Here is a 109,354-nt window from a genome sequence, read left to right as displayed (position 1 = left end):
CCGGTTCGTCCTGGCCGGCGTTGGTCAGCTGGGCGCCGGGGACATGGGCGGCGGGCTCCAGCGCCAGGGCCGCGGTACCGGTCCACAAAACCACCCACACCCACCGCGCCACCGCCCCACCGAGGACCCCGCCATCCGCGATGCTCGGCCCGGCCCGGTCGAGGCGCGGCCACAGCGCCACGGCGATCACCGCGTAGAGCAGAGCCGCGCCCGGGGCACCGGTCAGCAGACCGACGCCGCTCATGAAAAGGCCGCCGAAGCCTTCACCGACGGTCCACACCGCCAGCGCCCACAGGACCGAGAGTGCCAGGGCCGGGCGGGCGGTGCGCCGCCACAGCAGTCCCACGCCGAGCGCCACCTGCATCGCGGCGAACAGCGCGTTCCACACCGCGGGGTGAGCGGCGAGCATGCTGGTCAGGTCGTACTCCACCGTCGCCACCGGCCCGGGCAGGCCCATGTTCGCCATGCCCAGCGTGTCCACGAAGAAGCCCCGGGTGAACATCGACGGCTGGAACTGCAGCACCCCGTCCACCAGCCACAACACCCCCAGCACGATCTCCGCGCCGCGCCGTGTCACCCGCAGCCCACCGCTCGTAGGCCTGAGGGACAAGTCCTGGATCTGCCGGTGGTCGACGGTCATGAGCCAACACCTCCGCTCGCTGGTGCCACTCCTTGATACGAGCGGGAGGCGTCGGACATTCACCCATGGCCGACGGGCCCTGCCAGGCGCCGGGGGCTTCGAGCGCCGGCGCCTGTCGAGATGTCCCTGTTCAGGTCATGCCGCCCGCTTCGGCCCTGCGCCGTGGGCATGCACCGCGGATTTCCACCTCCCTTTTATTTTCATCCTTATCGCTTTATTCGACTTATAATGAGGCGTTCTGATCCGCCCTGGTCTGGCGACCCTTCGGACCTGTGCCGGATGGATGATCATCGCCCGCCGGGCCATCGTCCGTCACGGCCGCACCTGGAACCGGTCACCACCGGACAGGGGGTGCACGGCCATGACGGCCCCTATTGAGTTCACCGGCTCGGCCGCCGAGGCGCAGCCGGAGTCCGTGCTGTCCGGGATGGGCGAGGGGATCGAGGGCCGGTCGCTCGGGCAGATCGCATGGATGCGGTTCAAGCGTGACAAGGTCGCGGTCGCGGGCGGCATCGTCGTTCTCTGCCTGATGGTGCTGGCAGTCTTCGCCAAGGTCATCGAGTCCGTCTTCAAACTTGATCCGAACGCCTTCCACCAGAATCTGATCGACCCGGTGCTGCTCAGGCCCAAAGGGGCCTGGGGCGGGATCAGCTGGGACCATCCCCTCGGCGTCGATCCGCAGTTCGGCCGCGACCTGCTCGCGCGGATCATCGAAGGTGCGTGGGTGTCACTGGCGGTCGCGTTCGGCGCGACCGTGCTGTCGGTGACCCTCGGCACGGTGCTGGGCGTGGCCGCCGGCTATTACGGGGGCTGGGTCGACACGGTGATCAGCCGCCTCATGGACATCTTCCTGGCCTTCCCGCTGCTCCTCTTCGCGATCGCGCTGTCCGCCTCGCTTCAGGGCGGCGCCTTCGGACTGCACGGGCTGACGCTCCACATCAGCGTGCTGATCTTCGTGATCGGCTTCTTCAGCTGGCCCTACATGGGCCGCATCATCCGCGGCCAGACGCTTTCGCTGCGCGAGCGCGAGTTCGTCGACGCGGCGCGCACCCTCGGCGCCCGGGGGCCGCACATCCTGTTCAAGCAACTGCTGCCGAATCTCGTCGCACCGATCATCGTCTACTCGACGCTGCTGATCCCGACGAACATCCTCTTCGAGGCCGGTCTGAGCTTCCTCGGCGTCGGCATCCAGCCGCCGCAGGCGTCCTGGGGCGGCATGCTCAACCAGGCCATCAGTCTCTACCAGGCGGATCCGTGGTTCATGCTGGTCCCGGGTCTGGCGATCTTCATCACTGTCCTGGCATTCAACCTGCTCGGCGACGGACTCCGGGACGCCCTGGACCCGCGGAGCAGGTGATACGCGTACCGATTCCCGTCTCAGGCGAGGGGAGCTCGTCATGAGGAGATCAAAGACCACATACGTTCTTGCGGGGGCCGCAGTCGCCGCGCTGGTCGTATCAGGGTGCGGCGGTGGCGGTGGCGGCAGCGGAACGGCGGGGAAAGCCCCCGCCTACAACGCGGGCATCACCGGCGTGGTCAATCCCTCCGACCACAAGGGCGGGACAGTGGTGTACCAGCTCTCGAGCACACCGGACTCGATGGACCCCGGCAACACCTACTACGCCTTCATGTGGAACTTCTCCCGGGTCTACGCGCGGGCGCTGACCACCTTCCAGCCCGCACCCAAAGGTGCCGGCCTGAAGCTCGTACCGGACCTCGCGCAGGGGCTCGGCAAGCCCAGTGACAACGGCAAGACCTGGACTTACCACATCCGTCCGGGACTGAAGTTCTCCGACGGCACACCGATCACGACCAAGGACGTCAAGTACGCCATCGAGCGCAGCAACTACGCGCCCGATGTGATGTCCAACGGGCCCACGTACTTCAACGCGCATCTGGTGGACAACACCCCCAAGTACCAGGGGCCGTACAAGGACAAGACCGGCGGCCTGAAGTCGATCGAGACGCCTGACGCCACCACCATCGTCTTCCATCTCAGCCAGCCGTTCGCAGACTTCGACTACCTGGTCAGCAATCCGCAGACCGCGCCTGTCCCCCAGGCCAAGGACACCGGCTCGGACTACGTGAAGCACGTGATCTCGTCCGGCTCGTACATGTTCCAGAGCTATACGGACGGCAAGGGCGCAACGCTGGTGAGGAACCCGAACTGGAGCGCGTCCTCCGACCCGATCCGCAAGCAGCTCCCGGACAAGATCACCGTCCAGTTCAACATCGCCCAGACCACGGTCGACCAGAACCTGATCGCCGGCAACGCCACGCTGGACGTCGCGGGCGCCGGCATCGCGGCGCAGAGCCAGGCCGCCGCCTTGAGCAACCCGACCCAGAAGGGACACATCGACGACGCACAGAGCGGCGCACTCGCCTATGTGGCGATCTCCACGGCCGTGAAGCCGTTCGACAATGTGCACTGCCGCAAGGCGGTGGAGTACGCGGTCGACAAGGTCTCCGCGCAGACCGCGACCGGCGGCGACATCCACGGTGACATCGCCACGACGATCCTGCCGCCCACGGTCTCCGGCCACGTCAAGTACGACCTGTACAAGACCCCCGGTGACAAGGGAGCGAACTCGCCGCAGGGCCTCGCCGCGGCCAAGGACGAGCTCAAGCGGTGCGGCCACCCGGGCGGCTTCTCCACCAACCTCTCCGCCCGGTCCGACCGGCCCAACGAGATCGCGATCGCCCAGGCGGTCCAGGCGTCGCTGAAGAAGGTCGGGATCAACGTCGGCATCCAGCAGTACCCGTCGGGGAAGTACTTCACCGACAACGCCGGCGCGCCGGCCTTCGTCCACTCGCACGGTCTCGGTCTGATGATGACGGCGTGGGCCGCCGACTGGCCGACCGGTTACGGCTTCCTCCAGCAGATCATCGACGGCAGGGCCATCAAGGCCTCCGGCAACTCCAACCTGTCCGAGCTGAACGATCCCGCCATCAACCGGATGCTCGACGCGGCCATCAGCAACACCGACGCCGCGGCCCGCACCAAGGCGTGGGGTGACATCGACAAGGCCGCGATGGAGCAGGCGTCTCTGGTGCCTCTGCTCTACCGCAAGGACCCGCTGTACCGCCCGGACCACGCGACCAACGTGTTCGTCACCGAGGCATACGGCATGTACGACTACCTGAACGTCGGCCACCAGTAGCCCTCGGCGGACGCGCGGACCGTACCGGAACGGAGGAATTGAGGAGGTGAAGGGCGAGGCGCCCGCCGACCGGGCCGAGGTCCGGCCGGCAGGGGCCCCGCCGCCCGACCGTGGGTGCGTACATCATCCGGCGCGTGGCGGCGGCGGTGATCCTGCTGTTCGTCGTGACGGCCATTACCTTCGCGATCTTCTTCCTGGTGCCGCGCCTGGCCGGCGAGAGCAGCACTCAGCTGGCGGCTCAGTACGTCGGCCGCGACCCCAGTCCTGAAGCGCTGGCCGCCGTCAAGAAGAACCTGGGTTTCGACCAGCCGCTGTATACGCAGTACTGGCAGTTCGTGCACGGGATCTTCGCCGGCCGCACGTTCCATTTCGGGCCGGACGCCTCCTACTGCCAGGTACCGTGCTTCGGTTACTCGTTCAAGAGCCACCTGCCGGTCTGGCCGCAGATCACCCAACGCATCCCCGTGACGCTGTCACTTGCCGTGGGGGCGGCGGTCATCTGGCTGATCAGCGGTGTGTCGATCGGCGTGCTGTCGGCGCTCAAGCGCGGTTCGATCTTCGACCGGCTCTCCATGGGCATCGCGCTGGCCGGCGTCTCGCTGCCGATCTTCTTCACCGCGCTGGTTTCGCTCGCACTGTTCAGCTACAAGTGGTCGATCTTCCCGAACCTGCAGTACGTGCCCTTCACCTCGGACCCGCTGATGTGGGCGAAGAATCTGGTACTGCCCTGGATCACCCTCTCCTTCTTGTACTCGGCCCTGTACGCCCGGCTCACCCGGGCAGGCATGTTGGAGACGATGAGCGAGGACTACATCCGCACCGCACGGGCCAAGGGCCTCAGCGAACGGACAGTGGTCGTCAAGCACGGTCTGCGCTCCGCCCTCACCCCGATCCTCACGATCTTCGGCCTGGACATCGGTCTGCTGCTCGGCGGCGCCGTACTGACCGAGACCGCCTTCTCGCTGCCCGGAGTCGGGCAGTACGCGGTGCAGGCGATCACCGACAACGACCTGCCGAAAATCATGGCCGTGACCACGCTGGGCGCCTTCTTCATCGTCGTGGCCAACCTTGTGGTGGACGTGCTCTACGTCGCCGTCGACCCCAGGGTGAGGTACTCATGAGCCGCAAACCTCTCGAACAGCCGCCGATGGGGGCGTCCATCGGCGGTGTGGAGGCGGGCCGTGGCGCGCCGCCCGGTACCGGCTTTCTCCAAGTACGCGACTTGCGCATCCACTTCGACACCGACGACGGCCTGGTCAGGGCCGTGGACGGCATCTCCTTCGAGCTCGAGCGCGGCCGGACCCTGGGGATCGTCGGCGAGTCCGGGTCCGGCAAATCGGTGACCTCGCTGGGCATCATGGGCCTGCACCGCACGCTCAAGGCCAAGATCTCCGGCGAGATCTGGCTGGACGACGAAGAACTCAACTCCGCCCCTCCCGAACGCGTGCAGCACCTGCGGGGCCGCAAGATGGCGATGATCTTCCAGGACCCGATGACCGCGATGCACCCCTTCTACACAATCGGCGCCCAGATCACCGAGGCCTACCGGGTGCACCACCGGAAAGTGAGCCGCAAGGAGGCCCGCCTACGGGCGGTGGAGATGCTCGAACGGGTGGGCATCCCGCAGCCCGCCACCCGCGTCGACGACTATCCGCACCAGTTCTCCGGCGGTATGCGCCAACGCGCCATGATCGCCATGGCTCTGGTCAACGACCCCTCGCTACTGATCGCGGACGAGCCGACGACCGCACTGGACGTCACCGTCCAGGCGCAGATCCTGGACCTCATCCGCGAGCTCCAGCAGGAATTCGGTTCCGCTGTGATCATCATCACTCACGACCTGGGGGTGGTGGCCGAGTTGGCCGACGACATCCTGGTGATGTACGCCGGCAAGTGCGTGGAGAAGGGCGAGACCAGGCAACTGTTCACGGCGCCCGAGCATCCGTACACCTGGGGCCTGCTGGGCTCCATGCCGCGCATGGACCGCGAAATGCAGACGCGGCTGATCCCGATCGCCGGGAACCCGCCGAGCCTGATCAGACTGCCGCGCGGATGCGCGTTCCACCCGCGCTGCCCCTTTGCCGACCGCAATGGTGACAAGTCCCGCACGGAGGTCCCCGAGCTGACCGACGCGTCAGGCACCGGCCATCTCGTGGCCTGCCATCTGCTGCCCAAGGAACGGCGCCGGATCTTCGCCGAGGAAGTGGCGCCCCGGCTGTGAGGCCGGACGAAGGCTGAAAGGCAGGACGAAGGAGGTGGAGGACTCATGGGACCCACGCAGACCACCGATCACGAGCCCCTGCTGAACGTCCAGGGACTGGTGAAGCACTTCCCCATCACCCAGGGCCTGCTGCGCCGTCAGGTCGGCGCGGTGCGGGCGGTGGACGGCATCGACTTCAGCGTGCTGCCCGGAGAGACGCTGGGCGTGGTCGGCGAGTCCGGCTGCGGCAAGACCACGACCGGGCGGCTGATCATCCGGCTCCTCGAGCCCACCGCAGGGAAGATCGAGTTCGAGGGGCACGACATCACGCACCTGTCGCCGGGCGCGATGCGGCCCCTGCGCAAAGACATCCAGATGATCTTTCAGGACCCGTACTCCTCCCTCAACCCCCGGCACACCGTCGGCACGATCGTGGGCGCCCCCTTCCGGCTGCAGAAGGTGGAGACCGAGCAGGGAGTGAAGCGCGCCGTCCAGGACCTGCTGGAACTGTGCGGGCTCAGCCCCGAGCACTACAACCGCTACCCGCACGAGTTCTCCGGCGGCCAGCGGCAACGCATCGGTGTGGCCAGGGCGCTGGCGCTGCGGCCGAGGATGATCGTGGCGGACGAGCCGGTGTCGGCGCTGGACGTCTCCATCCAGGCCCAGGTGGTCAACCTGCTGGACGATCTCCAGGCGGAGCTGGGCCTCACCTACGTGATCATCGCGCACGACCTGTCGGTCATCCGGCACGTCTCCACCCGGGTGGCGGTGATGTACCTGGGAAAGGTGGTGGAGATCGGCGGCAAGGAGTCGCTGTACCGCGGACCCATGCACCCCTACACGGTGGCACTGATGTCCGCGGTCCCCGTCCCGAACCCGGAGCGCCGCACCAAACGCGAACGGATCCTCCTCAAGGGCGACGTGCCCTCGCCCGCGAACCCACCGCCCGCGTGCCGCTTCCACACCCGCTGCTGGAAAGCGCAGGACATCTGCAGGATGCAGGAACCACCGCTGAGAGAGCTCAAGCGGGGACACCTGGTGGCCTGCCACTTCCCGGAGAACACGTCTGGCGAAGCAGACTAGCCAGCGCGTTTCACTTGCGGCCGTGTCCGGACCATGAGCGGGAACGCGAAAGTGTGCCACCGCCCGCGAGACCGCCTGGCTGCAGGCGGGCGAGAGCCGGGGTGGATCCCCGCCGCGCAGCGGCCGGGCGCGAACTGCGCGGCCTGGTCCTGGACATCGACGCCACGCTCGTCACCTGCGCCCCTCCGGGAAGGAGCACGCGGCGCCGACTGCAAACACGGCTTCGGCTACCACCCGCTGCTGTGCTTCCTGGACAACACGGGCGAGGCCCTGGCCGGTTGCTGCGGCCCGGCAATGCCGCGGCCGACACCTCCGCCGACCACATCACCGTCCTCGATGCCGCGCTCGCTGCTGAGCAAGCGACCGGCCGAGACCGCCGGTCGCGGGACGCCGCTGAGGCTCGGGCGTGTCTGCCCGGGCCTCAGCGGTTCGCGGAAAGCTGATTGGCGATCAGTATGCAATGGGCATGAACCGGTTACGGGCGTACGGCCGCTCCACCCCGCGGCCGATCCGGTCCCCGATCCGACTCCCCTGTTCCGCGCCGGTAGGGAGAGATGCCATGAGCACGACCCATGAGATGCAGTTGGTCAACACGTCGGCATCGGGCGCCGAGGAATGGTTCTGCCCAAGTTGCCGGCGACGGATACTCATGCAGTGGCCGCCCCGGTACGAGTTGGTGGTGCTGGAGCGCGGCGACGAGACCGTCGTCCATGCGGGAGGGAAGGGCGGCCTGTCGATCGTACGAACCGAAGTGCCCGCCACGCCGGCCCTCCCGCAGCCGACGGCCGTGTCTTCCGGGCCGGGACCGGAGGACAGCCGCTGGCTGCGGGAGATCGGCATCGCCTGGGACGACGCGGCGGGCCCGGACTCGGGCTCCGCCGCGTGAGGCGTGGTCCGGTGCCCGTCACCGTCACAGGCTGAGCACGAGCCCGTCCAGGGTGGCCGCCAGCGCGCTCGGGTGGAGCCCGCCGGGTTCACGCAGGCTGACCGCGATGCCCAGGCTGTGGGTGCCGGGCGGCAGACCAGGCAACGGCAGCCGGATGACGGGGCGTCCGGCGACCACCACGCCCCTGCCGTCGGCCAGCATCCGCCGTCCGGTGTCGGTCAGGGTCTCGGTGACGGCCGCGTAGTACGCGAAACGCTGCTCCGGGCCGCCGGACGGCGGCAGTTCGAGCGTGACGTCCATGGCGAACGGCGCCCACGCCCGTACGGTGCCGCCGTCCCCGACCGACAGCCGGGGCGCGGCCAGGACGACGGTCGGCGGCGGCACGGGGCGGGCTTCGGGCTGGTCGGCTGCCTCCGGCTCGGGCTGTGCGTCGCCCCCCGGCGGGTCCGGCCGGCCCAGGACACAGGCCAGCAGCGCCTGGGCGTCCCACTCGGGCCAGTGCCGGGTCTCCCCGGTGCGTACTTTGCGGATCTCCGTCGCACGGACCCGGCCCCGGTCGAGCCGGACCCTCAGGACGAAGCTCTCGTACTCCTCCTCGTCGGCCGACTCCGGCTCCGACTCCGGCCCGGGTTCCGCCGCTGCGAGTTCCGCCGCGTCCTTGCGCCATCGCTCGGCCCGGCTCACGGACATGCCGTGCAGGTCGTGCACGGCGGCCAGCACCTCGTCCGTGGATGCGGCGGACAGTTCGGCGCAGGTGCGTATTCCGGCCGCGGCCAGTCTGCGCGCCGTGGACGCGCCGACGCCGTCGATGCGGGTCAGCTCTTCGGTCACGGCAGCTCTTTGATGACCTCGATCACCGGAAGCGTGGTGAACGCGGCGATGCCGGGGTTGTCGGGGAACTGGACGAACGCCGACAGCTGGTAGAGCCCGGGCTTGACGGTGCCGGCCGGGATCTTCACCTCGGTGTCCGCGCCCTGGTAGACCTTCGTGGGGTGCGGCAGGGATGTCTTCAGGCTGCGTTCGAGCGTTGTCGTGAACGCCGGGGTGTTGGCCAGCGGGGCGAAGGCGTAGGTCACCTTGTACTTCGCGCCGTTCATCGACGGGATCACAAGGCCGTCGATCTCGAAGACCAGGTTGATCTTGATCTGCTTGTCGGCGTCGAGCACGAGCTGGGACGGGATGCCGTCGTTGTCCGTCACGTGGATGGCTGTGGCGCCGATCCCGAATGCGACGTTGCTGCCGAGTGTGGGCTGTCCGGGCATGCTGGTCTCCCCCTGAGACGTGAGCGGTCGGCTCGGTGGCCGAGTGCCACCGGCCATGGCACCGGTTATGCCGGACGCCGCTTAACGGCCTCGCCGAGCACCGCTTAATCGCGCGGCCCGGCGCGTTAAGCCACGCGTTAAGCCACGCGTCGAGCCACGCGTTGTGCCACGCGTTGTGCCACGCGTTGTGCCACGCGTCGAGCCACGCGTTGAGCGACGCGTCGAGCCACGCTCACACCGGAAGGTCGGCGCGGAGCCGGTCGTACAGTGCCGCCGTCTCGCGCTGTGGCGATATGCCGAGCTCGGCCTCCAGAGCCTTGACGCAGGAGCGGAACTGGAGAATGGCCAGGTGGGGTTGGCCGATCCGGCTCAGGCAGCGCATCAGGCGGCGGTGGGCGCTCTCCCGGCACGGGTCCAGCTCGACCAGTCGGCGGCAGAGGTCGGCGCAGGGGACGTAACGTCCGGTGGTGAAGTGCAGTTCGCTGAGCCGGGCGAGGGCGTCGAGGTGGGCCAGGCGCAGCCGCTCCCGGTAGAGGGCGCTCCACTCCTCGTACGGGGATTCGGCGAGGAACTCGCCCCGGTAGAGGGCGAGCGCCTGCTCGTAGTCCGTCACCGCGACGGTGTTGTCGCCGCGGTCCTCCGCGTCCCGGGCGGTGCGCAGCCACAGCTCGAACTCGTCGCAGTCCAGCCACAGGCCGAGGCCCGGGCAGAGCCGGTATGTGCCGCAGCTGAAGACGACCACGGGGTCACCGGTGGCGGTGCGCAGGGTCTGGCGCAGTTGGTGCAGTGCGACACCGAGGCTGTTGCGGGCGGCCTCGGGGGCGGAGTCCGGCCAGAAGGCGTCCATCAGGGCCTCCCGGTGCGGCCAGGGGTCGCGGTGGGTGGCCAGGAAGGCGAGCAGTGAGCGGGTGCGGTGGCCGTTCCAGCCCTCGGCGGGGACGCCGTCGACGCTGACGTTGAGCGAGCCGAGCAGGGTGATCGCCAGCTGCGGCGCACAGTGCGCGGCAGACCCGGCCGGGTCGGGAGACCGCTGCGGTTCCGGGGCACGCCAGGCGTGGCGCAGCCGCCCCCACAGCCGGGGGCCGGGGTCTGCGTGGGCCGCGTCGTCCGATGTGTGCGGCGGGGTCCGGTCCGCATCCGGCGCCCCGGCCTGCCGGAACCAGTCGGCGGCGGCCTCACGGTCCCCGGCCAGCAGGGCCAGGCGTCCCTGGCGCAGTTGGGCGGCCCGCAGGTGGGACGCCAACCCTGCGGAGGCGGCCAGCATCGCCGCGGTACGGGCGTGGGCGGCGGCGGTCGCCAGGTCGCCGGTATCGGCGGCGGCGTCGCTCGCCTCCAGCAACTCACTGCAGAGCCGGTTGTTCGGGACTCCGGGCAGTGGTGGCTGCAGCGGCGGCTGCGGCGCGGATGAGCTGCTGTGACCAGGCATGACGTCTCCCCCTGCGGTTCTGCCTGGCGTCCACTCAAGGACGGTGGTTTGTGTGTGTCAATCCGCATTTCGGTCCCGACGACCGGCGGCGCCCGCAGGCCGTCGGGACCGAAATTCCGCACCGCGGCCGGACGGCCTTCCCCAGCATGCCGAGCGAGCCCATCGACGAAGGGCCGATGGGACTCGAACCCACGGCCGACCGATATGCTCCCTCTCCATGCGGGTCTGCTCGCGGTCAGGGCCTCTGGGTGGCCCGGTGCACGAAAGCAGGCGGTAGGTTCGCCCACACCGTCTTCGAGCGTTCCAACCGGTCGAAACGGCAGGCCAGTTCGCCGGTGAAGTGACGGGCGGGCGGGGTCCAGGCCGCGTGCAGGTAGGCGAAGGTGGTGAACCGGCCGCCGGGCGTGAGTACTTCGGTCACGGCATCCAGGATGTGCCCGCGCTGGTTCTGCGGCATGACCGTCCACGGCAGCCCGGAGACCACCGCGTCGACCGGTTCGCCGACCACGACGGCCAGTTCGGCCGCCGAACCCTGCACCACGGTCAGCCGTGTGTCGCGCCGGGTGTCCGACAGCCGGGCGGCGAGCACCGGGTTCAGCTCGACGGCGACGAGCCGTGCGTCGGAGGCGAGCCGGGCGAGGATCGCGTCGGTGAACACCCCGGTCCCCGGGCCGAGCTCAGCAACGGTCCGGGCCTGCTCCAGGCCGATGCCCTCGGTCATCGCGTACGCCAGCCGTCGTGAACTGGCCGCCACGGCACCGGTCATGAGGGGCCGCCTGAGGAACTCGGTGGTGATCGACATGGCGGCCATGCTGGAAGCGCCCCGGGTGGCCGCACGTCGTATCCCCGGCCGGTGTCCGTACGACTGCGGGAGGACCCCGTGACGCCCGCCAGGACGATGCCGGGGAGCGGGCCCCGGCCGTAGCGTGAGGCGGTGCATCGGCTGATCGAGACCCTGCCCCGCCTGCGGCGCGGACATCCGTGGCTGACGGACGTCCTGCTGGTCGTGCTGGTTGCCGTGCCCCCGGTGATCCGCCCGCAGCCGGGCTGGCGGCCGGTCTGGGTACAGGCGGTCGTGTACGCCGCCCTGGTGCTGCCCCTACTGTGGCGGCGCCGCCGGCCGGTGCTGGTCGCGGCCCTGGTGACGGCCGCGTTCTGGGCCCAGTACCTCGGACAGGTGTGGGGACAGGAACCGGGACGCGGCGCCGTCGCCCTGGCCGCGGTCCTGGCCACCCTCACGGTACGCGGCCTGCGCCGGGCCGCCACGGCAACGGTGATCTGTGCCGCCGGCTGTGTACTGCTGTGGATTCCCGCCTGGCAGCGGGACTACGGGGGCCCGGGTGCCCGCGGTGCCTGGCTCACCCCGCTCGCGGTGGGGCTCCTGCTGGCCGGGGCCTGGGTGTTCGGCGAGTACGTCCGTGCCAGGCGCGCCTATATCGCTGAGTTCGAGCGGCGGGCCGCGCTCGCCGAGTCGGAGCGCCTCGCGCTGGCCCGGTTCGCCGTCGCCGAGGAGCGGGCTCGCATCGCCCGCGAGATCCACGACCTCCTCGCACACAGCGTGAGCGTGATGGTGCTGAACGCCGAGGGCGGCAGGCTGATGCGGCACATCGACCCCACGGTCGTCGACCGCACCCTCGGCGTCATCAGCGCGACCGGCCGCGACGCCCTGGACGAACTGCGCCGACTGCTGGAGGTGCTGCGCACCCCCGACGCGGACGCCTCATCCGGCGACCCCGGACCCGGCGACGGTGGGGTCGGTGAGTCCCTCTCGGCCGGTCTGCGGCGGCTGGTCGGGCGCCTCAACACCAACGGCACGCGCGCCCGGCTGGACCTACGCGGAGAGCCGGGCGGTCTTCCGGCGGATCTCACCGTGCAGACGTACCGCATCGTGCAGGAGGCGCTCACCAACGTCGTCAAGCACGCGCCGCCGGACGCCGCAATCCATGTACGGGTCGACACCGGTACCGAGGGGCCCGGGCGGCTGGTCCGCGTCCGGGTGGAGAACTCCGCCGGAGCCGGAGCCGGAACCGGAACCGGAACCGGAGCCCTCCCGGAGCACCCCGCCCGACTGCTCGCCTGCGGTCACGGACTCACCGGCATGCGCGAACGCACCGCCCTGTACGGCGGGAGCGTCGACGCCGGACCCACACCCGACGGGGGCTACCGGGTCACCGCCTCCCTGCGCCCCACCGAGCCCGAGCCCACCACGGCGACCCCATGACCGGCCCGACCCCCACCCCGTCATCGTCGCGGGTGCTGATCTGCGACGACCAGGAACTGATCCGGATGGGACTGCGCATGGTCATCGACAGCCAGCCCGACCTCACCGTGGTGGGCGAGGCCGCCGACGGCGACGCGGCGATCGCGGGTGTGGCCGCCCTGGAGCCGGACCTCGTCCTGATGGACGTACGCATGCCCGGCCTGGACGGGCTCGCCGCGACCGAACACCTCTGCGCGCAGCCCCATGGGCCCCGGATCCTCGTCGTCACCACCTTCGACCTCGACGAGTACGCCTACGCGGCCCTGCGTGCCGGCGCGAACGGCTTCCTCGTCAAGGACGCCCCCGCCGAGGAGATCCTGGTGACCGTCCGGGCGGTGCTGCGGGGCGAGGTCATGGTGGCGCCCTCACTCACCCGGCGCCTGGTCGAACGCTTCGTCCTGCAATCCCCCACGTCCGTGCCCGCCCAGCGCAGCCGCCTGGCCGCGCTCACCGAGCGGGAACGGGAAGTCCTCGCCCTGGTCGCCCGGGGGCTGGCCAACGGCGAGATCGCCGAGCGCCTCTTCGTCGGGGAGACGACCGTCAAGACCCACCTCGGCCGCATCCTGACCAAACTCGGCCTCCGCGACCGTATCCACGCAGTGATCTTCGCCTACGAGAGCGGGCTGATACGGGCCGGGGACTGAACAGCGACAGGCACAGCGCCAGGCTGCCCGCATCGCCGTGTTTCCACCAGTACGCAGGCAAAGCAGCGCACATTCCTGCCTGGTTCTGTGCCCCTCACCACCGACCGATGGCCGAGCACCTCGACCGTCGGTTCCCGTACAGGGAACGCTGCCAGGTCCTCCTGGACGTGCTCGCCGACACCGGCCCGCCGATCGTGCCGCCGGTGGGGGCAGCTTAAAGAGACACTCCCTGCAGAGGCATCCTCGCGGAAGCGCACCTCAGCCGTGGTACGCCACGCGGACGGCGTACGCGTCGGCCGGAAGTGCGTCCAGGTAGTCGTTGAAGTAGCGGCGCCGCTCAGCGTTCGCGACGTCCAGCCAGCGTCCGTCCAGGGTCAGCAGGGCGTTCGAGGGCAGGACGGCGTCGGCGGTTTCCCGTGCGTACGCTTCGAGGTCGCCGGTCAGGCGGGCGGCCGGGTCGCCGCCGATCAGCTCCCGGAGCCCGGGATTGTTCCTGAGCGCCACGACGGCCGGCTGGGTGCGGTAGTCCTCCAGGACCTGTGCCTGCGGGTAGTTCTCGGGGTCGGCGAAGTGTCTGGCCCAGAAGTGGCTCGGCGGCCGGGTCGGCGGGTAAGCGGCGGAGAAGTCCTGCCACGCTTCGAAGGCCCGCCGCGCCCGAGCAGCCGCCCGAGCGCGTGGCGTTTCGAGATCCAGCAGTGCTCGCGGTCCGCCGTCGCACAGTGTCGGCGGCACGTTGCGAGGCTCTCCGGACAGGGTTTCGGCACCCCGGATGAGGCGCGGGTCGTCCTCGTGCCCCGGGACGACCAGGAACTCGCAGCCCCCGGCGCCGATCTGCCAGTAGTCCCACCAGGTCTCGACATCCGGATCGCCGACACCGGCATCACGGTTGTAGTCGTACGGCGCCATCGCCGCGCTGACGGCCTGGACGACGTCCCCCGGGTCGCACGGGGGAAGGCACACCGTCACTCGCTCTTTCGCCATAGCTCTTTCCTCGGTCTCTTCACGCTCATGCCATCGGCGGCGGGTCACAGGAAACGAGCCAGCCGTCACAGCCCCGCTGCCACGAGCGCGTCGCGTCCCCAGATCATGTACAGATCACCGATGACGCCGAGACCGCCCATGATCTTACCCACTCTGCCTTCGCCGCCCGGCCTGGGCTCCGACGGCGCATCGGGCATGCTGGGAGCCTTTTCGGTGACTTCGCCGGGGGTGATCCGAATGGTCCCTCCGCCGGTCTTGCGGACCAGCGGCTGCACGCGATGCGTGTCGAAGGAGCCGTCCGGCCAGATCACGCGGACGTGCTTGTTGCCGACGAACCTGTCCCGGATCGCCTCGGCCTCGGCCTGGCTCTGGGCAACGTAGACGACGTTCTGCGTCTGGCCCTTGGCCTGGGCATCCATCTTCCGCGCCACAGTCTTGGCCGTCTGGTCCGGGGCGAACTGCTTGTTGTTGCTCTCGTTGGCGTCCCAGGAGTCGACCTTGACGATCTTCCCGTTCTTCCAGGTGACCTTGATGAAGTCACAGGTGGTGCCGACTGCCACATGGTCCCCGTTGGCGCCGTGCCACAACGCCTTCTGTTTGATGACACCGTTACTCTCGTCCTGCCACAAGTACTGGGAGCCGCTGCCGTTGTGGGAACGTCGGAATACTTGCCGGCGTTCCGCAGGTCCTCGTTCATGTAGTCGAACGCCACCTGCTCCGAGTGGTTGTTGGTCCTCACACCCAGGGTGTGCGGGACGCCCCGCTCGTCGTAGATGACATCGCGACCCTTGACCGTGCCCTTGGTGAGAGCACGGTCCGAGTCGACCTCCACATGCGGCTTGGCCGTAATGATCCGCCCGCCTTTGCACTTCTCCGTGCCCTCCCAGCACTCTATGGGCAGCAGACCGTCCGGGTCGCTTTTGGCGACCGGGTTGTTGTCCGCGTAGGAGTAGCCGTTGATCTGCAGCGGGTCGGACGGGTCGATGACCGGGTCGGCGGACAGGAAGCGGCCGGTGGACTGGTCGTACTCGCGGGCGCCGAGGTGGATCAGGCCGGTGGCCGTGTCGTCGATTCCGGTGCGCAGGTAGGAGCGCCTGTCGGGCCAGCTGAAGGGCTGGGAGCCGCGGGTCTCGCCGAAGGGCTTGACGAAGCAGCGGGTCACCGTCTGCCCGCTCGTCTCGTCCACCGCGGTGGTGGAGGTGCCGAGCTGGTCGGTGAGCAGGATGCTCAGCCGGTGGCCGGTCGTGTTGCCGTATTGGTGGAGCGGACCACCGACGAAGCCCGACAATTCCTCGCCACCGCCCGAAGGCAGCAACTCGCCGCGCTTTTCGAACTCGCCCTACGCACCGGACTGCGCAAGGGAGAACTCCTCGGCCTGCGCTGGGAAGACCTCGGCAGCGGCACCGCCAGCATCCGCCGCACCCTCCAGCGCACCACCAGCCGAGGCCTGACCACCCTGCCGACCAAAACCATCAGCTCCGAGCGGCGCATCGCCCTGCCGGCCTCCTGCGTCACCTCGCTTCGCACACACCGCGAGCAGCAAGCACAGGAGAAGGAGGAGACGGGCTCGGAGTGGCAGGGCAGCGGACACGTCTTCACGCGGCCGGACGGGCACCCGATCGAACCCGCCACCCTCACCCGGCACTTCAACGCCCTGCTCCGCGAAGCCCGCCTGCGGCCGATCCGGTTTCACGACCTCCGCCACTCGACGGCGACCCTGCTCCTGGAGCAGGGCGTCGAGCTCGTCGTCATCAAGGAGCTCCTCGGCCACGCCCACATCGGCGTGACCAAGACGGTCTACGCCCACGTCCGACTCCGCCTCCAACGCCAGGCCATCGACACCCTCGGACACGCCCTCGGCAACCTCTCCGAGACCGCCGCCAAGCCCGACGACAGCGACGATCTGCCGCTTTGTGCAGCACCCGTCCGCTGACGTTGCCGTCAACTACTGCCGTCAGACACCCCAGAGGCCCCGCTGAAGCAATTTTCCGGGGCCGGCGGGAGTGCGTCCGGCCTGCTCGTCGCCGAGCGTGTAGCCGTAGGAGACGGAGTCGAGCTTGCCGCCGCGGACGTAGGAGGTCAGGGTGCCGTAGTCGCCGGAGGCCGCCTGGCCCCCGCCGAGGTCGTAGTAGTTCGTCTCGGTCGTGTAGTCGTAGCGCTGCACGAACCCGCTCGGTGAGACGACGAAGTCAAGGTTCCAGCGCCAGCCCTCGTGCCTGTCGCACTGCGACGCCTTGCCCTTGGCCGAGTCGTAGCACGGGTCACCCGACTCCGGGTGCAGCACCGGCACGCCCCAGGCGGCGTCCGTCGAGGAGTCGCCAGGAGTGCCGGACTGCATCCCGCCGGAGGTGCCGGGACCGGTCGGGGAGTGGTCGGCGCCGAAATATGCGGCCGTGCCGTCGGTGGTCAGGACCCGGAAGTAGACGCCGTCGTGCAGACCGTTGGCGGCCCCGGACAACTCCTGGACCAGGGTGCCGTCATCGCCTTGCAGCCGCCACTGCTTGATCTCACCCGGGACGCTGGAGTCGACGCCGTCCGGCACCAGCTGCCCGGAGTGCGAGCCGAAGGAGATGGTGGCGTTGTCCAGCATCGGCACCCTCGACGGCACCCTGAACGGCGCCTACTCCTGGGCCACCGACACCAGCCGGGGCAAGGTCCTCAGCCTCACCGGCAGCACCGGATACGCCGCCACCACCGGACCGGCCGTCGACAGCTCCAAGAGCGTCACCGTCTCGGCCTGGGTCAATCTCACCTCCCTCACCGCCAACTCGTCTTTCGTCTCCCAGTCCGACACCGCGGGCAGCGCCAACGGACTGCAGCTGTACTACTCCTCCGCCAAGCATGCCTGGGCCTTCAGCCGCCACAACGACGACACCACCGGTACGTCCTTCACGGCCGCCTACGGCGGCACCCCGACCACCGGCCAATGGACGCACCTGGTCGGCGTCTACGACGCCTCCACCAACCAGCTCACCCTCTACGTCAACGGCCGCCAGTACGGCACCAAGACCTTCGGCGGCACCTCCTGGAACGCCGCCGGCCCTGTCCAGATCGGCCGCCGCCTCTACCAAGGCAGCTACGGCGAATACGCCAACGGCAAGATCAGCGACATCCACATCTACAACACCGCCCTGCCCCCCGCAGACGCAGCCGCGAGGGGCGACAACCCCACCGTCAGCCAACTCGACTGATCACTGAATGCGTTCAGGGCGCTCGGCCGGGAGGCCCCGGTCGAGCGCCCGCTCTCGTGAAACGACGGCTCCCAGTCATCAGAACCAAGATCATGAACATTAGGCAGCTTCTGCTATCAAGGAGCCGTCAGTCACCAATCCGCCCGCCTCCAGGCATGAGCCTGTCGGAGCACATTGCTACAGTTCTCGATCGCTTGACCGGCGTACCCGCGAACGAGCGGTGAACCCCGCCGATCCTCGACCTGGAAGCATCCCCTCCGCTTCTTCTTCGCACTCTCACGCGCATCCGACCGAATCCCTGGGGGAACCATCATGAGACGCAGCACCTTCTTGGCAACGGCCACAGCAACCGCGCTGTCCGCCACTCTGTTCACGGGCCTCTCCCCGGCCCAGGCCGACAACGCCGCCGGGGGCCCCGTCCTGTCCGGCGCGGACGGCTGGTACAGCCAGCCGGGGATGGTCTTCGTGACCGCGCACTCCGACAGCCCGATCACCCGGATCACGGCCCACTTCCACCCGCTGGACGCGCCGGCCGGGGACCCGGAAGCCGGATCGACCGAGGACTTCACCCAGTACTCCGGACAGGACGCGACGTCAGGCACCTGGCGGGCGCCTGTCCACCTGGCGGATCTCGGCGACTACCGGGTGACCGTCGACCTGCAGGACGCCTCCGGCGCCACCGTCACCGGCGCCCTCTCGCCGTACAACCTGCAGTACCGCACCATCGTCACGATCCCCGACCTGACCGCCACCCCGCGCGTGCCGGACTACCTGCACCAGCAGGTCTCCGTCAGCGGCACCGTGCTCGCCACGGACCCCCGCCACTCGGACGTCTCCATTCCCACCGACGGCATGACCGTCGCCGTCAACGCCGGGCACAGCCAGATGACCGCTACCGCCGGCGCCGACGGCCGCTTCACCGCCGCCTTCGTTCCCACCGAGCCGTCAGTCCAACTGTCCGCCGCGCCGCAGGCCTCCAGCAGCTATCCGGGGGCTGTCGACCTGCTGACGTCCCCGCAGTACCTGCACACCACACAGGCCCCGGTCCGTTTCTCGGCCAGCACGCACGCCCTGAACCTGAAGCAGGGTGCCACCGGCACGGTCACCGGCCGCGCGGAGATCCAGACCACCTCCGGCTGGCAACCGCTGCCGCACACCACGATCACCCTCTCCCACCTCGGCTCCAACGGTCTTCCCGACTTCCCAGTCGGCCAGACCACCACCGACAGCAAGGGCGCCTACACACTGCCCGTCTCCTCGTACAACGCCGCACCGACCGCCGAACTCATGGCGGGCACTGACTACATGCCCTTCCAACAGATCGCCACCGAACCCTTCAGCCTCCACGTCGCTTACACCACCCACATCGAGATGAGCGCGTCCATCAACGACGACGCGTCCCTGACGGCCGCCGGCTCCGTCTACTACGAGGACGCGCGCGCCCAATGGCCCGCCAAGCCCACCGTCACCCTGCAGTACTCCAAGGACGGCAAGAGCGGCTGGAAGAGCGCCACCACGATCCCCCTCACGATCCGCTACAACAAGCCGCAGTTCCCAGAGGACTTCGCCCGCACCCTCACCACGCCGAACACCGACGCCTACTGGCGCGCCCGCTTCAACGGAAACCCCGACCTGGGCACCAGCACCACCAAGCCCGTCCACCTCTACCGCTATGCCACCCGCATCACCGGCTTCCACGCTTCCCCCGACCCGGTCCGCAAGTCACAGCCGATCAGCTTCGGCGGCACACTCCAGTACAAGAAGGGCACCACCTGGAAGCCGCTCTACGGCGGCTCACCCACCCTCTACTTCAAGCCCCGCGGCTCCAGCACCTACCACTACGTCTGCGAACTGGAAACCGACAAACACGGCCACCTCATCGGCACGGTAACCGCCAAACAGGACGGCACCTGGGCCCTCGCCCTCAGCCGCGAGACCGGAGACCACTACCTCAGAAGCGCCAGGGTCACCGACTACGTCGACGTCCGGTGACTTCCGGCCACCGATCCGGCAGACCGGCTCAGAGTTGGCGGTTCGACGCATGGCCCCAGTGGCCGGAGGACGCCCCGGCCACCGACCCCAGATGATCAGTCGCCCATCCCCGCGAAACACCGGAGCACCGAAGATCAACGGAAAACTCACCGCCATCAGGGACTGGACCTACACCCCCTGGAACGCCACCGGCCCCGTCCAGATCGGCCGCAAACTCTCCTCCGGCACCTACGGCGAATACGCCAACGCGGCGATCAGCAACATCCGCGTGTACCCCACCGCCCTGCCCGCCGCCGACGCCGCGGCCACCGGCGACGTTCCCAAGGCCGTCCAGCTCGACTGAGCACCACGCTCGGCACTCCGCCCAGGGCCCGTCCCGGCTTACCCTTGGACGGGCCCCGCGTCGCGCCAGGGCCTCAAGGCGGCGCCAGCAGTCAAACCGCGCCGCCGCATGCGGGATCAACGTATCGATCTCTACGTCCTGCCGCACTGTGCGTTGGCCATCCCGTCATCGAGGTGGCTGGCACTCCCTCCCCCCCGGAGCGGGACAGCCCCGGGGGGAGGTTCCTCATGCAAGTCCCACGCCCGGTCTTCAAGGTTGAGGCCCGTGCGCTGCATGCACCCACAGCGAGCCATCCCGCAGGGGTCGGGAAACCAATCGCGCCGCACTGACGAACAGCGGCCGCCACTTTCGGCCGAGCATCGGCCGAGCTGACGATCATGGGCACTCCGCAGGTCAGTCGACGCCGTCGTTACGGCGCCTGCTCTGCAGGTAGAGACGGTTCTGCCCGCGTAGCGGGTGGTGGGGCGGGTGGGACTCGAACCCACGGCCGACGGATTATGAGTCCCCTGTCGGGGACCTCCCCCTCATGTCGCCCCGTGTCGCCCCGTGACAGCCAGTGCCGGTAAGTGCTGGTCACGGGCCCATCCCGAGGAACCCACCTCCGCCTCCGTGTCGGCTCGTGCCGCCCCGTGACACCTCATTACGGGAAGTTCGGGCGAGCACGGGGCGAGCAGAGACCCCCCACGACCTGCACGGATACCGCCCTCCGGCGACACCCACGACCCTACTCGCCCGGGCCCGCGGGCGAGCCCTCCGGACCGTCCTGGGCCCCCTCGACGGGCGCGGCCAGCGGCTCCTCCACAGGCGGGTCCAGCGGCCTCCGCGCCCGCGGCACGAGCCCGGCCGCGCGCTCCGCGATCTCCTGGTCAACCTGAGTCAGCAGCGACGTGTACGTGTCGCCGGCGAGCTGGATGGAGGAGTGACGCAGCGTCTCCTTCACCGCGTGGAGGTCACCGCCGCCGCCGTGGATGAGGGTGGCCGCGCAGTGCCGGAGGTCCCGGAGGTTGATCGGCGGGAGGCCAGCCCGCTTGCAGATCCGGCGGAACTCGTCGGACACCTTCTCCGGGTGGAGCCAGGAGCCGTCCACATCCACGAACTCCTTCCCGTTCTCCTCCCAGTCCCGGGTGTCCGTCCCCTCCTCCCGGTCCTTCGCCGCCTTCGCGTTCCAGGCCTCCCGCTCGGCGGCCTTCCGCCGGCGGTACTCCCGCAGGACGGCCACGTTGAGGGAGTCCAGGGCGATCGTCGCCGCCGAGCCGTCCGTCTTCGGGTCGTCCTCGAACACCTCCCAGTTGTCCACCACGATCTCCTTAGCGATCGTGATGGCGCCGGCGTCCAGGTCTACGTTCCGCTCGTCCTGGCCCACGCCCTCACCGCGGCGCAGGCCCCGGAAGGCGATCAGGTGGAAGAACGCATAGAGCCGGGACTCCTCCGCCTCGTCGAGGAACTGGCCGATCTGCGTCGGCGTCCAGACCATGACGGCGCTCGGCTTCTCGCCCGTCTTGAGCCAGTGCTCCACGTGCCGGTCCAGCCACAGCAGGGCCTTCGGGCGCTTCCCGGACTCCAGCTCCACCCAGGCCGCCGGGTTGAACGTGATGTACTGCCGGCGGATCGCGGCGTTGAGCGCCGTCCGGAGCGTCGCCCGGATGCGCTGCTTCGTCGCCGGCCCCGTGATGAGCCGGTACGGCGGCATCGCCGCCAACTTCTCACGCTCCTTCGCCAGGCGCGCTGACTCCGCCGCCGGCGGCCGGGAGTTCTTCCCCCACTTGCACCGCGCCTCCTGCTCCCGGCGCGCGGCGTTCTCCGCGGCGATCACCTCGTTCTGCTCGGTGATCCCGTCGAAGAACGCTTGGCACTGGGCCACGTTGAAGCGGTCCAGCCGGTAGTGGCCGACGCCCGGTTTCAGGTGCACGCGGATGTGCGACCGGTAGCCGGATGTGGTGGTCCGCTTCGTCTTCTTCGACTCCACCCACGTGTCCAGCCAGTCCCCGACCGTCATGGAGACGTCCATGGGCACGCCGCCGGCCAGGCGCCGTTTCACGTCCTCGGTGCTAGGGATCGGCTCCCGGTCCCGCATCACGGCCATGAGGAGGTCCCCGACCCGGCGGCTGGCGTCCTCGTCGCCGTCCACGAGGTCCAGGAGCGCGCGGAGCTTGTCCATGTCGCCCTGGGTGTCTTTGACCTGCGCGTACCCGGTGCGCCGGAAGGTCCGACGCGTGCCGTCCGCTGCGGCGGGGAGTTCCTGCCGCAGCTGATAGGCGCCGTGGTTGCGCTTCGCCAGTTGCGGGCACGACGTGCCGATCCGCTTACCGTCCGGACCTCGACACTCGCAGCGCTTAGTTATGCCGCCGGCACGCCGCATGGGGTCCTCCTATGACGTTTCTTATTTATGAGCCGAGTTGCGATTTTCGGGCCAGAGAACGGCCCAAGGCTCTACATCATTCCACGGCAATACGTATGGCTCGACGTCTTTCGGCAAAGACGGCATTGCCCACCCTTCCTCGGTGATGCGCCGCCTTACCGCAGCGATCTCCTTCCCCTGCCGCATGAGCGTCTGTTCGTGTCGCTCTACGAACTCCCGCTCGCGCTCAAGGGACATCTCCAGCTCGCGCTCAGACCGTTGCAGGTCGCTGAGGAAGGACTTCCCGATCTCGACCCATGACGGGTCCACGGTAGCGTCGCCAGCCTCGACGTTGCGTAGCTTCTCCTCGACCGCCGATTTCGACTTCTGCCTTTCCTGGGCTTCATCTCCGAGCGAGGTGATTCGCTCCCGCGTCTGCGCCAGGGCTGAAATGTGGAATCGAATTTCGGTGAGGAGGTCTCGATATTGACGGAGGACCCAAACGGGCTTCGCTCCCGTGGAGCGCGGTAGCCCGCGGGCGGGTGCGTTTCCCGCGAACCAGTCGAGGGCGTCGATTGGCTCAAGGGAGCGTTCCGGCAGTGCCTCACAAGCCTCCTCGTACCCGACAGGGAAGACCAACTGCGCCGGCGCGACGTCCAGCGCGGCAGCAAGGACGAGCACCTCGGCCACCATGACCGTGGATCGCCGGCCGCTCTCCATGTTGGCCAGGACCGAGCGCTGAATCGGCATCCCCAGTTCGGCGCACCTGTCCGAGAGCTGCTGCGCACTCATCCCTAGGCGCTGCCGGTGTCGGCGCACCTCCTGGGCGACGGACAGGGCCAGCCGTTCGGACCACGGGGACTCGGTCGGGCGTTGTGTCATGACGGCACGATCTCACGGTCGTTGTGTTCGGACAAGACAACAGCGCTTGACACGAACGGATGCACGACGGAAACTGCGGTGCGTCACCACGACACAGATTTTGCGAGGAGTGACAGAAATAATGGCAACACCTCCGGTTCAAGCTCTGAGTAGGCACGAACTCCTTGCCCTGCCGGCCACCACCGACATCGAAACCGCCGCCCGCGCCTTCGGCCTCGGGCGCACGACCGCGTACACACTTGCCCGGGCAGGAGAGTTCCCCTGCGCGATCATCCGCGCGGGCAAGGGCTACCGCGTCATCACCGCCGACCTTCTGCGCGTCCTGCGCCTCACCCCGGAGACGAACGACGTCGCGGCGGGCACCGGTCCCCGAACCGCCGCCTGATGCAAACGGCCCGCGACGCCGAGGACGGCCGACCGAAGCGCGGTCGCGCCGCCACACGCCCGGCAAGCGAGCGCCACGCCGCCCGTGAGGCGTCCCGTGCGCGCCTCGGGCTCACCACCAACAACCGCGGCCAGACCAAGCTCCCTGCCTCCCTCGTCGACGCCGTCCGCTCCGGGAAGGCCACCGCCTCGCACGCCACCGTCTGGGCGGTCGTAGAGTTGGCATGCGCCTTGGGGCAGGGTCGGTGCACGGCCGCGCAGGGCACCCTCGCCGATGCCGTCGGCACCAGCACGCCCCGCCTCGCCCGACTCCTGGCGGACAACTCGCCGTTGCTGGCCAACCTGGACGGGCGCGGCCCGCTCATCGCCCGGGAACGCCAGGAACGCGGCCTGCCCACGCACTTCTTCGCGCGCCGTAAGGGCGGTCAGATGGGCGGCTGGGCGCCGACGTGGACGCTCACCCTGGTCTGTGACGGGACGTCCCATGAGCAGTTGGTGCCCGCCCGGCTGATATCGCCCAGCGCCTGGCTGCTGTACGCCGTCCTGGTCTGGCGGGCGGGCGATGAGGGGGCCTGCCGCCGCTACGTCCGGGACGTCGCCGCAGACCTGGGCGTCTCAGAGCGTCTGGTTCGGGAGTGGATGCGGGAACTGCGGGCGGCCGGCCTGCTCTTGGTGCGCGACCGCCGTGGCGACAGCCGGAAGCCCGGCATGTCCGCGGTGAGCGCCAGCACGTACATCCCGGTGGTAGTCCGCCAACCACGGCCGCAGGGCCAGGAGCGGGATGTGGTGGCGCTGCTGCGGCGTCTGCCCGGCGACTTGCCGTTGTCACAGGCGTGGACCCTCGACCGACTCGACCCGTCAGCCGGCCTGACGTCCGCACGGGCGGGCCGGGTCGGCTTCGGCGGCTGGGCGGCCTGGCGCCTGCTGGCTGTCGCCGGTCCCGTCCTGTGCCTCACGGAGGCGCTCGCCGACGCCTGCGGCGTGTCCGAGGAGACCGCATCGCAGTGGGCCGAGGAGGCGCTTCGGGCGGGTCTGGCGGTCCTCGATGGGGACCCGATCACGTGGCGGGCCGTCCTCGACCGGCCGACGGCCACCGAGCCGGACGGAGTAGGTGAATCCGCCGAAATCAACCGGCACGGTTTGTTGGGCCCCCACCCACCCGGTTTGTTGGAAGGCGACCGGCACGATTTGTCAGACCCCGACGGGCCGGGCTTGTTGCACGAATCAGGGATCCTCTTCACGGACCCGTCTCAGTTCGGTGGGTTGAGGTCCGTTCCCAAGGCTCAGGTAGTCGGTGGCGGGGGCGATTTGGTTGCTGTTCCGCCGAAGGCGCAGGTTGTAGCCGGACGAGTGCCACAGCTCCTGGCCGCAACGAGCAAGACCAAGCCGCGCCGTGAGGACATCGCCCAGGTGCTGGGCGCCCCGGAAGTCCGGGCTCTGCTGCTGAATCGCATGACCGACTGGCAGCAGCGGGCAACCGAGCGGCAGGTGGCCGATGTTCTGGCCAGCCTCAGCCCCAGTCAGCTCGCCTACCGTGTGACCGCCGCCTTGGTCGGCAAGTCCCCCGCCGACATCCGCACGCCCTACGGCTGGCTGCACCAGGTCATCGCCACTCGGTACGGCTGCACCGAGAGGTGCACGTGTGCCGACCCGGCGTGCGAGGGCGGGGTGATCTGGTACGACGGCACCGCCTGCCGTCACTGCGAGCGGGAGCGGGAGGACCGCATTGCCGCTGCGGTCAGCGACCGGCCGCCGCTGTGGGGACACGCCGAGCAGCCCGCGGGGTCCGTCGTCCAGGGCGTCGGACGGCCCTTGACGGCCTCGCTGGGCCGCCCAGTCCGGACCACGGAGGAAGGCACGCCCGTCGAAGCCTTGCCCCGTGAAGAGGCCCAGGCTCAGATCCGTCAGGCGGTGCGGGCAACTCGGCGGCGGCCCCAGCCGCCAGCCGCACGGGCTGGTGAGAGGGCTAAACCGGTGCCCCCGGCCTTCGCCTGCTCGTCGTCCGCCTACTAGTCGTTGCTCGGTGGCGAGGGCAGTAGAGCTGCGACGGCAAGCAGCTTGTCAATGTGGTTGAAGATCCTGGCGAGCTCGATGTGGGGGTGAGCGCCGAAAGACCAACTCGCCGCGAGGTCGTGCCCGCTGATACTCCAGTTTAGAATGCCGTTCCGGTAGAGATCCCGTAAACGTGGAGCCGCGAGGTTGTGCTCTCCGGCGCTCCGGGATCGAATCCGTCGAGTGAGGTGGGCTTCGACGAGCTGGCGGGTCAGCAGTTGACGGGCTGCGGCGGGGTCAGCCGATCGGAGGCGGAAGGCTTCATCGAAGACGGTGTGTCCTATGGAGAATGAGTTGCTGCAGTCGTTCCATTCTTGGAGTCGGGCCAGGTCGCCTTTCCAGCCCCAGGACCGGAGCTGGCGGCTAACGGGGTCTCGCGTCTCCACGTGCAACTCTGGATAGTCGGCGGGTAGCCGGAGTGCGATCACCATCTGATTGTGGTTGAGGATGTAGTCCCCTGAGCTGCCGAAGTCATTGTTGAGCGAACTTGTATGTTGGGTCTGGAAACACCAATGGGCCACCACTACGCGGTGGCCGTGTCTCATGCCTTCGAGTTGGAATTTCACCCCGTGACGGAACTGACCCTGCTTGAGCACCGCAGTCCAGGAGCCTCCACCACCGTCTCTGTAGGTCCAGCCGTGTGCGGTGGCCCAGGCGATCACTTGCTCGCGGTCACTGCGTTCCTTCGCGCGCTGCCTCCGTCCGCTTCGCACGGCTTGGAAAGCCATCAGCAATATGAGTGCAACAAAGATCCAAACAGTGAGGTTCGGAGAGTCCATGAATCCCCCATGTGCGGCGCTAGCTTGACCACACCCCTGCTTCCCCGTTTCCCCACTTCCCGGCTCTCGCAACCTGCTGCCGCAGACGCTCGGGGTACGGGCCGTACTCGCCGACCGGCAGGTACGGCCCGATGAGCTCCCACTCTTCGTCCGTCAGTTGTATGCGCGTCACGCAAGATGATCTATCGGCTCAGATGCTCGCGGTGGGGTCGAATCAGCGGATTGATCACGACTCGATACGCGCCCTAGCGGGTGTTTTCGGCGAGCAGGTGGTAGAGGTCCATCGGGGTCACGTACCCCTCCCAGCGGCCATCGTCGAACAGGTGCTGGCCGGCGTCGAGGTACGCGCGGTCGCATAGCTGCGAGCAGATCTGATGCCCGGTCGACTGGACGTAGCGGCGCAGCCCGGGCACGGGAATGTGGAACCGGTGCGCGGCCAGGGCCGCGTAGTCGAGGAAGCTGTACGGGACGTCGAGGTACTTGAGGGCGCAGTCGGCGATCGCCTTGCGCTGGGCGTCGGTGAGGCCGGTCGGCGACACGTACAACGTGTCGCGGTCGTCGTACTTCGACAGCGGTGCGACGTCGGCGCCCCCGGGCATGGCTTCGATGAGGCGGTCACCGGGGAGCACGACGAACGCATGCTGGTACCGGCCGAAGCCGTCGCCGTTGAGCCACTGCCCGATCTGGATGAGCCGGCCGACGGGGCTGGCGATGCTGGTCAGTCCGATGTCGCCGGGCTGCGGCGTCTCGTGGATCACTGGGGGCCGCCTCCGATGAGGGGGGTGCAGTTGATGAGGACGCGATGGAGCCATGTGCCAGCGAGCACCTCCGCAGCATGGGCCGACCAGCCGCGTGAGATGAGGTCGGCGCGCATGCCGTCGGCCGCATCGAACGCAGGTGCCAGGCCGTCGCGCATCATCAGGAGCCCGTTCGCGAGGTCGGCGCGGGCCTTCTCCATTTCGTCGACGTCGGGCGCTGTCGGTTCCGGGATCGGCTGGTTCATGCGGGAAAACATGGCGCCTCCTAGATGGCGGAGAGAGCGAACGGGAGGGTGATGAGACCGGCCGCGGCGCCGAGCGTGTCCCAGTCGGTAGGCCCGTAGGTGCGTCGGCAGGTGTCGCAGCGGATGGAGGTCTTCCGCGGGTCGTAGGTGAGCTTTCCGCCGCACGTCGGGGCCGTCGGGTCGTCCTCGGCGTGGCCGCGGGCTGGCATCGGGCACGCGGGCTTGAGGTCTTCGCGGCGGCGCCGGTCGCCGGAGACCAGGCCGCGCATCTCGCCGAGCAGGCGGCCGAGGGTGTGGGAGAGGTCGTCGACGTCCGGATAGGCGTGGCATGCCCAGTACAGGTTGTCGCGCAGCCATTTCACGGTGCCGGTGAGGATCTGGTCCTGGCCGCCCCGGTGCGGGGTGAGTGGGTAGTGCCGGGCCTTGCGCAACTCACCCCGCCACGCGTCTTCCTCGGCGAGGAGGGGTTCGGTGACGCCGCCGCCGAGGAGGGAGAGGACGGCGAGGTTCGCCGACGGCTTTGAACCTGTCGGTCCTGGTGTGCGTTCCCCAGCGCCTTCACCGCTGGCCGTGCCCGGGGCGAGGAGGGCCGGCAGGTGTTCCCAGAGTTCGGCCACCTCGGCAAGTTCGGCGTCGAGGCGCCTCTCGCATGGTCGGCACACAAGCCGGCCGCGCTTCACCTCGATGCCGATGAGGTGGCGCGGGCAGCACTGGCACAGCGGGGGCGCGGGTGGGGTGTCGGGCTGGGTCATGCGGGCCGCCTCCGGGTCGGCGAGGCGGTCGCGTAGCGGACCCGCCAGTTGTCGAGGGTCATGGGTATCGGGGCTCGCTCGCTGGCCGGCCATGTGAGCCAGATGCCGGCCTGCAAGGCCAGGGTGTGGAGGATGGCAAGGGCGGGGGCGACGTCCGGCTCGTCGGCGCGGACACGGCCCCAGCGGAAGCGGGGCACCGTGAGGAGGGTCCATGCTCCGTACTCGGTGCCGGCGTGCCATCGTTCGTTGTAGGCGGCCTCGGAGAGGCCCGACAGGGTGTCGAACATGAAAGCGGCCATCCCAGTCAGGGACGGCCGCGGGGATGACTGGTCCACGGGTCTTCTCCGTTTATGCCGTGTCGGCGAGCGGCACGGCGTCGGCGAGGAGTTCATGCACGGTGATGGGGGGCACCGGCGCGGGCAGGGATGGTCACGGGCGCTGGTGTGGCGGCGCGGCGGCGTGCGCGGGCCTCGGTGGCCGTCTGGGTGCACTCCGGGCGGCGGCAGCGGTTGTTGACGTAGCAGGACTCGGACGGCTCGTGTCGTGCCCGCTTCGCCGCCTGTGCGGCGGCGCGGGCGCGGCGTATTGCCTCTCCCATCTCGGGGACCCGGTCGGCGAGGTTGTAGAGGCTGGACCGGGCCACCCCGAGGCGTGCGGCGGTAGCGGGCATCGAGAGGCCAGCGGCGAGGAGTTCGAGGAGTTCCGGGTAGCGTGCCGGTTCGATCTTCGGGGGCTGCCCGTGGCCTCGGCTCACTCCCTCTCCTGCTGTTCCAGGCCCCGGAGGGCGTTGTCGACGACGGCCGTCGCGTCCTGGACGACCAGGGCGTCGGCGAGGCGTGCGCGGCGCAGTTGTGCGACCTCGGCGCGGTGCCCGGCCTCGTCACGGGCGTGCCGCTCGTGCTCGATGGCCAGCGCCCACGTCATACGGCGCCGTGCTGCCGCCGCGGCGGCAGCACAACTGAGGGAGGCGGCACACGCGATACCCAGCCACCACACGGCGTTTCCTTTCAGGTCAGGGCCAGCACCGGCCGAGGGAGGCCGAGGCGGCTGTCGATGTGCTCGACGGCCCACACCACCGGCTCGTCGCCGAGCAGGGTGCGGGCACAGTCGATATGGGCGGCCGTCCGCCGTCGCCGGGACTGGTCGAGGAGTTCGGTGGCGACGAACAGGCATGCGGGATGAATCAGGCGAGGATGGCGAGGGTGATCACGCCGCCTCGCGGGCGGGCGGGACCCATCGGTACACAGAGATGCCGTGGCCCTTCGTCGCCGGGGATGTCGATGGGACCCGCCTGCCGGTGTTGACGAGCGGCCCACGCTGGTGGGTGAGGGAGTTGAACGCTGGCCCGATCAGCCAGTGGAGGCGTTCCTCCAGCACCTCGCGTATGTCGTTGGCGGACACCTCGCCGTGTTCGCGTGCGGCGGCGAGGACGACGGCTTTGACCCGGTCGACGTCCCACGGCCAGGTGGAGGCGAGGAGGTCTTCCAGGGTGGCGTCCCGGACGGCCGCCGCATCCTGCTCCGCCTCGGTCAGTCTGCTCATTTCTTCCTCCTCTTCCGGTGCTTCATCTGCCGCCGCTCGCTCTCCGTGAGCCCGCCCCATATGCCGTCGGCCTGGCAGGTGTCGAGAGCGAAGCGGAGGCACTCGGCGCGGACCGGGCACACGGCGCACACGGCTTTGGCCTGCTCGGTCTGCTTGAGGGCGGCGTCGCTCTCACCGACGGGGAAGAAGAGGTCCGTCTTCTCCCCGGCGCAGGCGGCAGCGTGGCGCCATTCCTCCTCGTCCGGCTGTACCGTCACGGAAAGCGAAGGGAGCCGGACGAGTCCTCGTCCGGCTCCCCACTTCGACGGCCAGCGGGTCTCAGCCCGCCATGTCACCCGTGTCCTCCCACTCCTCGTTTTCGGTGTACTGGTCGGCGGCGGCCGATGCCTGTTCGGTGCTGGTGCGGTTGGCCGCGCGGACGCGAAGTTCCTTGATCTGGGTACGCATGGCCTGGCCGAGGGTCACGCCACGCGGCTGCGCGGGGTCGGCCGGTTCGTTCGCCACCCGGATCTTCTGGGCCCGGGTCAGGAGGTTCTGCAGAGCGTCCGGGTCAATCCAGACGCCACCGTTCTTGCAGGCGGCGCGAATCTCCTCGACGGTTGTCGGCCCCTCGTCGTGCTGCGCCTGCTGTCCGCTCTGCTGGGCGACGCCGTGTGAGGCGGCGACCTGCGCAACGACGGTGGCCCGCTCGGCCTCGCGGGCCTTGCGCTTCTCCTCGTGCTGGAGGCGCATCTCGGCGTACCGCTCGGCCGCGTCTTCCAAGACGGCGAGCTGCGCGTCGATGACGTCGCCGAGGGTCTTCCCGCCGCCGCGGGGCAGGACGAAGTCCAACTGGCCAGCCTCGGCGGCATCCTGCCGGACCCCGCTCAGCCACTCCGACGACGTCCAGATGCGTTCCTGCTTGATGGCGTCCATGAACGGCTCGGCCGGGTGCGGGGGTTCGGCGTGCAGGTCGGTCTTGGCCCACAGGTCCAGGGCCATGCCGAACCGCATGCCCGCGTTGCGGATGGCGTCGCCGATGATCTCTTTCGTGGCGGTGGTGGTGGCGGGCTTGCCGACGACGTCGCCGTAGCCCTTGCGGGTCATGCCGCACACGGTCAGCGTGATCCACATTCCGCCGTCGTCGTCGATGAGGGGCCGGCCCTTGTCGTCCTTGGCCATCGGCTCCCAGTCCCAGGTGGGGTCGACCTCCAGGAGCCGGTCGGTGGTTTCGGCGTGCCCGACGTAGTCGAGGTGTTTGTGGGCCGTGGTGACGTACTGGCCGCACTCCTTGCAGGTGGCCTTGGTGTGGGTGCTGCACACCTTGTCCTGCCGGTTGTTCTTGCACCCGCTGCACCAGATCGTGGGCCGCTTGGCGATCGCGGACTCGGGGAACGGTTCGCGGAGCTTCGCCAGGCCAGCCAACTGCGCTGGCGTCAGATCGAGGGTGTAACCGGACGCGGCGGCGTCCAAGTGGTTCGGGGTGTGCTGGGGGGAGCCGTCGGCGGTGCCGGCGGCCTTGGTGCCTGCCATCTGCGGTTGTCTCCCTTGTGGGACTCAAGAGTGGGAGGGGGTGTGTCCTGGTGTCGGCGTCCAGGCCGGTACCCCCGGGTGAACGGTTACGGGCGTTTGCGGGGCCCGTACTTGTGCTCGATCCACGCTGAGGCGACCTGGTTCGGTGTCGGCGCCCAGCCGAGTTCGTCGGCGTGCGCTTCGACGTACGCGGCTACCTGCTGCTGCCGGTCGACGGATGCCCGGGAGGTGAACCCGCCCTTGGAGCCGCCGCCGGTGCGCGGGGCCTGCTTCGGCTTGAAGCGGCCTGCTAGGAGGGCGGCGAATCCGGCGTCGATGATCTCGGCGACGGAGCCTGCGGCCTGCGCGGCCTCCCAGGCGTCCTTGTAGGTGTAGACGCGGAAGGTCGGGTTGTCCGCCCGCTCCCGGCTTCTGGTCAGTTCCGGCAGCGTCTCTCGTACTGCCTGGGCGAGTTGGGGTTGACCGATGTTGTCGAGGACTTCGGCGGCCTGTTTCAGCAGGTCGACATGGTCGGGGCGCTTCTTGGGGCGGGCCAACGTGGGTCCTCTCGGCGGGCGCCCGGCCGGCGGGCGCGCCGGTGGACGCGCCGAGGGCGGACGCGAGCGATTCGTGTCCACGTCACGATCTCCTTACGTCTGTCACGCGCGCAACCCACGGAGGTACTCCGGGCTGCCCGGGTCGGTGACCCAGCGCTGACAAGACTAAAGGTTTTATGTTACGCGCGCAACATGAAATGGGGTGGTGAAACTCCCCGGTCCGACACCGCCGCCTGGACTCCTTCACACCTCGCGCACGTCCCGTCACGCGCGCTAGGCATGTTCGGGGGACCGAATACAGGGGGGAACCGTACCGGTGACCGGACACGAAAAAGGGCCCCACCTCGACGAGGTGACGACCCATGTGAGGGCGATTGTAGATCGTCTTCGCGGCAAACGGAACCCACAATCCACCGGGCCCTCGACGACGCTCGCCGCAACGGCACATGCACGAACACCTCCTTGCCCTCGCAGCCGACGAATGCCCGTAGGGAGGCATGTCGAAGGCCCCGCCCGTGCGCCTCGGTGGAAGCACACGGACGGGGCCCGCCCGACATCAGGCCGGGCCGCCCTGGACGGCGGCCACGATCTCGTCGAGATGCCGAGGCTGGCTGGTACTCGGGATGGGCGCGACGTGCGGGCCTTGGCCCAGTAGCCAGTGCAGCGGCTCAGCAGGCCCGTACGCCTTGGCCAGGTCCCCCGCGGCGAGCGGCCGATAGGCCACGTACGGGATACCGAGGTCCCGGCACCATTCCGCGACGGGATCGCCGTAATCGATCTTGTTGAGGACGTTCTGCACCGCGGCGACCGGCTGACCCTTGAGCACCCTGCGAAGGTCCTCGGGCGTCACCTTCGACAGGCCAATGTGCCCGATCTTCCCCTCGTCCTGCAGGGCTTGCAGAACGGCGATCTGATCGTCAAGTGCCACTTCCGGGTCGATGCGGTGCAGGTAGCACAGCTCCAGCCGTTCGACCTTCAGACGTCGAAGACTCGCCTCGACGGCGGCGCGCAGGAAGAACGGGTTACCCAACGGCCTCCACTGTCCTGGCGCAGGGCGGACCATGCCCACTTTCGTGGCGATCAGGATGTGTTCCGGATACGGGTACAGCGCATCGCGGATCAGGTGCTCGACGGTGTGCGGGCCGTAGGCGTCGGCGGTGTCGATGTGGCTGATGCCGTGGGTGTGCACGGCCTGACGAAGCACGCTGAGCGCCGTGTCGCGGTCTTCCGGGTCGCCCCAGGTGCCCGGGCCGGTCAGGCGCATGGTGCCAAATCCCAGCCGGGAGACGGTCTTCCCAGCGAGAGTAAGGGTGCCTGCCGACGGAGTGGGGCTCACCAGCCAGTCCTTTCTTCGACAGCGACAAGGGCGGCCTTGACGGCGGCATCCTGGTCGGCAGGAAGGTTGCGGACCTTCTGGTGCTGGACTGCGCCCAGGAGCTGATGCAGGTGGGCGTCTACGGCCGCCCGGTAGCGCAGGTCACGGTCACGGTGCTCACCCAACGGCACGTCGGGGTCGAGCACGGTGGCCAGGAGCACGTTGTACCCGGCGGCGTAGGCATGCGCGAGAACCCGCAGATAGCTGACGGCCCCGGTCGGCGCTTGCCGGCCGCTGCGGTCCAGCGCGGCGAGGTAGTAAGCGACCGGGTCGAGGACGGACCGGTCGATCAGGACCACATCGGCGGTCAGGGTGGCCTGTGCGGCGGCGACGGCGGAGGCACCGATGATCCACTCGGTGCACTCGGCGGTCTGCTGCTGGAGTTTGGGGAAGCCGAGATCGGCGGCCTGGGCGGCGAACGATGCGGGGGTGCGGGCCACGGTGTGACCGTGGGCCCGCAGTTCCGTCTCAAGGCGTTGCAGGAGGGTGGTCTTGCCGGTGGAGTGGGTTCCGGCGACGGCTATACGGACGGGGGCGGTCACCACAGGGTGTTCTCCTCAGGTTGGGGACGTCCGCGTCCGGGCATGCCGGGTGGGACGGCTGCGGCTGCGATCTCCTGCCAGGTGGCGTAGTGCTGGGCAAGGTGAACCAGAAGCAGGGCCGTGGCGTGGGCGTCGTAGGCGGCACGGTGCCGGGTCCCGGTGACGCCGTCGAGAGTGATGCCGGTGTGGGCCAGGAGGGCGTCGAGGCCGAATCCCTTGTGGCCGGGGAACGTGGCCCTGGCCAAACGGATGGTGTCGATGACTCCTGCCGGCTGCCAGCCGGGCAGGTGCCGCGTGAGCACGCTGTGGTCGACGCCGGCGTTGTGGGCGACGATCCACGCCCCGTCCAGGGCAGCGCCGACCTCGTCCGCGACGGCCGACCAGCGGGGAGCCGCCGCGGTCATCTCGTTGGTGATGCCGTGGATGCGGGTGATCCGGGCCGGGATTGGGGCGGGAGGCTGGATGAGCCACTGACGGGCCCGGTCGGGGCGCACCTGGCCGTCCTCGACAGGCAGCAGCGCGACCTCGACGAGGTCGGGTGGAGCGGCCCCGTTCCCCTCGACGTCGACTACGAGGAGGGGGCGGGGCCAGTCGGCGTAGTTCACGGGCGCGGGGTTCCTTCCGGTTCCTGCCAGCCGATCTCCGCGCGGCCGTGCCGCCGCGGCCGGTGGGGGTGGCGTCGGTCGTGGACCTGGAAACCGTAGCCGTGCTGGAGGAAGTAGCGGGGCTGTTCGTCCAGCCCTTCGGTGATGATCGCCCGATCGGTGATCTGCACCTTCCCGGTTGCGCCCAGCTCGGCCGCCGCGCGGTCGGCGTCCGGATGGGCGGGGGCGTTCCACGCCTGCTCGCAGAGGTTGAGCTGCCTCTTCGGGCAGATGTCGCACAGCTCCTGGATGCCGTAGTGGCCGTTGTAGTCCGCCAGGCTGTGGACGGAGGCGACTGCGCAGGAGGTCTTGCGGAACAGCGGTCCGAAGGGCTCCTGTTCATCATCGGGGCGGCGGAAGGCCGCCAGGATGCGGGCCTCTAACGCTTCCGGCATGATCTTGCGGCGGGCGGTTGTGTCGTAGGGCTCGGACAGCCCCATCTCCCGGTAGTAGGCGGCGATCTCGTCCCGGTAGAACAAGCCGGTGAAGACGGTGGCGTGCGCGTGGCGGGACAGCTCGGCTGCGCGGGTGATGTCCTCGTCGGAGTCGTTGAGACCGGGCACGATCGGCCGCCAGTACAGGATCACCCGGTAGCGGTCGGCGTTCTCGTGCAGGACCTTCAAACTGTTCGCGGCGATGCGCGAGTCGACCGGCTCGATGCCGACGTGCCGGATGTTGGAGTGCGTCACCAGCACCGTCACCTTCAGGTTCCGGAGGCTGTTCAACATCTCGCAGTCTTCGGGCCCCACACGCCACCGGGTGATGACCAAAACGTGGTTGGTCAGGCCCTGCTCGTCCAGCAGCCGCAGCGTGTTGAACGTATGCGGCTTGACCCTGGGCAGCATCGGGTCGGTGGCCTTGTTGAACAGTTGCACGGGAGTGATGTGCGGGCGGAAATACCGGTGCCCGGTCAGTGCGGCCACGGCATCCTCGTCGCTCATCAGCAACCGCGGGACCTTCATGGCCCAGTTGTCGTACAGATGCCGGATGCAGTACCCGCACTCCAGAGGGCACCCGATGACGTGGTTGAGCGAGAGTCCGGACTTGCGGTACTCGATCACATCGGCGAGCTTCGGCTTCAGCCCCGCGATCTCCTCGGCCCTCAGCAGCGGCAGCGTCTGCCGCCGGCGCACGGCAGGAGCGCGGTTCGGCGACGTCGGGTGTTCCATCACAGCCTCCTTCTTGTGTCGTGGCGCAGCTCTTTCACGGTCAGAGTCCGCTCCTTCACGCCTAGTGATTGGCGCCGGTTCAACGGGGCTCACAGAGCGAGCAGCGATTCGAGCGCGGTCGGCTGCTGGTTGAGGAGGTCCGAAAGGCGGTCGCCGTCGATGACGAGGCGAAGAATGTGGTGGTCCGACGTCTCCTCCGGGACTTCGATCACCTCCACGTCGTCAACCGTGTCGAGCACGTCGGTGGTGGCGTACACGCGGTCGACACGGGCGTCTGGGCCATGGGACTCGCAGGCGTTGACCGTGCGGGCCACGGCCGCTGTCTCGCCGCGCAGGGCAGCCCAGTGGCGGGCTACGTCTTCAAGACCGGCAATCCGCAGTACCTCGTCGGGGCGTGTGTCCATGCTGCGAGTGCCGTCCGGGCCCATGTACGAGCGGTGGAGGCGGTGCGGCTGGTCGCTGATCTCTTCCAGCACCGGCAGCGCCGGGTCGCCCTCGATGCCGGGCACGGGATAGCTGTTGTTGTCCCCGGTGAGAAGGCACGGTATCCGAACCGTCTCACCTTGCGGGGTGGTCCACTTCTTGTCGGCCCAGGTCGTCAGCCATTCGATCTCGGCGAGCCGGTTGGTGGCAGAGGCGTAGTTGAGGTGGTAGGAGGCCAGGCACAGCGGTTTCGCGTCCGAGCCGGCGGGCAGGTAGCGCACGGTCAGGGCCATGGGCGGCAGCACCCACATGGGGCCCGTGTTCGGCCAATCGCGCACCGGCTGGAAGATCCGCGGATTCGCGAAGATCGCGTTGCACGACTTGGGCCCGAGCCAGCCGCGGAGCCCGAGTAATGCCTCCAGCTCGTACATGGTCTGGCTGCCGTCGGTGTCGGCCTTCCACATTTCTTGGCGGAACACCAGATCCGGGTTGTGACGGAGCAGCAGCTCATGCGCCCGGAGGCGCTTGACCGCGTCGCCGCCGCCGTTGTCCTGGAAGTTCCACGACAGCACGGTGATTTTGCGGCTCACGCCTTCTCCTTTGTGTCCGTGTGATGGGAGTTGGCCCGGGGTGCCCGCCCTTCGGGGGAAAGGGGATTGTTCGGGCACCCCGGGCCTGCGACCGTCCTCGGCTCAGTCGGACGGCCGGTTATGGCCCGGCGCGGCAGTAGCAGGGGGAGAGCGAATCTGCTCCTCCCGCGCCGGAGTCGTACCTGCTCGACGGCCGGGGCCGGAAAGGCGTCCGGGCCGCCGGGCAGGGGTCTAGGGGGTGGCCAGCCGTTGGCGTCTGGCCCCTCCGCGCGGCGCGTCTTGTGCCGCCATCGCGTGCAGTTCATTCGTTGACACGGCGGCGACGCCGTGGAGGCTGACCACGGTGAAGTTGGCCACCGTCCAACGGATCCGTTTGTCACCGACGTAGACGTGCGTGAGGTCGTTCGGCCGCCTTCCACGGCTGGGAAGCGGAGCCAGCGTCACGGGGTCGTAGACCACTCCAGCCACGCCCCACAGCGGGCTGTAGCTGACGAGCGCAGCAGCATGGTGACGGAGATGCGGGCAGTTCTCGATCGCCTCGACGGCGCAGAGCGGGTGCACGGGGGGCGCGGTGGTTGTCTCTCCCTCGGCGATCGGGGTGTCGCCGCCCAGCAAATACAGGGCTGGTCCGTCGGCCTGCGAGCCGACGACGGTCTCTCCACATACCTGGCACAGTTCGTACCGCACCGCGCGTTTCTGCCGAAGCGAGTTGACCCGGTGGAAGTCCGGTTTGCCACGGCCCTGCGCGAGAGCTGAGCGCACCCACAATGCCTCGTGCCGGCGGTCGGCCACAGGGTCCTCGTCCTTGTAGCCGATGCCCTCACCGCCGATTCCGACGATCCGAATGACGGCCGACTGACGTACCTCCTCTGCGGTCCACGCGGTGATGTAGGGCACGCGCATGCCGTTCCAGTAGTGCTGCTGCACCGTCACAGCACCTCATTCAGAGAGTCGGGCTTCTTCACGCACTTGATCTCGACGAGCAGGTCCAGCAACTCGTTGACGGCCCAGCCCATCCGACGCAGGTGCCCGATGGCCTTCCAACGATCCCCCGGCAGTTCCTCGGCGCGCACCGCGTGGGCCCGCTCGATCAGGTAGGCCGCCGTCGCGGCGTCTTCCTGGGCTTCCGCGGCGAGAGCGATGTTCACCAGACGCATCAGGTGCTCGTGCAGACTTTGAGCGAGTTCGCCAACGTGGTCTTCAGCGGGTGGGACCTCGTCCAGGGCATCGGCCACGTCATCGAGCACGGCGTCGCCGTCGTACACCTCCCACGTATGGACGCGCTCCAGAACCCTGGTGAGGGTCGAGCTATCCAGGGGTGGTGTCCACGCTGGCACTGGGCGGCTCCGAAGCTGTACCAAGGCGGTCACCGGCCTACCCCAGCTAAGGCCAGGTGGCACCAGGCGCAGGTGCCGTCCTCGTTGAAGCCCCACGTGCCACCCAGCTCCGCAACGAGCGCGTCCACCAGGAGCAGGCCGCGCCCGCTCTCCGAGTCGAGGGCCGCGCGCTGCGGGGTGGGGATGGCCGAAGGTGACCGATCGTGCACTTCCAGGCGCAGCTCGCCCGGCGCCAGCACCCATCCGCGCACGTCGACCGACTCGCGGCGGCCGTGCAGAACCGCGTTGGTGCACAACTCCGACACCACGAGCAGGACGGCGTCCACCTGCTCGGCCTGCATGCTGCAGTGGCAGCGGACCCAGGCCCGCGTGACACGTCGGGCGATTTCCACACTCGACGGTTCGGAGGCGACCGCAATGTCGAAGGCCGCCGGAATCATCCCGGCTAGGCGCGGCAGCGCATCCAACAGGCTGGTCGATCCGGCATCTCTGGGGGACATGGGGGCAACTCCTGGGTTGTGCTCGGACTTGCACTCTCAGCGAGGGCTGACGATCAGAGTTCCCCGGCAGCACGTGGCTCCGCCATGACCTCCAACGTGGCCTCTACACCACATCCGGGTGACGGACGTGGCCTCCGGGTAGCTTTGAAGTGGCTTCTGTAGGAGCTAGGTTGCCGCGACGGCGGGCGGCGGTATCCCCTTCCTGGGAAGGGATCGATTCGTAGGCCGGCCGACTCCGGCGCCGCAGACTGGAGACGGGATGAGGACTGAGCCGAGAACATTGCTCGCGTGGCTGTGCGATCGGGACGGACTTCCCTACCGAGGGTTTGAAAAGCGGTTCGTGGAGTACGGTGCACGGCTCTTCGGGAACAGCCCTCACAATCCGACCTGCGGCGAGACGCAGTTCCGGCGGTGGACCGGCGGCAAGTTACGAACGCTGCCTGGCCCCGAGACCCGGCAGATCCTCGAGGCGATGTGGCCGGAGTACTCGGCCGCGCAGTTGTTCGGGCCGCCACCGAAGGACGATCCCCAGGTACCCGCGCATGACCTGGAAGAACGAGTTCGAATGACCGCAGAAGAAGCCCACGAGGGCGCCGACGCAACCGCTTCGGCGTCCATCTCCGACAACACCATCGACGAGCTGCGCGACCAGGTAGCAGCCGAGGCACAGAGGTACCACCTGATGTCACCGGCGCAGGCGTACGAGGAAGCCGACCGGCTTCGCCTTGCCATCGAGCGCCAGCGTGACCGCACGCAGGTCCCTATTCAGCAACAACAGCTGATGATCCTCAACGGGCAGGCTGCTGCTCTGCTGTCGGTTGCTGCTTTTGACCTCGGCTACTTTCAGAGCGCCCGCAGTCTCGCGCGCACCGCAGCGATGTTCGGCGAGACCACTCGGTTCACGCCTCTCCAGGCGTACGCCGACGGCGCTCTGGCCTACATCGCGTACCACACGGGCAACCCGACCGAAGCGGTGGCGAAGGCATCGCGCGCCCTGTCGTACGGCGGACTCGGCAACGTGGCCCACCGACGCCTGTACGCCATTAAGGCCCGCGCGCATGCGCACCTCGGCGATGTCACTTCAGCACGGCATGCGGTCCAGATGTCCACCGAGGCGGGAGGGGACCGGCGCGACGAGCTCCACGACGACGTCGGCGGTGAGTTCGGGTTCACTGCGGAACGGCTGGCCATGTCGACCAGCACGACCGCTCTCCTTGTGGGTGACGCCGCGCAGGCCGAAACGGACGCGCGGCACGCCCTGGACCTTCTCGGGCAGCGCCCGCGGGACGAGCAGTCGGAGCACGTGCGAGCGGGCGCGGCTGCGGACCTGGCCCAGGCCAGGCTCCTGGCTGGCGACGTGGACGGCGCAGCCGAGGCGCTGGTCCCGGTGTGGCGTGTACCCGCAGAGCAGCGGAATACGGGCATCGTCGTGCGGACGGCTCGCATCGGCCGGCACCTGTCGCGGCCTGAGTTCCATGGCGCCCATCTGCCCACGCAACTGCGTGAGCAGATCGAGGAGTTCAACCGGGTCTCGCCGCCCCACCGGATTGGCCCCCACGTGGGCCTGTTGGCCATCGAGCCCTGACCTACAAGGAGGCGAGGATCTTCGCCTCCTTCTCGGGGGCGATCCCGTGCTCTGCCCACCTCGGGTGGTCCACGGGACGCCCGTCGGCCGCCCACCACTGCCAGGTGTCCCGGATCGTCTCGGTGATCGGCCGGCACTCCAGCCCCGCCGATACCGCGCGGCTGGAGTTGACCGCCCACACACCTGGGTGAGTACGCCACAGGGGCAGCTCGGTCCACTGCTTGACGCTCTGTTCGACCAGCACTGAGGGTTCGGCCCAGACCGGCACCCCGGCCCCGCCCGTCTCCGTCAGACAAGCCTCCAGGAATGCACGGAACGAGATGCCCTCGGGGTGGGTGATGTTGAATCCACCGTGCGTTGCATCGGCCGCTTGCACGAGAGCGAAGCGGGCGACGTCACGCACATCGACCGGCTGAATGCGCCTTTCGGCAGGAGCCGGGGCGAGGATGCGACCGCCACGCTTGGCTCGCTCCAGCCACCAGGGCAGTCGGCCAACGTACTCACCGGGACCGAGGATGACGCCCGGGCGAAGGAACACCGCGGCGTCGCCGAAGACTTCAGTCACGGCGCGCTCGCCGCCGGCCTTCTGGAATCCATACTGGGTGGGCGAGCCGTCCGCACCCGTGTAGCCGTACAACTCATCGGCATCTGGCGGGCAATCGAGGAGCGGTGAGGCGTCGGTGAGCGGCTGGTGCGGCCAGCCCTCGCACACGGACACGGTGGAGATATGCACCCAGCGGTGCACGGCCGGGCGCAGCGCGGTCACGGCTGCCAGGACGTCCCGGGGCGCAAGGTCGGAGCTTGAGGTGTCGATCGCTGCATCCCAGGGGCCATGTTCGGCAAGGCGTTCCAGGTCGGTCCGGTTCGTACGATCGCCATGGACCGTCTCCGCGCCCTCCACGTCGCGACCGGAAAATCCGCGGTTGAAGGTGGTGACTTCCCACCCCCGCGCCAGTGCGCTCTTCACGATGTGCTTGCCCAGGAACCACGTCCCGCCCATGACCAGAAGTCTCATAGGGTGATCCTGCCGTGGAGGCCCGTGAAGCGGAAGGAAGTCCGCCGCACGGTCTTCAAGCGAGGTGCGCTGTCAAGTCGTTGGCGCTCTTGGGGGCCGCCCCGGCCAGTCACACGGGACCGCCCTCATACAGGCTCACGACGCCGGCAGCTTGCCCTTCTCGCCGGGGCAGTACACCACCACCGCGGCGGCGACTAGGGCCTCCGCCTCCTTCGCGGAGAAGCCCGTCTTGGCGTACGCAATCGCGTCCTCGTACGAGCCCTTCTTCAACTGCCCACACAGGTCGCCGCCTTCAGAACCCAGGGTCCCGGCGAGCTTGTCGGTAGCGATGCCGCCGAAGTCATCGGGGTCGGCGACCGCGACCGCATCCGCGTACTTCTTGTCGTCGGCGGACGGGCCACTGGAGCAGCCAGCCAGGAGCACGCCGGTAAGCGCGGCGCCCGTAGCTAAGAAGATCATTCGTCTCATGCCGTCATCACACCACTCCGCACCGTCTGTGCAGGGTGTGTGACAGGGTTGTGACGAGAACTCGTCGCAAAAGTGTCCCGGCCGAGACGGCGTGAGGCCCCGGCAGCAAAACTGCACCCGCTCGGCGGCACCGGAACCCACGTCGTGACACGGCCGGACATCCGCTCATACGTACGATGGCCAATATGAGCACGCCTGCACCACGTCCTGTCCCGCCGATTCCTGAGTGTCCGCCTGCGCTGGTGGGTCCGTGTGCGGGGTGTCATCAGCCGACGCACCGGTACGGGTCGCGTGGGAACCCGCTGTGCGTCGTATGCCGGTCCGCCGTGGAGGCGCAGCGGGCGAAGTAGGCTCATTTCTTCGTCTCCCGCCCGTACTTGATCAGGACACAGCCCCCGCAAGAGGACTGTGCGGGGGCTGTGATCGTCGATCTGTTCGCGGGTCAGCGGCGGGACTGGAACCAGATGATCAGCAGGCTGACGGCGTTGGTGCTGAGGTTGTACGTCGCCCCGCGCCACACCTGCCGGGAGACAATACGTCCCTGCCGAGTGAGACAATTCCGCAGGTGGTAGACCATGCGGCGTGGGTGGCTGTCCCTATGTAGGGAGTCCTTGTTACTCTCGTCCACGATGTTCTCAGTTCCTTTCAGTTCCAACCTGATGGGCGTACATCGCGTAGGGAGCCCCCCTCGACACCTGGCCTAGGAACCGAGTCGAGGAGCGGGCTCCTTTCTGCTCAGCAGAGTCTACGCAGCATCACGAAGTACTCCGGCGATCAGCACGGAACTGTGGTCGCCTCAGATGTGCTACGCGCGCCCATGATTCGGCTCCTGAAGTGGGCAAGCGGGGAAGGCAACACCACGCGCTTGGTGTGCTGAAAAAGTCGGAATCAACCATGACGGCCCTTCTCAGGCCGGTGTCCTCACTTCTCGTCGGTGCGGTTGCTGCGCCACGGCCTGTCAGGCAGGCGGTCCTCGGCGGCCCTCTCCTTCATACGCTGCCCCGCGGTGGCGACCCACAGACCGACGAACGCCGCGACCAGGAGGGCCCATCCGATGGGAGGTAGGCCGACGAAGAAGCCGAAGATGAACAGGACGATGAGGGCGGCGAAGATTCCGCCTGCCGTGTTGATCCTTTTCTGGGGCTGCTGCATGCTCCGTGCCCTCACTTCTCGCGGTGGTAGCGGTTGATGTGGTTGTTGATGCTCTCCCGGGCGCCCCGGTAGCCGCAGCCATGCGGGCATTCCTCCCACAGTCCCTTGTCGACGGCGGCTTTGGTGACGGAGTTCTTCTCGTCGGGGCCGTAGCCGTGGGCGTGGAGCATCTGGGCGACTGAGGCGTCGTGATGGATGGCAAGGAACGCGGCTTCGGCAGTCTTGTCGTGGCCTGCGGCAAAGTACCGGCCGTAGCCGATCTCCTTGCCGCACCCGCAGAAGCAGAGCCCGGTGGGCTGGGCGGTGTCTGTCATGCCATCAGGTTACGATCCTTGACAACCCAAGACAACCCAAGGAATCCAAGGGTTGCGACGGAAAGTCGCCCCACAGAAAGACCCCTAGGACGGCCGAACGCGGAGACCCCGGTACGCGGAGACCCTCCGATGCCTCACCGTCCGTCAGGCGCGCCCACAGCACGTTCGGTTGCGAGGGATCGACCGTCGTGGTTCCCAATAGGCTCACGTGTCATCCATGACGCGCTCCCCGGGACTACGCTCCCCGCATGGCAACCACTCGTGACCGCGACGGACGGCTGGTCCTGCCCTTCAAGAGGGTTGAGGCTCTGGCGAGCGTCATCGACCTACGGGCTGAGGCCCTGGCAACAGGACGACTCCCGTACCCGCAGGACTGGCCGCTTCCTCCATGCCCCGAGTGCCACAGGCCAGTGACCAAGTGGCTGAGCAGCGGGGGCGAGGAACGGCCCCGCGTCTTCCACTTCTGGCCCTGCAACCACGGCATCGTCGCCGATCGATCGCCACGCGACCAGGGCAACAGAACCTCTGACTCTGGGTAATGTTCCTTGGGCATCTTGCCCCACACCACCGACACAGAGCACTCGGCCACCCAGCCCTGCCAGGCATGACAGAGCGAGGTAGGCGGTGGCTACGGCCTCTACGTTTGGGTCGTGCTCAGGTCGGAGGGATCCGCGTCTTGTGTTACGAGCGCTGGCGGCGCGGGGATCGCCGCGGTGGGGTTGGGGCGCCAGTCGGTGGTGAAGGGGAAGTCATTGTTCACCCAGAGCACGCCAGCCAGCTCAGAGGGCATGGTCCAGCGCGGGGGGTTGGACGGATCGATCTCGACTGGTGCGTGGATGAACGTGTCTCCGAAGTTGAACTGGAAGCTCAGCGTCGCAGCGCCCTTGAGTAGGTCATCGAAGTGCTCGACCTGAAGGCCGGTGAACCTGTCCGCGCCGGCCGCCACGATCAGCGGGAGTCCGGCTTCCTTCGCGAGCGCGCGGTACTTGCTGACCTTCTTCTCGATCCCGACGGTGAGCGACCGGGCCGAGACAACGCCCGCCAAGTTGCTCGGGGGAAGGAGAATTGTGCGCATCCCGGGGGGCTGCATGGAACGGCCCGTCCTCGGATCGGCCTGGAGCAGGAAGGTGTAGCCCTGGCTCCGAAACAGGGTCTGGTGCAGTGGGGAGAGCAGCTCCCGGCGTAAGTCCTGGGCGATCTTCTTCGCGGTGCGCGCGTCGGGGGTGTTGAGCGGGCGCGACGGGTCACCGGCCACTGCCAGGACGACGGGGACCGGTATCTCCTTGAGGCGCTCGACCAGGGCGTGCCACGCCTTGATCTTCGCGGTTGTCCCCTGCCGGGGGCTGTGGGTGAGGACTTCAACCAGCGCGACCGGCGTGCCGTCAGCCCCGATGACGGTCCAGTCCGGCGTCAGCGTCCCCCACCGCCGCTCAAACTCCACGCTGAAGCCTTGTCGCCGCAGCGCCGCGCCGACGGCGAGCTCGATGACGTCGGGCCAGAAGTTCTGATCGCGCCACAGGTTCGCGGCGAAAGCCGCCGCCGTAGCCTCGGGCAGGAGATCGAGTTGCTCGTCCAGCCAGATCCGCCAGGGCTCGTACTCGTCCAGTACCGCCTGGTCGTAGGAGAGCATCCGGTTCTCAGGGGGGCGCTTGCCGTAGCGGTGGCGCTGTTCGGCGACGAACTGAGGGCCAAAGCGCCGAAGGACCTGTTCCGTGTTCATAGGCCCGGATTCTCCGCCTTCCCGCGCCTGCATGCACCCAAGTTCCAGAGGGTCCTACCCGGCAGACGAACGGGGGGGTTCACTCACAGCCGCCATCCGGCCGTAACTATACGAGATCCGGGCCGTTTCGAGGGGGAGTTTGCCATGCGCGATCACCGCTCCCGCCAGGTGTTTCTTTGGATCTCCACCCTAAAACCCTTGCTTGCGTTGCGGGTTTACGGGAAGATTTCATTGTCGCCAACAAGGGAAAGGAGATACGATGTCCGCCAAGAAAGACTTCCAGCAGCTCCGCCAAGAGCTGGCTGCACAAGGCTTCGAGGTGAGGCAGCTCAAGAACAACCATTACGCCGTCTACCAGGACAGCGTGTGGGTGTGCGGCCTCCCCGCCACACCGAGCGATACGCGCGGTCTGGCCAACCAGATAGCGGCCCTGCGCCGTGCAGGCTTCGTCTGGAAGGGCCGCTGAGCCGGTCAGCCACGGTGGTCCCGGTTTCTCGACTGAACCGGGGCCACCCCCAACTACACAGAAAGGGACCACCAGCGATGATCTGGAGCTCGTACGTCGAGTACGACGCCCGCACGGTGCCGGCCGAGGTCCATCAACGGGCCCTGGAACTGCTGCCAGCCGACACCGACACCACCAGCACAGCCCCGAACGGCCACCTCTCCTTCTACGTGAACGTCGAGGCACCAACCGCCGAGATGGCCGCCATCGAGGCCCTCCGCGTCACCGGCGACATCGTCCGCCAGACATACGGCTCGTGCGCGGTCTACTGCTACGAGATCGTGCCGCTGGAAGAACGGGAGCGCCGCAACAGCGAGCCCCTCACGATGCCCGAACTCGTCGGCCAAGCCGAGATCGCCACCCTGCTCAACATCAAGCCCGCCCGAGCCAGCCAGGTCGTGCAGACGGCCCTCTTCAAGCGGCACGCCGAGCCCGTCGCCCGCCTCGCCGCTGGCCCGGTGTACCTCGCCGCCCAAGTCCGCGCCTTCGCCGCTGCGTGGGACCGCAAGCCCGGACGCCCCCGCAAGACCGACAACCAGTAAGGAGACCTTCTGTGGCTATCGAGATCGTCCACGAGCACGACACCGACGGCACCGAGACCGGTTGGTACACCGAATCGGTGCCCGAGACGTACGTCAAGGAGGAGCCCGACTGCTACGCCTGCAACGACACCGGATGCCCAGCCTGCGACGGCTCCCAGATCGACCGATCCAAGACGTTCACCCTCACCGAAGCGGGCTGGCCCCGCACCGGGGGGACCTGGGGCGGATCCAGCAACGAGCCCCCCTTCTAACACGAGAGGACGCCCCATGGCGCACCGCCTCACGTTCGACCCGACAAGCGACGCCGGCCTTGCCATCGTCGAACTGTTCAACTCGAAGAAGAGCATGGAGAACCAGGACAGCACCCTGAACACCGGCGACATGATCGACCGGCTCAACGACTGGTTTACCCAGCTCGGCATCGACACCGACGCCGGACCCATCACTCCCGCCTGACCCCGCGAACAGAGAAGCCCCGCCGGTCTCGACCTCCGGCGGGGTTCTCCTTCATTCTGCACCATCCTGGCTACGCGTCGAACGTGTACTCCAAGACGAAGGCTGAAGCGTCGAGGGTCATGTCGTTGACCTCGACCGGCTGGCCCGCCTCGGTGAGGGCTGTACGGAACACGCGGAGGACAGGGGTACCGGCGGCCAGAGCGAGCCTTTGCATCTCCTCGCGGTGGGGCATGCGCGACTGGACCTCCTCCACGAACCGTGCGGGCCTGTGACCCATCTCAGCCAGCCGCGCATACACCCCGCCAGGCCCGGTGTCCTCCTCTACCATCCGCGAGCCAGACAAAAGGGCAGCGGGCAGGAAGCTCACCGCGTACAGGACGGGCTTCCCGTCCAGCACGTACCGGCGGGACCGTACACACACCGCCGAGCCCGCCGACACACCAAGGACGCCCGCCACGTGCTGGGGCGCCGACCGTTCGGACACCTCCACCTGGTCCACGAGGAGCTGCCGGTCACCGACTTCGTCGGCCCACATCGAACGGCCAGCTCCCCACTGCTCGCCGGCCAGCCGCTGCACTGCCCGCCGCCGCAGCGGCCGGAACGCGCGCACGAAATGGCGCCTGGCGGTGGGCGACGGTGATAGCGAAACAGGTCTGGGCGGACCCACGCACTACCAGACCGCCATCGGCCGCCACACCCCCGCGACGCCCCGCCACCCGCCACCGGCCCACCGGCCCGCCGACCGATCCGCCACCCGCAGTTCCGCCGCGACCTGCGCCGTGCCCGCCCCGGCCGCGAACCGCTTGACTCCCCCCCAACCGCGTGACCTCCCGCTTCTCCTGTTCCGCGGGCGTCAGCCCGCTCCCTTGCGCCTACCGCATGAGGCCGTCGTACCGCAGGAATGACCACTCGTCACGGCCACCCGAGATCGCCAATTTTCAACCTGCGTAGCGGGACATTCCTCATCGCCGTGGCCTGTGCACGCATCCGCGGTGTAGGCGTGACTCTGCGCGCTGCGGCTCGCGTCCTGCGTTTCACGTCACTCAGAGAGGTGCCTTCCAGGTGCAGGCAACGAACACCCGTGATCGCATGATAGCTAAGGTGCTCCTATATCCATGGCGGGATATCATGAGAAAAGGCAACCTAACCAGAGATGAACTAATCACCCTCGGCATGCTTGATTCACTCCCAGAGTGGAGGCAGCGTTCAATTGAGACAGTCGAACTAACAAGCGCACTTTGGGCGGATCACATTCGAAAGCTGCACGTGAGGCCACTGGCGACTCACTCTGTACTGTCGGATTTTTTCAAAGATTCAAATGAGCAACATGTTGAGGTAGTTCTTCCTGTTGGATATCTCCCGAGAGTGCCTATCCTTGACCTCTTTGTCACAGTTGCCGAAAAGCAAGTGTACCGAATTCCGCTAGAGGACGGTGCTCGACTCCAGGGCCTCCACATCGAGCGTCTGGGACGTACTATCGGGTTGAGGGTCAGCGACGATCTAATCAATTTCATGGCCGCGCTTTTCTATACCCCTTCTCGCGGATACAAGGAAATTTGGGAGGAATGCAATCACCATCCATTCCGGAAGTGTGTAAGTTGGATCCGCGGAGGGAAACCGCCATGGAAGAAAAGAGACGCGGTATGGGAGTATCTGAAGAGCGAGGATCCTGCGACCATTCTGGGATTCAATGTCTCAAAAGGCGAGTACGATGAATGGGATAAGCTTTGCAAGGGAATTGGAAAGATTGTCCGGCTTTTTGAACCGACAGACTATTTGAGCGCCCCCGAGAATCCTCTGATCGCACTTCCTCACTACGCAGAAGAGCTATGGAAACGACAGAACCAACGGCTAACAAAAGGAGCGGTTAACGCTATTCTGCTAGAGCTTTTCACCACACTGTCGAGTGCAGCAAAAATGGCCTTCCCGGAAAGCGCGGAGGACATCGCCTTTCTAGATCGCCAGGAGGATATTGCCTTCTCACGCCGCAAGGAGGACATTGCCTTTTCTCGCCGCAAGGAGGGTGAGGAGGACATCTTCTACATGCACCGCGAGGAAGACATTGTCTTCCTGCGCCGCAAGGGGGACGACCAGCGGGGAGCTGCCCAAGAATTTCTCCGTGAATACGCAATTTGCGGGTTTCGGTGGATGGTTTTCGTGAAGTGCAAAGTACCCCGCAATGAGCCATTCATCATCATGATGGAAGAGACGCGACCACTCATTCTCACAACAAGGAAGGAAAAAGAGCCCGCCCGAGGGAAATATCTAGCGAGGAAGTCGCCTTTTCGCGCTAATAATACCGTATGGAAGATGGTCTCGTTCAATGATGCCGAAACGAATCACCTAAGCATTCGAATTCCGGATACTGCGGCAAGGTTCCACCATCGCTCGTGGACGCAAAACAACGATGTCCTCGGCGATAAATGTCACCCAATCAAGAGAATCCCGGATGAAGAGACCAAGGAGGGCGAACTCTACCTAAGGCACGATTCAACACCAAATCGCGCCAGTCGAATTTGGGTCAAATGCCACCTGCGTCTAAATAGAAATATGGCGTGGATGTTCTGGTTGACCGCTATCATCACATTCGCAAGTACGGTGATCCTATGGTATCGCGGGCTGGGAGAAGAGCCGCCCGTGGGGCCTGACCACGGAGTGGCGGCGGAAGATGCCGCTGTACTTCTAATTCCAGTGGCATTTTCGGCGGCCATTCTGCTTACGAAAGATCAAACAACAATTGGCATGCACCTTCGGAAGCGCGGACAAGTCGCCCTGACTGTCTTGCTATTTTTTCTTCTCGCTTCAGCTTCCTTCTTTTACTTCATTCATCACATTGTCCCGCATTAGAAATAACAGATAGGTGATCGTGGTTCAGCGTCAGACCTAGCCCGTCAGTGCCGTCAATCAGCTGCTTACGCAAGAGGGCTGACGCTGATATCCGGCCCCACCATGACAGGTCGAGGTGTGCCCCGGCTGCACCAACATGAAAACGGGTACAGCCGCCAAGCGGCAATTACAGTACTTAGACAGGGCATCGGACAAAAATGGGTGAGGGCCGCCCCGCTCTTCCGAAGAGGCGCAGGGCAGCCCTGTTGTCACACGACGACTTTGAACCCGTGCTTCTTGCCGAGGGCCTTGAGGGACTCGGTGCCTGGGATGCCGTCGGCTGCCTTCCCGCTGAAGTGCAGCTTCCGCTGCCACTTCGCGTATGCCGCGACCGTGAGCGTTCCGAACGAGCCGTCGGACGCGTACTTCTTGGCGAGGAGGCCCTCCGCGCGCAGTGCGGCCTCGACGAGCTTCACGCCGACCGCGTACGTCTGGTGTCCCTGCTTCGCCTTCGGGTCGGTCTTCGCCGCCTTGATCAGCCGGGACAGGGACACGGTCGGCTTCGACGTGCCCGGCTTCGACGTGACGGCGCCGGGCCAGGTGTAGGAGGTGACCGGGGTGCCGCCGCGCGGGTCGTTCGGGTCCGCGGTGGGCGGGCAGACTCCGTCCGCGAAGCGGGGCGCGAAGTAGCCGACGATCTTCGACGACCGGCGCAGGGTTGTGTGGGGCCACACACCGTTGCCCTGCCCGCTGTCGGCCGCACCCGTCTGGATCGAGTTGCCGCCCTTGGTGTAGACGTTGTCGGCGTCGAAGCCGACGACGATCTCCGTGTGCGCGCCGTCGTTGAAGTTCACCCAGGCGTCCACGCTGGGGTATTCGGACCACTGGCCGCGGTCCTTCGCCCACGCAGTGAAGGAGTCGACGCTGTCGGTCTTCAAGACGATCGCGTCGAACCCAACGTCGTGGTACATGTCCCAGTCGAAGATCACGCACCAGGCGACGCCGTCCTCGCCGTACTCGGCGCCGAACTGGGTGTGGTTGTCCCACCCGTCGGTCGACGTCCAGGTCTCGTAGATCTTCTCGGGGATGCTCTCGACGTGGTCGAGGAGCGTCCGCCAGTCCGGTGTCCCCGACGCGGTGGTGCCGGTCGCCCACGCCTTGAGCTGCGCCACGCTGGTGAAGTTCGCGACGTCCTTGTCTATGCCGTTCTGGCTGTACTGGTGGAACAGCCACGGGTGCTGGATCGCCGGGGAGCCGGCCGTGTTGCTGTAGTCGGCGATCCACAGGCCGTCCTCGCAGTACGAGGTGGTGTCGACGTTGAGCCAGAAGTTCCGGTTGCAGTAGAGGACGACCTTGTGGGTGGGCCGTAGTGCCTTCACGGCCTTGAGGAGGGTGTCCTTGTCTGCGCAGGACACACCGGAGTCCTCCCAGTCGATGACGAGGATGTCACCGGCCTCGGACATGCACTCGTCGACGAAGTACTGCGCCTGCGCCTGCGTGTTGCCGGGTCGCGCGAAGTGGTAGAAGCCGACGACGGCGCCGGCCGCGCGGGCGGAGGCCGCCTGGTCGGCCTGCCGGGGGTTGATGTAGCTGGTGCCCTCGGTCGCCTTGACGAAGACGAAGTCCTTACCGGACACGTCGGGGGTGGCCGACTGGTAGCCGCTGACGTCGATGCCGTTCAGCATCAGGAGTCCTCCGGGGAATCGTTGTGGTGGTGCACGGTGCGGGGCGGCAGCGGGGGCAGCTCGATTCCGAGCCGGGCAGCGATGGCCGCGTTGACGAGGTGCTGGTGCGCCTGGTCGCGCTCGTAGGCGTCGCGCCAGGACGAGCCCGAGTTCGGGACGAGTTCGGCGGCAAGTTGGCGCACCGTCTCCTGGCTGCCGCGTACGTCGGCGATCTCCTCGCGGAGGGCAGCGACGTGCTCCAGCACGCCGGGGCGGGGCGGGCTGGTGTCCGGGTCGCCGAGGAGCTGGTCGAGGCGATCCCAGCGGTGGACTCGGCGTCGCAGCGTGGGCCGGACGCTGCGGGCGACGGCCGCGATGGTGAGGACGGTGCCGAGGGCGCCCCCGGCGATGGAGATGGTTTCGAGAGCGCTGGAGCCCGAGGACGCGAGGAACACAGGTGCCGCCTACAGGGCAGGGCCCGGCACCCCGTGGGGCGGTGTGCGGGGCGGGGCGGGGGGATGCGAGGTGGTGGGGCGCCGGGGCCGTTCGGTCGGCGTGGGGGGCCGTGTGGGCGCCGCCAGGTCCGCTCAGGCCGCGCGCCCGGCGAGGACGGACACGAGGGTCGCAACGTCCACGGCTAGCGCCAGGACGACGAGCAGCCCGAGCGGTAGCGTGGGGCGGCGCTGGTGGGCGCTGTTCACGCCTTCGCTCGAAGCTGGATTGCGTCGATGTAGCGGCGCAGCTCGACGTACGTGGACAGCCGCATCCGGAACTCGCCGCACAGGCCCCAGCCGGTGCTCCACGAGTTGCGGAGACGGATGATGGTCTTCTCGGGGATGACGTGCCCGGCCGCGTTCTGGGCGACCTCGTCCAGGCCGACCGCGAGGACCTCGTGGCCGCCCGCGAGCGCGGTCGACGCCCAGTTCCCGGAGTCGACGAACCCCTCGGCGTCCGGGGTGAACCACGCCTGGAACCAGGGGGTGCCGATGAGGACCGGCCCGTGCTGGAGGAGGGAGGCCAGGCTGTCGGCGGTGGTGGCGTGGACGTACGAGCCGATGAGGCCGCGGGCCTTGAGGGCGCGGGCGATACCGAGCCCGGAGGAGCCCTGATCGTTCGGGGGCCACTCCCCCGGCAGGTCGTCGTCGACGGTCTCCTCGTGGTACAGGCAGATCACGTACCGCTCGCAGGTGACCGGGTCGCTCGCGGACAGGCCGGCCTCGGCGAGCCGGTCGGGGCCGAGGAGGAACGCGAGGGCGGCGGTGCCCGCGTTCGCGGTGCACGAGCCGAGGACCCTTACTCGGGCCGCGCCGGGCACAAGGACACCGGTGTCGATTCCCTGGACGTCGAGGTCTTCCTGGTTGAGGACCGGGATGGGGATGTCGTGGCGTACGGGGCGCATGACGTGGGCCGGGTCGTGGTGGTGGAGGTAGGCGAGGGAGCGGGCGTCGAGCCGGTGGTGGCGGCCGAGGCGTACGTCGGTCGGCTGGTAGCGGTGCACGACGGTGCCGTGGGTGAGCACGAGGTCAGGCCTCCGGGCATGAGAAAGCCCCCGGCACGGGGTGCCGGGGGCTGGATGGGGTGGGGGTTAGCCGGATATCCACTGGGCGGTCAGCGAGCAGGCGACGTCGCCACCCGCGTTGGTGTTCAGGGCTGCGCCGGAATTCTGGTGGACCTGGACCTCGATGTAGTCGCCGACGGCGCAGACGGCCGAGCCGGCGGTGACGAGGCCGGCGGAGCCGGTGGCGTCCGGGGTTGCCGTCTTCACGAAACTGCCGTGGATGGCAACGCCGTTGACGGTGATGCGGACACCCCGGTTACCGGTCGCGTTGCCGACCAGGCCGAGACTGCCGAAGACCGCGTACGTTCCAGGCACCTGCACGGTGTACCGACTGGAGTTCGTCGTCGTGGAGTGCCCGTTGTCGGAGTCGTACTCCTCGGTGTCAATCGTCGCCGACGTCCAGGTGTTGTTCACGATGGCCTGGGCGGTCGCCTGGTAGCCGCGGAAGCGGGGGACGCCGTTGCCGGCCGATCCCATGAGCCAGTCGCCCATCGCCTTCACGTTCGCGTTCCACAGGGCGCCGGTGAGGAAGCTCCCCGGGCTTTCGGACGCGATGACGGGCACAGCACGTGCCACGGGAACCTCCTAGTAGGCGAAGGCGATTGAGTCGAACCGGGCGACCGTGTCCCAGGTAGCGGGGTCGGTCGTCCCGGACGGGAGCGGCTCGCACACGGTGTCGTTGGCGGTGTGCGCCTTCGTCGTCGCCGCAGTGAGGGTGAGGACGCCGGTCGTCCACCCGCTGCTGGTCGTGCCGACCGACTTCACGGTGACCGTCTCGGTGTTCGCGGTGCCCTGCCCGAGGACGAGTTGCTGCCCGGGGGCGATCTGCTGGGAGAGCACGTTCGTGTTGTCGGCAGGGGCCCGGACAGTGACCGAGGTGGCCCCGGCCGCAGCCGTCGTGTTCAACGTGGTGTGCCAGGCGGCGAACACCCCGTAAGGGGTGAGGTCCGCCGGCGAGCACTGGAGGGTCAGCCACGCGTCGTTGTCGCTGTCGAACTCCCACTGAAGGTTTTCGACGAAGCACTCAACCTGCGAGGCCGGCGCATTCGGTGGGCGCCTCATCACCCGTACCCGGGTGCCGAGTTCCAGGGCAAGGCACACCGGCCAGAGGGCCGGGTTCGCCGCCGGGTGGAGTTTCAGGGTGCTGACCCGGGTAGCGGGCTGCCGGTACCGGGAGAGGAGGTAGGCGGCGGCGTCGTTGCACTCATCGGTGGAGGACGCGTTGATGCTGCGGGTCATCGTGCGGGGGAAGTACGCGGCGACCGAAGTGTCGTCGACGGCGTAGAACTGCTGCGAGCTGCCCTCCTGGGTGACCGTGACCTGGTTCGACAGGTGCGTCGAGTCGTAGTCGAGGGTCACTTCCTCGTACGGCCACTCGCCGAGTTCCGTCCGCTCCCCGAAGATGTAGGCGGGGGTGAGAGCGTTGTAGCGGGCGGCCCGCGACTTGAACTGGATGCCGCCGCCGGCGTCGACGAAGTGCGCGCCGTTCTCAGTGTCGACGGCCCCTTGCAGAGCGGACATGGCGTCCTGCCCGTCGAAGGTGGCCGGGCCCATCGACGTGGTCATCCCGCCACTCAAGTGGGTGACGCCGTTGAAGCCCGCATAGCGGAGGATCCGCGCGTAGCGCGCGTCGGTGGACTCGCCTGCGCACGCCGACCGCCATGCCTCGTACAGGTTCGACACTGCGGTCGAGGACAGAAACGTGGGGAATTCGGCGGCGAAGCTGATGTCGCCCTTGAAATTAAACGTCGTACCGTTCCCGACAGTGATGTCGACGAACCCGCCGAGGTTGTCCCCTGCAATCCCGGTCGGCGTCAGCGTCGAGGCAAACCCGGACAGAGCGTTGTACGAGCCGTCCTGCGATGTGAAGAGCTGCCCGGTGGCCTGGTTGTAGCCGAAGATGAGCAGGTGCCAGTCTCCGTCCGCGCAGTTCGTGGCTGCGTGGAAGTAGTAGAAGGCGTTCGTCCCGGTCGGGCCCTGCAGACTGATGACCGGTTTTCCGTCGGAGTAGAGGTAGATGTAGAGGTGCGATCCGGACGGGATTCCGTTCGCCCGCTGGGTGTCCATGGCCGACCACATGTGCGCGGCGTGCGTCGGGGTCGGCCCCGTGTACCGGAACGCGATCATCCGGGTCCAGAGGGTGGGGTCCGCCGGGCCCTTGATCCCCGCCGACGTGAGTTTCAGGAACGAGGCCCCGCCCGAGATCAGGTTCGTGCCCGGGTTGCTGTTGTTCACGGTGGCGACCGTGCCTGAGCTGCCTGTGTAGATGCCGGCGGCGCCGTCGTTCGCGGCGATCGCCGCGCCGAAAGTGATCGACCCGGCACCGTACTTGCCGATGCCGATCTGCACCGGACTGTTGTTGCCCGTCCAGTCCGCGGCCGTGGTGCTCCCGGCCGGCTCGTCGAGCTTGTAGACGAAGCGCGGCGAGTTCGCGTTGAGTTCCATGGTCAGGGCGTCGCTGAGCTGCTGCTGACTCAGCAGGGCGAATGTGTCGACCGCGTTGGGCTCGACCATCCCGTACAGGCCGTTCATGTCCCACGACGACGGCCAGCGTTCCATCCAGCCCGCGTACACGGGCCACCATGTGCCGGGGCACGTCCACGCGGTGGCGGCCGTCCCCTTCTCCAGTTGCCAGCCGTCGCTTTGCAGGGTGACGGCCGCCGCCGCGTTGGCGGCGAGGGCCACGCCGACGCTCATGCCGGACACGTTCGTGGGGGCCGTCACGGTCAGCGTGAGGTTCGTCCAGTCGGTTGCCGCCCCGGTCAGGGTGGCACTCCCCCCGTACGTGTAGCTGGTCGGGGAGAAGCCGGCGCCGGCGACGTACCAGCCGAAGAAGGGCTGCACGCTCAGTGAGGTCGCCGCGGTGATGTTCCGGACGCGGAGTTGCATGGTGTAGGTGCGGCCGGGGACGACGGACCAGCGCGGCGTGTGGACCGGCAGGGCCCCGGCCGCCGACCCGGCGGGTACCGCGAACTGCATGACGGTGCCGCCCGACCAGGCCGTCGAGGACGCGACGAACGATCCGCCGCTCGTGTCCGTCGTCGAGAAGATGTCGGGACCGGCCGACGTCGTGTCGATGTTGCCGAGGGAGTACGGGCCGAGGTCGCCGCCGGTTGCGATGACCTGGTCAAGCAGGTTCCTGCTGACTGGCCATTGAGCGCGCCGCCGGTACGGCTGGTAGGGGGCGATGTGCCCGGCCCACGGGCTGCTGGCATTGACGGGGTCGAGGGCGCCGTCATCGTTCGCGAGGCGTAGGGACGCCTCACCGGAGCGGACCTGGTCCGTCTCGTACTGGCGGCCCCGCTGCACGCTCATCGAGCCGCGGGTGCGGTCGGAGATCTCGACGTACCGGTCGATGGGGAAGGTGCCCGCGTTGGCGTTCCAGAACGGCGCCCACGCGTCCTCGATGCCGGGCCAGTTCGGGTTGAAGGGGCCGCCGTCGCGGGTGTTGACGTGGGCGATGACGGACACGTTGCCTGCGGTCTCCGCGGCCCCGGCCTGCGCCTCGAAGCGCAGCGTGATGTTGCTGGCGTCCCACGTGTAGGCCATGGACGCCTGCTGCGTCCACGTCAGGCCGTCGGGCGCGGTGTCGGCGTAGAACACGCCGCCCGCCTCCCGCAGCCGCCACCAGCGGTGCGCGTGCGGGTCGTAGGAGGGCAGCGTCGTCGAGGTGAGGACGCCGCCGATCTGCATCGTCATCTTGAACGCGCCGGCCTCGACGCGCATAGAGACCGCGTTGTCGATGTCGTACCGCACCCGCATGATCGTTTTGGTGGTGCCGGCACCGTTCGCGGCCACACCGATCTGCGCGTACGCGTACGAGCCGGTGGCGTCGTACAGGGTGCTCGTGGAGAAGACGTTCACACCGCCGGACGCGGTCGGGACCGCCAGCAGAACCTCGTCGTTGACGGCATCCAGGGTCGCTGCTCCCGCCGTGACGTTGTTCCACAGCACGGTGTTGACCACCGGGGCGGTGAACGCGTCGACCAGCATGGACAGTTTGCGGGTGGCCACCGGGCACCTTCCTTCCTGGCGCCCGGCGGCGCCCCATCTGTGTCACCGCTTGTACGGCGCGTACGTCCTGGAGTTGCGCATTCCGAGCCGCGTCATCTGCTTCTCGACGAGGTCGCGGAGTTTCTGCTCGGTGAGGACATGGCCCTCGACCTGGACGTGCACGGTGTTGTGGACGACCGTGCCGCGCCCGCCCGCGCCAGCGACGGCGAGGCCGCTACCGGTGAACGCGCCCGCCCCGGCCGACACCATCGACCCGGCGAGGCGGTGCACGGCACGGGTCGCATGGGAGGCGCCGTCGGCGACACCGGCCGCGAGACCCTTGGGGATCCACTGGCCGATCGACGCAAACACCACCGACGGGGAGTGGATGCCGAGCGCCTGTTTGATCGCCTTCTGCATCGCTTTGGCGATCTTGAGCATCTGCTGCTCGATCTTCTTCTCCTGCGATTGCAGGCCCTTGACCAGTCCCTGAGCGGCTTTGATGCCGTTGCCGTACATGGCGTCGGCGACGGCCTTGCCCGCCGAGGTGGCGGCGTTGTTGGTCTGCGTGTTGAGGGAGTTGATCTGTGCGATCTGGCCCTTCGTCGCCGTGGAGAGTGCGGCGGCCGTCGCCCCGCCCTGGTCGACGCCGGCGGCTGCGATCTGCGAGATCAGGTCGGCGCTGAGGCCCTTCTTCCTGAGGGCCTGGAGCTGCGCGGCGAACGCGACCGCCTTCTGCATCTGGTCCTGCATCTTGTTGACCACGTCTTGCGAGGTCAGGTTGACGCCCTCCTGCGGGGCCTCCGTGACGATGGAGAAGCCCTGCTTGATGCCGTCGGAGACGGACTTGACCTCGTCCGTCCACTTCTTCTGGAGGTCCTTCAGGTGCTTCTGCGCGGCTTTGATCTTGGTGGCTACGGAGTCCCGCTTGGCGGCCAGGCTGCGGAGGACCTTGTCCTCCTTCTTGGCGTACGCCTCCAGCTTCTTGATCGCCGCCTCGTGGGCGTTGACCCACTTGTTGCTGACGCCCTTGGTGCCGCGTAGGTCGGCGACCTTGTTGTACGTCTGCATCAGCAGCGTCTCGATACGCTTCGTCGCCGTCTTCACCTTGGCCGTGGAGCCGGTGAGGCCGTCGACGAGGCCCTCGTTGAGGTAGATACCGATCTGCCGGAACACGCGGCTCGGGGAGTGGATACCGAGCACCGACTTGAAGCTGGACACCGCGCTGTGCGCGATGCCGGACATGACCGACGACACGCTGATGGACTTGATGCCGTTGAGGAGGCCGCGGAGCATGTCGGCGCCGGCGGACCACAGCAGGCGTCCGAGGTTCCCGAGCGCCGCCCGGGCCCGGCCCGGCAGGCCGTTCAGCCAGGAGACGGTGTCCGTGGCCTTCTGGATCGTGGCCGTCTTGAAGTGGGTCCACGCGGCGACGGCTATCGCGACGATCCGCGCGCCGAGGGCACCGAGGGCGGCACCGGCCCGCCCCGGCAGGCCAGTTATCCAGTTGATCAGGGACTTTCCGATGTTGATCGTGCCGTGGTAGGCGTCGCTGAACCCGGATTTGATCCGGCCCCAGTACTTGACGATCAGGACGACGGCCATGCCGATCGGCCCGGTCAGGATGCCGAGCAGCAGCGGCCAGTGCGCCTTCACGAAGTTGACGACCCAGCCGATAGCGGCGCCGATCATCTTGAGAGGGCGGTATGAGACCTGATGCCCGATTCTTCGTTTCGTGCGGGACAGGCGGGCAGGTCGTGGCGACGCCGGGCGACTACGGCCGAGGCTGGGTGAACAAGCCCGGCTCGGTCTCGGCCAGGATGCCGCGCTCGGCGAGCCGCTTGAGTTTCAGTCGGGTGTTGTTGATGTTGTTGGGCGCGATCGCCAGGTCCATCGCCTCGCACACCTGCCGCGCACGCAGCGGATGGTCGGCCGCGGTGAACACCGCCATGATCTGCTGGTAGGCCGGATGGTCCGGCAGTTTCGGGGCCGGTGGCGCGGGCGGGGCCGGATCGGGCAGCGCCAGCAGCGTCTTGCGGGTGATCCGGACCTCCTCGGCGGCCCGGCCGAGTTCGTCCAGCCGTGCGGTCAGCTGCGCGATCTGCTCCCTCGTCACCTCGGCCTGCACGGCGATCTCCCGTTCCTGCTCCTCCAGTCGCGCCAGTACCGCCCCGAGGGTCAGCTCCCCGCCGGTCATGTGCTGCGCCAGGCCGTAGCGGTGGCCCCGGTCAGCCGACGGAGTATCACCGCGGTCATCGCCCAGTACACCCGCGACTCCGAGCTGCGTGGCCGGTGCTCGTAGTCGCGCACCAGCCTGCGGTGCAGCATCAAGATCCCGTGGGCGCGCTCCACGACCCACCGCTTGGCCTGGGGAACGAACCCGCTCTGTGCGGGATTGCGCTCGACGATCTCCACCTCGATGCCCACCTTCTGGCCGTGCGCGATGACGGCATTCTTGAAGCCCTGGTCGACCAGGGCTTTCTCCACGGTGTCGGTGTCGGCGGCGACCTTGTCCAGCAGCGCGATGCCGACGGCGTTCTCGTGCGCCGACGCGGCCGCCACGACCACCGCGATCACCAGCCCCAGAACGTCAACGGCCAGGCCGCGCTTGCGGCCCGGCACTTTTTTTGCCGCATCACACCCCGTCGACTCAGCGGGCACCCCAGCCGCCGCGCGCACGCTCTGGGTATCGAGCACCACCAGGCTCGGGTCCGCCTTCCGACGCGCCATCTCCCGCACCTGCCAGCGCAGCAGGTCGTGAATGGTCTGATCGATGCCGTCGTCACGCCAGGTGTAGAAGTAGTACTTCACCGCGCCGGGCGGCGGAAAGTCGTGCGGGAGCAGCTCCCACTGGCAACCGGTCCGGCCCTGGTAGAGCAGCGCATTGACGATCTCCCGCATCGCGTACCGACCCTGATGGCCGCTGACCGACGGATGCGCGGCCTTCCACGCGGTGATCACAGGCTCGACCAGCGCCCACTGCTCGTCGCTCACGTCGGTCTTGTAGGGCTTGCGCTCGCTCACGGCGACCAGCCCAACATGCCCATGGCCGCCAGCCGGCCGGGACGCCGCACCGCCACACGATCAGGTGACGACAAAACTCCTATCCACTCTCATACCGCCCTCTGAAGGCCGCGTTCACGAAGTTCCGGAACCAGCCGATCTTCATGTACGCCAGCACCAGGGCGCCGATCAGCGCCGCGATCGCCAGGACGATGAGCATGACCGGGTTGGCGTCCATGGCGATGTTCAGGAGCCACTGGGCCGCCGCAGCGGCCTTCTCCGCTATCGCGGTCGCCACGAGCTGGACCTTCTGAATCGCCCAGGCCGCGGCGGCACGCACGCTCGCGAGCGCGGACCGCAGGAGGTTCTTCGTGAAGTCCAGGGCGGCCAGTGACGCCGTCCTCATCGCGAGGCCAACGGCCCGCATCCCGGAGACCAGGCCGGTCCAGGCGGACGCGGCTCCCGCCCGGGTCGCCCGGCCGACGGCCAGGGAGAAGTTCTTCACGGCACCACCGGCGGTCTTCGCACCGCTCACAGCGCCGTCGAAGCCCTTACGGAGGGCCCCGCCGAGCGAACCGGCCTTCCCGGAGAACCCGGAGGCGGCCACGCGGGCGTCCCGGAATCCCTGGACGACGCGCCCGCCGGCCTTCACCGCGGAGACGCCCATCTTCCCGAAGGAGACGACCGTCTGCGCCGCCGACATGGCCAGTTTCGCCGCGTAGGCGACGACGGACAGGGCGAGGACACCGGCGATGACGGCCGCCAGGGCGACAGCGACGTCCTTGTGCTGGCCGAACCAGCCGATCACGGCGGTGACGACCGGGATCAGCTTGGTGCCGATCTCGATGGCCACGACCTGGATCGTCTGCTTGGCCTTGGCCATCTGGACGTTGAAGAGTTTCTGGGTGGCGTCCCAGCCCTCGACGTTCTTCGACGCGTTGTTGAAGGACTCCCCGACCTTGTGCACACGCTCCTTGAAGCCGTCGGTGTTCTCACCGGTGAGCTGGAGAGTGGTGTTGAGGCCGATGGCGCCGCCAGTCATCTTCCGGATGGCGTCGGTGTACGTCGTCGCCGCCGGGCCGCCCCGTTTGAGGGCGTCGTTGAAGCCGTGGGACTTCTCGTAGAGGGTCGCGAACTGCTGGCCCATCGCGTACTGGTCGGCCGGAAGCTGCTTGATCGACTTTCCGTACGCCTTGACGGAGACCGACCCGTTCTGGAGGCCGGTCGCTAGGTTCCGCACCCCGGACGGCATCTGATCGAGCATCGTCTTGAGGTCGGCGGCGGCCTGCTTGCTGTTGTTGAACGCCGAGAGGAGGACGGTGCCGGACTTGCCCATCTTGCCGAGCACGGTCTGGGTGAGGAGGTCGAGGGTGCCGGTCAGGCCGCGCTTGCCGATGTGGGTGCTGACGTCGGTCGCGGACAGCCCGAAACGCTGCATGGTCTGCACGGCAACGTTGTTCGGGGCGGCCAGGCTCCGGATCGTCGAAGCAAGTTCCTGGGTGCCCTCACGGGCGCTCGTACCGTGCTGGGTGAGGGTGGCGAGGGCACCCGCGACCTGCTCAAACTCGATGTGGTTCGCGGAGGCGATCGGGAGGACCGTCGACAGGGAGCCGGCGAACTCCTCCATGGTCATCTTGCCTTCGCCCGCGGCGGTCTTCATCCCGTTCATGACCCGGACGGAGTCCTGCGCCTTGAGGTGATACGACGCCATCACCGACGTCATGGCGTTGGTGACTGAGTCGAGGGAGGCGTTCTCCTCGCGGGCGCCCTGCGCAGCCGCTTTGAGGACTTTCAGACCGTCGGCACCCCGATAGCCGGCCTTCTCGATCTGGTACATGCCGTCGGTGAGGTTCTGGAGACCTGTACCGGTACCGGACGAGATGTTGAGGATGCCCTGACGGACGGTGGCGAGGTTCTTGACGGTCTCCCCGGCCGCGGTGTGCAGGACCATCGTTTCGGCCTGGAAATCGCCGGCCATCTTCACCGAGGCGACACCGACACCGGCCCCGATCAGAGATACGGAGCGGCCCATCTTGGCGAGACCGGCGAACGCGGTGGCGCCCGACTGCTGGAAGCCGCGGGCGGTGCCGTCGACCTGCGCGCGGGCCTGGGCGAGAGTCCCGCGGAGCTGGGTCATGTCGCCCATGAGGCGGACGACGACGGGCGGGAGCAGGCCCTCGGACACGGCGCCCCCTCTCTGGGTAGGGCGCCGTCCGGGCGCGGGTGTTACGTGATCAGTGGCGGTTGAGGGCTGCGCGCCATGCGGAGTGGTAGATGCTGGTCAGGGCACCGGTGACGGCCAGCCGCTCGTAGGCGGGCCGCACGTACGGGCGGGGCGGCAGCTCGGTTGCACCGCGGCGGCCGGTGACGCCGCCGAGTTCCTGGATGCGCCCGTACACGACGGTCGGCCCGATCTGCGCCTCCCAGCGGCCGGTGCCAAGCGGCACGGGCCCCTTGACGGTGATGGAGCGGCGCAGGGTGCCCGTCACGAGGGACGGCGGCTCCCCCGGGCTCGACGGTGTCGGCGTGCCGCGCGGGTGGCTGGACGTCGTCAGCTTGGTCTTGATCTCCCGTTCGAGGAGGTGCGACGCCTGCGCTGTCGCCACCCGCGTGGCCGAGTTGAACGAGGCGACGAGGCCCTCCAGGGCCCGGGTCAGTTCTGTGACACCGACGACCTGGACGGCGCTGCCGGACATTCGGTCACCCCCGTTCGGCTTCCCGCATGGCCTTCTCGTGGGCGGACTCCCGGGCCGCGTCGACTTCCAGGGCCATTTGCGGGAGCCACACGTCGAGCCAGGCGGGGATCTCGTCGACTTGGGCGGGTGTCCACCGGTACCGCTCGGCGTACCAGAGGTAGTCGTACGCGTCGTCGACGGGGGTGATCGGATGGTCCGGCGGAACAGTGTGTCCCTCCAGCCGTGCCCTTAGGCGGCGGAGGGCGCGGTAGGGGATGCCGCGTCCTTCGCGTCCTTCGGGTCGGGCTTGCCCGGGAAGAGGAGGGCGCGGGCGGGCTCGACGGCTTCGGAGAGGGCGTCGTCGTCCTCCAGCGGCACCAGGTCGAGGGAGGCCGGGGTGACGCTGGGGACGGGGAACTCGTACGACCAGTCGAGGATGAGGACGGTGAGGAGGCCGTTGATGAGGTCGAGGGCCTGCGACAGGTCGCCAGCGTCGGTGTCCTGCACGGCCCGCATGGCCTTCTGCTTGTCGCCCCGGCGCAGGGTCTTGGGGTCGCGCAGTTGGATCCAGGCGCCGGAGGGGAGGGGGACGCGGTCGGTCGTGGACATGGGGGCTCCGAATCAGGTGAGGGGGCGAGGGGTGAAGGGGCGACGGGGGGTCAGTAGGTGCCGGGGGGCACGTTGTTGGTCACGGAGACCTTGATCGGGCTGTAGCCGCCCGAGCCGCCGGCGTTGGTCGTGTTGAGGAGGGCCTGGAAGGAGTTGCCGTACTCGACGGCGGTCTTCGAGCCGTCGGCCTCGGACTCCGTGAATGCGGCTGACTGGCAGTCGAGTTGGAAGACGACCTTGTTGGCGCCGGTGAGGCCGTTGTCGATGTAGAGCTGGAGCTGCGGCTGGCTGTTGTTCAGCATGTAGAGCAGCGGGCTCTCGTCGGCGGCGACGAAGTTGAGCTTGCCCTCCACGGACAGGCCGCCGCGCTGGATGATGTACGGGGACTGCGAGCCGCTGTTCGTGTAGTACGGGGAGAGCTCCCGCTTGATGGTCAGTTCGCCGTCGGTGACGGTGGAGACCAGGGTTCCCCCGACGGCGGGGCCGCCGATGCCGACGAGCATTCGCCAGGAGGCGACGGGCAGGACCGTCGAGGGGGCGGCGACGGGGGCGGCGCCGAGCGGCACCGACGGGAAGCTGGTGCCCTTCGCCGACCAGGTGAGCAGCTCGCTCTCGGCGTTCCACTTCAGGCCGACTTCGCTGAGGCAGAGGCCAGGGTATTGGCGGGCGCCGGACACCTGGGTGGGGCCGAGGAAGTGGGTCAGGGTGTGCGACAGCGGTTGCCCGCCCCCGGAGTTGAGTAGGGAGTGGGCCTGCGTGTAGGGGGCGGTGACGGGCTGCACGGCCTGCGACGCGGTGTGCTGGTAGACGAGGCCGCCCGCCGGGCTGGTCAGGGGGATGCTGTAGGGGCCCGCACCGGTCGGGGTGCCGGTGACGAAGCATTCGGCGGTCGCGCCCGTTCCGATCTGCACGGTGGTCCCGGCGGGGATCGTCGCCGCGGTGGTGATGGACGCGGTGCCCGGGTTCGCGGTCGCCGAGAGGGTGGTGGCGCCGGTTCCGGTGGAGGTTCCGGTGTAGGCGAGGTCGCCGAGGATGTTCCGCAGGAAGTAGCCGATTCCGTCGCCGTAGGCGGGGCCGCCGAGCTCGAACTCGGCCGACTTGACGCCAGCGATCTTCGCGAAGGAGTCGGTTCCCATGCTGCCGCGCCACGACTTGTCGTCGAGGAACTGGGGATTTTCCTTGGGTTTGGCCTCGTCGACGAGGACCGTCGCGGTCATCGCCACCGGTGTGCCCTGGCTCACCTCGTTGGCGATGCCGACGAATTGCTTGGCGGGGGCGTAGGTCGTGGGTGTGGGCACCGGTCACTCCTCGCTGGACGGGGCCGGCGCATTGTCGGCGTGCTGGTTGGGGTTCTTGCTGGTCGGGGCCCAGCGGCCGTCGTCGGGCGGCCCGGCAGGCCAGGCGTAGACGGTGGCGGGGGTGTCCGGGGTCGCCGCGCGGGCCGTGAGCGGGACGTGCGGGTAGACGCAGTCGGCGTAGTGCGTGTACTCGTACGCGGCCGGGCCCGCCGGGGTGTCGGCGGTGGCCGGTGCGGCAGCCTCGTCCGGCTGCGGCGTCGGCTTGGGGTCCTTCACGGACCGGTTGGAAGGCATGCGAACTCCGCAGGCAGAAAAGGGAAGGGGAAGAGGGCCGTCAGGCGTTGACGAACTCGATCGCGGCGAAGGTGATCTCGACGAAGCTCTTGGTGAGTTCGGCCGTCGACTCGGGTTGGCTGTAGCTGACGTCGATGCCGTCCATGCCGCCGTCGGCGTGCTCCCCGGCCTGGAACACGCAGCCGCCAAGGGTCCGGTCGAGCCGCATGTGTTCGAGGAGGGCGTCACGTAGGGCGTGCGCGTCGTCCTGGGCGTCCTCGGCGTACTGGCAGCGGGAGCGGATGTAGCAGTTCAACGTCACCTCGTAGGTAATCTGCTTCATGCCGCCGTGCTCGCCTCCGAGGGCGACGCGGTGCTCTGAGTGGCGGGGGATGAACACCACGACCTGGCATCCGGTGCGGGTGCCGGGCGGCATGCCCCAGTAGTAGTCGGCGTGGTCGTCCCGCTTGGGCCAGGCTCGGCGGACGACGCCGACGCCGTACTTCGTCAGCGGGGAGGACCGGTAGCTGCGTGTCTGCTCGTCGTACGCGCCGCCGAGGTAGCGGCAGATGCCGTCAAGCACGGTTTGGACGCTCACATGCGCCTCGTGTACGAGTTGAGGATGCGTCTGGCCTCAGCGACGAGTCCGGAGCCGCTGCGGCGGCTGTCGTCCTTCCGGGTCGTCGACGCCAGAGAGGTGTCCGGGTAGGAGTCCTCCGCCGTGGTGTCCGGCCGCATCAACTGACTGATCGCGTGGTTGATGACGGCTAGGCGCATCTCTCCGGGCATCCCGGACCAGCCCGAGCCGCTGGTGTGCGCGTACACGGTCGGCGCCGCGAGAGGCACTACCGCGGGCGTCTGCGGGACGGTGGCGGCGGGCGGTGTCCAGGACGGGGAGACGGTGATGGTCTCCTCAACGCCGGGCTCCCACAGCCGGTACGTGGCGCCGGGCAGGATGCCCGTCGGGTTCAGGACTGTGAGCGACGTCGCACCGACCTGGGTGTCCGCACCGAGGAGCGTGGACACCCAGCCGGCGGTGTAGACGAGGTCTACCCAAACGCGCCCCCGGGACGTGACCCGCCCGCCGGGAACATAGATCGTCTGATCCCTGGCGATCCGGGCCGGCGGGGCTGTCAGCGTCGTCATGCGGGCGAGAGTTGTGCCGTAGGAGACCGCGGTGACGGACAGGACGGGCCGGTCTGACGGAAACACGCTGAGGACGCCGTCGTGGTCGATACGGCCCCGCGTGCTCAGGGTGACCCGATGCGCGCCGAGCGGCTGGTTAGCGGTGTTGTCGGCCCAGCCGGACGACTTGAGGAGAATGTTCGTCAGCGCCGCCGTCTGTGCTTCCGGGTCGGTAACGCCGGATCGCAGGGTGTCAAGGTCGAGGCTGGTCGGGTGGGCCCGGAACTCGGCGGCGGTCACGTACGGCGTGGCCGGCATCGTCGGTCACCTCCTCCCGGCGGTCAGGGGGTCGGCTGCTTGGCGGGGGCCCGCTTCGCGGCCTTCTTCGGCCCCGGGGCCGACACGGGGGCCGGGGCGGGGTCGGTGAGGGCGGCAGTCGCGGACGCGGCCTTGACGAGCTGCTCGACCGCGCCGAGGAGAGTCGCTGGGTCCTTGCGGCGCTCCAGCTCCTCCGCGATCAGTCGCCGCTGCCGCTCCACGTCGTCCTCCCACATCGGGCGGCCGTGCAGGTGGAAGCTGTGGAGCCGTTCGGAGACTTCGTCGGGGAAGTCGAAGCCGCCGGCCTCGTCGGCCTGGAATGTGCCGAAGTCGGGGTCGTCGAGGGCGATTACGCCCGTGCACGAGTACAGGCGCATGCCTGCTCCTAACAAGGGGTGAGGGAGAAGGTTGGGGGCGGCGGGCCGGGGCTCCGCAGCGCGCGGCTACAGGGCCCCGGTGGCCGATCAGCCGACGTTCGACAGGGTTGCCATGGCGACGGGGGCGCGGTTCACGAAGGCGCCCACGGAGCGGATCTCGAACTCGCGGCGCGGGCCGCCACCGGCCGTGCCCGCGATACGGCTGATGCCGTAGTCGAACTGGGCGCAGTCGCGCAGGTTCCTGTACTCCAGGACGTTGCTGATGTTCGCCTGGGGGAACGGGACGCGGTCGGTGCGGGCGATGATCGTGCCCGGCGGCAGCGACGTGTGGACCTCGATCGGGACCGTCACGCCACCCGCGGGCGCGTTGACGATCTCGCCGACCCGGCCGCCCGCGGTCACGCTGATGCGGCCGGAGCTGTCGGTGTTGAGGAACGTGGTCGCGGCGTTCGACGACAGGACCAGGTTGGCGATCTCCTGGGCCTGCGCCGCGTTCATCATGAGCGCGGTCGGGGACGCCTTGATGGCGTTCCACAGGGCCAGGAAGATGTAGTTCTCGATCTCCTGGACCTGGCCGCCCGCGAAGGTGAGGGCAGCGCCGTCGAGGCTCTTGAAGGTCGACGGGTTGGCGGTCCCGGTGCCCGCGGTGACCCACTGGCCGTTGCCGTTGTAGTCGCCGCTGAGCGACGCCATGAAGCCGTCGTAGTCGTTCGCGTTCGCCGAGCCGTTGTCGGCGGCGGCGTTGAACGTCGGCCTCGAGTTGGCCGTGCCCTTCCACGAGGTGGTCAGGTCCGGGACCGCGGTCCCGGACGGCAGGGCCTGGTCGGCAGCGATGACCTTGTTCATCGTGACGGTGTTGACCGTGGTGGTGGTGTAGTAGTACCAGGTCGTGCCGTTCGCCGACTGGAACCAGTCGTACGCGACGGCGCCACGGACCGCGCCGACGGTCGCCGTCAGGCTGTTCGTGGTACCGGACGCGAACGTGGTCGAGGCGCTGTTGCCCTGGGAGTTACCCGAGCCGTAGTAGTAGCCCGAGCCGGTACGGGCCGCGACACCGACGTACACGGCGACGGCGCCGATGGTGCCGCCGGTCGCGGACTGTGCGATGGTCGGCGCGGCCGGCCGGGCCAGCGCGAACGACTGGGCGCCGAGGAGCTTGCGGTCGTCGCCGATCAGAACCTGGTTCAGGGTCTGGAAAGTTGCGACCTGGAACGGGTCGGCGTAGCCGGTGGCGAGGTCGTAGCTGTCCTGGGTGACCAGGCCGGCGAGGCCGGTCGGCTTGTACTTCGCCTGGAAGTCCTGCTCGTTGAAGACGACCTCGTTCGCGGCGTAGTCGAAGCCCATGGACGGGTCCGGCTGCGACGCCGTGGTGTCCATGATCGCCCGCCACACGGCGTACGGGGCACCGTCCGTGGGCTTGACACGGGAGACCAGGTCACGGAACGGCGTGACGACCGGGATCAGGGTGACCAGGCCGGAAAGGTCGTACGAGTAGACGCCGGTCCCGGTCAGGATCCCGGTCGTCTGAGCCTTCTGGATGGCGTCCAGGGTCTCCTGGGTGACGTTTTCGAGCGGAGCGCTCAAGGGGTGCCTCCTGGGCATGCGAAAACCCCCGGACGCGGGCGCGTTCCGGGGGTTCGAGGTATCGGGGTGGGAGGTGCGGCGATCAGGCGCCGCCGTGGATCGCCCTCAGCGCTTCGATCGCGGCCGTCTGCATCTCGACGGCGACGGCGTTCTGCTCGGGCGCGGAACCGAAGTACATGGTCTGCTTCAGCTCGCGGGCCTTGGCCATGTCGATCGGCGGGGCGCCGTTGTCCTGGCCGCGCAGCACGGGCTGTACTCCGTTGGCGAGCACCTGCGGGACGGCGGGCTGCTCCTCCAGCACCTTGATCTGGCCCTTGAGGGTCTCGACGAGATCCGCCAGTTCGACGATGGCCTCACCCTGCTTGGTGAGCTGTGCCATCTGTCCGGCGCTGTGTTCGTCGAGCATGCCCTTGACCAGTTCCGTGAGGCGGCTGCTCTTGAGGATGTCGTCCGAGTCGGTGTCGGTGGTCTTCGTGACGTCGTCGCCGTCGGCCGGGGTGACGTCGTCGGTGGGGTCGGTGGTCTTGGCTACGCCTTCGGCGGGGACGCCGACCTCGGCGGCAGGGGCCGCCTCCAGCGAGGCTTCCGGGGCTGCGGGGGTCTCAGGCTCCTCCTCGTCGACGGCGTCGGCCCCGGAGATTGGGGTGATCTCGGTGGGGTCGACGATCCCCACCAGCTTGCCCTTGGCGTCGTAGACGGCGACCATCGGCGTCTTGCCCTCGCCGTCGGCCTTGCCGACCGGTTCAACGGCCGGGGTGACGTCGGCGGCGGTGGGGGCGGGGGCGGTGCCGGGCTCCGGCATGTCGGTCTCCTTCTTGGCGACCGGACGGCCGCTCTCCGGGGTGTCGGGTGCGGCCGGCAGGGAGGCGAGTACCTTCTGGAGGGACTCGACGGCGTCCCGGATCGCGCGCTCGTTCGCAGCGGACAGGGACCGGCCGGCCTTCGCGACCTGGGTCAGGGACTCGATCACGTCGAGGGGCGTCGGGTCGAAGTCGGCGAGGGCCTTCCCGACCGCTTCGAGCTCGGCGGTGCCGCGGATCGCCTCGGCCTCCTCGTCGACTGCGAACGGTGCGAGAACGCTGATGGCGTAGTCGATGGCGCACGCGGCGTCGTCGAGGTCGAGGGCGGAGCCGTAGTCGTCCGCGTCGGCGGACGCTGCCTCGAGGAGTTCGCGGTCGGCCATGACGCCGAGCGCGCTCTTGGCGCGGGAGAGGATGGCGGTCCACTTACGTGCGGTGGCCGCGTCGACGGCCTCCCACGCTGGGGAGCCGGGCGTGTTGGCGTCGCCGGGGGCATTTTCCTCGGGCTCGGCGAGTACGACCGTCGGGTCGAGGTCGGCTTCGGCCATGGTGTCCGCGTCCTTCGTGATGGGGGCGCCGTCGTCGACGAGACGGCCGCCGGCCTTGTGGATGAGCTGGGCGAGGGCGCCGGGCGTGCCGGTCATGGTGACCGTCTCTCCCGCCTCGGGGGCGGGGTCGGTGGTCTTCCCGATGAGGTCGCGGATCAGGTCCGGCGTCATGAGGCCGGTCGGGCCGCCATCGCTGGCGCGCTTGGCGATGAGGAACGTCATTCCGTTCGCGGCCTTATCGACCAGGTCAACGCGCGGGATGTCCGCATCGATGAGTTCGGTGAACTCGTCGTCGGGGTGGGGCATCAGCTACTCCGGGGGGTGATGCGGCGCGCTGATCCCTGGGGCGAGAACCCGGTGATCTGGCCTGCCTTGTAGAGCTGCCAGGCGGTCTCGTCGCAAATGCCGCCGACGAGCCAGTCGCCGGCCTTGACCACCGTGCCGTCGCCGAGGTCCCAGTCCGGGCCGCGGTAGATGTAGGACTCGGTCACCGTGAAGTGGCCGATGGTGTCGTCCGGCCCGTGGAACAGCCCCACCTGGGCGCCGCCCGGGAGGAAGCTCCACGCCGCCTTCTCCAGCTCAGCGGGACTGAAGTAATCCCGCCCGCCGTCGGCACCGCGCTTGATGTTCGGGTCGGGGCCTGCCTGGTAGGCGACCCCCAGCAGATACCTCTGGGGTTCTGTCATGGCACGCCTTTACAATGGAGGAGTGAAAAAGACCTGTTCAGTGGCCATGTGCAACCTCCCGGTGTACGCCCGCACCTGGTGCCGGTCCCACTACGACCGGTGGAAGAAGACCGGTGACGTCCAGGCCAACGTGCCGATCGCCAGCCGCCAGAAGAGGACGGGGACTTGCCGCGTCGAGGCGTGCGACCGCCCGATCGAGGCCCGTCGCCTGTGCGTTGGGCACCTGCGCCGCGAGGACAAGTTCGGCGACGTCCGCGCCGACGTCCCCCTCAAGCGCCCGTCGGACGGGCGTTGTTCGGTGGCGGACTGCCTTCGCCCGCATGCTGGTCTGGGGTGGTGCGAGTACCACTACGCCCCGTACCGGCGTTACAAGCTGACACCTGCGGCGTACGCAGCCCTTCTGGAGTCCCAGGGGGGCGGGTGCGCCATATGCGGCACGGAGCCCACCCCCACGGTGGGTATGCACGTCGACCACGACCACGGGTGTTGCCCCTCCCGTAAGCAGTCGTGCGGGAAGTGCGTTCGGGGCCTGCTGTGCAGCAGTTGCAACCTGATGCTCGGATATGCCAAGGACGACCCCGACGTGCTGCGACGGGCCATCAGGTACCTGGCTACGCCCCACCCGTGACGGGTACGAGGGCGCAGCGGCACCAGGGGTGACCGGGAGGGGCGGTCTGGCCGTTAGGGAAGAAGGTGCCGGGGCGGCGTGGGCCGGCCTCGGCGTTGTCTGCGCAGAGGTTGCAGACGCGGCCGTCGCCTGCCGACACCCATTCGACGGACTCGATGCCGTTCGCCAGGTAGGTGCGGAGGCTGGCCTGGGATACGGCGCGGCACAGTTCCGTCGTGGCGATCATTTCGGCGCGGGTCGCGTCGGTGAGGAGCGCTTCGATCGCCTTCGCGATCGTGGTCGGGCTGTCGCCCCGCTCGGCGCCCTCGGCGAGGAGTCGGCCGAGGGCCTTCATGCGGGTTGCGGCCACCGATCGGATCGTCACCCCGGCGTCGTTCAGGAGGGCTTCGAGGCCGGCGCCGTCGGCGGTGTCGCCGAGGAGGAGTCGGGCGGCCTTCGTGTCGCCGGGTTCCCAGGTGTCCCAGTTGATACCGGCGCCGATCCCGGTGATTCCGGCGGCGTCCTCGGCGGCGGCGACGCCGATGAGGTAGCCGTCGGTGCAGATGCCGCCGATCGTGGCCTCGATTGCGGCCGCGAGGTCGGGGGCGTTCTTCTCCAGCCAGCGTTCGGCCTGCGCGTTGAGGTCGCGGATCCGGTCGGCCCGCCTGCCGGCCTTGGAGCGCGGGTTGAGGGCGAGCCAGGCGTCGACGAGGCGGCGCGGGTTGACGGCGCCATGGAAGGCTGCGGCAAGTCGGGGAGCCCAGTGGCGGACGGCCTTGAGGTCCATCCGCCAGCCGAGCCACCGGCCCGCGCCATCGTCAGCGCCGCCGCCTTTTGGGTGGGCCGCCTTGGCGATGCCCAGCTTCTCGGACACCGACTCGCCGTCGTCGTGGCCGTGTGAGCCGTCCGTGTGCATCCAGCCGTCGATGTCGTCGAACCGGATGGGCATGCCGCACGGGCAGCACATCGTCTCGTCGATGTCGTCGGCGATGGGTACACCGAGTCTGTCGAGCACGAGGTCCAGGGCGTCGAGGAGTTCGGGGCGTACGACGGGATTGCCTCGCAGTTGCTCGGGGTCCCACCAGGCGATGGCCTCGACCTGGTCTCCATCAGGGTCGTCGGGGTTGGTGACCTGGTCGCGGCGGCCGAGGTCCAGGGCCGTCTCCGTGGGGACGGTGTAGACGTATCCGGCGTAGATGCCGGACACCCAGGCCGGCTCGGAGAAGGCGAGTTCGGCCATGGCGTCGGGGTCGAACGGCAGGATCATGCGGGTTTCTTCGCACCACTCGCGGACGGCCGCTGCTACGGGCTTCTCGTCGCCCTCGCAGTGCCCGCCGGGGAATTCCCAGGTGCCGCCGGCCGGGTCGTCGGGGGCCAGGGCACGCTGGAGCATGAGGACGCGGCCGGTGTCGGCGGCGCGGACTGCGAGTCCGGCGCATGCGATCTCCCCGGCGTCCTTGCGGACGGCGGCGCGGCCAGCCTGGTTGAGGCGGTGGCCGGTGCGCTGGTCAACGTGCCGGAACTCGAAGTCCCGCCAGGCGCCGTTGCGGCGGCGGGCCTTGCGGAACGAGCGGAACGCGGACAGTTCCCGCTTGGCAAGCTCCGCCGCCTCCTCCTGGTCCTGGTCGCCGTCGTCGAGGTCGTATCCGGTAATGCCGGTGTCGGCGGTGATGCCCTCGCCCGGTGCGGTGTCCTTGCCCAGAGCGGTTTCCGGTTCCTGCACGGCCTGCCGTACCTCGGTCTGGTAGGTGTCGGCGACCGTGTCCGCGGAGGCTGCGTCCGTGGTGCCAGCGGCCGGGAGGATTCCGGGGGCGGGCACGAACGGTTGCGACAGCGCGGGCTGATCGGCTGCCGGCCCATACGTCTCCGGGTCGACCCGGCCGCCGATGCCATCGATGGCGACGAGCGGCACAGGCCCGGAGTTGGGCGTGTTGTAGAAGCGGGGGGTGGGGCGGGCCGGGTCGCCGGGCAGGCCGAGGAGTTCCTCCCGGCCCTCGTCGGCGGAGGCCATGCCAGTGTCGATGTAGATCTGCCACGCCTGGGCGAGGGTGAGGCGGTCTTCCTTCTCCTGCCCGGTGTCGAAAGAGAACTCAAGCGGGAGTTGGAGGTCGTGCTGGAGGAACGAGGTGAGGATGCCCTGGACATGGGTGACGAGGGGCAGGTCACCGACGCGGTGCTGAACGTCGGCCTGTGTCTCCCCGGACGACTTGTTGACGGTCTCGGTGAAGCCAAGGTCGCTCGGGACGATGTGGTAGGCGGCGCACGTCTTCCGCATCAGGAACAGGGAGAAGCTGTCGGAGAAGTCTTTCTCGTTCGACCATTCGATCTTGCCGCCGCCGGGCATCCACCGGATTTGGTGTTTGGTTGCCTGGTCGCCGTACATGGCGGCGTCCCAGAGGCCCTGGAACTCCTCGATCTGCTGCGGTGTCCAGCCCTCGGGGGCGGACGCGAACGCCTCGGGAATGTTCCCGTCGGTGAACCTCTGGAGGAAGTACTGCTGGAAGCGGAGGTCGGTGTTCGCGTTGAGGAGGATCGACTCCATCGGCGCATGCCCATACGGGCTGTTGGAGCGCGGTCGGAAGGGCACGTAGATGAGGTCGCGGCGCGTGAGCTGGTTCCACGGCACGCCGTTCGCATACTGCATATACGCCGGGGCCGGGGCCTCCGGGGAGCGCCCCCAGTAGTCGAGGAGGGGGGCGATGGTCGTGCCGTCGACGACGGACAGGCCGATCGCCCGCCCGGCGCGGTTGCGGCGCCGATAGAGGGTGCCGGCGTCGTAGGCGAGGATGTCGTACAGCCAGGTCGCGAACCAGGTCGGGAAGGGGGTTTGGCCGTCGGGCGTGGCGAGGGCCGCCATGCCCAGGTCGATGGCTGCGTCGGCGTCGCCGGAGAATCCTCGCTTCGGGACGAGGGACCAGTCGAGGGCGCGGATGGAGTCGATGCGGTGCCAGATGCACATCTGCGCCACGTCGTAGGCGTCGATGAGGCCGCGCAGGGTGTCGAAGGAGACTCGCTCGTGCGACTTCGGCCGGGCACTGATGTTGTACCCGGTGACGTAGTCGTGGGCGCGGGGTGTGCGGCTGTACCCGTCGTACGGGGAGATCGGCAGGCCCGGGGAGAACGGCCGTGTTTGCGTCATCCCGGCGGTTTCTTCGGCCGCCTGCATGTCGGCGGGGGCCCCGGTGCCGAACACCTTGGCGAGCCGGTCACGGAGGCTCATCGCGGGCGTGCCTCCTCTCTATGCGAGACCGTCAGTCGCGGGCGGTTGTCCAGTGGGCGGGGAGTGGCAGGCGGAAGACGCGGGCGAAGGGGGTCTGGACCGGGGTTTCCGGGGTGCAGTTGCATCCGGGTAGGAGGGCCGGGTCCGGGGCGGTGCAGGTGCTCTCGTGGATGCAGGCGGCGGCGTCGAGGCCGATGGCGTGGAGGTGGCAGGCGTACACGGTGCGGGTCATGCCGTCGCCGGTGGGTAGCGGCCCGAACTCGGGGGGCGGCAGTTGCGGGTCGGCGTGGAGGAGGACCTGCTGACGGCGTTCAACCTCGGTGGTGATGAGGTCGCTGACCTCGTCGGCGGTCGGGCGGCGCTGCCAGTTGACGGATGCGGGCTCGCCGCAGGCCGCACACGGAGGTCCTGCGGGCAGGGCGGGCAGGGCGGGCGGGGTGGACATGCTCGGTGTCCTCCGGTCAGGTGACGGTGAGTTGCCCGACGGGGAGGACGGGCTGTTCGGGGTTGTCGGTGATGCGGAGGAAGACCGCGTACCGGCCGGGGGTGAGGGTTGGGCCGGTGCTGCCGGGGCCGACGAGGATCTGTGCCTGGTAGGCGTTGCTGCCGGGGATCGCGGTGGTGCCGTCCCAGCCGCCTGGGTACCAGGTGGCTGGGCGGCCGTTGATCGTGGTGAACGCGAACTCGACGAGGTCACCGGTGGGGTTGTACGGCTTGCCGGTGACGGTCACCTCGACCTGGGCCTGCACGTACTGGCGGGAGTCGCGGTCGATGCTCTGCACGGCCCCTCCTACATGTCGGTGTGCCAGCGGCTGCCGGTAAGCCAGGCCCGCCAGGTCGCTCCGCGCTGCCCGGCGGTCCAGCGGGTGAGGGTTCCGGCGGTGATGACGGCGATGTCCCGCAGGGCGTGGTAGACGCTCACGCCCACACCGGTCACGGCGGCGGCGGTAGTGGTGAGGAGGAGCACGAAGACGTGCGTCGCGGTAGTCGACGCGCTGGTGTGCGCAGTGGCGGCCGTGGTGCGGCCGATTCCGCGTCGGCCGGTCGTGGCGGTGAGGGCGTCGGCGCGGGCAGTCAGTGCGGCGGCGCGGGTGAGGTCGCGGCCGGTCACCGCGCCCGCCGTGTACGTGTGGGCGGCGGCCCGCAGGAGGCCCGCCCCGGTCGTGGTGGCTGCGGTGAGGGTGCGGGAGACCCCGGACCGTGCCGCCGCGGCGGTGTGCGCGGCCACCGTGGTGGTGCGGGCCAAGCCGCGGCCCAGGTGGGGGCTGCCGGTGGCGGTGCCGGGCATGTTCAGGGCGGTCCATCGGGTGATGGCCCGTTGCCCGGCTGCGATCACGCTGGTGGTGATCCCGGCGCGGCGGACGATGCCCGTCCCGGCCGCCGCGGTGGTGGGGAGCAGGCTCGTGGTGGCCCGTTGTAGGCCGGTAGCGGCGTGTGTGCCGGTTGTGAGGGTGAGGAGTGCGGTCCTGGCCCAGGAGTAGGCGTGTGCGGCGGTTGCGGCGGCCGTCAGGGCGATCTGGCGGCCCACGCGGACGCCCTGGGCACCGGTTCCGGCCGCCGTGGCGGTGTGGGGGCGGCCCAGGGCGCGCCGGAGCCCGCCGGTTCCGGTCGCGGCCGTCGCGGAGAGGGCCCCCACGCCCCGACTGGTCGCCGTGCTGGTGCCGCTTGCGGTGGTGTGGGTGCGGCCGTTACCCCGGACGAGGTCCCTGGCCCCGGTCGCGGCCGTGGTGAACACGGTGTGCAGGGCCCGCCAGGTGGTCACGCCGGCCGTGGTGGCCGTGACGACGGCGAGGGTGATCCGGCGTGCCGTACCGGTCGCCGTGCCGACAACGGCGGTGGCGGTGGCGGTGAGGAACCGGCCGGTGGCACGGACCGTGGTGCCGGTCGCGGTCGTGACAGTCGTGTAGGTGCGGGAGAGGACCGCCCGCCCGGCCGTTGCGGCGGCTGTGGCGGCCGTACCCGCCTGGGTGCGAGCCAGGGCCCGGCGCACCGTTGTAGTGCCCGCAACGGCACCGCTGACGGTCACGGTGACGACGCGGGACAGGTACCCGGCGGCGACAGTCACGACGGTGACGGCTCGTCCGACACCGCGCCTGGTCGTCGCGTTCGCCAGGGCGGCGGTGAGGAGGTTCAGGCCGGGGACGTAGGCGAGTTGCCCGCCCGCATGAACGTCCTGGGCGTGGGCGAGTTGCGGGCCCCGGACGAGGGCGCCTCCGACGGTGCGCGGGGCGCTGTAGGAGGCGGTGAGGGACCGTCGCATCGCTGCGGCGAGGTCACTCGCGGTGGGCTGGCCGAGGCCGAGGCCGCGCCGCAGGTTGCTCATGGCGACGGTGGCCGCCGGTAGCTGCCGCCCGACCCCGTGGGGCGCGGACACGAGGCTGGCGGCGGACCCCCAGAGCGTGAGGGCCCGTACCGTGGCAGCCGCCATGGTGCGGGCGGCCGTCGCCGCGGCGGCGAGCCGGCGGGCGAGGCCGCGGCCGACCGTGGCGGTTGCGGTCGCCGCGGTGCTGCGTGCGAGGGCTGCGCCCCGGGCGAGCCCGGTGCTATTCGTCGCCGTGGCGGCCCGGATGATGCCCGGGCTGCGTCCGAGCCCTGTCGTGGCGCCAGCCGTACCAGCAACGCTGACGGTGCCGGCGGCCCGGACGAGGACGGCGAGGGTGGCCACGTTCCCGGCCGTGTCCTGCGTGGCGGTCGGCGCGCTCGCCGCGGTGACCGCCGGTGTCCACACCACGCCGTTGCCGGCGGCGGTGACGGTGTACGTGAATCCGCTGCTGCTGCCGGCAACGACCGTGTTCGACACGTACGCGTACCCGATATACAGCTCGGCCCCGGCCGTCGGGGTGAGGGTGGCCCACGTGACCGACGTCGTGGCGGACCCGGAAGCGCTGTCGCCCGTGCCGTCGCCGCTCCACACGGTGTTGGCGAGGTTTGAGGAGAACTGCTCGGCGCACAGTTCCGTGGACACGCCGGTGATGTCCGCGTTGAAGGTGGCCGTGACCGTGGTCGACCCGGTCGAGGTGATGGTGCCGAGCCAGATCTCGATGGTGCCGTTGACGACGGCCTGCGATACCGACGCGATCCGCGTCCACGTCGAGGGGCCTCCGCCGGTCACGGAGGACACCCCGATGGCCTGGTCGGCGACGCGGATGATGAGGAGCCAGGCGTTGCCCACGACCGGCCCGGACACGGTCAGGGTGCTGACGCCGCTCCCCCGGTTCTGCTGGAGGGTGCCGACGGCGGAGATCGTCACAGTTCACCCCCGCCCGGGCCTGGTGCGGTCAGCGATCAGGAGAGGCTGAGCTTCGTGGTGGCCGTGAGGGTGTCACCCGAGTTGAGAGCCAGGCCCGTGAAGCTCGCGTGGATGAACAGTGACCCGTTCGTGACGGCGGTCGAGCCGGGCGTGTTGCCCCCGGTGACGGTCGCGCCCGCGGAGTGCGTTGCGGCGGCGGACCCGTTGGCGCCCCGGGTCACGGTCCAGGTGGTGGTGCCCTGACCGGCAGTCACGGTCATGACCTCGGAGTCGATCTGGATGTTGTAGTTGCCCGAGCCGGGGAAACCGGACGCGGACGTGACCGTGATCGATGTGGCTGTCGTCGAGGAGACGGCTGCTGACAGGGTGGTCGCGGCGGGCTTGGATGGCGAGTCCGACAGGAATGTCTCCGTGATCGTCTGTGAACTCGCCGAGGTGAGGGTGCCGGACGCCTGATAGGTGTCGTTCGTGCTCGTCGTCGTCACCTGCGAACTGGTGCCGGTGACGCGGGCCTCGGCAGCCTCTTGGAAGGGTGCGATGTCCGTCGCCGCGGCGGTGCCGCCGCCGATGCCCCAGCCGATGTACTTCGGCTCGGCCTGCGCGGGCGTGGCGCCGATCAGCCGCGACGCCACGATCTCGCGGCCCTTGCTGGTGAATGCGACCGTGGTGGCCATTCCTACTCCCTACTGGCGGCCCGTGCCGCGTGTCGATTGGCCGCTGCTGCGCGGCGGTTGAAGCGGGGCTGGCCCCACAGGCGCCACCAGAGGCGGCGGAGGGGGTTGCGGTGCCAGTAGACGCCGACGCCTAGGTCGATGACCGAGCCGTCGGCGCGGGTGATGACGAACTCCGTGCGCACGGCACGGTGGGACGCCTTCGCAGTCGGTGTGCTCACAGCCCGCCTCCAATGTCGTGGTGTGGTTACTGCTGGTCCCGGAAGCGGGCGTCGCGCATGCGCTTCCGGATGACGGCCGGGTCTTCCGACATGGCGGCGGACGGGTCGAGTGCCGGTGACGCATCCGGCGCTTCTGCCGACTGGCCGTGCTCGGGGGCGGGTTGGGCTGCGGCCTCGGCGAGGGCCCTGTAGTGGTTGATCCACGCGTGCGCGCCGGTCTGGTCGAGGAGGAGGTACGCCAACGCCTGGCTGGTCGCGTCGACCTGGTCGTCGTGGGTGGCGTTGGGGAACGCGGCGGCCTCGTCGATGAGTTCGTCGGGGTCGAACAGGGCGATCGCCCCCTCGGGCAGGTACACGTTGCCGGCCTCGATGACCGGGGATACCGCGTTGGCGCGGGCGTACTTCGACTCGGTCGGGGTGACCGCGATGATGCCCGGGATCTTGCTCTTGAGGGTGGAGATGACGGCCGTGCCGTTCGCCTTGTCCTCGACGAGCTTGGCGGTGGCCTGCGGCCAGCGCTTCACCATTGCCTCGAATGCAGCGAGGGTGTCGGTGAAGGAGAGCCGCTTACGGACCTGGTCGAGCAGGAAGACGTCCGCGCCCTTGCGGGCCCACACCTGGCCGACGACGAAGTCGCTGCTCTTGGTGTCCTTGAACGTCATGTCCCACGACATGATCAGTTGGTCGAACTCGGTGACCCGGTAGGCGTCCGGCTGGTCGGGGTGCTGGGACCAGAGGGGCACGCCGTAGCGGCGCCACCAATGGCGTTTCCACACGTCACCGGCAACCGGGGACGGGCGCCCCTGGTAGAGGCTCGTCCAGGTACGGGAGCCGACGTCCTCCCGGGTGTCCTCCCAGTCCTTCGCGGTACGGCCGCGCGCCGAGAGGAGGTATTCGCCGGGGGCCCGGCCAAGGGGGTCGGTCTGCCCCTCCTCGGGCTTGTGGTCTGCCTGCGCTGGGATATTGATGTGCCGCCACTCGCCGCGGGCGTCCTGGGCGAGAAGGCGTCCGGCAAGGTCGTCCTCGTGCCAGCGGGTGAGGACGACGATGACGCGGGTCTCGGGGCCGAAGCGCGTTCGGGCGGCATCGGTCCAAAAATCCCACACACGCTCGCGGAAGATGAGGCTTTCGGCCTGCGCACGGTCCTTGACCGGGTCGTCGATGATGAGGATGTCAACGGGGCGGCCGGTGAGGGCGCCCTGAACACCGACGGAGTACACGCCGCCGGTGTGGTCCTGGATCTGCCATTCCTGCGCCGATGACGTGTCGGTGCGGATAGTCAACCCGAACTTGTCCCGGTTGGCCCGGATGTCATTCCGGATCGCGCGGCCCCAGCGGCGGGCGGTGCCCAGCTCGTACGAGGCGATCGCGATCCGCTTATCGGGGTCGCGCGCGAGTATCCACGCGGGAAACGTCCGGGACACCCGTTGGCTCTTGCCTTCCTGCGGGGGCATGGTCCAGATGAGCCGCTGGCACCGGCCCTCGGCGACGTCGATGAGGCTCCGGTCGAGAAGGTCGAGGGCGGGGGTGCGAACGATTTTCGGGTCGAGGGCCTTCGCCAGGTCGTGGGGGGTGGGGTAGCGGTCGGCTGCTGCGCTACGACCTTCAAGACGGTCGGCGGCCAGGGCGAGCGCGTCCATGTCGGTGGACACTGCTGGCCTCCAGGTGGTGCTTACACGGCGCGCAGGTGACGGGCAGCCGCCTTCCGGGCGTCGTCTGCGGCCCGTCCGGTCACACCGGCAGCAGCGAGCGCGGCTTCGAGGGCGGACACGAGGGCTTCGGCCTGCCGCTCGGTGACCCGGGCCATACGGTCCTCGATGTTCAGCTTCGCGATCATGCCGAGGACGTGGCCGGTGCGGTCCATCGCCCGCTCGTAGAGGGCAATCTCCGCGCGAAGCTGCTCCGACCCGGACGCGCCTTCATAGCGGATGCGGTCGCCGAGCTGGTTGACGATGCCGCCGATGGCCTCCTGCCAGGCGAGGACCTGCCCGGCGAGGCGGGACAGGGCGGCGAACGGGTCACCGACAGCGGCAACTTCCATCTGTGCGAGGGCCCTGCGGGCCTCACTGTCAGCCTTTTCCGCGCGGGCGCCCAGGCGCTGTGTGCGCGTGTTCCCGCCGTGGAGGCGGCAGTGCCCGAACCCGACGTGGTCGGTGCCCCACCCGGCGACGAACGAGCATGTCTCGCCCGGTGCACCCTGCCGTTTCTGCGCACCGCACCGCGGCTTACCGTCGTCGGCGCGCTCGGGGCGCAGGCCGCTCAATCTCGGCTCCGCTGGTTGAGGCGGAGCGCACGGATACGACGGTCACCGATGGCGAGGGCGGTTGACACCGCGTTCAGGTCGCCCTTCATCGCGGCTGGCCAGACCGCGGCCTGGAGCCGGTTGTAGCGGAGGACTTCGAGGACGCGAAGGGGGTCGGTGGGCAGGCCGTCGTACTGGGTTTCCGCAACCTCAAGCGCGGCTTCGAGAGCATCGGCGGCATCGTCGTAGCCGAGTTTCTCGGCGATCGTGGTCCAGTCGACGCCTGCGAGGTGAAGTGTCAGGGCTTGGGCGGCTCGCGCATCGGACACAGTCGGTCACCTCCTGGTGAGGGGAAGGAACGCCGTGTGGCCCGCCCCCTGGGGTGCAGGGGCGGGCCACGGGCGTTCGGTAGGCCAGTGGGTGCCCGGGCGCCCCCAGGGTTCCTGGGGGCGGGCCACGGGGCCGTCAGTAGGTGCCGAGGCGGGGTCCGTAGTCCTCACCGGTAAGGGCCCGGTACCGCTGGCACGCCTCGACGTAGATCGCACCCTCCTTGAACCGCATACGGGCCGGGCTGGCGCCGACGCGGTCGAGGATGGTGCGGAAGGTGTCGAGGTCGGGGTTCCGCGCGCGGGTGAGGCGGCGCAGGGCGGCGTAGTCGGGGTGCGCGGCGATCGCGTTGCCGCGCGGCCGGCGGGTTCCCATGGTCAGCTCGCGGGCGAGACCCATCACGTTCTCCCAGGTCAGAAGGCTGTCGGTAGCTCCAGCTTGGGGAGAGCGGGGTGGCTTCTCAAGCCGCTTCGGCTTCTTCTTCGTCGGCCTCGCCGAAGGCGTCTTCGACTCCGTCGGGCAGGTGGATATCGACGTCGCCGCACGCCTTCGCAGCCTCGGCCCGGTTGCCCTTGCAGAACACCAACACATCCTGATGGGTCCGCCCAAGGTTGCGGGTCCCGGTGAACGCGCGGGCGGCCATGATGGGCAACGAGCCGACGGAAGTGACGAGGACAGCCCCGGAGGCGTAGACGAGGCCGGCGGCGAGCGCGGCGCGGATGGTGGAGCCGCGCAGGTCGTGGAGGGCACCACGGTTGTCGCGTGCGTCCCCGGTGACGAACACGGCGAACCTGTTCGGCCTCAGCGCCCGTGCCACACCGGCGATGATCCGGGCGTACACCTCGTCGAACGCCTCATACGACATCGCGGAGAGATCTTGCGGGTCGCTGCTGTATTCCTCGAGGTCGTAGTAGGGCGGGCAGGTGAACACCATGTCGGCGCTGCCCGGTTCGAGGGTCTTCACCCATTCGGCGCTGTCGCCGATGGACCAGGTCGGGTCGGCGGCCAGGAGGCGGCGGGTGGTGAACTCGTCGCGCTGCTCCCGGTTCGATTCGATCTGCTCGGCTCGGAGGTCGTTTCCGCGGTAGGGGCGTCCGAGGATGCCGGCGACGATGCCGCGTACGGAGCCGCCCGCGAACGGGTCGAGGACGGTGCCGCTGGCTGGGGAGAACCAGCGGTAAGCGAGTTCGCACAGCACGGGGTCGAACACGGACGTGCCGGACGCTACGGCGGTCTCCGGGCGGGCGTAGTGGTCGGCCTCGAACTCGGCGATCGTCAAGGGCCGCCCGAGGGCCTGCTCGACGGCCCGCTTCTTGTTGTAGTAGTCCGGGTCGGCGCGCTGAGTGTGGAAGACGAGCCCGCCGTCACGGCCGACTTCGGAGCGCATGCCGAGGCTGAGCCACTGCTTCTTGCGGGTGCGCCACCAGCCCTGTCGGGCGTCGAGGACGTCGAACGGGGGGATGAGGAACCGGTCGGCCAGGGACGGGTTTCCGCTCGGCTCCTCGTCGGCCTGGTCGTCGTTGTCGAGGTCGTCGAGGTCCGGCGGGGTGAGGAGGGCCATCACGTCGTCGTCGGTGTAGCCGGTGCCCTCGTAGTCCCCGTCCATGTACGACAGCAGCTCGGCGAGGGCGTCGTTGTCGTAACCGCCGAGTTCCGAGAGTTTGTTGTCGGCAAGGTTGATGCGGCGGGCGTCGGAGTCGTCGCATGCGACTATCTCGCAGCGGGCGGTTGTGCCGTCCCAGTCTCCGTCGGCGCACATTCCACACGGGGTGTCCGGGTCGTCGGCGTATTCGCATTTGCCGGGGCCGTGGGCCTTGAGGGCCAGGAGGGTGTGGTTGCCAGCGAGGACGATGAGCGCACCGTTGGGGACCTGCCTGACGACAAGACCCCGGTACTGGCCGTTACGGCGGAGGCTGGTGAGGATCTCGGCGGGGTTTCCCCGCTTGGCGTTGCCGGGGAACGGGGTCAGTTCGTCGAGCGGGACGTCACGGGTCTCGACGTACACGGCTGGCATGAGGGGAGGGCTCCTACCGGAGAAGAGGAGGGGTGGGGTGGCGCGCATCCGGCAGGGTTCCGGGAGTTCAACCCGCCCGAGGGGTCCCCGGCTGCCTGCCGTCCTTGATCAGCCACTCTTTGCTAGTGCCGAACCCGTCGGGTCGGGTGGTGGCGCGCGGCGCGCTGGCGCATCGTCGCGGGCCCGGCAGGATTCGAACCTGCAACTCGCGGCGTGAACCGCTGCTCTGCCGTTTGAGCTATCGAACCCGTGGGGCGGGTCCCCGGCCGGGAGTCGGCGGCCGGGGACCCGCGTGGGGTCAGCCCTGAGCGGAAGCCGGTGCCAGCTCGGCCTGCTCCGGGGCTGTCGGCGCCGCGTCCTCGGCCGTCACGACGGCCGGCGCGGCGTGCTCGACGATGTGAAGGACGTTCACGACTTCACCGGTCGTCTTGCGGAGTTCGGCGAGCACCTGGGCCACGATCTCGTCACGGATCTTGTCGAGTTCGGGGACGAGGGTGGAGACGAGGCCCTGCACGAACGCGTCGAGTTCGTTCTTGCCGCCGCCGAGGAGGTGCCCGACCTCGTGCTTGATGTGCTCGACGAGGTCACGGAACCGGCCGGCGAGGGAGTGGCCTTCGTCTTCGAGGCCGTTGACGAGTTCGTGGAGTTCGTCGAGGACGGTGGGTGAGTCGGACATGGGTGGTGCCTCCGGGCGAGAGGGGTGAGGGCTCATAGTTGGGCGAGGAGTGCGGCGATGCCGGTCCAGGAGTTCGCGAGGGCGGTGAGGCGTTCCATCAGCACGAGGTCGCGTTCTACTTCGGCGTTCCGCAGGATGCGTTGGGCGTTGTCGAGGGCGACGCTGATGGTGAGGGCGTCGGTGCCCGACCCGTCCGGGCCGTTGGCCGTGTCGGGGGCTGTCATCGGCTGGCCTGCTGCGCGCACCGGGTGCAGGGGAGCTTGCGGTGGTGCTGCTCGCAGGTGTCGTTGCGGGCCGCTTCGTAGCGGGGGGAGGTGCCGAGGAAGCCGTGCATGGCGGCGGTCTGTTGCCGGGCGGTGCGGCGTGATACGGCACGCCGGTCGGCGCGGGTGGCACGGAGCCTGTATCCGGCGGGCAGGGAGGGCATGGGTAACTCCCGTGCAGTGAGGGATGGTCGGCCGCCACGCACCCCTCAATGCGTGGCGGCCGACGGGGATGGACCCCGCCGGAAACGGTGTGTCCGCGCGGGGCCGGTACAGGGGCCGCCAGGTCAGGCGGCGGCGGGAAGGAGGGGGGTGCGCTTCGGGGGGACCTTGACTGCGCCGGTGGCGACGTCGCGGACTTCGAGGTAGTCGTAGCGGCCGTCGTAGGAGGTGATGCGGCCCTCGCTGGCCCATCGGGTGACGGTGCCCTTGGGCTTGCCGATGAGGTGGGCAATGTCGGCCGGGGAGAGGAGGACCGGACGGTACGTCATCGCGGGTGCGGCCTCTCAGGAATGACGAAAGGGCCACCCTGTTGGGGGCGGCCCTTTGACAGAACTCTCAAGATTGGCAGGACTATGACTCACTCCTGCCGATCATGTCAAATCCCGTGTGCGGCGCGGGCTTGGGAGGGGTCCCAGGCGACGGCGGAGGTGCCGGTCTGGTGGTGCTTGCCGGTCGTGCGGGGCCTGGTGTCGGGGTTCCGGGCGGCCCAGCCCTCGACGGCGGTCGGCGTGTGGGGGCTGTGGTGCTTGCTGGTGTGGGTGTGGGGCTTGCGGTGTCGGCCGGTGGGTTTCTCCCCGGTGTCCGGCTTCCGCTCCCCCGAGCCTTCGGCCGCGGAAGAATTGCGGTGTCGGCCGGTGGGCGCGGGCGTGTGCACCCTGTACGAGGCTGCCACGACTGGTTTGGTAGCGGGGGCCCAATATCCGGCCATGCCCGCCGTGTTGGCGCCGGTTCCGGTCAAGGCAACTCGGGGCGTGGGCTGTTCGGGAGGTTCGGCCTCCTCCAGCGGCTGATCGCGGGAAAGCACGGCGTCCGCCCTGCCGATCGACACGCCGAGGGCCGCCAGGAGAGCGCCCAGGGCCATGAGGGCGCGGACGGTCGCGCTGCCAGCGACCATGAGCGGGCGGGGTGGGGCGGCGTGCTTGCCTGACTGCTGCTCGTTGTCGTCGTCGCTGGCCGCGTCGGCCTCGTTGGTAACCAGCGTCAGGTGGGTGCCGCCACTGCGCGTGCGGCGGTGGGTGGCGTGCGGAGGCGTGTGCATCGGCGGGGAGTCCCTCGAAGGGCCGGGCGCGGTGAGGGCGCGCGAAATCGGACGGCTATGCCCAAATGTGCGGCCTTTTTACAGAACCGCGAACAATGCAACGAGAGTTACCAGGGGTGGGGGCATGTCTCATCTGGTGGAGAGGTTCACGGTCAGACCTTCGGTCTCGTCGGTTATGCGAATGTCAGTTCGATTGTCACCCTCGTGACCGCCGCGGCGCATCCTCTCGACGCAGTGAGGCCAAGACGCGGCTGCCCGCGAGGATTTGCGCCGCCAACCCTCTCGATGCGCCTGCGTCCAACCTGAATCTGCCATCCGACGGCGGCGTTGTCCATGTTTTTGGACAAAGTCTGAGCGGAGAGTGCCAAAATGTCGCACCAGACTGGCGCCACCTGTCCAGAAACATGGACACTGGGGTGAGCGCGCACGGACCAGCAAGCGCGTACTGGGCAACCCCATCCCGAGTGACGGATCACTGGGGGTTAGAACCGCCTGCGATGCGAGGGGATGACTGCGATGACGGCCGACCAAGAGCGGGAGCGCACACAATTTGCTGACCTCGTCAGCGCACGTATGCGGGAACTTGGCCTGAGTCTTCGCCGGCTGGAGCAGCTCGCCATCGACCCGAAGTCGGACCCGGGCGAGCCCGCTGAGCCGCTATGGAAGCGCGGCACACTGGACAACCTCATCAAAGGCCGGCGCATCAAGCCGCCCACCCCGGCAATGATCCGCGCCCTCGCAGTCGGCCTTGAGGTCTCAGAGGACGCGCTGAAGGTCGCCATAGGCAAGCAGTTCTACGACGTCGACACCCTGCGGACCGGAGACGGGCAAGTCCGCGCTTTCATCAGAGGCTTTGACGAGCTGAGCCCCGAGGACCAGGCGAAGGTCCGTGCTCACATGGACGCCCATCGCCCAGTACGGGACACCTGACCCCTTTCCGTCAACTCCCCGGATCTATAAAGCAGTTGAACTGCGACTATTGTGCGCCGTGCGTTAGCTATTGGCTGAAAGTCACCGCCCGGTGCATGATAGGGGTCCGCCTGGAGAGCGGAGTCGAACGGCGATCCGCGCTGCCTGCTGGGGCACGTTCCGGCGTGGGTGACAGGGGGCTACATGCCAGAGGAACAGACATCACCATCCGTTGTTTACCACCTGGATTTCGCTGGACGGATCCCGCGAGGCGAACTCGTCCACGTCGATGAGGGCCCCGACGGCCAGGCTGACGTCTATTTTCACCGGCTCCACGTCCGCGAGCCTGTCGTGTGGGAGCTGAATTGGCTCACCCTCCACCAGGTCGGACTCGAGTTCTGGCGCCAGCAGTGGACGCATGAAGGACGGATGCAGGAAGGCCCCGAAGATCTGGGTATCGCCGTATCGTCATGGAAGATCGTCCCCGCCAGCAGCATGCCGGACGCCCGCTACATCTTCCCCGTGGAGCACAAAGGGTCCTGTGTCTGGCTCGTCCGATCCGGTTACTGCACGGTCGACTTCCGGAACGCGATGAACGCGACGCTGGTGAGAATCGCCGGTGACGGGCTTTGGGAGCAGAGCTGGAACGAGGAGACGGAACTCTCGATACCTCAGCCTCACACCCCCCTGATTGCGCCGCCCCTGACGCCGGCCCATAGCTGACCGCACCACAGCAGTGCCCCGGCCTGGAGGTCGGGGACATCGCGGTCCTCATTGACGCCTGGGGAATTCTGAGGGAGACCCATATAGGAGGGCGTTCCGCTGTGCTCCCTCGAATACAGGGCCCCGACTATGTTTCGCTCCGTGGATGTGGTCATCGCCGCCGACGGCGCCGCATCCGGCCCATCTGTCAGCGGCCCCAGCAGTTCGCCAGGATCAGCAGAAGCAGAACCATGACGGCCAAGAGGGTATGCCGGGGCAGGAGCCCGTCGCCCCGACTGTCCGCGTGGACGTGCTCGATGCCGTCCCCGTCGAGGGGCATGTGGCCCCCGTGCACGGCGTCACGGTGCTGCTGCTGGTCGTCCTCGGCGTCCTGGCGCCGATCCTTCCGCGTGGGCGCCTGGGTGCGGCACTGACGGCAGATGTAGAGGTAGGGCACGGCGGGCTCCGAAGGTGCGGAGATGCTGCTACGGCAGTAGCAGGTTTACTACGCCGCAGGTCAGGACGCTACTACGTACGCGCTACGGGCCTGCGGTGGGGGGCACGCTCTCGGTCGGGGAGAGGCCTTTCTCCCATGCCTCAAGGTCGGCCCTGTGTACCCCCCTGTTCACCTTGTCCCGGGTGTCCCTGACGGAGGGTCGAAGAGGGATTCCCCGTGCCGTGAGAGCGGCCTCCACCCCGGCCTTAGCGGCGCCTACCTCGGCCTTGGTTGGCGGCTGTCCCCCGGCCCCCGCCGCGGCCTCGGCGAGAACCTCGGCGAGGGTCTTGAGGTGCACCCCGGGGGCCCCTCCGATCAACCGCCACATAAGGGCCACGAGGGGGTCCACAGGCGGCTCCTCAGGGGCCTCGTCGGCCGGGTCCTCCACGTCGGTTCCGCGGGCTGCGCGACGAGCCTCACGGGCCGTGTCACGGGCGTCCAGGTAGGCCGAGACACGCTCCAGTGCCTCCCGGGGGGTGAACAGGAGCACGGCCAGCCCAAACGCGCCTGTGACGCCGTAGGAGACCCACAGGCTGTAACGGCCGGCGGCGTAGAGGGCGACGCCGTGTACGGCCAGGGTCGGGCCGACGCCGATACGGGCGCTGCACCAGGCGCACCAGCCGCGTACACCCTGGGCGAGCGCGGGCAGGAGCCCGAGGACGGGGTGCCCTGCGGGCTCCTGGTCGTAACCGGCGCCGTCCTCGGCGGTCTCCTCCGTCTCGATGTCCTCGCGGACGTCGTCCGGCTCCGGTTTCGGGTCGTGTTTCCGCAGGCTGACGAAGGTCACTGCATACCTGCCCGAGCGTTCTCAATGGCGTCGCTGATGTAAGACCAGTTCCCGCCGGCACCTGCGGCAACGTAGAAGAAGATCAGCGCGACGACGGCGACCTGCTTGGTTGTCATCCGCTTCCACAGCATGACGATCAGAAGGCAGGTCGCGATGGCGGGCATGGTCAGGCCCTTGACGAAGCCGTTGGCGAAGTGCACAAGGTCGCCAACCATGTCCGGCACGATCTTGAACATGCCGCCGGCGGCCCGATAGGCGCTGCCCGCGAGCATCGCGACGAAGACTGTGGTCCACCACCCGAGGGGCTTGACCTTGCCGCCACCCGGGATGCCGAAGAACAGCAGGAAGGTAAGGGCGGTGGCCAGGCCGACGGTTCCAAGGTTGCCGAAGATGCTCACAGGTGAAACTCCAGGTTCAGGTGCTGCCAGTTGTTGCCGTACAGCGCGGCGCCGATCACGAGGGAGGAGATGGGGACTGCCGCAAGCCAGCGGATGACAAGCGCCTGGCCGTATGCCTTGCGGCGCAGGAGTTCGCAGCCGATTGCGAGGCCGACGTAGAAGCCGCCAGCCTGGTTGAGCCAGCCGTGGGCGTGGATCCAGGCGGAGGTGCGGGTGGACCACTGCACCCAACCGAGCATGTATCCGGGTACGGCTGCGCTCAGGTGGACGCCCAGCCAGCGGAAGCGCGGGGGCACGGTCTGCACGGCTTCGATGAGGGACATCCGCGGTGCGGGGGCGGAGACGAGTGCGCCGCTGCCGGATGCGGGCCCGGCGGTGTAGCTGCGCGGGGTGGAGGGGCTGCGCAGCCGAGGAAGGCGCTTCTTCGGCTGCGCAGCCGGGGAGTTGGGCGGCTGCGCAGCCGCCCCGCCCTCGTCCTCGTCGTCCGCACTCGACTCGTCCGCATCTGCATCGGGTGCATCTGCATCCGGCTCGTCCTCGTCGTCCGGGGTGAGGTCGGTGTACCGACCGGACCTCCAGGGCTGGATGCGGCGGCGGTCCTCGGGCTGCGCAGCCGCAGCCGGTGTCTCGGCGTTGTCCATGGCGGCGGCGCAGGTGTCCGTGTCGAGCGCATCCCGCCGGGCGGTGTCGGGCTGCGGCTGCGCAGTCGCGGCTGCGGATGCGGTGTCGCCCGCGTCCGCCATCGGCTGCGCAGCCGGAGTGCTGGGCCCGCCGAGGAGTGCGTGGAGCCGGGCCTTCACGGCGAGTTCGTCTTCGTCGGGCGGCGTGGCCATCAGGCCTCCTTCGTGTCGGTCGGTGCCTTCGCGTCGGCGGTGGCGAGGGTGTCGGGGAGTTGGGGCTGGAGGAGCTGGGCGGTGCGCTGACCGATGCCGAGTTCGCGCTGGAGGACGCGCAGGGACGCCTTCTTGCGGCTGTCCTGTAGGCACTGCGCGTTCACCGCTCGGGCCTGGTCGAGGAGCTGCGCCCACTCCTCCGGGGTGCGCATCCGCGTGACCTTGCGTTCGCTCTTGTTCGACGACTGCGCATCCCCGTCGTCGTCCTGCGGCTGCACTTCGGGCTGCACATCCGGTTCCGGCTGCGGCTGCACCTGGGGCTGCGCACTCTCGCCGCCGTCCGTCGGCTGCGGCTGCGCAACCGGCTGCACCTCGGACTGCGCAGCCGCAGTCACGGTGAGGGCCGTGTCGACGGTCTCCTCGAAGCCGTCTCCGTCGGATGCGTCGAGTGCGGACTGCGCGGCTACACCCACGAGCATGTAGCCGAGGGCTGCGGATGCGCCGTCGGTGATGCGGCCACGCTGCACGGCCACGAGGCCGGCACCGAGTTGCGCATCCCCGTCCCCGATCCGGGACGCCAGCCGCCACGCTTTGAGAGCCGACCGCTTCCGTACCCACCCCTTCGGGTGCCGCTCGGCGCGTGCCTGGTGATAGGCAATCTGGCGCAGAAGGGTCGCGTTGCGGCGCTGGGCCTCGACGTCCGTGTCGGTCCTGTAGACGACGATCCGGCGGGCGAGGAGGCCCAGGCCCTCCGCACTCACGGTCATGGCCATGGGGGTGATGGCGAACACGACGGCATCGCGGGTACCGGGCGCGACGATGACGCCGGTGACGGCCGCGGTCAACGGCACGAGCCACAGGCCAGCGCGCACCGGCAGTGGCGACGCCTGACCGAGCATGGTCAGCCCGACGTTGACGAGCGCCAGGACGAGGGTCGCTCCCTCGCCAGCGGCGACGACACCGAGCGCAGTCGCGGAACGGTGGAAGACCGAGGTGATGTTGGCGTATGTGCCGATGCCGCCAGCGGCGCCGGCCCCGATCATCGGGAGGGTAGCGGCGATGAGGACAGCGATCTGGCCTCCGGACAACTTCTTCACGGTGCGCTCCTCCCGGAGCAGAACGGGGGTGGCCGCCCCCGCGAGAGGAGGGGGGCGCGGGGGCGGCCGGTCGGCGTGGGTCAGTGGAGGGCTCGGCCGAGGAGGAAGGCCCCGAGGATCAGGGGCCACACCATGGCGAGCAGGTACAACCAGCGCATGACTCAGCCCCTCCTCAGCCGGTACCAGCCGCCCAGGCGGTCCTGGGCGCGGTCCTGGTCCTCCCACGCCTGGCCCTCGGCCGCGGCCAGGCGGGCGCCGGTGGTCTTGGCGCCGTGGAAGCGACCGGCCGGGCCGGTGACGGATGTTCCGGCGGCGGGGTAGCTGCGGGTGGTCTGCGCCCTGCGGGAGAAGCGGCTCATCAGCGGCGGCCCGTCATACGGGCGAACGCCAGTTGGTCGCGGGCTGCCGCGGCGGCCTTCTTCTGCTCTGCGGGCGTGCGGTAGTCGCTGGCGCACGCCTTGGGGGTGGCGGGGGCGGCGATGATTGGGTTTTCGGGCAACCGGGGCGTACGGCCCGTGTTGGTACCGTGGGACACGGTCATTCCTCCTGTTCACAGCAGGCGGGTTTGATCGGGCCGCCCAGCGCTCCAACGCCGGGCGGCCACGCTCGGCCGGTGCTTCCAACACCGGCCGGGACTCTGGCCTCGTCCGATGCTTCCAACACCGGGCGGGGCCGTTTTCACAAGTCTTTTTGACCCTGTGACAGGGTCAAACTTAGAGTGGATTCACCCAAGGGTCAAGGCGGTTGGCTTTCGAGCGCGTCAGTCAGCCGGACGCCGCCCCCGGCCGGGGCGGTTCGCGATCCAGGCGGCGATGACCGACTCGCGCCAGACGGGGGACCGGCGGAACTGAGTGTCGGGTAGCGGGAGGTCCTGCGGTCGCACCGGCAAGCCGTCAGCGATCCGCTTGCGGGTGCGTTTGAGGTAGAGGCGGACGGTTTCCGGGAGGACGCCGATCTTCTCTCCCACCTGCGCGGTGTCGAGATACGGGTCGTCGTCGTCCTGTGACACATCTGCTCCTTGTCCTCGTAGCGGGGACAACGGTAGCGAAAGGGCAGCCGGCAAGGCTCGCCATCACTCCCTTTCCGTGTCGGCGATCTTGTTGAATTTGACCCTGTAACAGGGTCATACTACAGGCGTTCAACTGGCCCGTAAATGCCAACGAGCGGCCGTCCGGGGTGGAGCCCGGACAGCCGCTCGGAGTTGAAGCACCGGCGGGGTGGAGCCCGTCGGCAGGTGTCTTACTCATCACAGGAAGACGCGAAGATGGTACTGAATTCGCGAGCCGGCGTGCAGCCCTGCACCGCTGCGGCGGTCGCCCGGTGAACATTGAGCGCGGTCCGCGCAAAGAGCGCAACTTCGTCATCGTCGACAACACCCTGGCCCAGAACAACGATCTGTCCCTCGGTGCGCGTGGGATGGCCATCTACATCCTGAGTCTGCCGCCGGGTGCAAAGGTCGACATCAGGTCCCTTGCCGAGCAGGCCCCGGACGGGCGGCAGGCGATCGCCGGGTTCATGAATGAACTTGAGGCGGCCCGCTACCTCGTGCGGACGACGGTGCGCGCGGAACGGGGCCGGTTCCGGACCACCTGCACCCTGTATGAGGAACCTCAGGCGGAGGACGACATCCCCGTGAGCGTCGCCAAGCCGTGGACTCACGCCAACACGCGTAAGAAGACGGCAGAATCGGCATCGTCGCAGGTCGGACCGAATCCCGCATCACCGGACTTCGGTGGACCGGATGCCGGTGGACCGGACTTCGGAAGCGCGGGATCTACCCCCTATGGGGGTAAAGAACTAGGAGAAAGAACCTCCCCCCAGCCCCCCGCCGACGAACCGGCCACGCCGCCGTCGCTGCCGCATCAAGGAGGGGGAGGAGATGCTTCGCACGAAGAACAGCGAGCAGCCTCCTTCGTCGACAGCCTGCCGTACGCCGGGCGCCTGCCCGGGCGGAAAACCCGCGACACCCTGATCGCCCGCACCAGCGACGCCCTGCGCGCAGGGTGGACGGAGACCGCCCTGCACAGGCACCTCACGACGGGGACCGCAGGAGCGAAGTCCCTGCCGCACGTCTACGGCTACCGCCTCGACCCCGAGCAGTTGCCCGACCCCCAGGCCGCCGCTGCGGCGGTCGCCGCCGACGGCACCTATACGCCGCCCACCTACCGGGCCCCGGCCGCCCTGGACGCCATGCCGCCGAACGAGGCCCTCGCTGCGGCCCGCGCGGCGATCCGGGCGCGGCGTGACGAGAACGCCCGGGGTAGGGATCGCCGCCCGTGGGTGCCGAACCCCTAAGCCCAGTGTTGCGGCGGGAAGCCTGGCACGGGCATGACGATGGGCCCCGACCTGGTTTGGTCGGGGCCCATAGGGGTGTGGGTGTGCTGGTTGGCGGGCGGCCTCCGTGTGTTCGGCAGCCGGGCGTTGTGGGTGTCTCGTCGTCACGCCTTCTTCCGCGCGCCGGCTCGGGCCTTGGCCTTCTCCTCAGCCTCCTTTTTAAGCTGGCGGGCGCGTCGCTTGATCTTGGTGGCCAGTTCGGCCGGCGGGCGTGCGGGCAGTTCGGCGCCGGGCTTGTTCAGGAACCAGGCGAGGTAGGCGCGCAGGTTCTCGGCACGTTCGCTGCCGCCGCCGACGGGATTACCGCCCATTAGTTCGAGGGCGGCCTGGAACTCGTACCACTCGTCGCCGATGCGGACCTGTCGGGGTGGGGTGTGGCTGTCTTTGAGGTATGCGGGGCTCATCATGCCCGCCACCGTACAGTCATGTAGCTACACGCGCAACCTTGCACCCCTTGACGTGTAGCTACATCGGACCCACCTTCATTCCCGCCACGCCCCCACCCTCGACCATCCGAGGCGCAGCCATAGACACACTTGCGTGTAGCTACACAGTGGACTTAGCTTGTAGCTACACAGGCCGCAAGGGGCGGCCCTTGAAGGAGTCTCACATGACCATCATCGACCGCCGTGACTGGGCAACCCTCGCGGTGACCTCCACCGTCATCCCCGCCGCCGACCGCGAGGTCGCCGAGGAGATCGCCGCCATCGGGTCGCACATCACCGTCGTCTCCCGCGAGCCCGGCGGCGACTGGGAGCCCGCCACCGTCCCGGGCACGCCGACCCGATACGCCTTCCTCGTCGACGGCGAGATGCGCTCCGGAACCCTCACCGACTACGCCTTGGCCTGGATGACGGCCCGCGCCGTCGGCGGCACCGTCTCGCCCGAGGTGCACACCTGGGCGGGCGCCGCCTTCCGCGTCCGCGTGTCCTACGCGAGCAGCGCCGACGGTCGCCTGTGCTACCAGCTCGCCATCGGCGGCGAGACCGCGCTGGTTCGGATCGGCGACGCCTGACAGCACAACCCGCCGCGCCCCGGTCCTCGACCTGCCGGGGCGCGGGCCCCTCCCCGAGCATCACCCCGCTTGCGTGTAGCTACACATACCCTCTAATGTGTAGCTACACGAACGGCGGGGAACACCCCTACACGAAGGAGTCCCACCCATGGAAACCACACCGGCCATGCGGCGAATCATGCGGCAGCACGAACTCACCGAGCCCATGGTCGCCGCCATCTACAGCGGCGCCAGCGGCGCGATCATCGACTGCCCCGACCGCACCTACAACGCGCTCGCCGACCGGGGCATCCTGCACCGCGTCTACTCCACCCTCACCGCGAAGGGCGAGGGCATCCTCACCGCCCTCAAGGCCGCCCAGGCGGACGCCCCGAGCGTCGTCGAGGGCGTCATCGTCACCCACGCCGGCACCGCGCACGGCAGCCTGCCGAAGCACTCCGACCACGCCGACGTCCGCGCCGCCCTCGACGCTCTCGGCGACCTCCGCAAGGCCCCCATGACCGATCACACGGAAGTCGGCGACGATCTCGACCCCAGTGTGTGGGGCGCCTTCGTCGAGCCGCGCGGAAACGGCCGGGTCGCCCTTTACTGGCTGGAGGGCGGCGGCTACTGCGAGCAGCACGGCGAGCCGTTCAAGGTCCAGCTCGACATCCTCGCCGACAAGCTCCGCGAGGCCGGCTGGACGATCGAGAAGCGGTCGGTCCATTGCCGGTTCGCGCACCGTCCCGCGCCCGTCGCCCCGGTTCCCGAGGCGGAGTGGACGCAGTTCCCCGTGCAGGTGAAGGCCGGCGACCTCATCGAGGCCAAGACCGCCACCCGGAACATGGAGCCGTCGACCGTCCGCGTCCGCGTCGACCGCGAGCCGTGGCTGATCGGACGTGACTCCGCCGCGATCAGCGACGGCACCGGCCTCAACTCGGTGTTTACCGACACCATCCGCATCGTCGACGAGACGACACCCACCCCCAAGGAGGAACCCACCATGCCGACACAGGCACCATCCGAGACGATCCCCACCGACGAGGCCGGCCTCATCCGCCTCCTGGCCGCCACCCCCGCCCAGGACCGGTACCCGATCTGCGAGCGCCTCGCCGAGCAGTTCGGCGACCAGGGCCGCGCGCACCGCCTGTACGAGAGGGCCGAGGCCGAGGTGCTCCGCGACGAGGTGAGCGACCGGCTGCGCCGCGACCTCGCCACGGCCCTGACGGCCGCGCAGGCCGAACTCCGCAAGGCTGAGGGCCTGATCGCCCAGTTGCGCGGCCCGGAGGTCTACGACGTCGAGTACGCCGAGAGCGCCGACGCCGAAGACCTGCTGCACATGGTCGCCGAGGCGCACCGCGCGGCCCGGATCGCCGCCGCCTTGCAGGCGGCCTTCGAGTGAGGGCCCGGTTGTTCACCCACTGGTCCGTCGGCCTGGACTCGTGGGTGGACAGCTACGGCTGCGCCGTCGAGCGCGGGCCGTGGGAGCTGACCGCGTACCTCTCGTGCGCCTGGGAGAGCATCCCGGGCGTCGAGGAGACCGAGAGCTGGTTCCACGGCCTGTACACGGGGCGGGCGCGCGTCGTCGACGGCCGGATCGTGGCCCGCATGCACTGGTGCCTGGACGTCCCGGCCGAGGCGTGGCGGGAGTGGCGGGCCGAGTACGACCGGGGCGTGCCCGTGCAGCCGGGCGTGCGGCGGGACGCGCTGCGCTACCTCGCGGCCGAGCTGTTCAGTTCGGGGTCCATCGTCCCGACGGACGCCGTCATGACGGTGACGCGGGCTCTTGAGGGCCGCACTGCGGCCTGGCGGACGGTCCCCGCGCCTGTGCGCGTGTACCGGCCGCAGGACCGTGTGCGCGGTGGACAGGTCTGGTTGTCCGACCGATTCGGAGAATGGGAATGATGAAGACGTTTGTTGCAGCAGCGTCCGTCGCTGCCGTCCTGGTCGCCGCCGTGGCGTTCTCGGCCGCCGCCTGTGACCCCCAGTCAACCGGTACGCCGTCCCCGTCGGTGGTCGTCGTCCATGACGACCAGCACGCCACCGCGCACGTCCACGGCGGTACTGGGCGGTCGCGGGGGCCGGCCTCGCGGAAGGCGCCGCGGGCGTCAACACCGAGGCGCAGCGGGGCGAGGATGACGACGCCTCGCCGCACGGTGACGGTCACCAAGCGCTGAACCCACCCCCGCTCGTGGAACGCCCCGGCTCTCGACCTGCCGGGGCGTTCCCGTTTCTCGACCCAACCAGCTTGCATGTAGCTACACATCCGCTCTATCGTGTAGCTACACAGACCGTGTAGGGCGGTCCGAACGGAGAGGCCAAGCAATGCGCGCATACGTCAAGATCACCCCGGACGACATCAAGCCCGACAGCAAGTGGATCCTCGACCAGGGCATCGACACCATCGGCGTCGTCGAGCACTACCCGTGGCCCGCCGGCTCCCGCTTCGAGAAGACCCCCTTCGAGCTGTGGACCCCCGGCCACCGCACCGGCACCCCCGTCCCCCGTTTCGCGACCCTCGACGAGGCCGTGGCCGCCGCCGACCGGATCGCCGAGGAGCACGCCCGCACCAGCAACCTCAAGCCGGTCGAGGCGCACCGCGAGACCTACGAGGGCATCGAGTTCGTCATCACCCGCGTCCCGGCCACCGCGAACGGCAAGAGTCGCCGCATGGCCCGCTACGAGGTCACCTACAACGGGACCCGCGTCGCGGCGCCGAAGGGCGACGTCGAGGTCGTGGCGGCGAGGGTCCGCGGCTGGGTCGACCTGAAGCGGGCCGACGAGGAGATCCAGCCGAAGCTGATCGCCCTCGTCGACGCCCGCACGAGCATCGAGGGCCTGCCCGGCTGGGACGACGGCGCCACCCCGAAGACCGGCGACGTCGCCTACGTGTGGGGCCACGGCTCGTACCGGCGGGGCCTGGTCATCAAGGTCACCAGGACCCGCGCCACGGTCGCGTACGTCACCGCCTCGAACCCCACCCTCGTGCACCGCAAGGCCGACAAGTTCGCCGAATTGGCCATCGGCTGACCTCCCCCGTGCAGCCCGTCCCGGCCCCTCGACCTGGCCGGGACGGGCCCTGCCGACACCCCGACCGAAGGAGTCCCCGTGTCCCGCACCGCCGCCCTCGCGGCCCTGATCGCCTACAACGACGCCAACGACCCCACCGCCGACATCGACAGCCGCATCACCGACCTGATCGCCGACCTCGCCGAACTGGGCGGCGACCCCGAGGCCGTCATCGAGGCGGCCCGCGAGAAGACCGCCGGGCGGCGCCCCTTCTACCGCGTGGCCGCCTCCGAGCGCCTTGCTACCGCCTTGGACCTGATGAAGCACTACCTCGGCGAGAACGACCGGCTGAGCAAGGCCGCCAACTACGCCAGCGGCGCCGTGGTGCGCGCCATTCGGGTCGGTAGGGAGGACTCCCGGGAGCGGAACGCCGCGAAGTGGGAGGCCCTCGTGGCGGAGCGCCGCGCCGCTTCCCGTCGGCTGACCGCCGTCTGTGGCGCGGTCGACAACGCCAATGCCGACTGGTTCGCCTCGCGCGGCGGCGGCGACGAGACGGGCGCCTGACCGGCCCGCCGCGCCGTGCTGCCGGCTCCGCCCGAGTCGGCGGGGCGCCGCGGCGCGGGGTGTGGGGGAATCTGCGGTCGGTCACCCCAAACCGGCTTGCATGTAGCTACACAGCCTCCCTAATGTGTAGCTACACAGGGCGGACGGACCGCCCCCCAACCCCCCAAGGAGGGGCCACCATGCAGAACTACACCTTCACCACCCGCAACGTCACCGCCGGTGAGCGGGACGACGCCGGTGCGATGGCCCTCCGCACGCTCGGGGACGTCACCCTCACCCTGACCGGCACGAGCCGCGCCGAGGTCGCCGAATGGGCGGACATCACCGACGCCCTCAACACGCGCGGCATCGACGAGGAGGCGTTCCGCCTCACCGTCAACGGCTGGAAGGTCGCCCACCCAGAGGCCGGGCTCGTCGGCGTGCTGTTCCAGGGCGCCGGTAGCCGCGTCCACGTCGAGTGGTACGACGCGGCGAACGACGACTTCTTCGCGGCCGGTTGGGTGCGCAACCTGCGCCATGGCGCGGCGGCGGTCATCAACGCGCGCCAGCACGCCGGGCAGGGCCTCCCGGCCGACGCCGAGCCGGAGCCGGTCAAGGCTCCGGAGCCGGTGCGCCCGGTGTGGCTGGAGGACGACACGCTCGTCCGCTACCACGGCTCCCTCGCGCCGCTGTCCGGGGGCGTCTTCCGCGTCCGCGAGTGCGCGGTCCAGGACGAGTGCGACGACTGGGACTGCCAGGGGTACGCGCTGTTCCCGGTCGGCTCGTGGCGGCCGTGCGCCGTGCACGTCGGTCCCGCCCACGTCACGGTGCTGGACGCGGAGGCTTCGGCGGTCTGACCGCCCCCAGCCCGACGGGGCCCGGTCACTCGACCGAACCGGGCCCCGCACTGCCCCCCGTACACCCCGACCGCCCTGGAGGAACCCCATGCCGCCGCTGGACCGCGATAGCCCGCCCTGCGCGCACCCTGACGGCCAACGCACCAACCGGGGTGAGTGCCGGTGCGGCTGCGGTGCCTGTGGCGCAACCCCGTACGAGATCGCCTGGAAGGCGTTCAGCCGGGCGCGCATACCGGCTTCCTGACTGCGTACCGGGACCGGGCCGCGCCTCACACCTGACGGCCCGCTGACGGCCGGTCCAGGTACCCCCGGGGCCGCCCTTGCAGCTTCCCGCGGTGGGGCGTCAACGGGCGGACAGAACGCGTTGGCCGACCGCCCCACCTCCGCTTGCTTGTAGCTACACACTGCACTTAGCGTGTAGCTACACGGGCGGAACGGCCGCCCCAACCTCCCAAGGAGGCCCACATGTTCGGAGCACACGAGGCGCAGCTCTACCTGACACACTGGCAGCAGACGCTGCCCCTTGAGATCTCGGTGCCGGACCGCGAGCGCCCGGTCACCCGTACCGCCCTCATCCGCGTCATCCGCGCCGAGCTGCTGCCGTTCATCACCTACGGCCCCGGCTACGAGCGGGCGGTCGCCGACAACCTGCGCAGCGCCCTGCACCAGTACAACCTGGACCGGGGCACGGAGTTCGCCTACTGGCTCGCCGAGGCGCTGCGCGCCGGTACCCGCGCGCGGGTGCACACCATCGAGCCGTTCGACCCGGAAGCGACCCGCGTCACCGCCACCCCCTGGTGCGTGTCCTACACGACCAACGGCGGCATCGTGGGCGCGATCCTCAACGTGCACGACTACGACCGCAGCGTGCCGAACACCTGGGGCGGCCTCGGCGTCGTCGTCCGCCACCCCGTGTACGACGGCCGCCACTTCGGGAGCCGCATCGAGGCGGCCGTGTTCGCCTACAACGCCGGGCTCCTGACGCGGTACACGCCCGTCTACGCCGCCTGCGCCTGACGCCTCCCCCTGCTGCGCCCGGCCCCCTCGACCTGGCCGGGCGCAGCCCCCGCCCCGCCCCGTACGCCCCCCTCACGCAAGGAGTCCACACATGTTCACCGAGACCATCACCAGCAAGGACGGCGAGACCAGCACCGGCACCGCGTCCGAGGCGCACGCCTTGAGCCTGCTGCGGCGGGCCGAACGCAGGCGCCACTGCACCGTCGAGGCCACCCGCAGCGGCGGCGTGATCGTCGTGCGGAAGGTCTGGGACGGCAGCCGGACACCGAAGACGCGGACGATCGTCCTGGAACCGGTCATGCCGGTCGGCCTGTTCACCCCGGCCGTGCGCCGCGCCCTGGCGGCCGTGGACGCCCGCTCGGGCGCCTACCTGGTCACTGCTGCCGAGAGGTGCACCCGGGGCCGCGTGGGCCGGATCTCGGCCGGTTTCGAGGGCGTTGCACCGGCAGCGGCGGCCCGGCTCGTCGAGCGGGGCCTGGTCGTCCTCGGCGAGCCGTACACGGCGGTGTCGCACGAGACGGGCGTGGAGACGCGCGTGCCCGTGCGGCTGTCCCTCGCGGCCCGGCTGGCGCTGCTCGCCGACAAGCACCGGACCCGGGCGACGGCACCGGCCGGGTACGTGAGGCCGGCAGACATCGGCATGACAGGCACGGCCGGTCTGTGCAAGCCGGGTCGGCGGTCGGGGATGGTCTACGACCGGATCAGCCGTGGCGGTTGCTCGTGCCACGGGTGGACGGGGACGTACGAGGGGGCGGAGGAGGCGCGGCGTGCCGGGCGGGCGCACCGGCAGGCGGTGACGGGGGCGTTCGTGCGCTCGCTCGGGTAACCCCACCGCTTGCGTGTAGCTACACATATTCCTTAGTGTGTAGCTACACGCCCAGACGGAAGGAAACCCCGTGACCGACATCGAACTCTTCCCCGTGATCGTCACCCGATACCCCGGCGACGTCGGGGGCCGGGCGCTTCTCGCCGTCGACGAGAACCAGGCCCCCCTCACCGTCGACCCCGCGGCCATTCGTATCGTCCGCGCCGGTGACGTCGTCGCCGGTGACACCCTCCTCGCCTACTTCCCCACCTACAAGCGCCGCAAGACCATGCCCCGCTCCTGCTGGTTCACCGACAGCTACCAGGCGACACCGATGCCCTTCGACCCCGCCTGCGACTGCGGCGTCTGCTGCACGATGGACGACTGCCCCGGCCCGATCGTCAACCTCGGCGAAACCAACCCGTGGGACCTGTGCGACCCCTGGCCCGCCGACGGCTACGCCCTGATCGCCCCCGCCCACCGCATCGCCTGACCGGCCTCCCCCTGAGCGCCCGGCCGACTCGACCACGGCCGGGCGCTCCTTCACGCCTGGAGACACCCCGTGCACTACAGCCCGGAATCCACCATCCTTCCCACCAACGCCAGCGACCTCCTCGAATGGGCCGCCGAGCACATCGACGCCCGCGGCTTCCACTTCGGCCACGACGGCTCCCGCTTCGGACACGATGGCTCCACCACCCGGACCGCCCTCCTGCGCCCCGGCATCCTCGGCGCCCTCGACGTCGCCGGGGGCGACGGCCGCCAAGCCTCGACTCGCGTCTACGACTACCCGGCCATCCACGCGGCGCGGCGCCTCGCCCTCGACCTCACGGCGGACCTCGTCTCCGGGGGTGCCGTGCGCCACGATCCCGACTGGGTCGACCAGTTCCAGTACCGCCGCTACCTCGTGCACGCCTGGGGCATGCAGACGGGGCGTACGGGCGCGGAGGCGGCCGACCTGTTCCGCCGGGCCGCAGGGCACGCCGAGCGGGCCGCAGCCGCGGCCACACGGCCGGGACGGCCTCCGCAGCGCCTGTACCTCCCTACCGCCGGGGACGTCCTCACCTGGGCTGCCGCGCACATCGAGGACGCCGGGCACCGGCCCGGCACCGAGACCCACGCCCCGGACGGGTATGCCGGCAGCGCGGCCTGCACGATGCTGCACGCCCTCGACCGGGCCGTCCTCGCCGCGAAGCCGGACCCCGGGGACCGTCACGCCGACTGGGAGGCGTACCGGAATGCCGGCTCCCGCGCGCTGCGCCTGGTCGTCGAGGAGGTGACGGGCGGCCCCGTCGACGCGGACAGCGACGCGCGGGCGGTCGCGAAGCATCTGCGCGGGATGCTCCTGATGTGGGGGGACGAGCCGGGGCGCAGCACGGCGGAGGTCGCGGCGGTGTTCCGCGCGGCCGTCCCGGACGAGGCGCACGCTCCCGCCGAGGAGCCGGTGAAGCCCGGGCCGATAGCGCTGTTCTGACCTGGCCTTTCAACTTGCCTGTAGCTACACATCGAACTTAGCTTGTAGCTACACGCCGGGGCGCAAGGGCCCCGGCCAGGCAGAAGGAAGCCCCCGCCATGCACCACGTCGACGTCCCATTCTTCTCCCCGGCGCTCGTCGCCGCCGCCCGCGAAGCCGTCGGCCTCACCGGACGCGGAGGCCGCAACTACGGCCTCCAGGCCCTCGTCATCACCATCGACATGAGCCGTGGGGTCTGGCACTTCCACGACGCGATGATGCTGATCCGCGACGGCGGCGACTGGGTGACCATCCCCTCGCCGCTCACCCCGGTCGACGACACCCTGCCCGAACCCCGCCGGTCGATCTACCGGCGCCGGTACGCGGCGGCGCAGGACCTGCGCGTCCTCGTCCTCTCCGAACTCCCCTTCACCGGTCAGCCGCTGGAGATCCCCCTCACCGCGTACCCGGCCTGATCCACAATCCCGGGCCGCCTCCTGCCCCTCGACCTGGCAGGGGGCGGCCCACCAGCCGCGGAAGGAACACCACGACCATGACCGACACGACCGCCGCCCCCGACTGCCGACAGCACGCCACAATGACGCTGCGCCCCGACGACGCCGATGCCGCGCCCACCTGGTACTGCCCGGCCCCCGACTGCCTCAACGCCGTTCTGTACCCCGCCCAGGCCCCCGGGAAGGGCACCATCGACATCACGCACACCCGCGCCGACGGCACCCTCCTCGACGGATCCCGCAAGGGAGACGGCGTGTTCGACATCGTCCGCCTGCACGGGTTCTGGTTCAGCCACTCCCTCCCCTGCCTGTTCAAGCGGCACTCGCGGGACAAAGACGCCGACATGCGGTCCATCCGGCAGGCCGCCCAGGCCCTGCGCGCGGCCGGATGGACCGTGATCGTCGACATCGACAACGGCACCCGCCGCTCCTTCGCGGAGGCCGAGGCGGACCGCGAGGAGCGCGCCGAGGACCGGGCGGACCGGTTCTCCGGGTACGCGGACGGCGCGGCTGCCCGCTCGGAGGCGCACCGCGGGGAGGCGCACCGAATTGCCGACAGCATCCCGTTCGGTCAGCCGATCCTCGTCGGGCACCACAGCGAGGGGCGCGCCCGCCGCGACGTCAAGCGCATTGACGACAACATGCGGAAGGGCATCGCCGAGGGCGAGAAGGCGGAGCACTACGGCCGCAGGGCCGCCGCCGCCGGGGCGTACAAGCAGTTCCGGAACGACCCTCCCCGGACCCTGCGCCGTATCAAGAAGCTGTCCGCCGACCTGCGCCGCGTCGAGAAGTGGCAGCGCGGGGAGTCTGCCGGTGGCTACACCCGGTCGTTGACCCCGGACACGGTCGCCGAGTTGAACCGACGGCACGAGGAGCTCACCGACGAACTCGGGTACTGGCGGCACGTCATCGCCAAGGCCGAGGAGGAGGGGTTCATCGTGTGGGGGCCGCAGCACTTCGTGAAGGGTGACTTCGCCCGGATGCGTGGCCGCTGGTACGAGGTCCTGCGGGTGAACAAGACGACGCTGACCGTGCCGGGCGGCCCGGACATTCAGCCGCTCATCTCGCTGAAGACGGCGGCGTACCCGGGGATGCGCGGGACGTTCCCGTACGACGAGGTGACGGCGCGGAAGTCGGCGGCGGAGATGGCCGAGTTGTTGGAGGCCGCGCGCAAGGCGGAGTAGGCCGGGATGCCGGCATCGGACGCCGCACCCCGGGCGGGTTCGTCGCCCGTCCGGGGTGCGGTGCTCTTCGTTTCCCAACCCGCTTGCGTGTAGCTACACGACGTGTGTAGCTTGCGGTCATACGGAGCGGGGCGCACGGCCCCGCCGGTCACCCGGGAAGGCCCCGGGCGACCCGACCGGAGGGAGAAATACCATGGCTGCTTACATCGTCCAGGGCTACGACAACGAGGGCCTGCCCTACGACGAGTCCATCTACCCCGTCCAGGCGTTCGACGCCGTCGAGTACGGCAGCGACGCGGCTGCCGAGGCCGCCACCGTCGCGGAGTTCGAGCGGCTCGCGGACCTGGACCCCGACGTGGAGTGGGAGGTCGTCCGGGCAGGGGTGCCCGCCTCGGCCTGAGAACGCCCGCGCTGCGCCCCGGCCGCCCACCCCGGCCGGGGCGCGGCGTTTTCGTGCCCCTACGCCGACGGCTCCCGCTGCACGATGGAGACCCGCAGGATTGACCGCCTGCCCCGCACGACCCCCGGCGCGCACATCGCGGCGAGGGCCGTCGACGCATGCCAGCCGCCGGGGGGACGGGGACGCAGCCGGGAAACCAGGGCGCAGCGGCCTTCTCCCATTCATGCACCGACCACACTTGCATGTAGCTACACACGCCCCTATCGTGTAGCTACACGGACGGGGGCGGCCCGACCTTGATGGAGGGAGAGGGCGATGCGGTTCACCGAGGGCCAGGAGGTCATCGAAGTCACGACCGGCACCGCGGGCATCGTCGCCAAGGACGACGGCGGGGCGACGGTGACCGTGAGCTGGGAGCCGAACGAGCACGGCGGCTACATCAACAACCACCCCCGGCACCTGGTCGAGCCCGCAGGCTGACCGGCCAGCCGACGGCCCCCGACGCGATCCGGCGTCGGGGGCCGTTGTCGTACACCGGCGCGGCCGGCTGGCGCCTGGATTCCCTTGCGGAACAGGCTTGCGTGTAGCTACATAGCCACCCTAGAGTGTAGCTACACGGGGACGACGGAACGCCCCACCACACGAAGGAGCCCGACATGACGAACACCGACCTCGCCGAGACCATCACCTGGACCGCCGACCTGGCCACCCGCATCGAGGACAAGGCCCGTAAGGACCTGGTTGACGCCGTCACCGCTGGCCGCCACATCGACTCCTACGTCCTCAAGCCGGTCATGGAGGCGCAGGCCAAGGCGCGGCTCTGGCGCCAGGTCGTCACCCGCATGGAGAAGGTCGGCGCCGCCAAGGCCCTGGAGAGCGTCCGCGAGGAGTGCACGGACCTGCTGCTCGACCGCGGCGAGTCGCAGAGCACCTGCGCCATCACGAACGAGACCGACCGCCTGGCGCGCGACGCCGCCCGCACCTTCCTCAAGGAGACCCGCCGCATGGGCTGACCGCCCCCGCCGCGCCCCCGCCTCTCGACCCGGCGGGGGCGCACCCGCTTCCCGGAAGGCACGCCGCACCGTGCTGGTACGGCGGGCACCGCGCTGCGCCCGGCAGCGCCCCCAGGCGGCCCCGTGGCGCGCGACGGTGGGCCACTGCGGCCAGGTGCCACAGGACCAAGGCCGCAGGGCGCTGTGCGGCCGTATCGCCAGCGCGGCAGGGGCCGGCATCCCGCGCAGTGCGGGCGCGCCGACGCCCGGGAGGGCGCCACCCGGAGTCACCTTGAGTACAGCTACGCATTTACCTTAGCGTGTAGCTACACAGGGCGGAAGGGCCGACCCGCACACCCCGCCCAAGACACCTTCGAACTCCCCAAGGAGCCATGACCATGCGTGAGTACCTGACCCGTAGCGAGCTGCTCGCCGCCCTCCAGAGCGGGGAACATCTGGAAGCTCACCCCCGTACGCCGTACGCCGGCGAGCCGGTCGAGTACCAGCCCCGCACGGACCCGACCAACAACCACCCGGACTTCTACCCCTGGCACGTCGTCGGCCGTCCGAACTACGACCGCCTCTGCAACACCGAGGTGGTCGCCGCCGAGGCAGCCTGACGCCTCTCCGGTGTTCCGGTCCGGCCGCCGCCCCACGGGGTGGCGGCTGTCGCCATTCGAGGACACCCACCGATCTCACTTGCTTGTAGCTACACACCCAGCTTAGTGTGTAGCTACACGGACGGGGGCGGCCCGCCCGGACCCGCAAGGAGGCACCCCGTGCCCGAGTACACCGGAGGCCAGTACGTCACCTGGGACACCTGGTGCGGCCCCACCACCGTGCAGATCACCCACGCCGACCGCTTCCGGATCGGCTACCGGAGCGCCGACGACCACCGGGAGGCCGCCGAGGCCACGGCGTTCAACACGCTCGCCGAGGCCACCGCCGATTGGCGCCCCGCCACCCCGGAGGAAATCGCCGCGTTCAAGGCCCGGTTCCGTCCGGCCCCCGAGAACTGGGACTAGGCGCCGCCCGGTGCAGTCCCGGCCCCTCGACCCGGTCGGGACCGCGCCCCCTGTCGCCCACCACGCCCTCACAGAAAGGCCGCATGACCGTGAACACCGAGCAGTCCCCGCCCCCCCGCCAGGCCGGCCCCCACGCGCCGCGCACGCCCCGCATCCCGCCCGTTCCACGCCTCGCCCAGGACGTGGCGTTGGCCCGGCCGTGCGAGGGGTTCGGCGCCCCGGCCGGTGTGCCGTGCACGCCGCTGTCGATGTGTGAGGGCGATTAGCCAGCGCTTGCGTGTAGCTACATATTCTCCTTAGTGTGTAGCTACACGCCGGGGCAGGAAGCCCCAGCTGGACGGAAGGAACACCATGCAGGACACCATCGCCGCACAGGCCGCCCTCGCCGCGCACAGCGCCTACAGCAACACCACCGAGGACACCGCCACCCAGGCCGCCGACCTCATCGCCGACGTCCTTCTCCTCTTCACCCCCGACGAGGCCGACCTCATCCTCCGCCGCGTCGCCCGCTACCTCGACGCCGAGCAGGGCACCACCACGCCCGCCCACACCGACAACTGACCGACCCTCGGGGCCCCGGCCGCTCGACCTGGTCGGGGCGCCCACAACCCCCGCCACACCCCGAGAAAGGGCACCTACGCCATGACCGACCCGGTTACGCGGTTCACCTTCCCGTCCGGGACAACCGTCGACCTCCCCGCCGGGATGATCCCGTGCGCCCACCCCGAGGCCGTGACCTACAACATCGGCCGTTACGTCCCGGTCGGCGTCACCCCGGCGGGCCGTCAGGTCCTGTCGGGCTTCTCCTGCGGCGCCTACGGCCGGGCCGCGCACGTCCTCGGCATGCGCGAGGCGGACGCGGAACTGCGCGCCCGCGCCGACGTCCTGGAGCGTCGCGGGCTCACGATCAAGGCCGGGAACCTGCGGCGTCTCGCCGACGAGGCCGAGGCGAAGCACGCGGCGATCGCGGCGGCGTGGGCGGCCGATCCGGCGCCGTGCACGTGCCCGCAGGGCTGACCGCCGCCCGCTGCTGCGCCCCCGGTTCTCGACCTGCCGGGGGCGCTTGCATGTAGCTACACGACTTCCTTAGTGTGTAGCTACACGGAGCGCCACGGGGCGCACCACCAGCACGAAGGAGCACACGATGAACACCACGACGATGACCCTGCGCGACGGGGGGACGGTGGAACTCCCGGCTGGAATGATCCCTTGCAGCCGCCCTCAGGGCGTCCTGGTCATCGGCGAGCAGCGGGCGCGGGCGTACACCCCGGCCGGTACCGCGATCTACACGTCCTGGTCGTGCCCGGCGTACGCGCGGGCGGCGGAGATCGCCGCCGAGCGGGTCTACATCGGCCACATGCGGGCGCGGGCGGCGGCGTTCGACGAGCAGGCGCAGCCCGTCGTGGCGGCGCGTCTGCGGACCGCCGCGGACCGCCGGGAGAGCGCGTTGGCGCTGACGCTCGCGGCGTACGTCGACGACCCGGCGCCGTGCACCTGCGGCGGGTGACACCGCCGTTCACCGCGCCCCCGGTTCTCGACCTGCCGGGGGCGCACCCGTATCCCCACCCTTGCCTGCATGTAGCTACACACTGCCTTAGCGTGTAGCTACACATCGAACAGGAAGGAACCCCAATGGACCTCACCACCCTCGCCGTCCTCCTCATCACCGGCATTCCCGTCCACTTCAAGGCCCGCTTCGGCGCCGACCCGAAGGGCATTCACGGAACCGTGGTCCAGCTCGGCGCTCCCGGCTGGCCCAACCTGCTCGTCATCCGCGATGCGGACGACAACCTCCGAGAGGTCGATCGCCGCATCGTCCGCCTCGCCCGCTGACCGCCCCCACGCTGCGCCCCGGCCGCTCGACCTGGCCGGGGCGCAGTCGCGTTCCCCCCACCCCGCATCACTTGTATGTAGCTACACAATCACGTATCGTGTAGCTACACAGGGCGCCGCTCGGGCGCCCCCCAACCCCGGAGGACCGCATGCACCACCTCCCCCACCCCGCCCGAGGCCGCGTCGAGATCGTCATCGACCGCAGCCCCGACGGCACCACCCAGCTCACCTACTTCCTCGACGGCTTCAAGGTCTCCGCCGCCACCCTCGGCGTCACCGAGTACCTCGTCGACCCCGGCGCCTCCGACGCCAGCCGCGAGTGGCAGGAGGGCATGGAGGCCATCGCCCGGGGCGCCACCCCGGCCGCCGCCGCCGAGCTGCGCCACCTCGTCGCCGACTACGCCTGACACGCCCCGACCTCGCGCTGCTCCCGGCTCCTCGACCCAGCCGGGGGCGGCGCCCCATCCGACTGCCGGCCTCCCCCCTTTGTAAGGAACCCACGATGCCCGCACACGCCCCGCACACCCCGCCCCTGCCCAACGCTGCCGGGCACCGCGCCGACGACCCGCAGCGGCCCGCGCAGGCGCGGCCACACCCCGAGACTGCCCCGGATGTCGTCGCCGCCGCCGGGCACATCCTCGCCTTCGCGCACACGGCCGCCACCGTCAACGACTACGGCGCCTGCACCGCCGCCGGATACTCGGCCAACCCCGGGCCCGACGGCCGCGCCCGCATACACCGCCGCTTCCCCAACCTGAACATCCTGGACCCCAACCGGGTGTCGCAGGAGCAGCGCTGGGCGCAGGCCCGCACCTACGCACGGAAGTACGCGGCCACCCTGGAGGCGGCCGGATGGACCGTGGAACACCGCACGGTGACCACCGGTGCGATCCTCCTTGCCGCCCCGCCGCGCCCCGACGACACGCTGCGCCCGTTCACCGTGACCGTGGCGGGCCCGGACCGCGACGAGGGCAAGGCCCCCTACACGTACGTCGTGGACGCCGTGAGCGCGGAGCAGGCATGGGCGCAGGCCGTGGCCCGCCACATGGCCGACGAGGACACGGCCGACGTGCGTGTGGTCGCCGCCGAGTCCTTCGAGGGCGAGCCCCCCAGGAACTGCGGGTACGCCTTCAACGACCTGCGCGCACCGGTCGGCGACGACCAGGAGGCGGAGCCCGGCCCGCTGCGGTGGGGCCTCGACGACGTCATGCACGGCGACGACGGTCACACGATCGTCCTCCTGTCCGACGCCGACCGCCGCCCGTACCGGCTGGACCTGGGGCCCGGGCGCGCGGCTGCGCTCCGCGACGCATTGGCTGGCCTCGGCGAGAACGGCGCCGCACAGCCGGGGACGGGCCGGTGACGACGCGGCACCGGTGGGCCGAGGTCGGATCGCACCGGAAGCGGTGCGCGGAGTGCCGGCTCCTCGCGATCCTTCGGCCGAACCCGTACACGCGGCAGTGGTGGACGGAGTGGACGGCGGAGGACGGGCGGTCCTGGGACACGCTCTCGGGTGACAAGACGCCGTCGTGCCCGCCCCCGGTGGTGGAGGCGTTGTGCCCGTGGGAGCCGGACGCGCGGCGGTACGACCACCTGTGGGGTGACGTGCAGTTGGACACGGCAATGCGCACCTGGTGCGGGCGGCACGGGTGCGCGGTGTCCGAGTGCCCGAATCCCGGTGCGCCGTGCCCGGGTTGGCCGGCTCACGATGACGGCGGCCCCGGCCGGTGTACGGGCCGGGAGGACACCTGCCGGTGCATGTGCCCGGCGTGCTGCGGTGACACCCCCGACGTGTGGGGTTACGACGGCGACTACTGACGTGCTGCGCCCGGTGCCTCCCGGTCGAGGGGAGACGTCGGGCGCAGCGCCACACCAGACTTGCATGTAGCTACACACCCCTATAGCGTGTAGCTACACAACGACGGAACGCACGCCAGGGAGGCACCCCATGAGCACGATCACCCCCGCCCGCCGCACCGCACTGCTCCTCATCGCCGCAGGCAACGTCACCGCGTACGAGTTCCGGATCGGCGGCGGCATCCGCGTCACCGGCCCGAACGGCGCCCGCATCCGCGCCGACGTCTTCTACGCGCTGATCCGTGACCGCCTGGCCGAGGCAGACGGGACCCGCTCCCTGTTCGCCGGGCAGCCGGTGTCCCTGTCCCGGGCGGGCCGCGACGCCCTGGGCACCGTCACGTCGAACGTGCGGACCGCGAACACCCGCGCGCACCAGGTACGCGCCGTCGGCCGTCAGCACGCGGACGACGCGGCCGGGATGGGCGAGTGCACGGCGTGCGGGGCGGTCGGGGAGTGGAACGCACTGGTGGACCTGGCACCGAACGCGTACGGCTGCGCCGGGCGCGCCCCGGTCGGGTACTGACGGGCGCTCCCGGGCCCCGGCCGGCTCTCGGCCGGGGCCCGAGGGTGGGGCGGTTCCCCGCCCCGACTTGCTTGTAGCTACACAACCTCTTTATTGTGTAGCTACACACCACGAGAACGGAGACGCGATGAACGCCATCGACCCGGACAACCCCAGCGCGGCCCCCACCGCCGCGACCACCGTCAACGAGGAGGCGCCGCCCATCCAGTTGCACTGGAACCTCTACGACGTCATGTACGGCGACGGCGATAACGCACTGGTTCTCCTGTCCGACGCCCACCTGAACCCCTACTTCCTGGAGTTGACGGCCAACCAGGCCGCTGCGCTCCGCCGAGCTCTGGCCGGTCCCGCTGGCGACTGACGGCCGAGGGGCAGTCGGTGACGGTGCGATGACGACCCGGCCGCCCGGTTCACGCCGGGCGGCCGGGAGCGGCCAGTCGAGTTCCGGGCACACCTCGCCGGACGAGCCCTCCACGGCTTGCATGTAGCTACACAGCTTCCTTAGCGTGTAGCTAC

The 109,354-nt window shown here is 69.2% G+C and carries 129 protein-coding genes and 3 pseudogenes (1 of these 132 cut by a window edge); 52 read left to right on the top strand and 80 right to left on the bottom strand.

Annotated elements, in window-relative coordinates; all coding sequences use genetic code 11:
- Positions 1–640, bottom strand: partial view of a hypothetical protein gene (locus ACSYGN_RS28440; protein WP_460400501.1) — the 5' portion only. 341 nt of this gene lie to the left of the window's left edge; 640 of the gene's 981 nt are visible here — the first part of the coding sequence; its start codon is at positions 638–640; the stop codon falls past the left edge of the window.
- 361 nt (positions 641–1,001) lie between these two features.
- On the opposite strand from ACSYGN_RS28440, the gene ACSYGN_RS28435 reads away from it, so the two are divergent.
- The 7 genes and pseudogenes from ACSYGN_RS28435 (at position 1,002) to ACSYGN_RS28405 (ending at position 7,970) form a co-directional block, all read left to right on the top strand.
- Entirely contained in the window at positions 1,002–1,997 is a 996-nt protein-coding gene (locus tag ACSYGN_RS28435) for an ABC transporter permease (RefSeq protein WP_460400499.1), read from the top strand.
- 40 nt (positions 1,998–2,037) lie between these two features.
- Positions 2,038–3,801, top strand: coding sequence for an ABC transporter substrate-binding protein (locus ACSYGN_RS28430; RefSeq protein ID WP_460400497.1), 1,764 nt, complete (start codon positions 2,038–2,040; stop codon positions 3,799–3,801).
- 110 nt (positions 3,802–3,911) lie between these two features.
- Complete coding sequence (locus ACSYGN_RS28425) at positions 3,912–4,922, top strand: ABC transporter permease (protein WP_460400495.1); 1,011 nt, start codon at positions 3,912–3,914, stop codon at positions 4,920–4,922.
- Positions 4,919–6,022, top strand: a complete 1,104-nt coding sequence (locus ACSYGN_RS28420) for an ABC transporter ATP-binding protein (RefSeq protein WP_460400493.1) — start codon at positions 4,919–4,921, stop codon at positions 6,020–6,022. Before ACSYGN_RS28425 ends, ACSYGN_RS28420 begins: the two co-directional genes overlap by 4 nt.
- Before the next feature lie 45 nt (positions 6,023–6,067).
- Positions 6,068–7,084 carry an ABC transporter ATP-binding protein gene (locus ACSYGN_RS28415; RefSeq protein WP_460400491.1) on the top strand — a complete coding sequence of 339 codons (1,017 nt, stop codon included), beginning with the start codon at positions 6,068–6,070 and terminating at the stop codon, positions 7,082–7,084.
- A 55-nt stretch (positions 7,085–7,139) separates the two neighbouring features.
- Positions 7,140–7,431: pseudogene (locus ACSYGN_RS28410) on the top strand (IS1380 family transposase); the annotation flags it as partial.
- Between the two features lie 212 nt (positions 7,432–7,643).
- The gene (locus ACSYGN_RS28405; RefSeq protein WP_460400489.1) at positions 7,644–7,970 is read left to right on the top strand and encodes a hypothetical protein; all 327 of its coding nucleotides are present in this window, start codon (positions 7,644–7,646) and stop codon (positions 7,968–7,970) included.
- 24 nt (positions 7,971–7,994) lie between these two features.
- Here ACSYGN_RS28405 and ACSYGN_RS28400 read toward each other — a convergent pair whose 3' ends face one another.
- The 4 genes from ACSYGN_RS28400 to ACSYGN_RS28385 form a co-directional block, all read right to left on the bottom strand.
- Positions 7,995–8,801 carry a helix-hairpin-helix domain-containing protein gene (locus ACSYGN_RS28400; RefSeq protein WP_460400487.1) on the bottom strand — a complete coding sequence of 269 codons (807 nt, stop codon included), beginning with the start codon at positions 8,799–8,801 and terminating at the stop codon, positions 7,995–7,997.
- Complete coding sequence (locus tag ACSYGN_RS28395) at positions 8,798–9,232, bottom strand: hypothetical protein (RefSeq protein ID WP_460400485.1); 435 nt, start codon at positions 9,230–9,232, stop codon at positions 8,798–8,800. The genes ACSYGN_RS28400 and ACSYGN_RS28395 overlap by 4 nt, the downstream gene beginning before the upstream one ends.
- A gap of 232 nt (positions 9,233–9,464) precedes the next feature.
- The gene (locus ACSYGN_RS28390) at positions 9,465–10,658 is read right to left on the bottom strand and encodes an AfsR/SARP family transcriptional regulator (protein WP_460400483.1); all 1,194 of its coding nucleotides are present in this window, start codon (positions 10,656–10,658) and stop codon (positions 9,465–9,467) included.
- A gap of 235 nt (positions 10,659–10,893) precedes the next feature.
- On the bottom strand, positions 10,894–11,460 hold the full coding sequence (locus ACSYGN_RS28385) for a class I SAM-dependent methyltransferase (RefSeq protein WP_460400481.1): 567 nt from the start codon (positions 11,458–11,460) through the stop codon (positions 10,894–10,896).
- A 132-nt stretch (positions 11,461–11,592) separates the two neighbouring features.
- On the opposite strand from ACSYGN_RS28385, the gene ACSYGN_RS28380 reads away from it, so the two are divergent.
- Together ACSYGN_RS28380 and ACSYGN_RS28375 are read left to right on the top strand one after the other, a co-directional pair.
- Entirely contained in the window at positions 11,593–12,879 is a 1,287-nt protein-coding gene (locus ACSYGN_RS28380; RefSeq protein WP_460400479.1) for a sensor histidine kinase, read from the top strand.
- Positions 12,876–13,562, top strand: coding sequence for a response regulator (locus ACSYGN_RS28375; RefSeq protein WP_460400477.1), 687 nt, complete (start codon positions 12,876–12,878; stop codon positions 13,560–13,562). Before ACSYGN_RS28380 ends, ACSYGN_RS28375 begins: the two co-directional genes overlap by 4 nt.
- Positions 13,563–13,820: 258 nt before the next feature.
- Here the strand turns inward: ACSYGN_RS28375 and ACSYGN_RS28370 are convergent, their stop codons facing one another.
- The 3 genes and pseudogenes from ACSYGN_RS28370 to ACSYGN_RS28360 all read right to left on the bottom strand — a co-directional run.
- Positions 13,821–14,543 (bottom strand): hypothetical protein, encoded by a 723-nt coding sequence (locus ACSYGN_RS28370; protein ID WP_460400475.1) that lies wholly within the window; start codon positions 14,541–14,543, stop codon positions 13,821–13,823.
- Positions 14,544–14,608: 65 nt separating this feature from the next.
- Positions 14,609–15,172 carry a hypothetical protein gene (locus ACSYGN_RS28365; RefSeq protein WP_460403965.1) on the bottom strand — a complete coding sequence of 188 codons (564 nt, stop codon included), beginning with the start codon at positions 15,170–15,172 and terminating at the stop codon, positions 14,609–14,611.
- A 257-nt stretch (positions 15,173–15,429) separates the two neighbouring features.
- Positions 15,430–15,795: pseudogene (locus ACSYGN_RS28360) on the bottom strand (RHS repeat-associated core domain-containing protein); the annotation flags it as partial.
- A gap of 15 nt (positions 15,796–15,810) precedes the next feature.
- Here ACSYGN_RS28360 and ACSYGN_RS28355 point away from each other — a divergent pair.
- A pseudogene (locus ACSYGN_RS28355) lies at positions 15,811–16,476 on the top strand (site-specific integrase); the annotation flags it as partial.
- A 21-nt stretch (positions 16,477–16,497) separates the two neighbouring features.
- Here the strand turns inward: ACSYGN_RS28355 and ACSYGN_RS28350 are convergent.
- Positions 16,498–17,133 (bottom strand): hypothetical protein, encoded by a 636-nt coding sequence (locus ACSYGN_RS28350; RefSeq protein ID WP_460400473.1) that lies wholly within the window; start codon positions 17,131–17,133, stop codon positions 16,498–16,500.
- Here ACSYGN_RS28350 and ACSYGN_RS28345 point away from each other — a divergent pair.
- The 3 genes from ACSYGN_RS28345 (at position 17,123) to ACSYGN_RS28335 (ending at position 20,069) form a co-directional block, all read left to right on the top strand.
- Positions 17,123–17,734: a LamG domain-containing protein gene (locus ACSYGN_RS28345; RefSeq protein WP_460400471.1), complete on the top strand. Its 612-nt coding sequence runs from the start codon at positions 17,123–17,125 to the stop codon at positions 17,732–17,734. The two genes, ACSYGN_RS28350 and ACSYGN_RS28345, sit on opposite strands and share 11 nt — an antisense overlap.
- Positions 17,735–18,046: 312 nt before the next feature.
- The gene (locus ACSYGN_RS28340) at positions 18,047–19,726 is read left to right on the top strand and encodes a hypothetical protein (RefSeq protein ID WP_460400469.1); all 1,680 of its coding nucleotides are present in this window, start codon (positions 18,047–18,049) and stop codon (positions 19,724–19,726) included.
- Between the two features lie 91 nt (positions 19,727–19,817).
- Entirely contained in the window at positions 19,818–20,069 is a 252-nt protein-coding gene (locus ACSYGN_RS28335) for a hypothetical protein (RefSeq protein ID WP_460400467.1), read from the top strand.
- A gap of 724 nt (positions 20,070–20,793) precedes the next feature.
- Here ACSYGN_RS28335 and ACSYGN_RS28330 read toward each other — a convergent pair.
- Complete coding sequence (locus tag ACSYGN_RS28330; protein ID WP_460400465.1) at positions 20,794–22,428, bottom strand: site-specific integrase; 1,635 nt, start codon at positions 22,426–22,428, stop codon at positions 20,794–20,796.
- A gap of 21 nt (positions 22,429–22,449) precedes the next feature.
- Complete coding sequence (locus tag ACSYGN_RS28325) at positions 22,450–23,289, bottom strand: helix-turn-helix domain-containing protein (RefSeq protein WP_460400463.1); 840 nt, start codon at positions 23,287–23,289, stop codon at positions 22,450–22,452.
- Between the two features lie 121 nt (positions 23,290–23,410).
- On the opposite strand from ACSYGN_RS28325, the gene ACSYGN_RS28320 reads away from it, so the two are divergent.
- Together ACSYGN_RS28320 and ACSYGN_RS28315 are read left to right on the top strand one after the other, a co-directional pair.
- Positions 23,411–23,674, top strand: a complete 264-nt coding sequence (locus tag ACSYGN_RS28320) for a helix-turn-helix domain-containing protein (protein ID WP_460400461.1) — start codon at positions 23,411–23,413, stop codon at positions 23,672–23,674.
- Positions 23,674–25,686: a hypothetical protein gene (locus tag ACSYGN_RS28315; protein ID WP_460400459.1), complete on the top strand. Its 2,013-nt coding sequence runs from the start codon at positions 23,674–23,676 to the stop codon at positions 25,684–25,686. The genes ACSYGN_RS28320 and ACSYGN_RS28315 overlap by 1 nt, the downstream gene beginning before the upstream one ends.
- Here ACSYGN_RS28315 and ACSYGN_RS28310 read toward each other — a convergent pair.
- The 19 genes from ACSYGN_RS28310 to ACSYGN_RS28220 all read right to left on the bottom strand — a co-directional run bounded on the left by ACSYGN_RS28310 (position 25,683) and on the right by ACSYGN_RS28220 (position 38,429).
- Entirely contained in the window at positions 25,683–26,504 is an 822-nt protein-coding gene (locus tag ACSYGN_RS28310) for a hypothetical protein (protein WP_460400457.1), read from the bottom strand. The two genes, ACSYGN_RS28315 and ACSYGN_RS28310, sit on opposite strands and share 4 nt — an antisense overlap.
- 245 nt (positions 26,505–26,749) lie before the next feature.
- Positions 26,750–27,262 carry a hypothetical protein gene (locus ACSYGN_RS28305; protein ID WP_460400455.1) on the bottom strand — a complete coding sequence of 171 codons (513 nt, stop codon included), beginning with the start codon at positions 27,260–27,262 and terminating at the stop codon, positions 26,750–26,752.
- Positions 27,259–27,507 (bottom strand): hypothetical protein, encoded by a 249-nt coding sequence (locus tag ACSYGN_RS28300; protein WP_460400453.1) that lies wholly within the window; start codon positions 27,505–27,507, stop codon positions 27,259–27,261. Before ACSYGN_RS28300 ends, ACSYGN_RS28305 begins: the two co-directional genes overlap by 4 nt.
- A gap of 20 nt (positions 27,508–27,527) precedes the next feature.
- Positions 27,528–28,259 (bottom strand): hypothetical protein, encoded by a 732-nt coding sequence (locus tag ACSYGN_RS28295; protein WP_460400451.1) that lies wholly within the window; start codon positions 28,257–28,259, stop codon positions 27,528–27,530.
- Complete coding sequence (locus ACSYGN_RS28290; RefSeq protein ID WP_460400449.1) at positions 28,256–28,558, bottom strand: hypothetical protein; 303 nt, start codon at positions 28,556–28,558, stop codon at positions 28,256–28,258. The genes ACSYGN_RS28295 and ACSYGN_RS28290 overlap by 4 nt, the downstream gene beginning before the upstream one ends.
- An 89-nt stretch (positions 28,559–28,647) precedes the next feature.
- The gene (locus ACSYGN_RS28285) at positions 28,648–29,013 is read right to left on the bottom strand and encodes a hypothetical protein (RefSeq protein WP_460400447.1); all 366 of its coding nucleotides are present in this window, start codon (positions 29,011–29,013) and stop codon (positions 28,648–28,650) included.
- Positions 29,010–29,255, bottom strand: coding sequence for a hypothetical protein (locus ACSYGN_RS28280; protein ID WP_460400445.1), 246 nt, complete (start codon positions 29,253–29,255; stop codon positions 29,010–29,012). Before ACSYGN_RS28280 ends, ACSYGN_RS28285 begins: the two co-directional genes overlap by 4 nt.
- A gap of 210 nt (positions 29,256–29,465) precedes the next feature.
- Positions 29,466–29,801 (bottom strand): hypothetical protein, encoded by a 336-nt coding sequence (locus ACSYGN_RS28275; protein ID WP_460400443.1) that lies wholly within the window; start codon positions 29,799–29,801, stop codon positions 29,466–29,468.
- Positions 29,798–30,058 carry a WhiB family transcriptional regulator gene (locus ACSYGN_RS28270; RefSeq protein ID WP_460400441.1) on the bottom strand — a complete coding sequence of 87 codons (261 nt, stop codon included), beginning with the start codon at positions 30,056–30,058 and terminating at the stop codon, positions 29,798–29,800. The genes ACSYGN_RS28275 and ACSYGN_RS28270 overlap by 4 nt, the downstream gene beginning before the upstream one ends.
- A 61-nt stretch (positions 30,059–30,119) precedes the next feature.
- Complete coding sequence (locus tag ACSYGN_RS28265; RefSeq protein ID WP_460400439.1) at positions 30,120–31,313, bottom strand: hypothetical protein; 1,194 nt, start codon at positions 31,311–31,313, stop codon at positions 30,120–30,122.
- A gap of 86 nt (positions 31,314–31,399) precedes the next feature.
- Positions 31,400–31,849 carry a hypothetical protein gene (locus tag ACSYGN_RS28260; RefSeq protein ID WP_460400437.1) on the bottom strand — a complete coding sequence of 150 codons (450 nt, stop codon included), beginning with the start codon at positions 31,847–31,849 and terminating at the stop codon, positions 31,400–31,402.
- A 556-nt stretch (positions 31,850–32,405) separates the two neighbouring features.
- The gene (locus tag ACSYGN_RS28255) at positions 32,406–33,185 is read right to left on the bottom strand and encodes an aldo/keto reductase (protein WP_460400435.1); all 780 of its coding nucleotides are present in this window, start codon (positions 33,183–33,185) and stop codon (positions 32,406–32,408) included.
- Entirely contained in the window at positions 33,182–33,766 is a 585-nt protein-coding gene (locus ACSYGN_RS28250; protein WP_460400433.1) for an AAA family ATPase, read from the bottom strand. Before ACSYGN_RS28250 ends, ACSYGN_RS28255 begins: the two co-directional genes overlap by 4 nt.
- The gene (locus tag ACSYGN_RS28245) at positions 33,763–34,371 is read right to left on the bottom strand and encodes a 3'-5' exonuclease (RefSeq protein ID WP_460400431.1); all 609 of its coding nucleotides are present in this window, start codon (positions 34,369–34,371) and stop codon (positions 33,763–33,765) included. The genes ACSYGN_RS28250 and ACSYGN_RS28245 overlap by 4 nt, the downstream gene beginning before the upstream one ends.
- Positions 34,368–35,579 (bottom strand): radical SAM protein, encoded by a 1,212-nt coding sequence (locus ACSYGN_RS28240; protein WP_460400429.1) that lies wholly within the window; start codon positions 35,577–35,579, stop codon positions 34,368–34,370. The genes ACSYGN_RS28245 and ACSYGN_RS28240 overlap by 4 nt, the downstream gene beginning before the upstream one ends.
- 89 nt (positions 35,580–35,668) lie before the next feature.
- Positions 35,669–36,592, bottom strand: coding sequence for an endonuclease/exonuclease/phosphatase family protein (locus ACSYGN_RS28235; protein ID WP_460400427.1), 924 nt, complete (start codon positions 36,590–36,592; stop codon positions 35,669–35,671).
- Positions 36,593–36,823: 231 nt separating this feature from the next.
- A complete protein-coding gene (locus ACSYGN_RS28230; protein WP_460400425.1) occupies positions 36,824–37,525 on the bottom strand; it encodes a hypothetical protein in 702 nt (233 codons plus the stop codon).
- On the bottom strand, positions 37,522–37,857 hold the full coding sequence (locus tag ACSYGN_RS28225) for a DUF6415 family natural product biosynthesis protein (protein WP_460400423.1): 336 nt from the start codon (positions 37,855–37,857) through the stop codon (positions 37,522–37,524). The genes ACSYGN_RS28230 and ACSYGN_RS28225 overlap by 4 nt, the downstream gene beginning before the upstream one ends.
- A gap of 101 nt (positions 37,858–37,958) precedes the next feature.
- Positions 37,959–38,429 (bottom strand): ATP-binding protein, encoded by a 471-nt coding sequence (locus ACSYGN_RS28220; RefSeq protein ID WP_460400421.1) that lies wholly within the window; start codon positions 38,427–38,429, stop codon positions 37,959–37,961.
- 259 nt (positions 38,430–38,688) lie between these two features.
- Here ACSYGN_RS28220 and ACSYGN_RS28215 point away from each other — a divergent pair, with 259 nt between their 5' ends.
- A complete protein-coding gene (locus ACSYGN_RS28215) occupies positions 38,689–40,014 on the top strand; it encodes a DNA-binding protein (RefSeq protein ID WP_460400419.1) in 1,326 nt (441 codons plus the stop codon).
- Position 40,015: 1 nt separating this feature from the next.
- On the opposite strand, the gene ACSYGN_RS28210 is transcribed toward ACSYGN_RS28215, so the two are convergent.
- The 5 genes from ACSYGN_RS28210 to ACSYGN_RS28190 form a co-directional block, all read right to left on the bottom strand.
- Complete coding sequence (locus ACSYGN_RS28210) at positions 40,016–41,029, bottom strand: NAD-dependent epimerase/dehydratase family protein (RefSeq protein WP_460400417.1); 1,014 nt, start codon at positions 41,027–41,029, stop codon at positions 40,016–40,018.
- 135 nt (positions 41,030–41,164) lie between these two features.
- Positions 41,165–41,497 carry a DUF732 domain-containing protein gene (locus tag ACSYGN_RS28205; protein WP_460400415.1) on the bottom strand — a complete coding sequence of 111 codons (333 nt, stop codon included), beginning with the start codon at positions 41,495–41,497 and terminating at the stop codon, positions 41,165–41,167.
- Positions 41,498–42,418: 921 nt separating this feature from the next.
- A complete protein-coding gene (locus tag ACSYGN_RS28200; protein WP_460400413.1) occupies positions 42,419–42,649 on the bottom strand; it encodes a hypothetical protein in 231 nt (76 codons plus the stop codon).
- 11 nt (positions 42,650–42,660) lie between these two features.
- The gene (locus ACSYGN_RS28195; RefSeq protein ID WP_460400411.1) at positions 42,661–42,963 is read right to left on the bottom strand and encodes a hypothetical protein; all 303 of its coding nucleotides are present in this window, start codon (positions 42,961–42,963) and stop codon (positions 42,661–42,663) included.
- A 637-nt stretch (positions 42,964–43,600) separates the two neighbouring features.
- Positions 43,601–44,683: a hypothetical protein gene (locus tag ACSYGN_RS28190; RefSeq protein WP_460400409.1), complete on the bottom strand. Its 1,083-nt coding sequence runs from the start codon at positions 44,681–44,683 to the stop codon at positions 43,601–43,603.
- A 259-nt stretch (positions 44,684–44,942) separates the two neighbouring features.
- On the opposite strand from ACSYGN_RS28190, the gene ACSYGN_RS28185 reads away from it, so the two are divergent.
- The 4 genes from ACSYGN_RS28185 (at position 44,943) to ACSYGN_RS28170 (ending at position 46,186) form a co-directional block, all read left to right on the top strand.
- Entirely contained in the window at positions 44,943–45,149 is a 207-nt protein-coding gene (locus ACSYGN_RS28185) for a hypothetical protein (protein WP_460400407.1), read from the top strand.
- Positions 45,150–45,226: 77 nt separating this feature from the next.
- Entirely contained in the window at positions 45,227–45,730 is a 504-nt protein-coding gene (locus ACSYGN_RS28180; protein WP_460400405.1) for a hypothetical protein, read from the top strand.
- An 11-nt stretch (positions 45,731–45,741) separates the two neighbouring features.
- A complete protein-coding gene (locus ACSYGN_RS28175) occupies positions 45,742–45,981 on the top strand; it encodes a hypothetical protein (RefSeq protein WP_460400403.1) in 240 nt (79 codons plus the stop codon).
- Positions 45,982–45,997: 16 nt separating this feature from the next.
- On the top strand, positions 45,998–46,186 hold the full coding sequence (locus ACSYGN_RS28170) for a hypothetical protein (protein WP_460400401.1): 189 nt from the start codon (positions 45,998–46,000) through the stop codon (positions 46,184–46,186).
- Between the two features lie 70 nt (positions 46,187–46,256).
- Here the strand turns inward: ACSYGN_RS28170 and ACSYGN_RS28165 are convergent, their stop codons facing one another.
- Positions 46,257–46,721, bottom strand: coding sequence for a GntR family transcriptional regulator (locus ACSYGN_RS28165; protein ID WP_460400399.1), 465 nt, complete (start codon positions 46,719–46,721; stop codon positions 46,257–46,259).
- A 977-nt stretch (positions 46,722–47,698) separates the two neighbouring features.
- Here ACSYGN_RS28165 and ACSYGN_RS28160 point away from each other — a divergent pair.
- Positions 47,699–49,033: a hypothetical protein gene (locus ACSYGN_RS28160; protein ID WP_460400397.1), complete on the top strand. Its 1,335-nt coding sequence runs from the start codon at positions 47,699–47,701 to the stop codon at positions 49,031–49,033.
- 248 nt (positions 49,034–49,281) lie between these two features.
- On the opposite strand, the gene ACSYGN_RS28155 is transcribed toward ACSYGN_RS28160, so the two are convergent.
- The 19 genes from ACSYGN_RS28155 to ACSYGN_RS28065 form a co-directional block, all read right to left on the bottom strand.
- A complete protein-coding gene (locus ACSYGN_RS28155) occupies positions 49,282–50,697 on the bottom strand; it encodes a GH25 family lysozyme (protein WP_460400395.1) in 1,416 nt (471 codons plus the stop codon).
- Entirely contained in the window at positions 50,697–51,131 is a 435-nt protein-coding gene (locus ACSYGN_RS28150; protein WP_460400393.1) for a hypothetical protein, read from the bottom strand. The genes ACSYGN_RS28155 and ACSYGN_RS28150 overlap by 1 nt, the downstream gene beginning before the upstream one ends.
- 242 nt (positions 51,132–51,373) lie before the next feature.
- Positions 51,374–52,195 (bottom strand): hypothetical protein, encoded by an 822-nt coding sequence (locus ACSYGN_RS28145; protein ID WP_460400391.1) that lies wholly within the window; start codon positions 52,193–52,195, stop codon positions 51,374–51,376.
- A gap of 66 nt (positions 52,196–52,261) precedes the next feature.
- A complete protein-coding gene (locus ACSYGN_RS28140; RefSeq protein WP_460400389.1) occupies positions 52,262–52,810 on the bottom strand; it encodes a hypothetical protein in 549 nt (182 codons plus the stop codon).
- 9 nt (positions 52,811–52,819) lie between these two features.
- A complete protein-coding gene (locus ACSYGN_RS28135; RefSeq protein ID WP_460400387.1) occupies positions 52,820–56,248 on the bottom strand; it encodes a hypothetical protein in 3,429 nt (1,142 codons plus the stop codon).
- A gap of 42 nt (positions 56,249–56,290) precedes the next feature.
- Positions 56,291–57,919, bottom strand: a complete 1,629-nt coding sequence (locus ACSYGN_RS28130) for a hypothetical protein (protein WP_460400385.1) — start codon at positions 57,917–57,919, stop codon at positions 56,291–56,293.
- Between the two features lie 82 nt (positions 57,920–58,001).
- Positions 58,002–58,424, bottom strand: a complete 423-nt coding sequence (locus ACSYGN_RS28125) for a hypothetical protein (RefSeq protein WP_460394075.1) — start codon at positions 58,422–58,424, stop codon at positions 58,002–58,004.
- On the bottom strand, positions 58,421–59,251 hold the full coding sequence (locus ACSYGN_RS28120; protein WP_460394073.1) for an IS5 family transposase: 831 nt from the start codon (positions 59,249–59,251) through the stop codon (positions 58,421–58,423). Before ACSYGN_RS28120 ends, ACSYGN_RS28125 begins: the two co-directional genes overlap by 4 nt.
- Positions 59,252–59,330: 79 nt before the next feature.
- On the bottom strand, positions 59,331–61,415 hold the full coding sequence (locus tag ACSYGN_RS28115) for a phage tail tape measure protein (protein ID WP_460400383.1): 2,085 nt from the start codon (positions 61,413–61,415) through the stop codon (positions 59,331–59,333).
- 49 nt (positions 61,416–61,464) lie between these two features.
- Positions 61,465–61,926, bottom strand: a complete 462-nt coding sequence (locus ACSYGN_RS28110; RefSeq protein ID WP_460400381.1) for a phage virion morphogenesis protein — start codon at positions 61,924–61,926, stop codon at positions 61,465–61,467.
- 228 nt (positions 61,927–62,154) lie between these two features.
- Positions 62,155–62,514: a hypothetical protein gene (locus tag ACSYGN_RS28105; protein WP_460400379.1), complete on the bottom strand. Its 360-nt coding sequence runs from the start codon at positions 62,512–62,514 to the stop codon at positions 62,155–62,157.
- 50 nt (positions 62,515–62,564) lie between these two features.
- On the bottom strand, positions 62,565–63,812 hold the full coding sequence (locus ACSYGN_RS28100) for a phage tail tube protein (protein WP_460400377.1): 1,248 nt from the start codon (positions 63,810–63,812) through the stop codon (positions 62,565–62,567).
- Between the two features lie 3 nt (positions 63,813–63,815).
- Entirely contained in the window at positions 63,816–64,106 is a 291-nt protein-coding gene (locus ACSYGN_RS28095) for a hypothetical protein (protein ID WP_460400375.1), read from the bottom strand.
- Between the two features lie 40 nt (positions 64,107–64,146).
- The gene (locus tag ACSYGN_RS28090; protein WP_460400373.1) at positions 64,147–64,668 is read right to left on the bottom strand and encodes a hypothetical protein; all 522 of its coding nucleotides are present in this window, start codon (positions 64,666–64,668) and stop codon (positions 64,147–64,149) included.
- Positions 64,669–64,679: 11 nt separating this feature from the next.
- A complete protein-coding gene (locus ACSYGN_RS28085; protein WP_460400371.1) occupies positions 64,680–65,528 on the bottom strand; it encodes a hypothetical protein in 849 nt (282 codons plus the stop codon).
- Positions 65,529–65,551: 23 nt separating this feature from the next.
- The gene (locus ACSYGN_RS28080; protein WP_460400369.1) at positions 65,552–65,905 is read right to left on the bottom strand and encodes a hypothetical protein; all 354 of its coding nucleotides are present in this window, start codon (positions 65,903–65,905) and stop codon (positions 65,552–65,554) included.
- An 87-nt stretch (positions 65,906–65,992) separates the two neighbouring features.
- Positions 65,993–67,489, bottom strand: coding sequence for a hypothetical protein (locus tag ACSYGN_RS28075; protein WP_460400367.1), 1,497 nt, complete (start codon positions 67,487–67,489; stop codon positions 65,993–65,995).
- A gap of 82 nt (positions 67,490–67,571) precedes the next feature.
- Positions 67,572–69,143 (bottom strand): hypothetical protein, encoded by a 1,572-nt coding sequence (locus ACSYGN_RS28070; RefSeq protein WP_460400365.1) that lies wholly within the window; start codon positions 69,141–69,143, stop codon positions 67,572–67,574.
- Positions 69,143–69,523 carry an XkdF-like putative serine protease domain-containing protein gene (locus tag ACSYGN_RS28065; RefSeq protein WP_460400363.1) on the bottom strand — a complete coding sequence of 127 codons (381 nt, stop codon included), beginning with the start codon at positions 69,521–69,523 and terminating at the stop codon, positions 69,143–69,145. The genes ACSYGN_RS28070 and ACSYGN_RS28065 overlap by 1 nt, the downstream gene beginning before the upstream one ends.
- A gap of 22 nt (positions 69,524–69,545) precedes the next feature.
- Between ACSYGN_RS28065 and ACSYGN_RS28060 the strand changes: the two genes are divergently transcribed.
- Entirely contained in the window at positions 69,546–70,151 is a 606-nt protein-coding gene (locus ACSYGN_RS28060) for an endonuclease VII domain-containing protein (RefSeq protein ID WP_460400361.1), read from the top strand.
- Here the strand turns inward: ACSYGN_RS28060 and ACSYGN_RS28055 are convergent.
- The 16 genes from ACSYGN_RS28055 to ACSYGN_RS27980 form a co-directional block, all read right to left on the bottom strand.
- Positions 70,135–73,350, bottom strand: coding sequence for a phage portal protein (locus ACSYGN_RS28055; protein WP_460400359.1), 3,216 nt, complete (start codon positions 73,348–73,350; stop codon positions 70,135–70,137). The genes ACSYGN_RS28060 and ACSYGN_RS28055 overlap by 17 nt on opposite strands.
- A 31-nt stretch (positions 73,351–73,381) precedes the next feature.
- Positions 73,382–73,795, bottom strand: a complete 414-nt coding sequence (locus tag ACSYGN_RS28050; RefSeq protein WP_460400357.1) for a hypothetical protein — start codon at positions 73,793–73,795, stop codon at positions 73,382–73,384.
- Between the two features lie 16 nt (positions 73,796–73,811).
- Complete coding sequence (locus tag ACSYGN_RS28045; RefSeq protein ID WP_460400355.1) at positions 73,812–74,132, bottom strand: hypothetical protein; 321 nt, start codon at positions 74,130–74,132, stop codon at positions 73,812–73,814.
- Positions 74,133–74,140: 8 nt separating this feature from the next.
- The gene (locus tag ACSYGN_RS28040; protein WP_460400353.1) at positions 74,141–76,600 is read right to left on the bottom strand and encodes a hypothetical protein; all 2,460 of its coding nucleotides are present in this window, start codon (positions 76,598–76,600) and stop codon (positions 74,141–74,143) included.
- 35 nt (positions 76,601–76,635) lie between these two features.
- Entirely contained in the window at positions 76,636–77,274 is a 639-nt protein-coding gene (locus ACSYGN_RS28035) for a hypothetical protein (protein WP_460400351.1), read from the bottom strand.
- Positions 77,275–77,276: 2 nt separating this feature from the next.
- On the bottom strand, positions 77,277–77,492 hold the full coding sequence (locus tag ACSYGN_RS28030) for a hypothetical protein (RefSeq protein WP_460400349.1): 216 nt from the start codon (positions 77,490–77,492) through the stop codon (positions 77,277–77,279).
- A gap of 26 nt (positions 77,493–77,518) precedes the next feature.
- Positions 77,519–79,144 (bottom strand): phage terminase large subunit, encoded by a 1,626-nt coding sequence (gene terL, locus ACSYGN_RS28025; protein WP_460400347.1) that lies wholly within the window; start codon positions 79,142–79,144, stop codon positions 77,519–77,521.
- 20 nt (positions 79,145–79,164) lie between these two features.
- On the bottom strand, positions 79,165–79,533 hold the full coding sequence (locus ACSYGN_RS28020) for a hypothetical protein (protein ID WP_460400345.1): 369 nt from the start codon (positions 79,531–79,533) through the stop codon (positions 79,165–79,167).
- A 218-nt stretch (positions 79,534–79,751) separates the two neighbouring features.
- Positions 79,752–80,063 carry a hypothetical protein gene (locus tag ACSYGN_RS28015; protein ID WP_460400343.1) on the bottom strand — a complete coding sequence of 104 codons (312 nt, stop codon included), beginning with the start codon at positions 80,061–80,063 and terminating at the stop codon, positions 79,752–79,754.
- A gap of 136 nt (positions 80,064–80,199) precedes the next feature.
- Positions 80,200–80,460 (bottom strand): hypothetical protein, encoded by a 261-nt coding sequence (locus tag ACSYGN_RS28010; protein WP_460400341.1) that lies wholly within the window; start codon positions 80,458–80,460, stop codon positions 80,200–80,202.
- A gap of 61 nt (positions 80,461–80,521) precedes the next feature.
- Positions 80,522–82,075, bottom strand: a complete 1,554-nt coding sequence (locus ACSYGN_RS28005; RefSeq protein WP_460400339.1) for a hypothetical protein — start codon at positions 82,073–82,075, stop codon at positions 80,522–80,524.
- Positions 82,076–82,373: 298 nt separating this feature from the next.
- On the bottom strand, positions 82,374–82,751 hold the full coding sequence (locus ACSYGN_RS28000; protein WP_460400337.1) for a hypothetical protein: 378 nt from the start codon (positions 82,749–82,751) through the stop codon (positions 82,374–82,376).
- Between the two features lie 32 nt (positions 82,752–82,783).
- On the bottom strand, positions 82,784–82,975 hold the full coding sequence (locus ACSYGN_RS27995) for a hypothetical protein (RefSeq protein WP_460400335.1): 192 nt from the start codon (positions 82,973–82,975) through the stop codon (positions 82,784–82,786).
- Complete coding sequence (locus ACSYGN_RS27990; RefSeq protein WP_460400333.1) at positions 82,972–83,178, bottom strand: hypothetical protein; 207 nt, start codon at positions 83,176–83,178, stop codon at positions 82,972–82,974. Before ACSYGN_RS27990 ends, ACSYGN_RS27995 begins: the two co-directional genes overlap by 4 nt.
- A gap of 123 nt (positions 83,179–83,301) precedes the next feature.
- Complete coding sequence (locus ACSYGN_RS27985; RefSeq protein ID WP_460400331.1) at positions 83,302–83,505, bottom strand: helix-turn-helix domain-containing protein; 204 nt, start codon at positions 83,503–83,505, stop codon at positions 83,302–83,304.
- A gap of 107 nt (positions 83,506–83,612) precedes the next feature.
- Entirely contained in the window at positions 83,613–84,275 is a 663-nt protein-coding gene (locus ACSYGN_RS27980; RefSeq protein WP_460400329.1) for a hypothetical protein, read from the bottom strand.
- Between the two features lie 516 nt (positions 84,276–84,791).
- On the opposite strand from ACSYGN_RS27980, the gene ACSYGN_RS27975 reads away from it, so the two are divergent.
- Positions 84,792–85,205: a hypothetical protein gene (locus ACSYGN_RS27975; protein ID WP_460400327.1), complete on the top strand. Its 414-nt coding sequence runs from the start codon at positions 84,792–84,794 to the stop codon at positions 85,203–85,205.
- 183 nt (positions 85,206–85,388) lie between these two features.
- On the top strand, positions 85,389–85,907 hold the full coding sequence (locus tag ACSYGN_RS27970) for a hypothetical protein (protein ID WP_460400325.1): 519 nt from the start codon (positions 85,389–85,391) through the stop codon (positions 85,905–85,907).
- A gap of 187 nt (positions 85,908–86,094) precedes the next feature.
- Here the strand turns inward: ACSYGN_RS27970 and ACSYGN_RS27965 are convergent, their stop codons facing one another.
- The 8 genes from ACSYGN_RS27965 to ACSYGN_RS27930 all read right to left on the bottom strand — a co-directional run bounded on the left by ACSYGN_RS27965 (position 86,095) and on the right by ACSYGN_RS27930 (position 90,506).
- On the bottom strand, positions 86,095–86,343 hold the full coding sequence (locus ACSYGN_RS27965; RefSeq protein ID WP_460400323.1) for a hypothetical protein: 249 nt from the start codon (positions 86,341–86,343) through the stop codon (positions 86,095–86,097).
- An 82-nt stretch (positions 86,344–86,425) separates the two neighbouring features.
- The gene (locus ACSYGN_RS27960; protein WP_460400321.1) at positions 86,426–87,169 is read right to left on the bottom strand and encodes a hypothetical protein; all 744 of its coding nucleotides are present in this window, start codon (positions 87,167–87,169) and stop codon (positions 86,426–86,428) included.
- Positions 87,166–87,567 (bottom strand): hypothetical protein, encoded by a 402-nt coding sequence (locus ACSYGN_RS27955; RefSeq protein WP_460400319.1) that lies wholly within the window; start codon positions 87,565–87,567, stop codon positions 87,166–87,168. Before ACSYGN_RS27955 ends, ACSYGN_RS27960 begins: the two co-directional genes overlap by 4 nt.
- Entirely contained in the window at positions 87,564–88,400 is an 837-nt protein-coding gene (locus ACSYGN_RS27950) for a hypothetical protein (protein ID WP_460400317.1), read from the bottom strand. Before ACSYGN_RS27950 ends, ACSYGN_RS27955 begins: the two co-directional genes overlap by 4 nt.
- The gene (locus tag ACSYGN_RS27945; RefSeq protein WP_460400315.1) at positions 88,400–89,497 is read right to left on the bottom strand and encodes a hypothetical protein; all 1,098 of its coding nucleotides are present in this window, start codon (positions 89,495–89,497) and stop codon (positions 88,400–88,402) included. Before ACSYGN_RS27945 ends, ACSYGN_RS27950 begins: the two co-directional genes overlap by 1 nt.
- Before the next feature lie 161 nt (positions 89,498–89,658).
- Positions 89,659–89,856 carry a hypothetical protein gene (locus ACSYGN_RS27940; protein WP_460400313.1) on the bottom strand — a complete coding sequence of 66 codons (198 nt, stop codon included), beginning with the start codon at positions 89,854–89,856 and terminating at the stop codon, positions 89,659–89,661.
- Positions 89,856–90,032: a hypothetical protein gene (locus tag ACSYGN_RS27935; RefSeq protein WP_460400311.1), complete on the bottom strand. Its 177-nt coding sequence runs from the start codon at positions 90,030–90,032 to the stop codon at positions 89,856–89,858. Before ACSYGN_RS27935 ends, ACSYGN_RS27940 begins: the two co-directional genes overlap by 1 nt.
- Before the next feature lie 225 nt (positions 90,033–90,257).
- Positions 90,258–90,506 (bottom strand): hypothetical protein, encoded by a 249-nt coding sequence (locus ACSYGN_RS27930; RefSeq protein ID WP_460400309.1) that lies wholly within the window; start codon positions 90,504–90,506, stop codon positions 90,258–90,260.
- Between the two features lie 311 nt (positions 90,507–90,817).
- Here ACSYGN_RS27930 and ACSYGN_RS27925 point away from each other — a divergent pair, with 311 nt between their 5' ends.
- On the top strand, positions 90,818–91,792 hold the full coding sequence (locus ACSYGN_RS27925; RefSeq protein ID WP_460400307.1) for a hypothetical protein: 975 nt from the start codon (positions 90,818–90,820) through the stop codon (positions 91,790–91,792).
- A 143-nt stretch (positions 91,793–91,935) separates the two neighbouring features.
- Here ACSYGN_RS27925 and ACSYGN_RS27920 read toward each other — a convergent pair whose 3' ends face one another.
- Complete coding sequence (locus ACSYGN_RS27920; RefSeq protein ID WP_460400305.1) at positions 91,936–92,238, bottom strand: hypothetical protein; 303 nt, start codon at positions 92,236–92,238, stop codon at positions 91,936–91,938.
- A 203-nt stretch (positions 92,239–92,441) separates the two neighbouring features.
- Between ACSYGN_RS27920 and ACSYGN_RS27915 the strand changes: the two genes are divergently transcribed.
- The 27 genes from ACSYGN_RS27915 to ACSYGN_RS27785 all read left to right on the top strand — a co-directional run bounded on the left by ACSYGN_RS27915 (position 92,442) and on the right by ACSYGN_RS27785 (position 109,199).
- Complete coding sequence (locus tag ACSYGN_RS27915) at positions 92,442–92,846, top strand: hypothetical protein (RefSeq protein ID WP_460400303.1); 405 nt, start codon at positions 92,442–92,444, stop codon at positions 92,844–92,846.
- Positions 92,847–92,994: 148 nt separating this feature from the next.
- A complete protein-coding gene (locus tag ACSYGN_RS27910) occupies positions 92,995–94,227 on the top strand; it encodes a hypothetical protein (protein ID WP_460400301.1) in 1,233 nt (410 codons plus the stop codon).
- An 8-nt stretch (positions 94,228–94,235) separates the two neighbouring features.
- Positions 94,236–94,730, top strand: coding sequence for a hypothetical protein (locus ACSYGN_RS27905; protein ID WP_460400299.1), 495 nt, complete (start codon positions 94,236–94,238; stop codon positions 94,728–94,730).
- Entirely contained in the window at positions 94,730–95,002 is a 273-nt protein-coding gene (locus ACSYGN_RS27900) for a hypothetical protein (RefSeq protein ID WP_460400297.1), read from the top strand. Before ACSYGN_RS27905 ends, ACSYGN_RS27900 begins: the two co-directional genes overlap by 1 nt.
- Positions 95,003–95,150: 148 nt before the next feature.
- The gene (locus ACSYGN_RS27895) at positions 95,151–95,855 is read left to right on the top strand and encodes a hypothetical protein (RefSeq protein WP_460400295.1); all 705 of its coding nucleotides are present in this window, start codon (positions 95,151–95,153) and stop codon (positions 95,853–95,855) included.
- A 78-nt stretch (positions 95,856–95,933) separates the two neighbouring features.
- Positions 95,934–96,398, top strand: a complete 465-nt coding sequence (locus tag ACSYGN_RS27890) for a hypothetical protein (RefSeq protein WP_460400293.1) — start codon at positions 95,934–95,936, stop codon at positions 96,396–96,398.
- A gap of 179 nt (positions 96,399–96,577) precedes the next feature.
- On the top strand, positions 96,578–97,234 hold the full coding sequence (locus tag ACSYGN_RS27885) for a hypothetical protein (RefSeq protein ID WP_460400291.1): 657 nt from the start codon (positions 96,578–96,580) through the stop codon (positions 97,232–97,234).
- A gap of 465 nt (positions 97,235–97,699) precedes the next feature.
- The gene (locus ACSYGN_RS27880; RefSeq protein ID WP_460400289.1) at positions 97,700–98,251 is read left to right on the top strand and encodes a hypothetical protein; all 552 of its coding nucleotides are present in this window, start codon (positions 97,700–97,702) and stop codon (positions 98,249–98,251) included.
- A gap of 91 nt (positions 98,252–98,342) precedes the next feature.
- Positions 98,343–99,077, top strand: a complete 735-nt coding sequence (locus tag ACSYGN_RS27875; protein WP_460400287.1) for a hypothetical protein — start codon at positions 98,343–98,345, stop codon at positions 99,075–99,077.
- 70 nt (positions 99,078–99,147) lie between these two features.
- On the top strand, positions 99,148–99,549 hold the full coding sequence (locus ACSYGN_RS27870; RefSeq protein ID WP_460400285.1) for a hypothetical protein: 402 nt from the start codon (positions 99,148–99,150) through the stop codon (positions 99,547–99,549).
- Positions 99,550–99,618: 69 nt separating this feature from the next.
- Positions 99,619–100,530: a DUF6197 family protein gene (locus ACSYGN_RS27865; RefSeq protein ID WP_460400283.1), complete on the top strand. Its 912-nt coding sequence runs from the start codon at positions 99,619–99,621 to the stop codon at positions 100,528–100,530.
- A gap of 98 nt (positions 100,531–100,628) precedes the next feature.
- A complete protein-coding gene (locus tag ACSYGN_RS27860) occupies positions 100,629–100,985 on the top strand; it encodes a hypothetical protein (RefSeq protein WP_460400281.1) in 357 nt (118 codons plus the stop codon).
- A gap of 77 nt (positions 100,986–101,062) precedes the next feature.
- Positions 101,063–102,208, top strand: a complete 1,146-nt coding sequence (locus ACSYGN_RS27855) for a DUF3560 domain-containing protein (RefSeq protein WP_460400279.1) — start codon at positions 101,063–101,065, stop codon at positions 102,206–102,208.
- 193 nt (positions 102,209–102,401) lie between these two features.
- Complete coding sequence (locus tag ACSYGN_RS27850; protein ID WP_460400277.1) at positions 102,402–102,608, top strand: hypothetical protein; 207 nt, start codon at positions 102,402–102,404, stop codon at positions 102,606–102,608.
- Positions 102,609–102,923: 315 nt separating this feature from the next.
- Entirely contained in the window at positions 102,924–103,088 is a 165-nt protein-coding gene (locus tag ACSYGN_RS27845; RefSeq protein WP_460400275.1) for a hypothetical protein, read from the top strand.
- 176 nt (positions 103,089–103,264) lie between these two features.
- Positions 103,265–103,621, top strand: a complete 357-nt coding sequence (locus tag ACSYGN_RS27840) for a hypothetical protein (protein ID WP_460400273.1) — start codon at positions 103,265–103,267, stop codon at positions 103,619–103,621.
- Between the two features lie 377 nt (positions 103,622–103,998).
- The gene (locus tag ACSYGN_RS27835; protein WP_460400271.1) at positions 103,999–104,220 is read left to right on the top strand and encodes a hypothetical protein; all 222 of its coding nucleotides are present in this window, start codon (positions 103,999–104,001) and stop codon (positions 104,218–104,220) included.
- A 159-nt stretch (positions 104,221–104,379) separates the two neighbouring features.
- Complete coding sequence (locus tag ACSYGN_RS27830; RefSeq protein WP_460400269.1) at positions 104,380–104,625, top strand: hypothetical protein; 246 nt, start codon at positions 104,380–104,382, stop codon at positions 104,623–104,625.
- 83 nt (positions 104,626–104,708) lie between these two features.
- Complete coding sequence (locus ACSYGN_RS27825; protein WP_460400267.1) at positions 104,709–104,891, top strand: hypothetical protein; 183 nt, start codon at positions 104,709–104,711, stop codon at positions 104,889–104,891.
- A gap of 85 nt (positions 104,892–104,976) precedes the next feature.
- Complete coding sequence (locus ACSYGN_RS27820) at positions 104,977–105,186, top strand: hypothetical protein (protein ID WP_460400265.1); 210 nt, start codon at positions 104,977–104,979, stop codon at positions 105,184–105,186.
- Between the two features lie 81 nt (positions 105,187–105,267).
- Positions 105,268–105,642 (top strand): hypothetical protein, encoded by a 375-nt coding sequence (locus ACSYGN_RS27815; RefSeq protein WP_460400263.1) that lies wholly within the window; start codon positions 105,268–105,270, stop codon positions 105,640–105,642.
- Between the two features lie 127 nt (positions 105,643–105,769).
- Positions 105,770–106,132, top strand: a complete 363-nt coding sequence (locus ACSYGN_RS27810; RefSeq protein WP_460400261.1) for a hypothetical protein — start codon at positions 105,770–105,772, stop codon at positions 106,130–106,132.
- 125 nt (positions 106,133–106,257) lie between these two features.
- Entirely contained in the window at positions 106,258–106,458 is a 201-nt protein-coding gene (locus tag ACSYGN_RS27805) for a hypothetical protein (RefSeq protein WP_460400259.1), read from the top strand.
- A 149-nt stretch (positions 106,459–106,607) separates the two neighbouring features.
- The gene (locus ACSYGN_RS27800; protein WP_460400257.1) at positions 106,608–106,865 is read left to right on the top strand and encodes a hypothetical protein; all 258 of its coding nucleotides are present in this window, start codon (positions 106,608–106,610) and stop codon (positions 106,863–106,865) included.
- Between the two features lie 95 nt (positions 106,866–106,960).
- Positions 106,961–107,821 carry a hypothetical protein gene (locus ACSYGN_RS27795; protein WP_460400255.1) on the top strand — a complete coding sequence of 287 codons (861 nt, stop codon included), beginning with the start codon at positions 106,961–106,963 and terminating at the stop codon, positions 107,819–107,821.
- 585 nt (positions 107,822–108,406) lie between these two features.
- Positions 108,407–108,838: a hypothetical protein gene (locus ACSYGN_RS27790; protein ID WP_460400253.1), complete on the top strand. Its 432-nt coding sequence runs from the start codon at positions 108,407–108,409 to the stop codon at positions 108,836–108,838.
- 127 nt (positions 108,839–108,965) lie between these two features.
- Positions 108,966–109,199: a hypothetical protein gene (locus ACSYGN_RS27785; protein WP_460400251.1), complete on the top strand. Its 234-nt coding sequence runs from the start codon at positions 108,966–108,968 to the stop codon at positions 109,197–109,199.
- Positions 109,200–109,354 lie beyond the last annotated feature (155 nt).

The sequence above is a fragment of the Streptomyces sp. YIM S03343 genome (assembly GCF_054729195.1).
Note: the sequence above shows the minus strand (reverse complement) of the source record. Positions and strands in the feature narration are given on the sequence as shown.

What these genes read in the sequence shown, in the direction of transcription:
- ACSYGN_RS28435 (WP_460400499.1), top strand. Translation starts at nt 1,002, where the DNA reads ATGACGGCCCCTATTGAGTTCACCGGCTCGGCCGCCGAGGCGCAGCCG.
- ACSYGN_RS28430 (WP_460400497.1), top strand. Translation starts at nt 2,038, where the DNA reads ATGAGGAGATCAAAGACCACATACGTTCTTGCGGGGGCCGCAGTCGCC.
- ACSYGN_RS28420 (WP_460400493.1), top strand. Translation starts at nt 4,919, where the DNA reads ATGAGCCGCAAACCTCTCGAACAGCCGCCGATGGGGGCGTCCATCGGC.
- ACSYGN_RS28415 (WP_460400491.1), top strand. Translation starts at nt 6,068, where the DNA reads ATGGGACCCACGCAGACCACCGATCACGAGCCCCTGCTGAACGTCCAG.
- ACSYGN_RS28405 (WP_460400489.1), top strand. Translation starts at nt 7,644, where the DNA reads ATGAGCACGACCCATGAGATGCAGTTGGTCAACACGTCGGCATCGGGC.
- ACSYGN_RS28395 (WP_460400485.1), bottom strand. Translation starts at nt 9,232, where the DNA reads ATGCCCGGACAGCCCACACTCGGCAGCAACGTCGCATTCGGGATCGGC.
- ACSYGN_RS28390 (WP_460400483.1), bottom strand. Translation starts at nt 10,658, where the DNA reads ATGCCTGGTCACAGCAGCTCATCCGCGCCGCAGCCGCCGCTGCAGCCA.
- ACSYGN_RS28385 (WP_460400481.1), bottom strand. Translation starts at nt 11,460, where the DNA reads ATGTCGATCACCACCGAGTTCCTCAGGCGGCCCCTCATGACCGGTGCC.
- ACSYGN_RS28375 (WP_460400477.1), top strand. Translation starts at nt 12,876, where the DNA reads ATGACCGGCCCGACCCCCACCCCGTCATCGTCGCGGGTGCTGATCTGC.
- ACSYGN_RS28370 (WP_460400475.1), bottom strand. Translation starts at nt 14,543, where the DNA reads ATGGCGAAAGAGCGAGTGACGGTGTGCCTTCCCCCGTGCGACCCGGGG.
- ACSYGN_RS28350 (WP_460400473.1), bottom strand. Translation starts at nt 17,133, where the DNA reads ATGCTGGACAACGCCACCATCTCCTTCGGCTCGCACTCCGGGCAGCTG.
- ACSYGN_RS28340 (WP_460400469.1), top strand. Translation starts at nt 18,047, where the DNA reads ATGAGACGCAGCACCTTCTTGGCAACGGCCACAGCAACCGCGCTGTCC.
- ACSYGN_RS28335 (WP_460400467.1), top strand. Translation starts at nt 19,818, where the DNA reads ATGATCAGTCGCCCATCCCCGCGAAACACCGGAGCACCGAAGATCAAC.
- ACSYGN_RS28330 (WP_460400465.1), bottom strand. Translation starts at nt 22,428, where the DNA reads ATGCGGCGTGCCGGCGGCATAACTAAGCGCTGCGAGTGTCGAGGTCCG.
- ACSYGN_RS28325 (WP_460400463.1), bottom strand. Translation starts at nt 23,289, where the DNA reads ATGACACAACGCCCGACCGAGTCCCCGTGGTCCGAACGGCTGGCCCTG.
- ACSYGN_RS28320 (WP_460400461.1), top strand. Translation starts at nt 23,411, where the DNA reads ATGGCAACACCTCCGGTTCAAGCTCTGAGTAGGCACGAACTCCTTGCC.
- ACSYGN_RS28315 (WP_460400459.1), top strand. Translation starts at nt 23,674, where the DNA reads ATGCAAACGGCCCGCGACGCCGAGGACGGCCGACCGAAGCGCGGTCGC.
- ACSYGN_RS28310 (WP_460400457.1), bottom strand. Translation starts at nt 26,504, where the DNA reads ATGGACTCTCCGAACCTCACTGTTTGGATCTTTGTTGCACTCATATTG.
- ACSYGN_RS28300 (WP_460400453.1), bottom strand. Translation starts at nt 27,507, where the DNA reads ATGAACCAGCCGATCCCGGAACCGACAGCGCCCGACGTCGACGAAATG.
- ACSYGN_RS28295 (WP_460400451.1), bottom strand. Translation starts at nt 28,259, where the DNA reads ATGACCCAGCCCGACACCCCACCCGCGCCCCCGCTGTGCCAGTGCTGC.
- ACSYGN_RS28290 (WP_460400449.1), bottom strand. Translation starts at nt 28,558, where the DNA reads ATGGCCGCTTTCATGTTCGACACCCTGTCGGGCCTCTCCGAGGCCGCC.
- ACSYGN_RS28275 (WP_460400443.1), bottom strand. Translation starts at nt 29,801, where the DNA reads ATGAGCAGACTGACCGAGGCGGAGCAGGATGCGGCGGCCGTCCGGGAC.
- ACSYGN_RS28265 (WP_460400439.1), bottom strand. Translation starts at nt 31,313, where the DNA reads ATGGCAGGCACCAAGGCCGCCGGCACCGCCGACGGCTCCCCCCAGCAC.
- ACSYGN_RS28240 (WP_460400429.1), bottom strand. Translation starts at nt 35,579, where the DNA reads ATGGAACACCCGACGTCGCCGAACCGCGCTCCTGCCGTGCGCCGGCGG.
- ACSYGN_RS28220 (WP_460400421.1), bottom strand. Translation starts at nt 38,429, where the DNA reads ATGTCCCCCAGAGATGCCGGATCGACCAGCCTGTTGGATGCGCTGCCG.
- ACSYGN_RS28215 (WP_460400419.1), top strand. Translation starts at nt 38,689, where the DNA reads ATGAGGACTGAGCCGAGAACATTGCTCGCGTGGCTGTGCGATCGGGAC.
- ACSYGN_RS28210 (WP_460400417.1), bottom strand. Translation starts at nt 41,029, where the DNA reads ATGAGACTTCTGGTCATGGGCGGGACGTGGTTCCTGGGCAAGCACATC.
- ACSYGN_RS28205 (WP_460400415.1), bottom strand. Translation starts at nt 41,497, where the DNA reads ATGAGACGAATGATCTTCTTAGCTACGGGCGCCGCGCTTACCGGCGTG.
- ACSYGN_RS28200 (WP_460400413.1), bottom strand. Translation starts at nt 42,649, where the DNA reads ATGCAGCAGCCCCAGAAAAGGATCAACACGGCAGGCGGAATCTTCGCC.
- ACSYGN_RS28195 (WP_460400411.1), bottom strand. Translation starts at nt 42,963, where the DNA reads ATGACAGACACCGCCCAGCCCACCGGGCTCTGCTTCTGCGGGTGCGGC.
- ACSYGN_RS28190 (WP_460400409.1), bottom strand. Translation starts at nt 44,683, where the DNA reads ATGAACACGGAACAGGTCCTTCGGCGCTTTGGCCCTCAGTTCGTCGCC.
- ACSYGN_RS28185 (WP_460400407.1), top strand. Translation starts at nt 44,943, where the DNA reads ATGTCCGCCAAGAAAGACTTCCAGCAGCTCCGCCAAGAGCTGGCTGCA.
- ACSYGN_RS28180 (WP_460400405.1), top strand. Translation starts at nt 45,227, where the DNA reads ATGATCTGGAGCTCGTACGTCGAGTACGACGCCCGCACGGTGCCGGCC.
- ACSYGN_RS28170 (WP_460400401.1), top strand. Translation starts at nt 45,998, where the DNA reads ATGGCGCACCGCCTCACGTTCGACCCGACAAGCGACGCCGGCCTTGCC.
- ACSYGN_RS28165 (WP_460400399.1), bottom strand. Translation starts at nt 46,721, where the DNA reads ATGTGGGCCGACGAAGTCGGTGACCGGCAGCTCCTCGTGGACCAGGTG.
- ACSYGN_RS28160 (WP_460400397.1), top strand. Translation starts at nt 47,699, where the DNA reads ATGGCCGCGCTTTTCTATACCCCTTCTCGCGGATACAAGGAAATTTGG.
- ACSYGN_RS28155 (WP_460400395.1), bottom strand. Translation starts at nt 50,697, where the DNA reads ATGCTGAACGGCATCGACGTCAGCGGCTACCAGTCGGCCACCCCCGAC.
- ACSYGN_RS28130 (WP_460400385.1), bottom strand. Translation starts at nt 57,919, where the DNA reads ATGATCGGCGCCGCTATCGGCTGGGTCGTCAACTTCGTGAAGGCGCAC.
- ACSYGN_RS28125 (WP_460394075.1), bottom strand. Translation starts at nt 58,424, where the DNA reads ATGACCGGCGGGGAGCTGACCCTCGGGGCGGTACTGGCGCGACTGGAG.
- ACSYGN_RS28110 (WP_460400381.1), bottom strand. Translation starts at nt 61,926, where the DNA reads ATGTCCGGCAGCGCCGTCCAGGTCGTCGGTGTCACAGAACTGACCCGG.
- ACSYGN_RS28105 (WP_460400379.1), bottom strand. Translation starts at nt 62,514, where the DNA reads ATGTCCACGACCGACCGCGTCCCCCTCCCCTCCGGCGCCTGGATCCAA.
- ACSYGN_RS28095 (WP_460400375.1), bottom strand. Translation starts at nt 64,106, where the DNA reads ATGCCTTCCAACCGGTCCGTGAAGGACCCCAAGCCGACGCCGCAGCCG.
- ACSYGN_RS28085 (WP_460400371.1), bottom strand. Translation starts at nt 65,528, where the DNA reads ATGCCGGCCACGCCGTACGTGACCGCCGCCGAGTTCCGGGCCCACCCG.
- ACSYGN_RS28080 (WP_460400369.1), bottom strand. Translation starts at nt 65,905, where the DNA reads ATGCGCCTGTACTCGTGCACGGGCGTAATCGCCCTCGACGACCCCGAC.
- ACSYGN_RS28070 (WP_460400365.1), bottom strand. Translation starts at nt 69,143, where the DNA reads ATGCCCCACCCCGACGACGAGTTCACCGAACTCATCGATGCGGACATC.
- ACSYGN_RS28065 (WP_460400363.1), bottom strand. Translation starts at nt 69,523, where the DNA reads ATGACAGAACCCCAGAGGTATCTGCTGGGGGTCGCCTACCAGGCAGGC.
- ACSYGN_RS28055 (WP_460400359.1), bottom strand. Translation starts at nt 73,350, where the DNA reads ATGAGCCTCCGTGACCGGCTCGCCAAGGTGTTCGGCACCGGGGCCCCC.
- ACSYGN_RS28050 (WP_460400357.1), bottom strand. Translation starts at nt 73,795, where the DNA reads ATGTCCACCCCGCCCGCCCTGCCCGCCCTGCCCGCAGGACCTCCGTGT.
- ACSYGN_RS28035 (WP_460400351.1), bottom strand. Translation starts at nt 77,274, where the DNA reads ATGGCCACCACGGTCGCATTCACCAGCAAGGGCCGCGAGATCGTGGCG.
- ACSYGN_RS28020 (WP_460400345.1), bottom strand. Translation starts at nt 79,533, where the DNA reads ATGGAAGTTGCCGCTGTCGGTGACCCGTTCGCCGCCCTGTCCCGCCTC.
- ACSYGN_RS28010 (WP_460400341.1), bottom strand. Translation starts at nt 80,460, where the DNA reads ATGGGTCTCGCCCGCGAGCTGACCATGGGAACCCGCCGGCCGCGCGGC.
- ACSYGN_RS28005 (WP_460400339.1), bottom strand. Translation starts at nt 82,075, where the DNA reads ATGCCAGCCGTGTACGTCGAGACCCGTGACGTCCCGCTCGACGAACTG.
- ACSYGN_RS28000 (WP_460400337.1), bottom strand. Translation starts at nt 82,751, where the DNA reads ATGTCCGACTCACCCACCGTCCTCGACGAACTCCACGAACTCGTCAAC.
- ACSYGN_RS27995 (WP_460400335.1), bottom strand. Translation starts at nt 82,975, where the DNA reads ATGACAGCCCCCGACACGGCCAACGGCCCGGACGGGTCGGGCACCGAC.
- ACSYGN_RS27990 (WP_460400333.1), bottom strand. Translation starts at nt 83,178, where the DNA reads ATGCCCTCCCTGCCCGCCGGATACAGGCTCCGTGCCACCCGCGCCGAC.
- ACSYGN_RS27985 (WP_460400331.1), bottom strand. Translation starts at nt 83,505, where the DNA reads ATGACGTACCGTCCGGTCCTCCTCTCCCCGGCCGACATTGCCCACCTC.
- ACSYGN_RS27980 (WP_460400329.1), bottom strand. Translation starts at nt 84,275, where the DNA reads ATGCACACGCCTCCGCACGCCACCCACCGCCGCACGCGCAGTGGCGGC.
- ACSYGN_RS27975 (WP_460400327.1), top strand. Translation starts at nt 84,792, where the DNA reads ATGACGGCCGACCAAGAGCGGGAGCGCACACAATTTGCTGACCTCGTC.
- ACSYGN_RS27970 (WP_460400325.1), top strand. Translation starts at nt 85,389, where the DNA reads ATGCCAGAGGAACAGACATCACCATCCGTTGTTTACCACCTGGATTTC.
- ACSYGN_RS27950 (WP_460400317.1), bottom strand. Translation starts at nt 88,400, where the DNA reads ATGGCCACGCCGCCCGACGAAGACGAACTCGCCGTGAAGGCCCGGCTC.
- ACSYGN_RS27940 (WP_460400313.1), bottom strand. Translation starts at nt 89,856, where the DNA reads ATGAGCCGCTTCTCCCGCAGGGCGCAGACCACCCGCAGCTACCCCGCC.
- ACSYGN_RS27920 (WP_460400305.1), bottom strand. Translation starts at nt 92,238, where the DNA reads ATGATGAGCCCCGCATACCTCAAAGACAGCCACACCCCACCCCGACAG.
- ACSYGN_RS27915 (WP_460400303.1), top strand. Translation starts at nt 92,442, where the DNA reads ATGACCATCATCGACCGCCGTGACTGGGCAACCCTCGCGGTGACCTCC.
- ACSYGN_RS27910 (WP_460400301.1), top strand. Translation starts at nt 92,995, where the DNA reads ATGGAAACCACACCGGCCATGCGGCGAATCATGCGGCAGCACGAACTC.
- ACSYGN_RS27900 (WP_460400297.1), top strand. Translation starts at nt 94,730, where the DNA reads ATGAAGACGTTTGTTGCAGCAGCGTCCGTCGCTGCCGTCCTGGTCGCC.
- ACSYGN_RS27895 (WP_460400295.1), top strand. Translation starts at nt 95,151, where the DNA reads ATGCGCGCATACGTCAAGATCACCCCGGACGACATCAAGCCCGACAGC.
- ACSYGN_RS27885 (WP_460400291.1), top strand. Translation starts at nt 96,578, where the DNA reads ATGCAGAACTACACCTTCACCACCCGCAACGTCACCGCCGGTGAGCGG.
- ACSYGN_RS27880 (WP_460400289.1), top strand. Translation starts at nt 97,700, where the DNA reads ATGTTCGGAGCACACGAGGCGCAGCTCTACCTGACACACTGGCAGCAG.
- ACSYGN_RS27875 (WP_460400287.1), top strand. Translation starts at nt 98,343, where the DNA reads ATGTTCACCGAGACCATCACCAGCAAGGACGGCGAGACCAGCACCGGC.
- ACSYGN_RS27860 (WP_460400281.1), top strand. Translation starts at nt 100,629, where the DNA reads ATGCACCACGTCGACGTCCCATTCTTCTCCCCGGCGCTCGTCGCCGCC.
- ACSYGN_RS27855 (WP_460400279.1), top strand. Translation starts at nt 101,063, where the DNA reads ATGACCGACACGACCGCCGCCCCCGACTGCCGACAGCACGCCACAATG.
- ACSYGN_RS27850 (WP_460400277.1), top strand. Translation starts at nt 102,402, where the DNA reads ATGGCTGCTTACATCGTCCAGGGCTACGACAACGAGGGCCTGCCCTAC.
- ACSYGN_RS27845 (WP_460400275.1), top strand. Translation starts at nt 102,924, where the DNA reads ATGCGGTTCACCGAGGGCCAGGAGGTCATCGAAGTCACGACCGGCACC.
- ACSYGN_RS27840 (WP_460400273.1), top strand. Translation starts at nt 103,265, where the DNA reads ATGACGAACACCGACCTCGCCGAGACCATCACCTGGACCGCCGACCTG.
- ACSYGN_RS27835 (WP_460400271.1), top strand. Translation starts at nt 103,999, where the DNA reads ATGCGTGAGTACCTGACCCGTAGCGAGCTGCTCGCCGCCCTCCAGAGC.
- ACSYGN_RS27825 (WP_460400267.1), top strand. Translation starts at nt 104,709, where the DNA reads ATGACCGTGAACACCGAGCAGTCCCCGCCCCCCCGCCAGGCCGGCCCC.
- ACSYGN_RS27820 (WP_460400265.1), top strand. Translation starts at nt 104,977, where the DNA reads ATGCAGGACACCATCGCCGCACAGGCCGCCCTCGCCGCGCACAGCGCC.
- ACSYGN_RS27815 (WP_460400263.1), top strand. Translation starts at nt 105,268, where the DNA reads ATGACCGACCCGGTTACGCGGTTCACCTTCCCGTCCGGGACAACCGTC.
- ACSYGN_RS27810 (WP_460400261.1), top strand. Translation starts at nt 105,770, where the DNA reads ATGAACACCACGACGATGACCCTGCGCGACGGGGGGACGGTGGAACTC.
- ACSYGN_RS27805 (WP_460400259.1), top strand. Translation starts at nt 106,258, where the DNA reads ATGGACCTCACCACCCTCGCCGTCCTCCTCATCACCGGCATTCCCGTC.
- ACSYGN_RS27800 (WP_460400257.1), top strand. Translation starts at nt 106,608, where the DNA reads ATGCACCACCTCCCCCACCCCGCCCGAGGCCGCGTCGAGATCGTCATC.
- ACSYGN_RS27795 (WP_460400255.1), top strand. Translation starts at nt 106,961, where the DNA reads ATGCCCGCACACGCCCCGCACACCCCGCCCCTGCCCAACGCTGCCGGG.
- ACSYGN_RS27790 (WP_460400253.1), top strand. Translation starts at nt 108,407, where the DNA reads ATGAGCACGATCACCCCCGCCCGCCGCACCGCACTGCTCCTCATCGCC.
- ACSYGN_RS27785 (WP_460400251.1), top strand. Translation starts at nt 108,966, where the DNA reads ATGAACGCCATCGACCCGGACAACCCCAGCGCGGCCCCCACCGCCGCG.